Origin of the sequence: Actinopolymorpha rutila, assembly GCF_013407855.1 — a bacterium.
In the GTDB taxonomy this organism is placed as follows: Bacteria; Actinomycetota; Actinomycetes; order Propionibacteriales; family Actinopolymorphaceae; genus Actinopolymorpha; species Actinopolymorpha rutila.
The window spans coordinates 4877020-4991371 of sequence record NZ_JACBZH010000001.1; the positions used below are offsets into that span (position 1 = coordinate 4877020).

Sequence of the window (114352 nt, forward strand, 5' to 3'; positions counted from 1 at the left end):
GGTCAGCGGCCTGGTGGAGCCGTCGACCTCGACGGTGCACTTGCTCGGGACCGGCACCATCGTCTCGCCGTGCGAGCCGAGGGTCAGCGTGGTGACGGCGCCCACCGGGACGCCGAGCTTCTCCGCCACGCTGTTGGTGAACCGCGCGGTGTCGAGCATGCCGGCCTGGCCGAGCACGCGGTTACGCGGGAACTGCGTGGCCAGCTGGGCCAGCGCCGTCATCTCGTCCAGCGGGTTGGACACCACGACGACCACCGCGTTGGGCGCGTGCTTGGCGACGCTCTCGGCGACCTGCCGGACGATCTTGGCATTGGTCTCGATCAGGTCCATCCGGCTCATGCCGGGCTTGCGCGGCAGTCCGGCGGTGATGATCACGATGTCGGAGCCGGCGATCGCCTCGTAGCCCTCGCCGTTACGGCCCGTCGTCTGGCCGGTCACCTTGGTCTCGAAGCCCTCGACCGCGCGGGACTGGTTGATGTCGAGCGCCAGCCCCTCGGGCCGGCCTTCGAGAATGTCGGTGAGGACGACCTCGTCGAAGATGTCGTACTCGGCGAGTCGCTGCGCGGTCGTCGACCCGTAGAAACCCGCACCGACGACAGCGACCTTGCCGTTACGCGCCATGTGTGCTCGCCTCCTGGAAATGCCGCCCGGATGTGCGGCGCTCGGACTCAGCGTTCTCGGCGTTCTCGGGAATTGTCTTGGCGTCGAGATACTTCTCGAAGCCTAACCGAGCAACCGTCCCCACGGCTGTTCGGGGTCATTCGGGAGTCATCGGATGTCCGGCACGGCCAGCGCCAGCACCAAAGCCGCACCTCCCATGATCGCGAGCGTCACCACGTCGGTCATCCGGCTCCGCAGCACCAGCAGGCCGGCTCGCCTGGTGGTCAGCACCAACCGGAACACCGCCGCCAACAGGACCGAGCAGGCGAACAGTGCCGTACCGGGCCGGAAGTCGACCACCACCACGACCACCAGGGAGGCGACCACGCCGGCGAGAACCACCAGCAGCGGCCACTGCCGGCGCGGCCAGGGACGAATCGGCGGAAGTGGGCGGCCCCGTGGTCGACCCCAACGCTTCCAGAACGCCTGCCTGTCGGCGGGCGTTCCCCCGGCGGCCGGGACAGGGGACACCTGGGATGCCTGGGCTGCCGGCCGGGCCGCTTCCTCGCCTGGCTGGTCGACCATGACCGCCCTCCTGGGACTCCGCTGGGATTCCTCGCAGAACGGCAGGCTACTCGCCCCGGCTGCGACGGCTGCTCGCAACCGCCCGGCGTGGCCCGAACGCCGCGGAACGCGGGGCGGCTCCGTGAGGGTCAGGGCACCTCGTCAGGGCACCTCGGAGACGAAGGAGGCGACGCTGGTGAGGAACGAGCCGAGGTACGGCCGGAAGTCCCGGCGTACAGGCTCCGGCGTACCGGGCAGCTCCGACGGGTGCGGCAGGAGCGAGCACAGGGCCACGGACGTACGGCGACGGTGGACGGGGTTCTCCGGTACGGACGGGAGCACCCCGACCGGCACCTTCATCCCGCTGAGCTCACCCTCGGTGACCCCGCGCAGGACCTCGCCGGAGAGCAGGTCCTTGGCGATCCGGGGCGACGCGCCGAGTTCGGTCAGCTCCCGGCGGGTGCGTACGTCCACCACGGCCTCGCCGACCGTCGCGGGCCAGGCCAGGACCAGCCGGTCCACTCGGTCCGGACAGGTCAGCGCCAACCGGACGGCCACCGAGCAGCCGTTCGACCCGGCCACCACGCAGACCGGGCCCGGCGGCAGCAGCGGCACCAGGTGCTCGACCTCGGCAAGCCAGGAGCGCGCCCGTGGGAGGCGGTCGGGCACGAGCACGGGGAACCCCCGCTCCTCGAGGCCGGCGACGATCCCGGGCTCGCGCCAGAACCGCTCGGCGTTCATGTCGTCCCAGAGGCCGCCATGAACCAGCAGCAGTGTCGTCACCTTCCCCACTCTGCCGACCTCACCCGGTCGGCGGCAACGCCGGGGCGCTGATGCACCGGATACCCCGGATACGCGGCCCGCGTGGGTCGTAGGTCCACTGCACCCTGTGTGAACTACGGGGGCGATGGGAGCTAGGCGAGCTACGCGGGCTACGCGAGCTATGCGTGGTTGGGGACGTCGGCGGAGCTACCGGATCGGCGCTCGGCCGCGGCGGCCGACCGGCTGGGTGAGGCGCCGGCGACGGAGAGCAACAGGAGGATCAGGATCGCCAGCCCGGCGAGCGCGCCCAGGTGGTTGCCGAGCGCCTGCACGACCGGATACTCGGGACCGGCGTACACCGACGGCACAGCGAACACGAACGCCGCGCGCCACGAACTCCACGCGAACAACGCGCCCGAGGCCACCCAGGTGAGCAGCAGCGTGCGCCAGCGCTGCGAAGTAGGCGGCGACCTTACGGGCCACCATCAGCTTCGGCGTGCGTCCCGGGACCACCGATGTCGTCATGGCACCGAAGCTCGGTGCGTGGCGGGGGCGGTCCCGTCTCCCGTGACGGCGAGCCTCCTCCCCCTGGGAGGGAGCCGGTCCCCGTCGCCTCACGGGGACCGGCTCAGTGGAACCGGTGGGACTCGGTGGAACTCAGTGGAAGAAGTGGCGCGTCCCGGTGAAGTACAACGGCACCCCGGCCGCCTGGGCCGCCGCGATCACCTCGTCGTCGCGGACCGAGCCACCCGGCTCCACCACCGCGCGCACCCCGGCGTCCAGCAGCACCTGCAACCCGTCGGCGAACGGGAAGAACGCGTCCGAGGCGGCCACCGACCCGGCCGCCCGCTCGCCCGCCCGCGCCACCGCGAGCCGGGCGGAGTCGACCCGGTTGACCTGCCCCATGCCGACACCCACGGTCGCCTCGCCACTGGCGAGCAGGATGGCGTTGGACTTGACCGCACGCACCGCCCGCCACGCGAACACCAGGTCGGCCAGCACCGAGTCGTCGACCGGGTCGCCGGCCACCAGGCGCCAGCCGAGCAGGTCGTCGCCGGGAGCGTCCACCGCGTCCACGGTCTGCACCAGCGCACCACCGGAGACCTGGCGGATCTCGACTCCGGCACCGGCGGGCGCCGGGCAGCGCAGCAGCCGGATGTTCTTCTTCCGGGTGAGGATCTCCAGGGCCACCGGCTCGAACTCCGGCGCCACCACGACCTCGGTGAACACCTCCGCGACCTGCCGGGCCATCGCCTCGGTCACCGGACGGTTGGTCGCGATCACCCCACCGAACGCCGACACGGGGTCACACGCGTGTGCCTTCGAGTGCGCCTCGGCCAGGTCGGCGGCCACCGCGATGCCGCACGGGTTGGCGTGCTTGATGATCGCCACCGCGGGGGCCGCGAAGTCGTAGGCCGCGCGCCGGGCCGCGTCTGCGTCGACGTAGTTGTTGTACGACATCTCCTTGCCGTGCAGCTGCTCGGCCTGGGCCAGGCCGGGCGCGGTCGAGCCGGAGGAGTAGAGCGCGGCGCGCTGGTGGGGGTTCTCGCCGTACCGCAACACCGCCTTGCGGTTCCAGGTCGCACCGAACCAGGCCGGGAAGCCGGTGCCCTCGTCGGTGGGTGCCACGACGTTGCCGAGCCAGGACGCGACCTGCACGTCGTAGGTGGCGGTGTGCACGAACGCCTCGGCGGCGAGCCGTTGCCGCTGGTCCAGGGTGAAGCCCCCGGCGGCGACCGCGGCCAGGACGTCGGCGTACCGCTGCGGGGAGGTGACCACCGCGACGCTGGCGTGGTTCTTGGCGGCCGCGCGGGTCATCGCCGGGCCACCGATGTCGATCTGCTCGACCACCTCGTCCGGCCCGGCGCCGGAGGCGACCGTCGCCGCGAACGGATAGAGGTTCGACACCAGCAGGTCGAACGCCTCGACGTTCAGGTCGGCGAGCTGGCGGACGTGGTCGGGGTTACGGGTGTCGGCCAGCAGGCCGGCGTGCACCCGCGGGTGCAGCGTCTTGACCCGGCCGTCCAGGCACTCCGGGAACCCGGTCAGCTCCTCCACGCGGGTCACCTCGATCCCGGCCGCCTCGATGGTCGCGGCGGTGGAGCCGGTGGACACGATCGACACCCCGGCGTCGGCCAGCCCGCGAGCCAGCTCTGTCAATCCGGACTTGTCATAGACGCTGACCAGCGCGCGGCGGATGGGACGCCGGCCTTCCTCGGCGGCGGCCGATGCGGCGGTGGTGCTGGTGGTGTCGTTCACGGGATGGTGACCTTTCTGCCCTGAACGGTGTAGCCCTCGCGCACCATCGAGCCGACGACGTCGACGAGCTGGCGGCGCTCGGCGACCTTGATGCGTTCGGTCAACGTTTCTTCGGTGTCGTCGTCGCGCACGGGCACGGCGACCTGGGCGATGATCGGACCGGCGTCGACACCCTCGTCGACGACGAACAACGTGGCGCCGGCCAGCCGGACTCCGTAGGCGAGCGCGTCGCGCGGCCCGTGCATCCCGGGGAACGCCGGCAGCAGCGAGTTGTGGCTGTTGACGTACTTCCCGCCGAACTCCGACAGGAACGACGCGCCGACCAGCTTGAGGAAGCCGGCCGACACCACCAGGTCGGGCTCGAACGCGGCCACCTTCGCGGTGAGCGCGGCGTCCCAGTCGGCGCGGGCGGGATGGTCACGGACCCGCAGGACGAACGTCGGAATGCCCGCACGCTCGGCGCGGGCCAGGCCCTCGATCCCGTCGCGGTCGGCGCCGACGGCGACGATCGTGGCGCCGTACGCCGGATCGCGGGTGGCGTCGAGCAGGGCCTGCAACAGGGTGCCCGAACCGGAGAGCAGGACGACGAGGCGGGCGGACAGGATGAACTCCTCGCTGATCGGTCGGCCGCGGACGCACGAACTGGACGGCGCCGGCGACCTACCCGGGGCACGTTCGCTTCGAGTCCGACGTTCCGTCACGATAGCGGTAGGCGCGCAAACGACGGGAGAAGCCCCTGTGAGCAGTACCGACAATCCCCCCGAGGGCCGTCGCGAGGACGAGCCGACCGGCACGCACCTGGAGAAGGTGCGGGCGGCGAGCACGGCGGCGGGCACGGCGGAGGGCACGGCGGAGGGCGGCAGCGGAGGCACGGGCACCGGGACGGATACGGGCTCCGGGGGGGATACGGCCACCGGTGCGGACGAATCCGGCGACGCCGGACTTGCCCCCATCCCGCCAGAGGGCACCGTCGCTCCCCCGGACACCGAGCGGGTCTTCGGCCGGCCGCGCACTGGTTCGCCGTACTCGCGGATCATGCCCACCCGTGACAGCTCAGGCGGCGGCGCGAGCGGGAGCGGGCACGGCGGGAGCGGCCCCGCTGGCGGTGCTCCCCAGGGCGGTTCCCAGCCCGGCGGCGGTTGGGGCGGACCGACCGGAGGCTGGAGCGGTGGTCCCGGCGGACCTGGTGGTCCTGGTAGTCCCGGAGGTCCGGGCGGACGACCCGGCGGCGCACCCGGACCGGCCGAGTCCGAGGACCAGCGTCGCCAGGTGAACGTCTACGGCCGCATCGCCTTGATGCTCGGCATCTTCGGCCTGCTGGCGAGCATCTTCGTTCCCCCGCTCGGCATCTTCGCCGGTGGCATCGCGGTCGGGCTGGGAGTGGCCGGGCGACGCAAGGGCCGGCGCGCCAACCGAGTGGTCCCCGGCGCCGGACCAGGCCTGGTCCTCGGCGTGGTCGCGGTGGCGATCGGCCTCGTGCTGTCGGTGGTGTGGGCCGTGTTCTGGAACGAGATCGTGGACTACCAGGAGTGCGTGTCCGGCGCCAACACCCAGACCGCCCGGCAGAACTGCCAGACGACGTTCGAGAAGAGCATCTTCGACCGGCTCTCGCCGCCGTCGCGGTCCTGACCCAGGCCTCGTCTCTCAGTCCTGGTCACTCAGTCCTCGTCGACCGCGTCCTGCTCGGTCGCGGCCTCGCGCCGCCGGCCGGGCAGCCGGTCGAGCACGTGCCACCGGGCGGCCGCCCTGCTCGCAAGCACCGCAACCGCACCGGCGATCCCGAGCGTGCTGATGGCGATCAGCGCCGTCTGGGCCGCGGGCGGCCCGACGTCGGCCAGCCGCCCGGGGCCGACCGAGCCACCGGCCAGCAGGGCGACCAGCGTGTAGAGAACCCCGCCGGCCACTCCGGCCAGTCCGGCACGGGTGGCCGCGGTCTCCACGCCGTACTCCGGATACCGCCGTACGGCGGCCAACCCGGCCACCGCGCCCGCCGCGATCGGCAGCAACAGCACCGCTGCCAGCCAGCCGGGCGGCGTCGTGGTCACCGGCAGCGCGCCGAGGAGCGGGAACGCCGGCAGCGAGCCGAGCAGGACCCCCGACGGCGCGACGACCGTGCCGGTACCGACCGCGAAACCCGGGCCGAGGGCGTACGCCGCACCGAACACCGCGGCGTTCGGGAGGTACGCCAGGCACGCCACGAGCAGCAGCACCAGACCGACCGGGCCAGGTGCCAGCGACCTGGTGAGGTCGGCGACCCGGCCGGCGTGCACGACCAGGGAGACCGCGACCAGCAGGGTGCCGCAGGTCAGCAGGGCGACCAGGCCGGCGGTCCCGCCGTACAGCACGGCCCGCACCCCCTCGGGCAGGCGCTCCCAGAACGACTTCGCGTGCCCGGTCTCCCGGACCGTGCCGGCACCGCCCACCACCGCGGCGAGCAGGGTGGCGAAAGCGAACGCCCGAACAAGGTCGGGAGCCGCCTCGTCGGCGCGGGTGGCCAGGGCCACGAGCGTCACCAGCGCGCCGTAGGCGACCGCCAGGGAAGCCACTGCCAGGGAGGTATCCCGGCCGCCGCGCAGCTCGGCCGTGCGGGCGACCCAGCCACCTGCCCGCCACAGCAACAGGACGGGCAACGCGGTCAGACCCCAGGGAGCGAGGTGGTAGCGGCCGTCGGACAGGGCGATCGGCACCCAGTGGGCCGACAGCCAGGCGTCGACACCGACCCGGAAGGCCCACGACGCCGTACCCCCGGTGGTGGCGAACCAGCCCACGACGGCGATCGCCGCACACGGCAACGCCCCCGCCAGCACCGCCCAGCCGGCCGCCAGGAGCGCCCCCACGGGCGCCGGCCTGGGGTGCCCACCACCGGGTGGGCGTCCTGGTACGCGCGCGACGGAACGCGCCAGCAGGTCGGTCATCGCAGACATCGTCCCAGCCGAGCCGGGTTCGCGCCGCCTCGGACACGCCGCACGGGCACACCGCCACCAAAAGATCCGAAACGACATGGGAGGATTCGCACCGGAAAAGTCACAGATGTTTCTCGATCGGCCGGTATGAGAAGCCGTAACGGGACCGGTTTGACTATGTTCGTCCTGACACCCGTGGTTCGCGGCAGAAAGTTCCCCATCTGAGGACACGATCGCTGCAACCACCGGCCGGGGTGCGGTGTCATCTGGAGAGAGTCGGCGGGAGTGGCGGAGGGCTCATGGCGGAAGCCGACGACTTCGACGCCTTCTACCACGCCACTCGGCAACGACTCCTCCACCAGATGTACGCGATGACCGGAAACCTGGCCGATGCTCAAGACTGTGTCCAAGAGGCGTACGCCCGAGCCTGGCAGCACTGGACGGACGTGGCCGGCCACGCCAACCCCGAGGCCTGGCTGCGCACGGTCGCCTGGCGGATCGCCGCCAGCAGGTGGCGCAAGATCAAGAACGGCGTCGCCGCGATGGCGCGGCACGGGCCGCCGTCGCACGCACCTGAACCCAGTCCGGACAACGTCGCACTCGTCGCCGCCCTCAAGGAGATCCCCGAGGCTCAGCGACGCACGATCGTGCTCCACCACCTGGTCGGGATGTCGGTCGAGGAGGTGGCCCGGGAGATGAGTGTTCCGAGCGGCACCGTCAAGGCCAGGCTGTCCCGAGGCCGCGCCGCGCTCGCCGCGCTCCTGCGCGAGAGCGATCCCCGAGCCGACAGTGCGACTGAGGAGACCGAGCATGCCCGCTGACTCAGACCGCCGGGTCGACGACAGTCTTTCCAGGTTGCGCTCCGACATCGACGTCGTCGAGTGGGCGGAAGCCGACCAGCTGCGCCGACGCGGTGTCCGGCGGCACGTCCAGCGCGCCGCGAGCACCGGCATCGCCGTCGTCGCGGGCGTCGGCCTGCTCGGCTACAGCGTGATCGCCGGCATACCCAGCGAGACCCCCATCCGGGTCAGCGACCCACCGGCCACCTTGCCCGGGATGCCACGACCGACGCCCACGGGCATCCTCGGCACCGCCCTGCGCATCGCCCCCGAACCCCCGCCGGCCCGGCTCCGTGCCAGCGGCGCGGCGTCCCGTTACGCCCGGCCGAAGCCGCCCCACGCCCCGGCCGAGCGGCGGCGGCACGTAACCATCACCAGGTCCTCGACTCCCCCTCCGTCGGTTCCCACGGCCTCCTCCACCGGCACGGCCGCTCCGCCGGTGAGTCCCGAACCCACTCCGACGACCGCTCCGCCGGCCCCGTCGGCTCCCCCGCTGACCGCCGACGCGCTGCTGAGCGCGGCGGAGATGCCGAAGGTCGACGACTCCGGGGCCGGCTGGGCGGACGCCGGCACCAGTGAGGCCGAGGGTTCGGCTGCGTCGCACTGCCAGTCCGGCAGCCTCGCCGGGCTCGGCGCCGTGCAGAGCGTGCGCCGCGACTTCGCCTGGGGCACCGAGGGCACCGTCATCGGTGCCAACGTGGTCGGCCGGTTCGGGACCGGCGCGGAAGCAGGGTCGGCCTACGACACGTTCCGCGGCTGGTTGGCCGACTGTGCCTGGGGGCAGGTGCACGGCCCGACCAGCGCCGACGCCGGAGACCAGGCCGCCTGGTGGTGGTTCGGCCACGACAACGGCGACGGAACCGGCCGGATCGAGGTCGTCGGACTGGTTCGTTCCAACGCCCAGCTGTCCGTGGTCGTCTGGCGTGAAGACGGCCTGGACCTCAACTACAGCACCGACCCGATGGCCACGACCCTCACGGCGACCGCCGACCGGCTGGCGACCAGCGGCGGCAGCTGAACGCCGACGGGGCCGGACTCCGACAGGGCGCCGACGAGGCGAACCGCCCGCACCGACACGACGACGAGGCGGGTCCCTTGGCCAGGGACCCGCCTCGTCGTCTTCTCGCCTGTGGGTCGCGCCCTCGCGTTCGACCTGAGGTCGGCGCGGGCGCGGCCGGACTAGCCGCGGCCCTCGACGACCTCGCGAACCAGCCGGGCGGTCTCGCTGGGAGTGCGGCCGACCCGCACACCGCAGGCCTCCAGCGCCTCCTGCTTGGCCTGCGCGGTGCCGGACGAGCCGGACACGATCGCGCCGGCGTGGCCCATCGTCTTGCCCTCGGGCGCGGTGAAGCCGGCGACGTAGCCGACGACCGGCTTGGTGACGTTGGCCTTGATGAACTCCGCGGCCCGCTCCTCCGCGTCACCGCCGATCTCGCCGATCATCACGATGACCTCGGTCTCCGGGTCGGCCTCGAACGCCGCCAGGGCGTCGATGTGGGTCGTGCCGATGATCGGGTCACCGCCGATGCCGACCGCGGTGGAGAAACCGATGTCGCGCAGCTCGTACATCATCTGGTAGGTCAGCGTGCCCGACTTGGAGACCAGCCCGATCCGGCCCGGACCGGTGATGTCGGCCGGGATGATGCCGGCGTAGGACTTGCCCGGCGAGGCGACGCCCGGGCAGTTCGGCCCGACGATGCGGGTGCGCCCGCCCTTGGCCTGCGCCCGGGTGAAGAAGTCCGCGGTGTCGTGCACCGGCACGCCCTCGGTGATCACCACGACCAGCGGGATCTCCGCGTCGACGGCCTCGTTGACCGCCGCCTTGGTGAACGCCGGCGGGACGAACGCCACACTGACGTCGGCGCCGGTCTGCTCCATCGCCTCCTCGACGGTGGCGAAGATCGGGAGCGAACGCCCCTCGACCTCGACCTTCTGGCCGGCCTTACGCGGGTTGGTGCCCCCGACGATGTTGGTGCCGGCCCGAACCATCTTGCGGGTGTGGATGCTGCCCTCGGAGCCGGTCATCCCCTGAACGATGACCTTGCTGTTCTCGGTGAGGAAGATCGCCATGGTGTGAAGTCTCCTTACCGCGCCGCGGCCAGTTCGGCCGCGCGACGCGCGGCGCCATCCATCGTGTCGACCTGCTCGACGCCGTTCAGCGCGGCGTCGGCGAGGATCTGCCGGCCGAGCTCGGCGTTGTTGCCGTCGAGGCGGACGACGAGCGGCTTGGAGACCGCCTCGCCCCGGTCCGCGAGCAGCTTGAACGCCGCGACGATGCCGTTGGCCACCGCGTCGCAGGCGGTGATCCCGCCGAAGACGTTGACGAAGACGGCATTCACCTCGGGGTCGGACAGGACGATCTCCAGCCCGTTGGCCATCACCTCGGCGGACGCGCCGCCGCCGATGTCGAGGAAGTTGGCCGGCCGCACGCCGCCGAACTCCTCACCGGCGTAGGCCACCACGTCGAGGGTGCTCATCACCAGGCCCGCGCCGTTGCCGATGATGCCGACCTGGCCCTGCAGCTTCACGTAGTTGAGGTGCTTGTCCTTGGCCCGCTGCTCCAGCGGGTCGGTGGCCGCCTTGTCCTCGAACGCGGCGTGGTCCTCGTGCCGGAACGCGGCGTTGGCGTCCAGGGTGACCTTGCCGTCGAGCGCCTCGATCGTCCCGTCGGCCAGCTTCACCAGCGGGTTGACCTCCACGAGCGTGGCGTCCTCGGCGACGAAGGTCTTCCACAGCGCGAGAATCGCGGGGACGGCCGCCTCGGCGACGTCCGCGGGGAAGTTGGCCGCGGTGACGATCTCGCGGGCCTTCGCCTCGTCGACACCGGCCACCGGGTCGATCGCGACCTTGGCCACTGCGTCGGGGTTGGTGTGGGCGACCTCCTCGATCTCCACCCCACCCTCGGCGCTGGCGATGCAGAGGTAGGAACGGTTGGAGCGGTCGACGAGGAACGAGAAGTAGTACTCGTCGGCGATCGCCGCCGCCGGCGCCACCAGGACGCGGCGGACCACGTGGCCCTTGATGTCCATCCCGAGGATCGCCTCGGCCTGGGTCACCGCCTCGTCGGGGTCGGCGGCGAGCTTGACCCCGCCGGCCTTGCCCCGGCCCCCGGTCATCACCTGGGCCTTGACGACGACCCGCCCGCCGAGTTCCTCGGCGGCCGGCCGGGCGTCGCCGGGTGTCTCGACGACCCGTCCGAGTGTGACGGGTACGCCATGCTTGGCGAAGAGTTCCTTCGCCTGGAATTCCATCAGGTCCACGAGCGCGCTCTTCCTGGTCGGTTCGCATACGCCTTGGCTGGCGGGCCGTACGAAGGCCCGGCCGCGAGCCTAACGCCGCCGCCTCGCCGCACCGCGAGCGGGGCGCACGGTCACAAGAGGTGACCGATCGCCCGTGCGGGCGCGCGCTGACCTGCGAACAAGGCCGCGAACCGGACCGCGAACCAGAAGGGACGCTCAGGCCGGTGACGCCTCCGTGCCCTCCACGTTGTCCCCGGTCTGCGCGGCTCGTGCGGTGTGCGCGGTCTGCGCGACGGACGCCTCCGGGCCTTCGGCCTGCTCGCCGAGGTTGGCGCTGACCCAGCCCACGATCTCCTGGGTCGACGCGCCGGGGGTGAAGACGCGGGCCACTCCCATCCGCGCCAGCGTGGCGATGTCGGCCTCGGGAATGATCCCCCCGCCGAACACGACGATGTCGTCGGCTTCCCGCTCACGCAGCAGATCCGTCAGCCGCTGGAACAGCGTCAGGTGCGCGCCGGAAAGAACGGACAGGCCGATCCCGTCGGCGTCCTCCTGGATCGCGGTCTCCACGATCTGTTCCGGTGTCTGGTGCAGGCCGGTGTAGATGACCTCCATGCCGGCGTCGCGCAACGCACGGGCGACGACCTTCGCTCCCCGGTCGTGGCCGTCCAGTCCGGGCTTGGCGACGACCACCCGGATCGGCGAACGTCCTCGTTCTGCCTGCACGTCACCCACGCACCTCTCGACTGAAGACCGGAACCCGCGCCGACATTCTCACCGGAATTCTCGCGGAGTTCTCACGGAAAGCCCCGAGGCGAGGTCTTGGAACCACTCGGCGACTGTCTCGAACTCAGACGAACTTATGGCATCGAACGCGGGTTCCGATAACGCGCGGTGTCTCTCGTACGGCAGATACGTGACGCGTGGTGTCCTGCCGCGCCGGGCTGGTCACACCGCGTGTCACGAACCTGCCGGGAATGCCCGAGTTGTAGCATCTGCTGGTCCACTTCCGGCCTGGCCGGTACGAGTTGTTTGGCCTGTTGACACCAATCCGTTATCGTCTGCCGCGTTTGCTGCCGAAAGCGCGAAGAACTCGAGATCGGCAGACCCCCGCTTCAGGAAGGTTTCTCACCAGTGGCCGAGACCGCGAAGCATCGCCGTGACCGATCGGCGGGTCGCACTCGACCGTCGCGAGACACGTCGGCTTCCCGGGCCAACCGTCCGGCGACCCCGGCGGAGTCACGTGGCGCCGCTCCCGTCCTCCGGACCCCCTCGACTCTCGAGCTCCCCCCGACGCAGGCACAGCAGCGCGGGCATCGCAAGCCCGAGACCAGGCGGGGTTTCCCCACCGTTCCGGTCCTCGCCGGTGTCGCGACCTTCGCCGTCGCCTCCGGCGCCGTCTTCGTGGGCTCGAACACGCTGGCGAGGGGCGAGACCACCGTCCAACGCGCGCTGCCGGCGAGTATCGCCCGCAGTGTGAGCCAGGTCGAGCAGGCCCGTGAGAACGCGGCCAAACGGGCCGACCGCTCCAAGCGCACCGCCAAGCCCAGCACCGACGCTGCCGACCTGGCCGCCGCCCACCGCGCTCGGGCGGCCGCCGACCAGGAACGGGCGGCCTGGGCCGCGCAGCACAGCCAGGAGATCCAGTCGATGGAACGCACCGCGGCCGGAGCCACCGAGCAGCAGACGATGGAACGCTCCATCGAGTGGACGCTGCCGGTGCAGAAGTTCCGCCTGTCCGCGGGGTACGGCCGGGCCGGCTCGATGTGGAGCCACCTGCACACCGGGCAGGACTTCGCGTCGCCGCTCGGCACACCCGTCTACTCCGTCGGCAACGGCGAGATCATCGGCGCGGGCTGGGAGAGCGCGTACAGCGCGTTCGGCAACCGGATCCAGGTTCGGCACGATGACGGCACCGTGACGTGGTACTGCCACCTGTCCCGGTACGCCCGCCGGAGCGGCCCGGTGCGCGCCGGCACGCTGATCGGCTACGTCGGGAGCACCGGCAACTCCAGCGGACCACATCTGCACTTCGAGGTGCACCCCGGCGGGGGTACGGCGATCGACCCGCTCCCCTGGCTGCGCCAGAAGGGCCTGCTCTGACCTGACGTCAGAGCTTCTGCGGCGAGACCCTTACCTCAGAGCTTCTGCGGCGAGACCCTTACCTCAGAGCTTCTGCGGCGACGCTGACCTCAGAGCTTCTGCAGCGGCGCGTAGCGGAGCAGGAACCGCTTGACGCCCTCCGACCCGAAGTCGACCGTGGCCTCGGCGTTGTCCCCCTGGCCCGCGGTGGCCACCACCGAGCCCATACCGAACGTGTCGTGCACCACTCGGTCGCCGGGCGACAACGCGACGATCGGCCGCTGCCCTGGCCTGGTGGTCTTCTGCCGGTCGGTGCGTCGGCTGCTGACCGACTGCGAGCCCCACGAGATCTGGTCGGCCTCCGTACGCCGCCAGTCCACCAGCTCGGCCGGAATCTCGTCGAGGAAGCGGGACGCGGGATTGTGCTGGGGTGCTCCCCACGCACTGCGGACCACGGCCCGGGAGACGTAGAGGCGCTTGCGTGCCCGGGTGATGCCGACGTAGGCGAGCCGGCGTTCCTCCTCCAGCTCCTTGGCGTCGCTTTGTGAGCGCTGGTGCGGGAAGACGCCGTCCTCCAGACCGGTGAGGAAGACGACCGGAAACTCCAGCCCCTTCGCGGTGTGCAGGGTCATCAGCGTGACCACCCCGCCGTTGTCCTCGCCGTCGGGAATCTGATCGGAGTCGGCGACCAGGGCGACGCGCTCGAGGAAGTCGGCGAGGGTGGCCGGCACCCCCTCCGCCACCGCGCCTTCGGTGAACTCCCGGGCAACCGCCACCAGCTCGGAGAGGTTCTCCACCCGGGTCTCGTCCTGGGGATCGGGTGAGTTTTCCAGCTCCTTGAGGTAGCCACTGCGGTGGAGCACCTGGTCCAGCAGGTCGGCCGGCGGCATCCCCTCGGCCACCGCGGCCACCAGCTCGTCGATCATCGTCACGAACCCGCGGATGGCGTTGGCCGAACGGGTGGCCAGGCCGGGCACCTCGTCGGTGCGGCGCAGCGCCTGCCAGAAGGTCGTCCGCTCACGCTGGGCGAACGCCTCGACGCAGGCCTCGGCGCGGTCACCGATCCCCCGCTTCGGGACGTTGAGGATCCGGCGCAGCGACACGGTGTCCTCGGGGTTGGCCAGCAACCGGAGGTAGGCGAGTGCGTCCCGCACCTCCCGGCGCTCGTAGAAGCGGACCCCGCCGACGACCTTGTAGGGCAGACCGACGCGGATGAAGATCTCCTCGAACACCCGGCTCTGCGCGTTGGTGCGGTAGAACACCGCGACGTCCTTGGGCTGGGCCGCGCCCTGGTCGCCCAGCCGGTCGATCTCCTCGGCGACGAACTGCGCCTCGTCGTGCTCGTCCTCCGCGACGTAGCCCACCACGGACTCACCGGAGCCGGCGTCGGACCAGAGGTTCTTGGCCTTGCGGCCGGCGTTGCGGCTGATCACCGCGTTGGCGGCGGACAGGATCGTCTGAGTGGAGCGGTAGTTTTGCTCGAGCAGGATCACCTGGGCGTCGGGGAAGTCCTCCTCGAACTGCAGGATGTTACGGATCGTCGCGCCGCGGAAGCCGTAGATCGACTGGTCGGCGTCGCCCACCACCATCAGCTCGCCGTGCGGCCCGTCGCCGTCGGCGCTGGTCAGCTCGCGGACCAGGACGTACTGCGCGTGGTTGGTGTCCTGGTACTCGTCGACGAGGACGTGCGCGAACCGGCGGCGGTAGTGCTCGCGGACCTCGGGGAACGCCTGCAACAGGTGCACCGTGGTCATGATGATGTCGTCGAAGTCCAGGGCGCTGGACTCGCGCAGACGCTGTTGGTAGAGCCCGTAGCACTCGGCGAAAGTGCGCTCGAGGTGGTTTTCGGCGCGGCGCGCCGCCTCCTCGTGGTCGATCAGCTCGTTCTTGAGGTTGGACACCCAGTTGAGCACCGAACGCGGGTTGTAGCGCTTGGAGTCCAGGTCGAGGTCGCGGCACACCAGCGTCATCAGCCGGCGGGAGTCGGCGTCGTCGTAGATCGAGAACGACGAGGACATCCCGAACCGCTTGATCTCCCGCCGCAGGATGCGCACGCAGGAGGCGTGGAACGTGGAGACCCACATCGCCCCGGCCGCCCGCGGCCCCACCAGCTCGGCGACGCGTTCGCGCATCTCCCCCGCGGCCTTGTTGGTGAAGGTGATCGCCAGCACCGAACTCGGCCGCGCGCCCCGCTGGGCCAGCAGCCACCCGATCCGGCGGGTGAGCACCCGGGTCTTGCCCGACCCTGCGCCGGCCACCACCAGCAGCGGGTGTCCCTCGTGCACGACCGCCGCCCGTTGGGAGGGGTTGAGCCCCTCCAGCAGGGTCTCCGGGTCGTGCCGGGGACGCCCGGCCGACGCGTCGGCCCGGCCGGGTTCGGCGGCGGACCTCTCGCCGGTGGACTTCGCGTCGGAGGTCGCGTCGGAGTCGGTCATCAGGTGGGTGTGCGAAGACAGGGCGCTCATCGTGTGGCCCAGCCTACGAGTGCCCGCCGACACCGCCACCCGACAGGCCGGACATGTCCGGCCAGCTCGGCCCGGACCGGCCCGGCGGGGGCCCGGCCTACGACGGGTCCACGGTCAGCGGCTCGTCGTCGCGGTGGGCGGCGAACTCCGCCGACCTGGCTTCCGTAGCGGCTTCGTACCGTCGCAGCCGGTCCTCCCAGTCCGCGCTCACCCCGAACTCGGCGGCCGCCAAGCCGGCGTCGCGGACCGCCGCCGCGGCCTCGTCCCGCTGGTCCGGCGTGACCACCCGGACCGGGTCGCCGGCCGCGAGCGTGTGCGGGGGTACGAAGAACCCGTCGGGTACGAACGTACGGGCGTGCACCAGCGCGCCGACCGCGATGCTCGCGCCCGGGCCGAGGCGGGCACCGTGCAGGACGGTCACGTTCGCGGCTAGGTAACAACAGCGTTCCACCGTGCAGCCGAGCACGGTGGCGTGCGGGCCGACGACGACGCGGCCGACCAGGGTGGCGTTGGGGGCGACTCGTGGACGGTCGGCGCGGCACCCCGGTGACGGATCAGCATGCCGCCATCGCCGGACACGCCGCCGACATGCGGAAGGCCCGCCACTCCCGGGTGCGGGGTGGCGGGCCTTCCGTGACTGCTCAGACCTTGTGGTCCTCCGGCTTGTCCCAGAAGTACAGCTCCGGGTCGTACACCGCCGGGGACGGCAGGATCCAGGGGTTCACCCAACCGCCGAGCGTGAGGTTCTCCTTCTTCGGGACGTTGTGCAGTCCCTTGCGGGTGAGCACGATGCGCGGGTAGTTGGCGACGATGCCGAAGAAGAACGGACCGTCGTCGATGTGGATCTTCTCGATCTCCCACATGATCTGGATCCGCTTCATGTTGTCCGGCTCGACCCGGGCCTGCGCGTACAGCTTCCACAGCCGGTCGATCGGGTCGCCCTTCTCGGCCAGCATCCACGGCGGCGTCCGCTTCCACGGCGACAGGTTGGCCTGTGACTTCAGCTTCTTCGGGTCGCCGGTCTGCAGGGTGAACGCCTGCCCGTGCAGCGGTGCCCAGTGGCCGGTCTCGACCGGGATCACCCAACCGGGGTAGATCAGCGGCGAGCAGTCGCCCACCTCCCACGCGGTGGTGGTCATCAGTTCGCCGCGGCCCCAGCGGTCGCCGAACGCCTCCGGCGGAACCGGGTTGATGACGGTCTTGACGCCGACGGCCTCCCAGTCACGCTTGAGGTGGTTGTTCTTCTGGACGTGCTCGGCGCTGGCGTCGGCCGGGTAGTCCAGGGAGATCTGCAGCTTGGAGCCGTCCGGCAACTCGCGCTTGCCGTCGCCGTTCTTGTCCACCAGGCCCAGCTTGTCCAGCATCGACTTGGCCTTGTCCGGGTCGTACTTCACGTACGCGTCCCGCCACTGCGTGTACTTCTGCTTCGCCTCGTCGTTGATGGTGAACATCTGCCCCTTGGGGCTGAGCGTTCCGGTGGTCACCTCGCCGGTGTCGAAGTAGATCGCCTTGCGCGCGTCCGGCCGGTTGATGGCGTGCGACAACGCCTGCCGGAACTCCGGCTTGCGGATCACCTCGCGCATCTTGTCGTCCGGGTAGTCGTAGTTGAGGAAGCAGATGGAACCGGTCCCGGATCCGCTGTCCCAGAAGCTGACCTGGACACCCGTGCGCTGCTCGGCCTGCTTGAGCCCGGAGATGTCGCCGAGTACGAGGGCGGTGTGGCCGCCGTGCACGTAGTCGTACCTGCCGTTGCTCATCTGCAGCTTCTGGACCTGCGGGTCCTTCACCACGGTGAACCGGACCTCGTCGAGGTAGGGCAGCTGCTTGCCGTCCTTGTCGACCACCCAGTAGTAGGGGTTGCGTTCGAGTACGACGCTGCGGCCCTCGTCGTAGGTCTTCGTGTACCAGCCGGTCATCACCGGCGAGCCCGGGTTGAGCTGCCAGTCCAGGTGCAAGTCGTGCTTGACGTACCAGTCCTTGCCCTTGATCTTCTTGTTGTACTTCGGGTGGTACTTCATCAGCACGTGCTTGGGCGCCATCCACTGCGGGCCGATCCCGCGGTTGACCCAGGCGGCGAGGCGTTCCGGCGTGATCGGCGCGGGCGCGTCGAACTTCATCCTCAGTGTGTAGTCGTCGGACGCGGACAACGTCGCGACGGTGTCGCGGCCGGAGCGCACGTCGTCCGGTGGCACCTCCGGGTGCTCGGTGTTGAGCACCATGTCCTGCCACCAGTACATGATGTCGGCGGTCGTCCACGGCTGACCGTCGGACCACTTCAGGCCCTTGCGGAAGTGGAAGGTCCAGTCCGATGCGTCGGCGTTGGACTCCCAGCTCTCCACCAGACCGGGCCCGATGTCCAGACCGTCGTTGAGGAACCGCAGCAACGAGTGACCGTAGCAGTACTCCTTGATGGCGCCGGAGTTGCTCGTGTCGATCACCATCTGGAGCTGGCCGCCGTAGTTGCCCGGCTCGGCCCAGCGGTGGGGAATGACATACGGCGTGGAGGGCAGCCGCTTGTCGAGCGAAGGGATCTTGCCCGCCTTCACCTGCTCAGCCAGTGACGGCGCCTCGGAGAACTTCTTCGGTGGGGCGAGCGGCTTGGTCGCAGACCCCTTGGGCACCTGCCCCGAACCCGCTCCGCCGCCCGCGGCCTTCTTGCCCGACCCGCCGTTGCCTCCGGTGGAGTCGTTGCCCGAACACGCGGCCAGCATGAGCGACCCGGCGGCCACCGCCGAGCCGTACAGAAAACCGCGCCTGCTGACGCCGTTGCCATGCACCATCCGTCACACCTTCCTTGCGAACGAAGCCGCGCTCCGCTTCGGCACGGCTCAGCAACCTGGCACGAGTGACGGGCGCACGGACACGCCTTCGCCACAGCCAGGTCCGGAAAGGCCCATCATGGACAGCGTCGAGGCCGGATGGAGCGCAGTCGACAACCCCTGGGCGACCAGGATCGGTCACGGCCGGGATCGGACACGGATTCGTTCATTCCGTGAACTCAGAACCCAACGTGGTAAGGCGTCTCGCGGCCCGCGTCCGCAGCCCGTCACACGTCCGCGGCAGAAGTCCGCGTCACCGGACCGGGGTCAGCAGTCGAGGGCGCGGAACACGTACCCCCGCTTTGCCAGCGTGGTCAGAACACCGTCGAGCGCGTCGACGGTCTGCTGCCGGTCGCCGCCGCCGTCGTGCATGAGCACGATCGCGCCCGGCCGCGCACCCTCCACGGCCCGCCGTTCGATCGTGTCCGAGCCGGGCCGGGTCCAGTCGCGGGTGTCGACGTCCCACAGCACCACCCGCAGATTCAGCTCGTCGGTGACCGAGCGGACGTCGGAGTTGGTCGCGCCGTAGGGCGGGCGCAGGCACTTCGAGGCCGGACCGCCCTTGATCTCCTTCCGCATCCCCGACCACGACTGCGTCGTCAGCGACGCGTGGTCGAAGGTGTGGTTGCCGATGGTGTGCCCGGCCTTGCGCACCTGGTCCGCCATGCCCGGAAACTCCTTCTGTTGCTGTCCCAGTTCGAAGAACGTCGCCTTCGCGTTGTGCCGGGCGAGCACCTCGAGGATCTTCGGCGTCCACTCGCTCGGGCCGTCGTCGAAAGTGAGGTAGAGAACCTTCGGGCCCTCCGCCGTCCCCGGCCCCGGGGTGTGGCCCGGAGTCGACGGGGAGTCGGGGGTGCCGACGGTGGAGTCGCCGGGCAGGGTCGGCCGCGGGGTGGGCGTCGGGGAGGCAGTCTCACCAGCCCTCGCGCCGGCCGAGGGCGTGCTCGGCGAGGGCGTGCCGGACGGCGATGTGGGCTGCCGGGGCAGCCCACTCGGCGGCGTGGCCCGGGCCACCGAACTCGCCGTGGGCAGGCGCGGGTCGGACGAAACGTCCTGAGGTGTAGACGGCGCACATCTGACCAGCGAGAGCCCGACGACGATGACCCCCGCCGCCGTCGCCGTTCGCCGTAACCCGATCGTGACGCCCCGGCCGGCCCGGGGAACGGCGGTGGCTCGCCTGTCGGAATGGCCGCGTACGAGTGCGGATATTCGTACGACGAAACCACGCCAGCACGCGGCAGCCCGCGTTTCAGCCATCGCCCATCACTCCCCCGCTTCACCGCCAGCGTGAAGGAGGGGGTGAGACGTTTCCAGTCCCGGCGGGTCCCGTGAGCTGGGGACCACTGTCCGGGAAGATCCCTTCCAGGAAAGGGAAAAGGGCGGCCCGGTTACCCGGTGGCGCCCCCTGCCAGTGTCACCGAGGTCGGACGATGTTCGGTTCTGGCCGACGGAATTCGGCCTGCGATTCGGTCTCGGGCGTCAGCTCAGAGGTCGGGCCGCCATCGACTTCAGCCGGTCCTGCACCGCCTTGACCACCGGTGCCGAGCCACCAGACCCACCCCGACCCACCAGTGCCGGGCTTTTCCGGCTGACCCGCGGCCGCCGCCGACGGGCAGCGGGTCTCGGACAGACCGGAGCATGGCATGCAAATCGGGGCGGCCCCGGGATCCTCGTCCCGGGGCCGCCCTGCACCTCTGTCAGGTTGTTCGGTTGTGGTGTTCAGTTGTGTCAGGTTGCGGTTGACAGGAGCTCGGCCAACTGTGGCCGGTTGCGGTTGACAGGAGCTCGGCCTACAGGTCGGGCCGCTGGACGACGCGCAGCGCGTTGACCACCGGCGGCCGGTACGAGCGCCGCGGGTGGAACGTCACCTGCAGAGTGCCGCCCTCGGGCACGTCCACCACGATCGAGTGGCTGTCGGCCCGGCGGCCGCCCACCTCGTCGGCGATGTCGTACCCCACCAGCGCCCACTGGCCTTCGACGTCCACGTCGAACATCCGCCAGTCCACCCGCGGCGAGCGGGCCAGTTCGGCGAAGTCCATCGTGACCTCGTACTTACCGGCCGGCAGCCGGTCGAACCGATAGGCCTCCATACCCTGCCGCAGGTCGCGGTAGAGCGGGTCGTCGTCGGTGCCCCGGATGTCCACCTGCGAGCCGACGGCGTGCACCGTCGACGTACCGACCCAGCCGAACCGGCCGGAACGGTACTGCTGGTCGGCCACCCATGGCAGGCCCTGGCTGTCGGTGTAGGCGCCGCCACCTGCGTTGACGCCCTTCCAGTAGCCCGCCACCACCACCTGCACCGGTAGCTGTACGAACCGCTGCCGGCCGCTGGTGGTGTCCAGGATGACGGTCGCCCGGTAGACCCCCGGCTCCAGTCCGGTGGTGTCCACCGTGACGGTGACGTCCTGCTCACCGCCGACCGGCACTGTGCCCTTCTCCGGCTTCTCCGACAGCCACGGCACGTCGGTCGCCTGCGGCACTCCGGTCTCGACCAGGAACGCCTTGTTCGACGCCTGCGAGGTGACCCACAGGTTTCCGGAGAAGTCGAGTTCGGCGCCGGCGCCGGCGAAGCCGTCACCGTCGGGGAACCCGAGGGTGGTGATGACTCCGCAGTCGTCCGGGTCGACTTCGAGGATGTCGTCGGTGGGCGAGTTCGTGGTCACCCACAACACCCCGGCCGTGGAGTTCCACGCCAGCCCGGCCATCGACGCTCCGGCCAGCGAGCACTGACCGAGCACCTCGCCCGGGTTGGACGAGGACGCGCCGGCGACGTGGTAGAGGACGTCCTCGTTCCAGCCACCGACATAGAAACTGTCGTCGTCGGCCCGGTAGGCCAACCCACGCTGGGAGATGGCGCTCCACGGCGAGCCGGTGAGCGAGTAGTCCACCGCACCCGAGGCCGGGTCCCAGCAGGAGATTCCGTTGTCGCCACCGACGTTGACCTGGCACATCCGGCCCCGCCGGAAGTCGTAGGCCATGTCGCCGTTCCACTCGCCGGCCCAGTCCGCGGTCAGCGTCTGGACAGGCTCACCCGCGGCGGTGAACTCGTTGTTGGTCCTGTTCGGGGGGTCGGAGACCCAGACGTCACCGTCGTAGCCCACGCCCCAGGCGACCTCGGCACCTTCGACCGGCCAGGACGCGAGCACGCCACCGGCGGCGCTGGGCCGGGCGCGTTCCCGCTCGGTCCTGGTGTAGCGGCCGACCGCGGTCCTCGCGTTGGCGTCCTTGGCCTTCGCGCTCACCTTGGTCCTGGCCTCGGCGACCTTCGCCGCCTTCGCGGCCGTACGCCGGCCGCCACTCTCCAGCGCCTGCCACGTCAGCGGAGCCGAACCGGTGTTCGAGATGGTGAAGGTGGCCTGCTGCTTGACACCCTGGGGCAGGACCCATGACAGGTCGGGCGAGTCGACCTCGGCCCGGGCCGTCCTCAGGACGAAGTCCTTCCTGACGGTCTGGCCCTCGGCGACCGACACCTGGGCTGTCTGCGAGACGTAGTTGGTCGCACTCACCTTCAGGGTGTAGGCACCCACCCAGACCTGGCCGAAGTAGATCCCGTCGGCGTCGGTCCTCAGCTGCCGTACGACGGTGTCGCCGTCCAGGACGTCGACGGTCGCGTTCGCGACCGGGTTGCCGTCGTCCTTGTCGGTCACCCTGCCGGTGACGAACCCGTTCGGCGGCAGGGTGAACCGCACGGACTGGCCGTCCGCCAGCACCGGTGAGTTGTAGCTGTACTGCAGGGCGTCGGTGCCGTCGGCGTTCTCGATGCCGGTCGTCGCCGACGCACCCCGCTCCAGCGGGTCGTTCTCGTCGAGATTGCGCCAGTTCAGAACGATGTCGCCGTTCTCGTGCAGGACGATCTCGGCGTCCACCCGGGCCCCGGACTCACTGGCCAGGATCAACGCGTTGCGCCACTCGACGACGAACGTACGGTTCGGCGCCGAACCCGAGGTGCCCGTGTAGAGACCCGACTCCTCGTCCAGCACCAGGTCGTCCCAGAACGGGTAGATCGCCGCGTTCGGCTCGGCCCGGTTGGGGATCTGCGTGTTCCCGAATTCGGCGCTCGGCGAGGTGAAGGTCAGGTGGCCGTTCGTCGAGGCGTACGCCTCGTTGTAGCCCGCTCCGTAGAGCACGCCGCGGAACGGCAGGTCGATCGGGACGGCGGCGTCGTCGTCGACCAGTCCGACGTTGGTGTCGCCCTCGATGTAGTCCGCGGACTCGACCACGCACCGGTAGCCGTAGTCGTCGGCCCGGTCGGCCAACCGGAAGTCGACCACCTTGTCGCCGTCGACCGTGACGTCCTTCGACTCCTCGGCCATACAGCCCGAACCGGCGACCGTGACGGTGTAGCTGCCCTCCGGCACCGCGTCGAAGGCGTAGTGCCCCTGCTCGTCGGTGGTGGCCGGCGGCATCGGCGTGCCCTCCGCCGTGACGTCGACCCCCGCGACCGGCTGGCCACGCGCGTCCGTCACCGTGCCGCTGAGCGAGTGCGACGGCGCGGCGGTGAGGGCGAAGTCCTGCGTGGTCGTGTCGTCCTTGCTGACCGTCACCTGCTCGGTCTGGTCGACGTAGCCGAACGCGTGCACCGAGACCGTGTAGCCACCGACCGACAGAGTGAGCCGGTAGGTGCCGTCCTCACCGGTGGTGGTCGTCCGCGACAGCGGTCCCTCCACCGACACGGTGGCGCCGGCGATCGGCGCACCGCCGTCGGCGGCGGTGACGGTGCCGGTGAGCACACCGGTGTCGCCGCGCGGCGCGGCGTCGACCGCGGCTAGGGCGTCCACCCTGCCCTCGCCCCAGACGTTGTTGTTGTCGGCCGTACCACCGCAGGTCTGGTCGTCGACGTCGACCGCGGTCTCGTTCAGCAGCGCGCGGGTGGCCTCGACGTCACCGGCGAGTGCCGGTGCGGCCGACCAGAGCAGGGCGACGGTGCCGGACACGTGCGGTGCCGCCATCGACGTACCGCTGTAGTAGTCGTAGCCGTTGCCGGGGACCGACGACCGGACGTTCTCACCCGGCGCGGACACGTTGGGGCGGATCTCGCCGTTCGCGCCCGGGCCGCGGCTGGAGAAGTCGGCGATCTGCCCGGCCTGGTTGAAGGCACCGACCCCGAAGGCGTACGGCGAGTCCGCCGGCGAGCCGGTGGTGTCGCAGCCGGGTCCGTCGTTCCCGTTGGAGAACACCGCGAACTGGCCGCCCGCGGTCCACGCCTGGACGATCTCGTCGAACCACGGGTCCACGTCGGATCCGTTCGACCCGCCCCAGGAGTTGTTCACCACGTTGGGGCGCAGGTCCGGACGCGGGTTCTGGCCGTTCAGGTCGGTGGGCGCGAGCGTCCACTGGCCGGCGGCGAGCAACGAGGTGTCGGTGCAGGAGTCGCTCTCGCACCCCTTGGCGGCGATCCAGTTCGCACCCGGCGCGACGCCGACCTGGTTGCCGGTGCCGTCGTCGCCGACCATCGTGCCCATCGTGTGGGTGCCGTGACCGACGTTGTCGCACGGCTCGGTCGACGGGGTACCACACACGTTGGCCGGGTCGAACCAGTTGTAGTTGTGGTCGAAGGTGCCGTCTCCCCGGTTGCCGCGGTACTTCCCGACCAGCGCCGGGTGGTCGTACTGCACACCGGTGTCGACGTTGGCGACCGTGATGCCCTCACCACGTACGCCGTAGTCGCTCCACACCTGGTCGGCCCTGATCGCCGCGATGCCCCACTCGACCGCGTCGACCTTCTTCCTCGCGGTCGCCTTCTGCGCGGGCGGAAGCTTCCAGGTCCGGAGCTCGGTGATCTGCTGTACGCCGGGCAGGGCGGCGAGGGCACGGGTCAGGCTCGGCGTCGCACCGCGCACCAGAATCCGGTTGGCGCCCCAGTAGGCCGTGTACTCGACCCGCTTGGCCTTCAGCGTGGTCTTCGCCCGCGCCTGGCTCCTCGTCGCGGTGGCCTTCAGCGCCTTGACGACCGCGGCGCCACGAGCGTCCCAGTCCTTGACCTTGGCGGCTTTCTTGAGGTCCGCCCGCTGGGAGAAGACCAGCCACACATCGGCCGCGCCCTTGGCCGCCAGCTTGCTCTGGACCGCCTTGCTGATCGGCGCGGGCTTCGTCGCCTTCGTCGTGGGTGACTGTCCGGCCACCGCGGCCGCCGGCGCCAACAGGCCGGCCAGTACGGCGAGCACGGCGCCGGTGGCGAGCACCAGCGACCGTCGGGCCGCGGAGGAGCGACGGCCCGACGGCCGACCCGCCGGGCGCTTCACCGGGCGGCTCACCGGGTGCGGCGAGCCTGCTCGATCCCTACGTCTGAACACGTACCCCTCCTTGTGGGGAGTCGGGAGCGTCCGCCGAAAGTGGTGACGGATCACGGAGGACACGGCGGACGGGTTGCCACCATCGGCACACACGTTCCTGCGCAGAGAACTCGGGAACGGGCGGGCGGGACAGGGCGCGGTCAGGGCGCTCGGGGGGCATTTTCGGGTCGCCGACCGGTTCCCGGCCGTTTCCGGGCAACGGCCCCCGGGATCACGTTCCGAACCCGCGACGACCGCGGGCCGCCGAAGTAACCGACCGCGTTCCATCCCTTACGCAGACAAACAGGACCTGCCAGAATTTCTGCGAACGGGGGGCGTGACCTGAAGATTCGCAGGCTGCGCCTGCCCGGTCGGTGGCACCCGACACCCGGGGGGTGCAGCAACGTGCAGAACCTCTTTCTCGATGCCGCGGACCCGACCGATGACTCCACCGGCCTGATCGACGTGACCGGCGCTACCGGCGCGAGCGACGCGGACGAAGGCGGGCACACCCCCGCACCAGCTGCTTCGGGCCACGCGGCAGCCGACCAGACGCCGACCGTTCCGGTGCAGGGCATGGGCCTGGTCCTGTGCGTCGGCCTGGATCCCGACCAGTGGTCGTCGGTCATTCGCAGCGTGAACGGCGACATCGCGGTCCTGGTCGTCGCCAACACCGAGAGCGCGCTGCGGGTTCTCGTGCCGGGCGGCGTACTCCCCGAGCAGTCCCCGGGCCGGCGAGCACACCACGGCAACGGCCACGGCGACGACGGCCAGGACGAACACAGCGGGTACGACGGACACGGCCTGGGCGAACACGGCGAACACTCGGCTCGGCGACCGCTCGCCCTCGGCGTCGCGCACGGCCGGAGGCCGCCGCCGGAGCCGGGCCGCGGACCGGGATCGAACACCCGGGCAGTGGTGGAGTTCGGCCCGCTTCGGCTGGACCACAACCGCCGCGAGGTGTTCTGGCACACCAGGCCGATCGAGCTGTCGGCCCGCCAGTTCGACCTGCTCGCCACCCTGGCCGGTGCCGGCAACCGCGTGTGGACGTTCGCCGAGCTCACCGAGGCGGTGTGGCGGCGCCCTTACGTCGGCGACGTCGACGCCGTCGCCTCCGCGGTGAAGCGGCTACGGCGGCGACTGCAGGACGTCACCCCGGAGCTGGCCGTCGCCTCGGTCCGGGGCGTGGGCTACCGGATCGCCCTGGTGCCGACCACGCTTCCGGTGCGGTCGGACGCGGTGCGGGCTTGGTAAGTTCTCGCGGGTGACCCTCGTCCTCCCCGATTCCGAGATCAGCCGCGTTCTCGTCATCACCGCGCACCCCGACGACGTCGACTTCGGCGCGGCCGGCACGATCGCCCACTTCACCGCCGCCGGGCTGGAGGTCGTCTACTGCATCTGCACCGACGGCCAGGCCGGCGGGTTCGAGGACCACGTGCCGCGTTCGAAGATCCCGGAGATCCGCCGAGCCGAGCAGACCGAGGCGGCACGATGCGTCGGTGTGCACGACGTACGTTTCCTGGGTCTGGTCGACGGTGAGCTCGAGGCGAACGCCGATCTCGTCCGCGCGCTCACCCGGGTCATCCGTGAGGTACGCCCGGACCGCGTACTCACCCAGAGCCCCGAACGCGACTGGTCGTTCATCGCCCGCAGCCACCCCGACCATCTGGCGGCCGGCGAGGCGGCGGTGCGCGCGGTCTATCCCGCGGCCCGCAACCCCCTACGCCTTCCCCGAACTCGCCGAGGAGGGCCTGGCGGCCTGGACGGTCCGGGAGCTGTGGCTGTCGGGACACCCGACCACCAACCACGTCGTCGACGTCACCGAGACGTTCGGCCAGAAGATGGCGGCGTTGTACGCCCACCAGAGCCAGCACCCCGAGCCGGACCAGCTCGAGCCGCGGCTGCGCGAGGGGTTCGGCCGGGTGGCCGCCACGGCGGGACTACCGCAGGGCCACCTCGCCGAGGGCTACTTCGTGGTGGAAACCGGCTGACCCGCGGGTCAGCGCCAGAAGACCGCGACCGCGACGTTGAGCAGCGTCAGCGCGGTGAGCCCGAAGAACAGCCCGGCGGCGATCGTGGGCTTCTTGCGGTTGACCCAGGCGAGCACGGTGATGACCAGGACCACGATCAGCTTCACGCCGATCTTCGGGTTGTTGACGTGGTCACCGAGGCCACCCTGGATGACTCCGACGAGGAGTACTCCGGTCACCAGCTGGGTCAGCGCCCCGTGCAGGATCGCGGGCAGGATCCGGCGTTCGGGGCCCTTCATCTGCACCAGCAGCCCGCCGAGCAGGCTCGCCAGTCCGACGAAGTGGAGGAACAGGAGCAGATGACGAAGGAACTCCACGGTGACGGTGCCTGCCTTCCCTGCGCTGACGGCGACGTGCCTGCGCGATACTACAGCAGGTAGTAATAGCGGCCCGTCACCGCACCGGGATCCCGCCCCGCCCTGATCTCCGGGACCCGCCCGGATCACACCAGGCGGCGGTCGGTGGCCCAGCGGGTCAGCTCGTAGCGGTTCGACAACTGCAGCTTGCGCAGGACCGAGGACACGTGGGTCTCCACGGTCTTCACCGAGATGAAGAGCTCCTTCGCCACTTCCTTGTACGCATAGCCGCGGGCGATCAGCCGGAGCACCTCACGCTCCCGCTGGGTCAGCCGGTCGAGTTCCTCGTCGATGCTGCCGGGGTCGACGGCGCCGGCGAACGCGTCCAGCACGAAGCCCGCCAGCCGCGGCGAGAACACCGCGTCCCCGTCGGCGATCCGGCGTACCCCGTCGACGATCTCCTCACCGGTGATCGTCTTGGTGACGTACCCGCGCGCGCCCGCCCGGATCACCCCGATGACGTCCTCGGGGGCATCGGACACACTCAGCGCGAGGAAGCGCACCTCCGGGTCGGTGGCCAGCACCCGGCGGGCCACCTCGGCACCGCCGCCACCGGGCAGGTGCACGTCCAGCAGGACTACTTCGGGTTTGGTCTCGAGGATCACCTTGACCGCCTCGTCGACGTCGCCGGCCTCCCCCACGATGTCCACGGCGGCACCGATCTCGGTGCGTACGCCGGTCCGGAACATCGCGTGGTCGTCGACCAGGACGATGCGGCGCCTGCTGTCGGGGTTAGTGCTCACGGTTCTTCCTCTCACCGTCGACTCGGACCTGATCTGGTCTGGTCGGCTCGTGCTCTGGCGTCGCGGTCGTCCACGACGAGGCGTACCTCGGTCCCCTCGCCCGGGCCGCTGCGCACCTGCGCCCGGCCGCCGTGGCGTTCCATGCGTTCGTAGATGCTCCGGCGCACACCGAGGCGGTCCTCGCCCACGCGGTCGGGGTCGAAACCCACCCCGCGGTCCCGGACGTAGACCTCCACGCGGTCCTCCTCCACCTCGGCGTAGACGTCGATCCTAGGCGCGCCGGAGTGCTTGGCGGCGTTCACCATCGCCTCCCCCGCGGCGCGGACGACCGCGGTGAGCGCCGGGTCGAGGGGCGCGTCGCCGACCATCACGACCTCGACCGGGATGCCGTGCTTGTCCTCCACCTCCGCCGCGGCCCGCCGCAACTCGCTGCGCAGGGTGGCGTCGGCGTCCTCGTGGTCGCCGTACAGCCACTGGCGAAGGTCGCGTTCCTGGGCCCGCGCGAGCCGGACCACCGCCCGCTGGTCGTGCGCCTGCTTCTGGATCAGTGCGAGCGTCTGGAGCACCGAGTCGTGCAGGTGCGCGGCCATGTCGGCGCGTTCCTGGGAGCGGATCCGCTCCCCTCGTTCCTCGGACAGGTCGCCGACCAGGCGCCACATCCAGGGACCGGCGATGAGGACGAGGCCGATCGCCGCGCCGAGGAGGACCGGGAGCCCGGCGTTGACGGCGTTCGTCCCGACGGTGGAGGACACACCCCACGTCAGCGCCACCACGACAAGGAGGAGACCCACCCCGGTACGCAGGACGGTGACCCAGCCGCCGGTCATGAACAGCGGCCACAGCCAGCGCAGCTTCGTCGGCGCCGAGGAGGTCCAGCGCACCCGCTGCGACTCGTCGGCCTGCCGCCACAGCAACGCCAGCCCGCCGCCCCCGACCAGCAGCGGCCAGAACACCTTCGTGGAGACCCCGCCCAGGTGCGGGAAGAGCGCGATCACGCCGATCGCCAGCACGGCGATCGACACCAGCTGCCCGGGATCCTGCACGCGGCGGCGCCGTGGCCCCTCGGTGCGCTTGCCCTGCCGGGTGGCCGCCTCGACCCCGGCCGGTTGCGCGGCCGTGCGTACGGCGGTGTCCTGGGGAAGGACCACCCACAGCGCGGCGTACAGAAGGAGGCCGAAGCCACCCATCATGGCCAGCGCGATGAACCCCAGTCGCACGTGGATGGGCTGCAGCCCCAGATGGTCGGCCAGCCCACCGGCGACCCCGCCCATGACCTTTCCGTCGGTACGCCGCACACAGCGAGGGGGCGCGTCGTACGCGCCCGCCGCCATGGGGGTACCGAGGGTTCCGGCACTCGGGTCGGTGAAGATGGGGTCCTCCTCGGGCAGTCGTCTCCCCGATGGTCACACGGGAGGGACCCGCGGAGCCACCGGGACGCCCCCTGTCGGCTCCGGAGACCCGAAGGGACAAGCCCAGGGACATCCCGGATGCGGCTGCGACGGTCACGGCGAAGGATCTAAGGATGGCTGACACGACTCCGCCCGCAGAACGCGGAGACCCCGCATCTCGTGGCGGCGTACCCGGCGGGAGCGGCGTACCCGGCGGGAGCGGCGAGCACACCGAGCCGGGCACTCCGGGCGCACCGGGCGGGTCCGGCATTCCCGCCGGGACCGGGCCGAACGCCGACAGTCGTCAGGAGCGCGACGAGGGCGAGCCACGCGGAGTTGACGGCCAGGACACGCGGCGTACCGACGGCATGGTCCGCGACCTGCGCAGGCTGCACCGCAGCGACGAGGGACGGGTGGTCGGCGGGGTGTGCGCCGGTCTCGGGCGTGAGCTCCAGGTCGATCCGGTGCTGCTGCGCGTGGTGCTCGCCGTGCTGGCGCCGTTCGGTGGGGTCGGCCTTCTGCTGTACGCCGCGGGCTGGGTGCTGATCCCCCGCGTGGGCGAGGAGCGGTCGATCCTGGAGCAGCAGCTCGGCCGGCGCCGGGACGGCAAGCCGGACGGTCCGGTGTTCGTGGCCGGCCTGGTCGTGATCGGCCTGGTCGTGGTGAGCATTCCCTGGTGGGGGCTCCCCTGGCACGTACCCGCGCTCCTGGTCCTCAGCGTCCTGGGCCTGGTCGCGCTGCTTCGCCGTCAGTCCGACCGCGCCCAGGCTCCCGCCGCCCCACCGGAGGCCGCGCCCGAAGCGACGGTGCCACCGGGTGGGAACACCCCACCGGGTGTCGGCGTACCTACCGACGCGGAGGCGCCCACCACCGCGATGACCCGGCCGCTCTCGGAGGTCGCCGACGGGCTCGGCCACACCGGCAACGTCGCCGACGTCGAGGACACCGGTGCCGCCACCGACCCGGACTCGCAGGTCACCCGCCCGCTGCCCACCACGCCCGCACCGGCGCCATCCCCCGACCAGCAGGTGGAGGCACCTGCACCCCAGGACCCCCAGGACCCACGGGACACCGACGGGCACACCCGTCCGCTCCAGGTCGGCTCGTGGCGGGCCTCACCGCCGGTCCCCCCGGAGTTCTGGGACCAGCCGGACCCGCTCGGCCTCGGCGGGACCACCGACACCGAGGGCGGGCCGGGCGATGGGCCCGCGAGCCGGCCGGAAGCCGAGTTCGCCCCCGCTCCACCGCCTCCTCCCCCACGGCGGCGGCGCTTCGTGCTGTTCCTCGTGACCATGCTGGCCGCCCTGGTCGTCTGCGCGGCGCTGGCCGGACTGCAGGAGGGCAGCCAGCTTCCCAGCGGGGGGTACGCCGTCACCGTTCCGGCCGGCGGGTACGTCGCCGCGGTGCTGGCGGTGGTCGGCCTCGGGCTGATCGCCGGTACGTGGTTCGGGCGTTCACGCGGACTCATCGCCGTGGGGACGATCCTCGCCGTCGCGCTGGTCCCGGCGACCGCGGTCGACTTCGACGTCATCGCCGCCGCCCACGACCACAGGGTGCGGCCCACCTCGCTAGAGCAGGTCCGGCCAAGCTACGACTACCCCACCGGTGTGGTCCGGATGGACCTCACCCGGTTGCCTCTGCGGGACGGCCGGAAGGTCCGGACGAGCGTCGCCCTGGGCACCGGAAAACTCGTGGTCAGGGTGCCGCCCCGGGTCGACGTCCACGTCGACGCGGACGTGGGAGTGGGCGACCTGAAGGTCTTCCACCGGAACCACTCCGGTGCGGACAACTCAGTGAAGGCGACCGACCTGGGAACCGACGGTGCCGGCGGTGGCGACCTGTGGCTCAAGGTCGACCTCGGAGTGGGACAGGTGGAGGTGGACCGTGGCTGACCCCCGACGGCGCAGCACCGACGTCGTTTCCCTGGTGGCCGGGCTGGTGTGCTGCGGCATCGCGCTCAGCTGGCTGCTGGTCTCGGTCGGCGAGATCCGGCTGCGGGACCTCGGCTGGCTGATGCCGATGGTCCTCATCGGTGCCGGGCTGTTCGGCGTACTCCTCTCCATCCGGCGCAGTCGGCGGTTGCGCCGTCCCGATCGCCCGCGCTGATGAGCCCACTGTTCGATCAACCTCGAGCTGACCCCGACAGCCGGCCGGCAGCGCACCCGGACCGAGGTCGGGGTCGGCTCAGGGGGCGGTCGGGACCGTTCCGGATCGTCCCGTCCGCTCCGGTCCGCGAGAGTGGAGCCATGAACGAGATTGCATCCCAGAAGAAGTTGGTCCGGACCAAGAACGAGCGGATGATCGCCGGTGTCTGCGGCGGCATCGCGCGCTACGCCGGACTGGACCCGGTGATCATCCGGCTGGCGCTGGCGGCCTCGATCCTCCTCGGCGGCGCGGGCGTCGTGCTCTACATCGTGGCCTGGATCATCGTCCCCGAGGAGGACCCGGCGACGGCGTGACCGCCGCCGCCGGCCCGGTCGCCGGCCTCATACAGCCTCCCCGTCCACCACTTCCGCAGCAGTTTCCCCTGCGCCACAACGACAACGCGGGCTCTTCGCCGAAGAGTCCGCGTTGTCGCGTTCGGGGGGTAGGCCCGTCAGCCTCGCCCGGACGGCACCGCCCAGCCGGACGGGTCCGGCCCCTTGGGCACGACACCGGTCGGGTTGATCTTGTGGTGGGTGGCGTAGTAGTGCCGCTTGATCTGGTCGAAGTCGACGGTCTCCCCGAAGCCCGGGGACTGGTACAGGTCGCGGGCGTACGCCCACAGCACGGGCAGTTCGGTGAGCTTGTTCCGGTTGCACTTGAAGTGGCCGTGGTAGACCGCGTCGAAGCGCACCAGCGTGGTGAACAGTCGCACGTCCGCCTCGGTCAGCCGGTCGCCGCACAGGTAGCGCTGGTCGCGCAGGCGGTCCTCCAGCCAGTCCAGCCGGGCGAAGAGCCGGTCGTACGCCGCCTCGTAGGCCTCCTGTGAGGTGGCGAACCCGCACTTGTAGACGCCGTTGTTGACGTCGTGGAAGACCAGGTCGGCGACCTCGTCGATCTCGGCCCGCAGATCCCGGGGATACAGGTCGGGCGCGTCCGGCCGGTGGAAGGCCTTCCACTGCGTGGAGAAGTCGAGGGTGATCTGCGGATAGTCGTTGGTCACCACCTGACCGGATCGCTCGTCGACCAGGCAGGGCACCGTCACCCGGCCCTGGAAGCCGGGGTCGGTGGCATGGTAGGCCTCGGCGAGGAACTCGATGCCGAGCACCGGGTCACGGCCGCCCGGGTCGAGGGTGAACCTCCAGCCGCGTTCGTCCCGGATCGGGTCGACGGTCGCCAGCGAGATGGCGTCCTCGAGGCCGAGCAGCCGCCGGACGATCACCGACCGGTGCGCCCACGGGCAGGCCCGCGACCACACCAGGCGGTAGCGACCGGGCTCGGCGGCCAGGCCGGAGGTCCCGTCGGCGGTGATCCGACCGGTGAACCGGTTGGCCTGCCGGACGAACTCACCGCGCGTTCCGGTCTCCCGGCCGAACTGCGCGGCGCCGCCCTGGCTCGCTGCTTCGCTCTGGCTCTGGGTGCTGCTGGCGTGTTCGGGCATGGCCCCAGTGTTCCCCGCGGGGCCTCGCGCCGCCATCACCGCCCCGGTGCCCCAAACCGGAGGCCAACCCGTTCGCGCAGCCGGGGTGATTCTTCCGCGGAAGAATCCCCGACTCCGATGGCGAGCGCTGGACCCGGGCTCCTCCTCCGAGGCGGAACGGACACCGCCGTACCCCGGTCCGCGCATTCTTCCGCGGAAGAATCCGTGCGCACGCCTGGCCGCCTGGACGGTCACCACGAAGCGTGAAGATTGCGGGTGGCCCTGACCCCCGCGAGCCTTCACACTTCGATCGGCTCGGCAGGCCGGACCCGGAAGTGTGGAGATTCCTGGTGGCTCTGACCCCCGCGGGTTTTCACGCTTCGGTCTGTCTCGGCAGGCCGGGCGCCCCGAGCCGCTCGGCGCGGAGAGATTCTTCCGCGGAAGAACCGGTGCGCCCGCAGCGAAGTGTGGAGACTGGCCAGGTGGCTCCGGCTCCCCGCGGGTCTTCACACCTGGCTGAGTACGGCCACCGTCATTCCGGCGCCGGGGAGGCCGAGGCGCGGGCCGTTCGGGCTCATCGCCGCCAGCGCGTTCGGTACGTCGGCGAGGTCGATCAGCTTGCCGACCAGCCGGTCGGGCCGCAGGCGTCCGGCCGTCACCAGGCCGAGCATGGCGGGGTACTCGTGGGCGGGGAGTCCGTGGCTGCCCACGACGTCGAGTTCGTACGCCACCACCCGGTCCATCGGCACCGGGGTCGCGCCACCGTGCAGCAACCCCACCTGCACGTGCCGGCCGCCCCGGGCCAGGCCGAGCACCGAGGCCGCACAGGTTGCCGGTGAGCCCAGGCAGTCCAGCGAGACCCGCGCTCCCCCGTCGGTCAGGTCGTGCACCACCGAGGCGACCGCGGCGGGTTCGGGGTCGATGGAGGCGTCCACCACCTCCGCGGCACCCAGGGCACGGGCGAGGTCGAGCGCCGCGGCCGAGACGTCCACCGCGACCACCCGGGCGCCCGCCGCCACGGCCACCTCGACAGCGGACAGCCCGGCGCCCCCGCACCCGTGCACGGCCACCCAGTCACCCGCGCCAACCCGGCCTTGACGCAGCACCGCCCGGTAGGCCGTACCGAACCGGCATCCCAGCCCGGCCGCGGTGGTGAACTCCAGCGCGTCCGGAAGCAACACGAGGTTGACATCGGCGTGGTCGACGACGACGTACTCGGCGAACGAACCCCACCTGGTGAAACCGGGCTGGGTCTGCCGGGCGCAGATCTGGTGGTCGCCGCGGGCACACTGCGCGCACCGGCCACAGGCGTGCACGAACGGTGCGGTCACCCGCTGACCCGGCCGAAAGCCGCGAACCTCCGCCCCGACCTCGGCCACCACGCCGGCGAACTCGTGCCCGCCCACGTGCGGCAGGCTCACGTCCGGGTCGTGTCCCTGCCAGGCGTGCCAGTCACTGCGGCACACCCCGGTCGCGGCGACCTCGACCACCGCTTCGTGGGGAGCGGGCCGCGGCGAGGGCACCTCGCGTACGGACACCGGCCCGCCGAACGTGTCGTACCAGACTGCGCGCATCCAGGCTCCCCGTTCACTCCCACTCGATGGTGCCGGGCGGCTTGCTGGTCACGTCGATCACGACGCGGTTGACCTCGAGGACCTCGTTGGTGATCCGGGTGGAGACGCGTTCGACCAGGTCCCACGGCAGCCGCGCCCAGTCGGCGGTCATCGCGTCCTCGCTGGTGACCGGGCGCAGGACGATCGGGTGGCCGTACGTGCGCTGGTCGCCCTGCACGCCCACCGACCGCACGTCGGCCAGGAGGACGACGGGGAACTGCCAGATGTCGCGGTCCAGCCCGGCGGCGGTCAGCTCCTCCCGGGCGATCGCGTCGGCCCGGCGGAGGATGTCCAGGCGTTCGCGGGTGACCTCGCCGATGATCCGGATGCCGAGGCCCGGGCCGGGGAACGGGTGCCGCCAGACCATGGTCGGCGGAAGGCCGAGCTGCGCCCCGACCGCGCGTACCTCGTCCTTGAAAAGCGTGCGCAGCGGCTCGATCAGCTCGAACCGCAGGTCGTCGGGAAGCCCGCCGACGTTGTGGTGGGACTTGATGTTGGAGGTTCCGGCGCCGCCGCCGGACTCCACGACGTCGGGGTAGAGCGTGCCCTGCACGAGGTAGGCCACCGCGGCCTCGCCCTCGGACAGGTCGCCGAACACCCGCACCTCCGCGGCCTCGAACGTACGGATGAACTCCCGGCCGATGATCTTGCGCTTCTGCTCGGGATCGGAGACCCCGTCCAGTGCCCCGAGGAACTGGTCGGAGGCGTCGACCACGTCCAGGTCGCTGAACACCGCTTCGAAGTCCCGCTTGACCTGTTCGGTCTCGCCGAGCCGCATCATCCCGTGGTCGACGTACACGCAGGTGAGCCGGTCACCGATGGCGCGCTCCACGATCGCGGCGGCGACCGCCGAGTCGACGCCGCCGGACAGCGCGCACAGGGCACGGCCGTCGCCCACCTGCCGGCGGATCCGTTCGACCTGTTCGTCGATGATGTTGAGCATCGTCCAGGTCGGCTGGCAGCCGGCGATCTCCAGCAGGAAGTGCTCGAGCACCTTCTGCCCGTGCTCGGTGTGCAGCACCTCCGGGTGCCACTGCACACCGGCCTGGCCGCGGGCGAGGTTCTCGAACGCCGCCACCGGCGTGGTCGAGGTCGCGGCCAGCACGTCGAAGCCGTCGGGCGCCGCGGTCACCGAGTCGCCGTGCGACATCCAGACGGTGTGCTCGGCCGGCAGGTCGGCGAGCAGGGTGCCGGGCGCGGTGACGTCGACGCGGGTACGGCCGTACTCGCGCGCACCCGTTTGGGCCACCTCGCCGCCGAGGCTGCGGGCCATCGCCTGGAAGCCGTAGCAGATGCCGAACGCCGGCACCCCGGCCTCGAACAGCGCCGGATCGACCTGCGGCGCGCCCGGTGCGTAGACCGACGCCGGGCCACCGGACAGGATGATCGCCTTCGGCTTGCGGGCGAGGATGTCCGCCACCGGCGTGGTGTGCGGAACGATCTCGGAGTAGACCCGGGCCTCGCGCACCCGGCGGGCGATGAGCTGGGCGTACTGCGCGCCGTAGTCGACGACGAGAACGAGGTCGTGATCGGTCACGATGGCCTTCCGTACGGGCCTTGCACTGACCTCGGCGAGTCTAGTGGGCGCCGCGCCTGATCAATCGTGCGAGGTGATCGGCAGGCCCGGGGTGCGGACCGGTCGACGGGTACACGTCCCGTACGCCGCAGGTATGACGCCCCCGGCGACCGTACGGGCATCCGGCGCCGCCGACGCGCGCCCTGGCGGCGACGCGGCGGTGCCCAGCTCGCCGAAAGACTTGCCGGCATGCAGATCAACCAGACCTCGGTGCCCGGCGACGGCGGCGGCCGGCCAGGGCAGCCAGGGCCGCCGCGTCCGCCGTTCGTGCCGGCACTGTCCGGGCACGGCCTCGGCAAGCGGTTCGGTACGACCGTCGCCCTGGCCGACGTGAGCCTCACGGTGGGGCGGGCCGAGTCCGTGGCGATCATGGGCCCCAGTGGCTCGGGCAAGTCCACCTTGCTGCACTGCCTCGCCGGGATCATCCGGCCCGATGCCGGCGAGGTGGTTCTGCACGACGTCGGTGGCGGGGACGGCAGGGACGGCGGGCGACGGGTGGACGCCATGAGCGAACGGGAACGCAGCCGGCTGCGGCGGACGCGGTTCGGGTTCGTCTTCCAGTTCGCCCAGTTACTGCCCGAGCTGCCGGCCGAGGAGAACATCGCGCTGCCGCTGATGCTGGGCGGAACGCCCCGGCGGGCGGCGGTCGCCCGGGCGCACGCCTGGGTGGAGCCGCTCGGCCTGGCCGGGATGGAGAAACGGCGGCCGGGAGAGCTCTCCGGCGGCCAGGCGCAACGCGTCGCCCTCGCCCGCGCGCTGGTCATCGAGCCCGCCGTCGTCTTCGCCGACGAGCCCACCGGTGCCCTGGACCAGGCGACCGGCGAGGAGACCATGCGCCTGCTGGTGTCGACCAGCCGGGCCAACGGAGCCGCCCTGGTGGTCGTGACGCACGACCCGAACGTCGCCGCCGCCTGCGACCGGGTCGTGGAAGTACGCGACGGCCGGCTGCTGACGCCGGTCGGGCCGGCGGCTGCTCCCACGGCCGGGACGGGGGCGTACCGGTGACCAGTGTCAACCTCAGCTTGCGTCTGCTGCGGGTCGGCGGCCGGCGCGGACTGCTCGTCGTCGGCCTGACGGCCGGCGCGGTCGCGGTGTGCACGGCGTTGCTGCTCGCCGCCGTCGCCGCGAACGTCGCGTTCGCCGGCCGGGCCGACCGGGACGCCTAGCGTCACCCCGACCACGCCGCCGCGGCGGCGAAGGCGGTGGCGCTGGAGGGCACCAGCCTGGACTACGTACGCGGGCAGGTGGTGACCGTGGTCGACCTGGCCGCCCTCGAAGGTACCGACCGGACGAACGAGACCAACGACACCAGCGAGATGCCCACACCGCCCGGCATGCCCCGCTTCCCGGCGCCGGGCGAGGTCTGGATGTCGCCGGCGCTCGCCCGGCTGGCGGCCTCGTTGCCGTCCGCCCAGCTCGCCGACCGGTTTCCCGCACGTACGCCCACCGGTCTGCTCGGCGACGACGCGCTGGTCCACGGCGACGAACTCGTCGCGGTGGTCGGCCGGCACGCGGACGACCCGGCCATGCACGGTGACCGCGGCGACCTGGCGGACGCCACCAGCCCGACTCCGATCGCGTCCTTCGACGACGGGCGGCCAAACCACGCCGCCGGCTTCTACCGCATCCTCACCGGGCTGGCCACCGTGCTGCTCGGCGTACCCCTGCTGGTCTTCGGCGGTGCCGCCGCCCGGCTGACCGTGGCCCGTCGTGACCAGCGGCTCGCGGCCCTGCGACTGGTGGGCGCCACCCCCGGCCAGGTGGTGGCGATGACGGTGGCCGAGTCGATGGTGACGGCGTTCGCCGGTGCGGTCGCCGGTGCGCTGCTGTACGTCGTGATGATTCCGGGGCTGACCCGGATCTCGATCTCCGGCGGGACGTGGGCCGCCGGCGACCTGTGGATCGGGGTGCCGCTGATCCTCGCCGTCGTGGCGGCGGTGGTCGTGCTGGTCGGGGTGAGCGCGGTGACGGGCCTGCGCCGGGTCGTGGTCAGTCCGCTCGGGGTCGCCCGGCGGCAGACGCCACCGGGCCTGCGCGCCGTCCGGGTCGCTGCGTTCGTGGCGGCGGTGGTGGGTTTCCTCTTTGCCAGCAAGCTGATGCAGGGCTCGTTCGCCACCGTCTTCACGGTGATCGTGGTCATGCTCGCCGTCGGGTTCTGGACGCTGAACCTGGTCGGGCCCTGGGTGGTCGGGCTGGTCGGCCGGATCGCGGCCGCCGGTGCTCGCCGGCCGGCCCGGCTGCTCGCGGGACGGCGGCTCATGGACGACCCGCGCTCGGCCTGGCGAACGGTGAACGGCATCGCGCTGACCGGGTTCGTGGCCGGGTTCACCGTGCTGCTGAATCCCGGACCGGGCGGGCTCGGCCACTCCACCGACGAACAGTTGCGGGCCCGGGTTCCGGCCCAGCACGCGACGGCCGTGGTCGCGGACGCCCGGGAGCGGCTGGCCGGGATTCCGGGCGCTCGCGTGCGGCTCGCCGAGCGTGCGGAATCCGGAAGCGGCACACCGGCCTACCGTTCGGTGGTCGTCACCGTGCCCGGTGGTCAGGAGCGAACGGACGAGGCGCGTACGTCGCTCGCCGGGCTGGTACCCGGCCGGCCGTTCGCCAGCCCGGCGGACGCCGACCGCGGCACCGAACAGATGCTGGCCGACATCCAGACCGGTGCGCGAACCGTCCTGATCGCGTCGTTCCTGCTGGGTACGGTCAGCGCCGGGATCACCGGCGTCTCCTCGATCCTCGACCGCCGGCAGACGTTCGCCCTGCTGCGGTTGGCGGGTACGCCGCTGCGGGTGCTGGACGCCGCCAGACGCCGCGAGACGCTGATCCCGCTGGTGGTGATGGGCGGCGGCGCGCTGGTGACCGGCCTGGTGATGGCCGCGCCGTTCGCACTGGCCAACCCGGTGCGACCCGAGGGGCTGGTGACGCTCGCGCTCACCGTGCTCGGCGGCCTCGGCGCGGTGATCGGTGCCAGCGAGCTGAGCCGGCCGTTCCTGCGCGCCGTCACCGCCGACCCCGCACCACGTCCGGACTGACCGATTCGACCGATGCCCCGAACCGAGCGAGTGAGTGGCCGGGACAGACCCTGGAACGACCGAAGGGTGGAAGGGCCAGCAACTCGGGCGAACCGGGCCGTAACCGGATGCGAACTCGGTCGTTCACTTACCAGACGGCGTGACTCCGGGCAACCGGACAATGCCGTCAGTGCGACGGGTACCGCTCGCGGCCTCGCGGGCCGTCGTACCGGAGGACCCGGCTCCCCGCCTGCTGGAGCCGGGTCCTCCAACATGTTCAGGGACATGTGCGGTGACCTGTGCGGTGACATGTTCAGGGCCACCGAAACGGAACCCGTACCAGAAGCGAGACGTCAGAACCGGCATGATGCTTCCTGTACTTCGACGCGGTGCGCCGCTGGCCGCACTCATGGGGGTTCTCGTTCTCGGCATGGCGGCATGCGGGACCGAGCAGGCGACGACCACGAAGGCACAGGCAACGTCCACGCCCACCAACAGTGCGCACCCGACCCCGGGACCTACCATGAAATCCTCGCTCTCCCTGCACCGCACTGGCGGTGTCGCCGGCTTCAACGACGAACTCGTGATCGAGGCCGACGGCAGCGCCACCCTCACCAGCCGGGGCCGGGAGCCCTTCACCTGCAGCGTTAAGTCGGCGACGATGTCCCGGCTCGCCGCGGCCGCCGACCGGGCCGAGAAGGCTCCCCGGCCCAAGGCGCAGGAAGAGAAGAAGCGGAAGCTGCTGACGCCCACGCCGGACGCGATCCACCTCTACCTCACCGTGGGCGACGAGCAGATCGCCTACGAGAACATCAAGGGCGCCGACCAGTCCTACCGCGACCTGTTCGACCTGATGAACGACGTGATGAGCTCCGCGTCCACGCTGCGCAAGGGCGGCGACGGCGCGGCGCAGTCCGGATCCGTCTGCTCGTAAGGCCTTTCAGCGCCGGTTCACCGCTGGATCACTGCCGGGCCTCCGCCGTTTCACCGCCGCTAGCACGCGTCAACCTCGGCTTGCTCGCGGCGAGGTGAGGTGCAGCGCACCGGGCGCACTCGCAGGTACGACCGGGCGCCGTGGCGCCACCGGGTCGATCCGCTGGTACTCCCCACCGAGCTCCGGTCGCGGGTCGGCCTCGCCCCGGTTGGGCCAGTACGCCACCGCCCGCTCCGCCTGCGCGGTGATTGTCAAGGACGGGTTGACACCGAGGTTGGCCGACACCGCGGCACCGTCGAGCACGTGCAGCCCGGGATGTCCGTACACCCGTTGGTATCCGTCCACGACGCCGTGGTCGGCGTCCGCGCCGATCACACAGCCGCCGATGATGTGCGCGGTGATCGGCATGTCGACCACCTCACCGACCGTGCCGCCCGGCGTGCCACCCACCAGTTCGGCCAGCCGGCGGACGACCTGGTTGGCCACCGGGATCCAGGTCGGGTTGGGCTCGCCGTGTCCCTGCCGGGAGGTGAGCCGCCAGCCGAGGACACCGCGCCGCAGCCGTACGGTCAGGGAGTTGTCCAGCGACTGCATGACCAGCGCGATGACCGTGCGCTCCGACCAGTGCCGCAGGTTGGCCAGCCGGACCAGGTCACCCGGATGGCGGGCGGCCTGGCGCAGCCACGTCACCCAGCGGCGGCCGCCGTCTCCTCCGTCGGTGAGGACCGTCTGCAGCAGCCCCATCGCGTTGCTGCCCCGGCCGTACCTCACCGGTTCGATGTGCGTCTGCGGGTCCGGGTGGAACGACGAGGAGATCGCGACGCCGCGCGAGTAGTCGGTCTCCCGTCCCCTGGCGATCGCGCCCAGGATCGACTCGGAGTTGGTCCGGGTCAGCACGCCCAACCGGTCGGAGAGGTTGGGCAGCCTGCCCTCGGCCTTCATCCGGTGCAGGAGCCGCTGGGTGCCGAGCGCGCCCGCGGCGAACACCACCTGGTCGGCGTGGAACGTCCGCCGTGTCCGGTCGCGGCGCAGGCCGCCCCGGCGCTGCCGGCCGCCGGGCGTCGGCTCGGTGTCCACGGCGTACCCGCCGCCGGCCAACGGGCGTACCGCGGTCACGGTGGTGAGCGGATGCACCCTCGCACCGGCCTCCTCTGCGAGGTAGAGGTAGTTGGTGGTCAGGGCGTTCTTGGCGTTGTGCCGGCAGCCGGTCATGCACTCACCGCACTCGATGCAGGAGCGCCGGCGAGGCCCCGCACCGCCGAAGTAGGGGTCGTCGACCTCGGTGCCCGGCGGCATTCCCGGCGTACCGAAGAACACCCCGACCGGCGTCTGCCGGAAGGTGTCACCCACGCCCATCTCCTCGGCGATCTTGCGCATCACCACGTCGGAGGGTGTCATGGTCGGGTTGACGGTGACGCCGAGCATCCGCTTGGCCTGGTCGTAGTGGGGTGCGAGCTCGGCCCGCCAGTCGGTCAGCCCGCGCCACTGCGGGTCGTCGTAGAACTCCGCGAGGGGTTCGTACAACGTGTTGGCATAGACCAGCGAGCCACCCCCGACGCCTGCCCCGGACAGCACCAGAACGTCACGCAGCATGGTGATTCGCTGGATGCCGAGACAGCCGAGGCGGGGCGCGAAGAGGAAGTCGCGGAGCTGCCAGGACGTACGCGGCAGCGTCCGCACCCCGCCGTCCTCGGCCTTTCCGGCACCACCACGGGATCCGCCACCGCCGGAGTCGCCGCCGCGGGAGTCGCCGAGGCCGTGGTCGGCCGTGCTCGCGTCCGCGAACCTCGCCCCGGCCTCCAGCACACCCACCCGGTAGCCCTTCTCGGTGAGCCGGAGGGCGGCGACGCTTCCACCGAAGCCGGAGCCGACCACCACGACGTCGTAGTGCGGCATCCGCGGGTCGCGACGTGGACGGCTCACTTGTGGCCCGCCTTCCTCATCGCCCGCAGCGCGAGGGTGAGCCCGCGGGCGAAAGCGTCGTGGGACACCCTGGCCGGCGGCGCCATCGGCACCCGTTGCACCGCGATGGTCTGGGCCTCGGTGTACTTCAGCAACCCGTCGGCACCGTGCCGGCGTCCCATGCCGGAGTCGCCGACGCCGCCCATCGGCGCGTCCACGCTTCCCCACGCCGCGGCGTACGCCTCGTTGACGTTGACCGTGCCGACGTGCAGGCGTTCACCGACCGCGCAGGCCCGGCGTACGTCCTGGCCGTAGACCGCGGCGTTCAGGCCGAAAGCGGTGTCGTTGGCCAGCGCCACCGCCTCGTCCTCGTCGGCGACGCGGTAGACCGACACGACCGGGCCGAACGTCTCCTCGGCGAAGCAGGTCATGTCCGGGGTCACCTCCGCCAGGACGGTGGGCGCGAAGAAGTACGGCCCCAGGTCGGGCCGGGCGACCCCACCGGTGAGGACGCGTGCGCCCTTGGCCCTGGCGTCCTCGACGTGGGCGGTGACGGTGCGGAGCTGGTCGGCGGAGACGAGCGAGCCCATGTCGGGGCCGAAGTCCAGCGCCGGGCCGACCCGCATCCCCTCCACCCGGGCCACGAGGCGTTCGACGAACCGGTCGTACACGGATGCCGCGACGTAGAGGCGTTCGATCGAGATGCACAGCTGGCCGGCGTTGGAGAAGCATCCCCGGACAGCGCCCTCGGCGGCCACGTCCGGGTCGGCGTCGTCGAGGACCAGCATGGCGTTCTTGCCGCCCAGCTCCATGGTCGCGCCGATCAGCCGCTCACCGCACCGGGCGGCCACCGAACGACCGGTCTGCGTGGAGCCGGTGAAGCAAACGAAGTCGGAGTGGTCGATCAGGGCGTTCCCGATCGAGGAACCCGGGCCCACCACCACCTGCCACAGGTCGGGTGGCAGGCCGGCGTCGGCGAGTAGTTCGGCGCCGGCCAGGGCACACAGCGCGGTGAGGCTGGCCGGCTTGGTGACCACCGCGTTCCCGGCGACCACCGCGGGCAGCGCGTCGGAGATCGCCAGCGTGAACGGGTAGTTCCAGGGAGCGATGATGCCGACGACCCCCTTGGGGTGGCGCAGCTCGGTGGCCCGGGTGAGGAACGGGAACATGCCCACCCGCCTGGTCGGCAGCAGGTGTTGCTGGGCGACCCGGGCGTAGTAGCGCGCGGTGTTCGCGACGTCGGCCAGCTCCTCGAACGCGTGCTTGCGGGCCTTCCCGGACTCCCACTGAACGAGGTCCAGGAGGTCGTTCTGACGGTCGAGCACCAGGTCGTGCAGTCGCAGCAGCACTTCGGCGCGCTCGGCCACCGGCACCCGGGCCCACTCCGCCTGGGCCGCGCGGGCCCGGGAGAACGCCTCGGCCACGTCGTCGGTGCTCGACACCGGCACCTGGCCCAGGGGCTTGCCGGTCAGGGGCGAGACGGCGTCCAGGGTGTCCCCCGTGGTCGCGAACGCCCGGCCGGTCAGCTCGGTCACCCGGGCGGAGGTGAGTTCCCGCTCAGTCATGGTTTCAGCCTAGGGCGTCTCCTGTGGATCAGGCGGCGAAGAGTGAGCCGGGGGGCATCCGGGCCAGCGGCGATCAGGGTGCGGACCGGGCGAGCGGGTGATCAGGTTCACCGCCCGCCGCGCCGGCCTCGGTCGCGACCTCCTCGGCGCAGACCCTGGCCAGCGCCTCCACGGCGGTGGCCAGCCCGGAAAGAACGTCGTCGTCCAGGCGGGCGAACATCCTGCGCTGGTACGCCCGGCGCACCTCGTCCACGTCCCCCAGCAGGGTCCGCCCGGCGTCGGTGAGATCCACCCGCCGGACCCGGCGGTCGTGGCCGTCCGGGATGCGGTGGACCAAGCCGCGCACCTGCAGGCGGTCGACGATCCCCGTGAGGGTGGTGGGTCCCACCCCGAGCGCGTCGGCCAGGTCGTGCGCCGACAGCGGCCCGGACGCGCCGAGAACGAAAAGCGCCCGAAGCTGCGTCATCGTGAGGTCCACTGAGAACAGATCCGGACCGCACAGTCGCAGCAGGGACTGACGGAAATCGTCCTCAGCCGCCTCGATCCGGGCAATCAGCCCGGCCCTGTCCTCCACGCCGCGTACCCCCTTCTCGTCCCTACGGAGGATCTTCTCCGGTAAGACCCTGAATTAGCTCGCTTGACGACGATATTCCGTCTGAGGCGAAGTATTCTCGGGGACGGTCAAAGTCGGCCGCCCACCAGCACGTCGCGCCCGCCGGGGCAGCTAGTCCGAGGGGAATCCATGTCCAGACTGGCCAGACTGAGTCTCGCCTACCGGAGCCTCGTCGCCCTGGTCTCGGTCGCGATCCTCGGCTTCGGCCTGGTCGCCACCGGTGCACTGAAGCAGGAGCTGATCCCGAGCCTGGAGATCCCCGGCGCCTACATCAGCACCGTCTACCCGGGCGCCTCGCCGGAGATCGTCGAACGTGAGGTCACCAAGCCGATCGAGTCCACGGTCGCCGGCGTCGACGGCCTGGAGAAGACCACCTCCACCTCCAGCGACGGCTTCTCCCTCGTACAGGCCGACTTCACCTACGGCACCGACATCGGCCGCGCCGTCCAGAACATCCAGCAGTCGATCAACCGGCTCTCCGGGCAGCTCCCCGACGACGTCCAGCCGACCGTGCAGGCCGGCAGCTTCAACGACCTGCCTGTCGTCCTGCTCGCGGTCAGCTCCGACCAGAGCCAGCAGGACCTCGCCCGCGCGCTGGACGACCGGGTGGTCCCCGAGCTGGACAAGCTCACCGACGTACGCCAGGTGATGGTGACCGGCGTGCGCGACCGGCAGGTGTCGGTCACCGTGGACGACAAGTTGCTGGCCGACCGCGGCGTCAGTCTGCAGAGCGTGATCGGCGCGCTGCAGGCCAACGGCGTCAACGTGCCGGGCGGACAGTTCGAGTCGGGTGACCGCTCGCTGTCGGTGTCCGTGGGGTCGCCGTTCACCTCGGTCGCGGACATCCGCAACCTCCCGGTCCTGCCCGGCGCCGGTGCGGCCGGTGCCGGAGGGTCGGCAGGTGCGGGTGGGTCGGCAGGTGCGGGTGGGTCCACGGGTGCGGGCGGATCCGCGGGTGCGGGTGGCGCCGGACAGTCCTCCCCGGGGAAGGCCGGCAGCGGCTCCACCACCGGGTCCACCGGGTCCACCGGGTCCACCGGGTCCACCGGGTCCACCGGGTCCACCGGGTCCACCGGGTCGGCGGGAGCGGCCGGTGGCGCGGCCGGCCAGGCGGCTCCGGCCGCCCCGACGCCGGTGAAGCTCTCCGACGTCGCCACGGTCAAGGAGACCCTGGCACCGACGAGCTCGATCACCCGCACCAACGGGCGGCCGACCCTCGGCATCGCGGTCACCAAGACCGCCGACGGCAACACCGTCGCCGTCTCCCACGCGGTCCAGGACCGGTTGGACGAGCTGCGCACCTCCATCGGCGGCAACGCCAAGCTGACGGTGGTGTTCGACCAGGCACCGTTCATCGAGGACTCGATCCACGGGCTCACCACCGAGGGCGCGATCGGCCTGCTGTTCGCCGTCCTGGTGATCCTGGTCTTCCTACTGTCGCTGCGGTCGACGCTGGTCACCGCGGTGTCCATCCCGTTCTCGCTGTTGGTGGCGATGCTCGGGCTGTACGCCGGCGGCTACTCCCTCAACATCCTCACCCTGGGCGCGCTCACCGTCGCCATCGGCCGCGTGGTCGACGACTCGATCGTCGTACTCGAGAACATCAAACGGCACCTCGGCTACGGCGAGGACAAGCTCCGGGCGATCCTGGACGCCGTTCGCGAGGTGGCCGGTGCGGTCACCGCGTCCACGGTCACCACGGTCGGCGTCTTCGCCCCTATCGCCTTCGTTGGCGGCCAGGTCGGCGAGCTGTTCCGGCCGTTCGCCGTCACGGTGAGCATCGCGCTCGCCGCGTCGCTGCTGGTGTCGCTGACGATCATCCCGGTCCTGGCGTACTGGTTCCTCCGCCGTCCGAGTGTCGACCCCAGCGACGAGGAGCGGGTGCGGGCCGAGGCGGTGGCGAAGGAACGCCGCAACCCGCTGCAGCGGGCGTACGTCCCGGTGATCAGCTGGACCACCCGGCACAAGGTGATCACCCTGCTGGTCGGCGTACTCGTGTTCGCCGGAACGCTCGGTGCCGCGCCGCTGCTGAAGACCAACTTCCTCGACGACAGCGGGCAGAACACCGTCACCGTCAACCAGGCCATGCCGGTCTCCTCCTCCCTGGCCGCCACCGACACCGCGGCCAAGAAGGTGGAGAAGGTCATCGCCGGTCTGGACGAGGTGGAGTCGTACCAGACGACCGTGGGTACGGCGGAGTTCGGCAGCTTCTCCACCGGCGGCCGCACCAACCAGGCGACGTTCTCCCTCACCACGAAGGACGACATCGACCAGACGGTGTTCCGCGACCGGCTGCGCAAGGACCTCGACCGCCTCACCGGGGTCGGAACGCTCACGGTCGAGGGCGCACAGTCCGGGCCGCCCGGGTCCAGCAACCTCGAGGTCGAGGTCACCGCGCCCACCACCGAGGCGCTGCGTACCGCCGCGGCACAGGTGGAGAAGGCCGTCCGCGGTGTCGACGGCGCCTCCGACGTGACCAACAACCTCAGCTCGGAGAGGCCGATCGTCCAGGTCGAGGTCGACCGGGCGAAGGCGGCCGCGGCCGGGCTGTCCGAGGCCCAGATCGGGCAGGCCGTACGCCAGGCGTTCGAGGGTCAGCAGGCGGGCACCGTCACCCTGGACTCCGAGCAGAGCGACGTGATGGTCTACGCCGGCAGTAGGCCCAGGGACCTCGCGTCCATGCGCCGTCTGCCGCTGCCCACCCCGCTCGGGACCACCGTGCGGCTGGACTCGGTGGCCAAGGTGTCCGAGGTCGCCAGCGCCGCACAGCTCACCCGGACCGACGGCCGGCGCACCGCCACCATCTCCGCGACACCGAACACCTCCAACGTCGGCAAGGTCTCCACCGACCTCAACGCCGCCCTGAGCAAGCTGAAGTTGACAGGCGGTGCGACGTACAAGCTCGCCGGTGTGAGCTCTGAGCAGAGCGACGCGTTCGGCCAGCTCGGGGTGGCGATGCTCGCCGCGATCGCGATCGTCTTCCTGGTCATGGTGGCGACGTTCCGCAGCATCGTGCAGCCGCTCATCCTGCTGGTGTCCGTGCCGTTCGCGGCGACCGGTGCGCTCGGGCTGCTGCTGGCGACCGACACCGCGCTCGGCGTACCCGCCCTGATCGGCATGCTGATGCTGGTCGGCATCGTGGTCACCAACGCGATCGTGCTGATCGACCTGATCAACCAGTACCGCGAGCGCGGGATGAGTGTCCGTGAGGCGGTGATCGAGGGTGGCCGCCGGCGGCTGCGGCCGATCCTGATGACGGCGCTGGCGACCATCTGCGCACTGGTGCCGATGTCGCTCGGCCTCACCGGTGGCGGAGTGTTCATCTCCCAGCCGTTGGCGATCGTGGTGATCGGCGGCCTGGTCAGCTCCACCCTGCTGACGCTGGTCCTGGTGCCCACGCTCTACACGCTGGTGGAGGAGTTCAAGGAACGCCGTCGGCGGCGCAGGGGAACCACCGACACCCGCGAGGGCGACGTGACGCGGGTGGACGGTACGCCACGCCGCAACGGTGCGCACGCCGGGCAGGCGCGCGCGGACGAGTACGCCGACGAGGGCGAGTACGCCCACGCCGGTGGGCACGCTCTCAGCACGCACGCGGCGGCGCACCACCACGCCGCGCACAGCCACGTGGGCGGAGTGAGCGAGCACGACGGCGAGGTGGACACCCACGCCAACGGCGTTCCGGCGAGTGGCCGGACCGGAAACGGCTCGTCGTCGGCTTCGACCGCCGCGCCGGTCGGCGCCGCCGCTGGTGGCGCGACCGGTGCGGTAGCGGGCAGCGCGGTGACGACGGTGAACGCGGCCCGGTCTCCCTCGGCGGACGGCTCCGCGGCCGGTGAGCCGGTCCGGGTCCAGGTCGAGGTGGTCGTGCGTACGGTCTCCTCCGAGCCGGACACCCGTCCCTCCGCCGACGACAACTGACCTGCCCGCTCGGCAACGCTCGGCCGCTGCAAGAGGGACGGATTCTTCCGCGGAAGAATCCGGCTGGGTCGCGAACGCAGAACCGCCCCCGACCTGGCTCAGGTCGGGGGCGGTTCGTGCTGCGGGCTCGTGGCCTACTGGACGACGACCTCGATGCGCTGGAACTCCTTGAGGTCGGTGTAACCCGTGGTCGCCATCGCCCGGCGCAGCGCGCCGACGAGGTTCATCGTGCCGTCGGAACGCCGGGACGGCCCGAAGAGGATCTCCTCCAGCGTGCCGATCGTGCCCACCTCGACCCGGGCTCCACGCGGCAGCTCGCCGTGGTGTGCCTCCAGGCCCCAGTGGAACCCGTGCCCGGGCGCCTCCTGCGCGCGGGCCAGCGGCGAGCCGAGCATCACCGCGTCCGCCCCGCAGGCGACCGCCTTGGCGAGGTCGCCGGACCGGCCGACCGAACCGTCGGCGATCACGTGGACGTAGCGGCCCCCGGACTCGTCGAGGTAGTCGCGGCGGGCCGCGGCGACGTCGGCCACCGCTGAGGCCATGGGTACGGCGACGCCGAGAACGCTGCGGGTGGTGTGCGCGGCACCGCCGCCGAAGCCGACCAGTACGCCGGCCGCGCCGGTCCGCATCAGGTGCAGCGCCGCCTGGTAGGTCGCACACCCGCCGACCACGACGGGCACGTCGAGCTCGTAGATGAACTGCTTGAGGTTGAGCGGCTCGATCTGGGAGGAGACGTGCTCGGCGGAGACGGTCGTACCGCGGATCACGAAGATGTCCACCCCGGCGTCGACCACGGTCTTCCACAGCTGCTTGGTACGCGGCGGCGACAGAGCGCCGGCCACGGTCACCCCGGCGGCGCGGATCTCGGCCAGCCGCGCGGTGATCAGGTCGGGCTTGATCGGCTCGTCGTAGATCTGCTGCATCCGAGCCGTGGCGGCGTCGGGCTCGAGCTCGGCGATCTCGGCGAGCAGCGGCTCGGGGTTGTCATAGCGGGTCCACAGCCCCTCGAGGTTGAGGATGCCGAGGCCGCCCCGGCGACCGAGCTCGATCACCGTGCTCGGCGAGGCCACCGAGTCCATCGGCGCGGCGATCACCGGCATCTCGAAGCGGTAGGCGTCGATCTGCCAGGCCGTCGACACCTCCTCGGGGTCGCGGGTGCGCCGGCTGGGCACGATCGCGATGTCGTCGAAGGAGTACGCCCGGCGACCGCGTTTGCCGCGGCCGATCTCGATCTCGGTCACGGCCCCGATTCTCCCCTACGCCGCGAGGACGGCGGTCAGGCCCCCCGGATCGCTCAGCGGCCCCAGTAGTTGGGCGCCTCGACCGTCATCCGGATGTCGTGCGGGTGGCTCTCCTTCAGACCGGCGGGGGTGATCCGCACGAACCGCCCCCGCTCCTGCAGCTCGGGCACCGTCCGGGCGCCGACGTAGAACATCGACTGCCGCAGCCCGCCGATCAGCTGGTGCGCGACGGCCCGGAGCTGCCCGCGGTAGGGCACCTGCCCCTCGATGCCCTCGGGGACGAGCTGGTCGTCGGAGGGTACGTCGCCCTGGAAGTAGCGGTCCTTGGAGTAGGAGCGGTTCTTGCCTCGGGAGCTCATCGCGGCGAGCGAGCCCATGCCGCGGTAGGCCTTGTACTGCTTGCCGTTGATGAACACCAGGTCGCCCGGGCTCTCCTCGCAGCCGGCGAGCAGCGAGCCGAGCATCACCGACTCGGCGCCGGCGACCAGGGCCTTGGCGATGTCGCCGGAGTACTGCAGCCCGCCGTCGCCGATCACGGGTACGCCGGCCTGCTTGGCCGCGCGGGCGGCCTCGTGGATCGCGGTGACCTGCGGCGCGCCGACTCCGGCGACCACCCGGGTCGTACAGATCGAGCCGGGCCCGACACCCACCCGCACACCGTCGGCGCCCGCGTCCACGATCGCCTGCGCGCCGGCACGGGTGGCGACGTTGCCGCCGATCACGTCCACGTGCGCAGCGGCCGGATCGGCCTTGAGCTGGCGGATCATGTCGAGTACGCCGGAGGTGTGCCCGTGCGCGGTGTCGACGACGAGCAGATCGACGCCGGCCTCGACCAGGGTCATCGCCCGCTTCCACCCGTCGCCGAAGAAGCCGACCGCAGCGGCCACCCGCAGCCGGCCGGTGTCGTCCTTGGTGGCGTTGGGGAACTGGTCGCGCTTGACGAAGTCCTTCAGGGTGATCAGGCCCTGCAGCCGGCCGGCGTTGTCGACCAGCGGCAGCTTCTCGATCTTGTGCCTGTGCAGGAGCCCCATCGCCTCGTCGGCGGAGATGCCGACCACGCCGGTGACCAGCGGCATCGGCGTCATGATGTCGCGGACCAGCCGGGACTGGTCGGTCTCGAACCGCATGTCGCGGTTGGTGACGATGCCGAGCAACTGCTGGTCGGGGCCGACGACGGGGACGCCGGAGATGCGGTACTGGCCGCAGATGGCGTCGGCCTCGCCGATGGTCGCGTCGGGCCCGATGGTGATCGGCTGGGCGACCATGCCGGCCTCGGACCGCTTGACCAGGTCGACCTGCTGGGCCTGGTCCTCGACGGAGAAGTTGCGGTGGAGTACGCCGATCCCGCCCTGGCGCGCCATGGCGATCGCCATCCGGGCCTCGGTCACGGTGTCCATCGGACTGGACAGCAGGGGGATCCGCACACTGATCCGGCGGGAGATCCGGCTGGTGGTGTCGATCTCGTTGGGGATGACGTCGGACTCGCCGGGCAGCAGCAGGACGTCGTCGTAGGTCAGGCCGAGGGTGGTGAAGGGGCCGGTGACGTCGCCGTCTTCCTGCCGGGGATCAAGGTTCATGCTTCCTCCGGTCGCGAACGTCCCTTCATGTTAGCGAGGGTTCCACGGGCGCCCCCGACGCGGGGCGGGTGTGTCATATGCGGCATTTCCCGTACGCCCGGACTTCGGTGCGGAACTCGGTCCGGACACCGGTCGGAGCTCGGCCCGGAGTTCGGTCCGGTGGGACCGCGGCGTCACGGGCTGTGCGGCAGTGGCCGCGGCGCCGGCTGGTGCCGCGGGATCCAGCGGCCCATCAGGACGGCGCCGACCAGGCCCACCCCGCCCATCAGGAGTACGGCCGGGCCGAGCGCCACCGAGGCGCTCACCGCGCCGATCACCAGCGGACCCGCGCTGTTGCCGGCGTCCGCGCACAGCCGCCAGGCGCCGAGGAACGCCGTCCGCCCGACGGGTGGGGACACGTCGGCGCCGAGCGTCATGATGATGCCGCTGCCGATGCCGTTCCCGAATCCCATCAGCAGCGCGACCCCGGCCAGCGTCACCGCGTGGTGGGTCGCCGGCAGCAGCAGGTGGGCGAGTCCCAGGATCACCATCGAGGGCACGGCCACGAACGCCCTGCCCTTGCGGTCCATCACCCGCCCCGCCGGATAGAACAACAGCATGTCCACCGAGCCCGCGATCCCGAAGATCAGACTGGTGGCGGCGGCGTCCAGGCCGATGGAGTCCGCCCACAGCGGGATGACCACCTGACGCGACGCCCGGACCGCACCCACCAGCAGGGCACCCATGCCGAGGGTGCGCAGAACGCTGGCGTGGCTGCGGGCCACGTCGATCGTGCGGATCGGGCCGCCGGTCTGTGCGGCTCTGCCCTCGTGGGCGGGTTCGGGCAACGCCAGCAGCAGCAGGCCGGCGAGCACCGCGGTCGCGGCGTGCAGTCCGTACGCACCGTCGGTTCCCCACACACCGACGGCGAGCGCGCCGAGGAACGGCCCGACGAACATCCCGATCCGCTGCACCCCGCCGAGCGTGGACATGGCCCGGGCCCGCAGCTGGAAGGGCACCACCTCGGCGAGGTACGCCTGGCGCGCAAGGCCCCACACCGCTCCGGCGAGACCGGTGCAGAAGATCCCCGCCGCGAGCAGCCACTCGGTGGACGCCAGCATGCAGACGCCGAGCGCGCCCACCACCAGCGCGGACGCGGCCAGCATCGCCCGCCGCTCCCCGATCCGCCCGGCCAGCGCTCCCGCCGGCAGGTCACCGACGAGCTGACCGACGCCGGCGGCCGCCACGACCAGGCTGGCGGAGCCGACGGAGGCGCCGAGGTCGCGGGCGGACAGGGCCACGATCGGTGCGATGGCCCCCTGTCCCACGCCGTAGAGCAGGGACGGCAGGTACACCCGCACGCCGAGGGACCTGAGGGTGACCTGGGTTGACATCAGACCTATTGTCGCCGGTTCCGGGTTCGGGCGATTCGCGCGGGTCGGCGCCGGGACGCGTCCGGCGCACCGTCAGACGGGAAGCATGCAAGGGATCCGGGGTCGGGCGCGTCATGAGGGTGTGTCCTGTATGAGCGTCGTATCCATCCGGCACGAGCAGAACGGGGGTTCGCCGGTGCCTGATGTCTCCGATGTCGCGGAGGAGTTCCAGGCGTACGTTGCCGCACGCCAACGCGCGCTGGTGAGGACGGCGTACCTGCTGACCGGGAACCTCCACGAGGCGGAGGACCTGGTTCAGTCCGCGCTGACCCGCACCTTTCTCGCCTGGCACCGCATCCGCGACGTCCAGGCCGTGGACGCGTACGTGCGCCGCATCCTCGTCAACGAGCACAGCAGTTGGTGGCGCCGGGCCTGGCGCCGTGTCGAACGCAGTACGGACAACCTGCCCGAGCGGCCGGCCGAACCGGAACCGGACCTGGTGGACCGGGACGAGATGTGGGCACTGGTGTGCACCCTGCCGCCGCGGCAACGGGCGGTGGTGGTGCTGCGGTTCTACGAGGACCTCAGCCCCACCGAGATCGCCGACGCGCTCGGGTGTTCGGTCGGCACCGTCGGCAGCCAGACCAGCCGTGCCCTCGCCACGCTGCGGGAGAGGTACGGCGCCGCGCACGACACCGGGAGCGGCGGCCGACCGGCCGGGCCGCCCGGACCAACGGGACCAGCCGCACCAGCGAGCCCGGCCCCGCCAGCAGGATCAGCGAACCGACCGGCAGCAAGGTCGACCGGCGAGAAGGGAGCCTGACGATGCCGCCCGGCAACGATGTCAACGATGTCAACGACGTCCACGACGTCCACGACGTCCACGACGTCCACGACGCCGACGAGATCGACGAACTCGTCTCCGCCTCGCTGCGCCGCCATGCCGCCGGGGTGGACAGCACCCGCCCGCTCGGCGCGGAGGCGTACCGGCGCGGCCGCCGGATCCGCACCCTGCGCCGGGCCGGCGCCGCACTGGCCTGCGTCGCGCTGCTCGCCGTGGGTGTGCCGGTGGGCGTCGACCACCTCGGAGGCGCGGAACGTACGCCGATCCAGCCCGGCAACAACCACTCCCCCGCCACCGAGCCGTCCCCGACGCCCACCGGGCCGGCGGTCGACTTCACCGTCGACCTGCGCAGCCTCCCGTCGGGCCCGGCCCCACTGGTGCCGTGGTACGCCGACGGGGTGATCCACGACGGTGACAGGAAGACCCCGGTCCGGACGGTCTCCCCGTCCTCGGAGGTCTTCTTCGTCTCCGTCGCCGGTGGGTACGTCGTCCAGGACAACGGGACCGCCGGCAAGCCGGCCGACGTGACCCGGCTGGTACGCACCGACGGCACGGTCGTACGCACCTTCCCCACAGGCCTCGGCCTGCCGGTGGTCTCCGCGGACGGTCGCACGCTGGCCTGGGCCGGGGCCGGTGCCACCGGCCGTGGTGACGACAGCGCCGACCTGATCCTCACCGACGCGGTGACCGGTGCCGACCTGGCGCGGAAGAAGGTCGACCTCATGGGGCCGACACCGGTGGGCTTCCTGCGCGGCCGGGTCGCGTTCACCGACGACGCCGCGGACGGGGGTACGACCGGGATCTGGGACCCCGGCACCGGCCGGATCTCGTCGCTGGGCAGGGCCGCCCAGCGCGCGCTCGGCACCGACGGGAACGACCGGCTGCTGGTGGTCACCCGGACCGACCCGAAGACCGCCCTGCCCAGGTGTTCGGCCCTGCGGGACCTCTCCGCCGGTGGATCCGGTGGACAGGTGTGGGAAACCTGCGGGCTGCGAGCGTGGGGCTTCCTCGGCTCCGGCCGGTACCTCGTGGGCGACACCGGACGAGACGGCGGGCCGATGGTCGTGGCCGACGCCCGGACCGGGCGCACCGTGCTCAGGCTGAACGCGGCCTCGGCCGGCAACCCGGTCCTGGAACCGGGCGGCCCTGATGACGCCGTTGGATTCCTGGTGCGGGTCACCCAGGGGCCGCGAGCGGCGCTCGTGCGCTGCGCCCTGTCCGGGCGATGCGAACTCGCCACGCCCGTACGCCGGGTCCCTCAGGAGGGCGCGGGCCCGGTGCTGCCAACCACCTTCGGCCCGGCGACCGCTACGGCCGTGGCCCTCGGCGGGAACGCCGGAACGGCCGGGGACACGGGGAAGGCCGGGCCGGGCGGCAACTGAACGGGTACGGCACATCGGCGAAACGGCCGAGGGGCCGGGACTCCTCCGCGGAGGAATCCCGGCCCCTCGGCCGTTCTGCGTGCTGTCCGGAGTCAGCCGGTGTCAGCCGGCTGCCCGATCAGTGACCGTGGCCGTGGCCGTGGCCCTGTCCGGCGGCCTCCTCGGCCTCCTCCGGCTTGTCGACGACGAGCGTCTCGGTGGTGAGCAGCATCGCCGCGATGGACGCCGCGTTGGCCAGCGCCGAGCGGGTCACCTTCACCGGGTCGATGACGCCCTGGCCGACCAGGTCGCCGTACTCGCCGGTGGCGGCGTTGTAGCCCTTGCCGGGGCCGTTCTCGCGGACCTTCTCCACGACGACGTAGCCCTGGGCGCCGGCGTTCTCGGCGATCCAGCGCAGCGGCTCGCGGACGGCCTGGCGTACGAGCTCGACACCGACCTTCTCGTCACCGGTCAGCTCGGACAGGTTGTCGAGCGCCGTCGCGGCGTGCACGAGGGCGGCGCCACCGCCGGTGACGATGCCCTCCTCGATCGCTGCCCGGGTCGCCGACACGGCGTCCTCGATGCGGTGCTTCTTCTCCTTGAGCTCGACCTCGGTGGCCGCGCCGACCTTGATCACGCACACGCCGCCGGCCAGCTTCGCGAGCCGCTCCTGCAGCTTCTCGCGGTCCCAGTCGGAGTCGGTGTTCTCGATCTCGGCCCTGATCTGGGAGACGCGGGCGGCCACGTCGTCGGCGGAGCCGCCGCCGTCGATGACCGTCGTGTCGTCCTTGGTCACCGTCACGCGACGCGCGGTGCCGAGCACCTCGAGGCCCACCTGGTCGAGCTTGAGCCCGATCTCGGGGGCGACGACCTGCCCGCCGGTGAGCGCGGCGAGGTCCTCGAGCATGGCCTTGCGGCGGTCACCGAACCCGGGAGCCTTGACGGCCACCGAGTTGAAGATGCCGCGGATCTTGTTGACCACGAGGGTGGCCAGGGCCTCGCCCTCGACGTCCTCGGCGATGATCACCATCGGCTTGCCCGCCTGGACGACCTTCTCCAGCAGCGGGAGCAGGTCGGCCATCGAGGAGATCTTGCCCTGGTGGATCAGGATGTAGGCGTCGTCCAGGACGGCTTCCTGGCGCTCGGCGTCGGTCACGAAGTTCGGCGAGATGAAGCCCTTGTCGAACTGCATGCCCTCGGTGAGCTCGAGCTCGGTGCCCAGGGTGTTGGACTCCTCGACGGTGATCACACCGTCCTTGCCCACCTTGTCGAAGGACTCGGCGATCAGCTGGCCGATCTGCGCGTCCTGCGCGGAGATGGTGGCCACGTGGGCCATCTCCTCCCGGGTGTCGACCGACTTGGCCTTGTCCAGGAGGAAGGTGTTGATCGTCTCGACCGCGCGGTCGATGCCCTTCTTCAGCGACATCGGGTTGGCGCCGGCGGCGACCGCCCGCAGCCCGACGTGCACCATCGCCTGGGCGAGCACGGTCGCCGTGGTGGTGCCGTCACCGGCGATGTCGTTGGTCTTGGTGGCGACTTCCTTGACGAGCTGGGCGCCGAGGTTCTCGAACGGGTCCTCGAGCTCCACCTCGCGGGCGACCGTCACACCATCGTTGGTGATGGTGGGCGCGCCCCACTTCTTGTCGATGACGACGTTGCGGCCCTTCGGGCCCAGCGTCACCTTCACGGTGTTCGCGAGGGCGTCGACGCCGCGCTCCAGGGCGCGTCGTGCGTTCTCGTCGAACTCCAGGATCTTCGGCATGGGTGTAAATGTCCTTCCACGACGCCCTACCGGGTCGTCCGGCGGTGGCCGGGCCCCGGCTGGTGCCGGTCGTCAGTCGTCCGTCAAACGTGTACGTCTGTTGCCGCCTGTGGCCAGGGACACGGGGGACCCGGGCCGGGCGGGTACGAGCCGGCGGCAGGAGGGCGGTGCGACGCGACCACACGGTCGCGACCAGGTGGGCGCGCGGCGCGCCCTCCTGCCGGGCGGCGTTGGCCTACTTCTCGACGACGGCGAGCACGTCGCGCGCGGAGAGGATGAGGAACTCCTCGCCGCTGTACTTCACCTCGGTGCCGCCGTACTTGCTGAAGATCACCTTGTTGCCGACAGCGACGTCGAGCGGGACCCGGTTGCCGTTGTCGTCGATGCGACCCGGACCGACCGCGACGACTTCGCCCTCCTGGGGCTTCTCCTTCGCGGTGTCGGGAATCACCAGACCCGACGCGGTTGTCTCTTCGGCGTCGAGGGTCTTGATGACGATGCGGTCCTCGAGCGGCTTGATGGAGACCGACACTTGCTGACCTCCCCCTTCACGGGATGTCACGGTGAACACGTGTACGTGAGTTGTTTTCACCTGTGGAGCAACGCTGGCGAGCCGTCGTCGCGGTGCCGGCCGCCTCGTCGCGGGCTGTAGCTGGCACCCTAAGGTCGAGAGTGCCAAAGCCGAATCTATGCGGTTGTTAGCACTCGGTCAACCTGAGTGCCAGGCGGGTCGGAACCTGACCCGGAAAAACCTCGACCCGCGGAGGAGCCGATGGACCTCGAGGTGTTCCGGGCACTCCGCGGACCTGCCGGCCAGGGCCTGCTCGCCGAGGCGGAGGCGGCCTACGACGAACGCGCCGCGATCGCCCTCGCCACGCGGCTGCGCCGCGACCACCCCGCCGACCTGGTGGCCGCCGCCCTCACCCAGGTCGCCCTGCGCCGCCGGGCGCGGACCAAGTTCGGGGCCGACGCGGACCGGATGTTCTTCACCCGTGACGGGCTGGAACAGGCCACCACGGCCGGAGTCGCGGCGTACCGCGCCGGACGGATCGCAGCCGTGCTCGGCGCCGGGGGCGGCTCTCCCGACCAGGCCGCCGCCGCGCGGGTGGCCGACCTGTGCTGTGGCATCGGCGGAGACCTGCTGGCGCTGGCCCGGGCCGGGCTGGCCGTGACCGGGTTCGACCGGGACCCGCTGACCGCCGAGATCGCCCGGGCCAACCTGGCCACCCTGGCCACCCTCGACGTACCCCCGGGCTCCCCCACTTCGTCGTCGCCCGGCGCACCCGGCCCGCCCGGCTCACCCGGCCCCGTGCACGCCCGGGTCGAGGTGGCCGACGTCACCGAGGTGGACCGCTCGGAGTACGCCGGGGTGGTGGCCGACCCGGCGAGGCGCTCGGGCCGGGGCCGGGTCTTCGATCCGGCCGACTACTCACCGCCCTGGTCGTTCGTGACCGACCTGCTCACCGGCACCGCCTGCGTCAAGACCGCGCCGATCATCCCCCACGCGCTGATACCCGCCGAGGTGGAGGCGGAGTGGATCAGCGAGGGCCGCGAGGTCAAGGAGGCTGCCCTGTGGTCGGGTGCCCTGCGGTCGCGGGCGGAGAGAACCGGTGAACCCGTACGCCGGCGCGCGACCGTGCTGCCGGCGGCAGCCGGGCTCACCGACGCCGACGACCCGGGCGAGGCACCGGTCAGCGAGCCGCTCGGGTATCTCTACGAACCCGACGGCGCGGTGATCCGTGCCGGGCTGGTGACCGCGGTGGCGCCGCTGGTGGACGGGGCACTGGTGCACCCGAAGATCGCCTACCTCACCTCCGACCGGCAGGTGCCGACGCCGTTCGCCACGGCGTACCGCGTCGAGGAGGTTCTGCCGTACGACGTGAAGGTACTCAAACGCGCGTTGCACGCCCGCGACGTCGGTGCGCTGACCGTGAAGAAGCGGGGCGTGGACGTGGACCCGGACGTGCTCCGCAAGCGGCTCGCCCCGCGGGGCTCGACCGCCGCGACGCTGGTGGTGACCAGGACCGCCGGCGGCAGCGCCGCGCTGTTGGTGACGCCGTTGGTCACGCCTCCGGTGACGCCGCCGGCCGGGTGAGGGCGTACTGCCAACGCACCGGTGGGCGGGCCGGGTGTACCCGTTAGTGTCGCTCAGCGGCAGGAATCGGACCGAGCGGAAGGACCTCCATGGCCAAGGAAGCGATCCAGACCGACCAGGCGCCCAACCCGGCCGGTGCCTACTCCCAGGGCATCGTGGCCAACGGTTTCCTCTACACCGCGGGCTTCGGCCCGGCCGACCCGAAGACCGGCAAGCTCGTGGAGGGCGGTGTCGCCGAGCAGACCGCTCAGGTGATGCGCAACGTCGCCGCGGTGCTCGCCGAGCGCGGACTCACCTTCGCCGACGTGGTGAAGGCCACCGTGCACCTGGCCGACCTCGCCGACTTCGCGGACTTCAACCGGGTGTACGAGTCGTTCCTCGACGAGCCCTACCCCGTCCGCACCACGGTGGGCTCCCAGCTGAACAACATCCTGGTGGAGATCGACGTCGTGGCCGCGCTGCGGTCCTGACCCCACTCGCCCGTACGACACTCCGGCCCGCGATCTCCCTGCGAGACGCGGGCCGGAGTTCGTACCGGCTGATTCGCTAGCGGCAGTGCTGCGCGGGCAGGTCCCCGACGTGCACCGGAAGGCGGCCGCCACCGCGGGCCCTGCCGGTCAGCACGTCGACCAGGGCGTGGAACGCTTCCGGTGTACGCCCGTACAACGCGATCCGCGCCTTGGAGGCGGAGCTGCGCGCCAGGCCGTACGGCGTGTCCAGCGTGACGACCACCGCGCCCGAGCCCGCCTCGCCCCGGTTCAGCAGGTGTACGACGTCGCCGCCCTCACCAACTGTCAAGCCCGCCTTGCGGGCGGCCTCGGTGAGCCGGGCCCGGTCCTCGGCGCGGCCACCGACGACGCTGATCCGCTCACCCACCAGGCGGCCTTCACACTTGCCCGACACCACGGTGAGCCCCTGCAGCGAGGCGTCGTAGGAGACGTCCTTCGCCCCGCCGAACTCGACCTGCGACGGCTTCTTCTGCGCAGTCGACCTGGCGTGCAGCATCAACGCGATCGATCGGGCGGCTGCCTCGTCAAGCCGCGCCTGCGGCAGCCGGCCCGAACGCAGCGCCGCCATGATCGCGTCATGCGTCTTCGCCGCACTGGCCGGCAGCAGGAGGACGTCGGCACCGGCGAGCAGGGCGCGAACGCCCGCCTCGGCGCTGCCGTACTTGTCGGCCACCGCGGCCATCTCCAGCGCGTCGGTGAACACCGCACCCTGGAAGCCGAGCTGCTTGCGCAGAATCCCGTCGATCATCGGCTTCGACACCGACGCCGGCGTGCCCGGGTCGACCGCACGTACGTCGATGTGGGCGACCATGACCGCCGACGCGCCGTCCTTGACCGACGCGGCGAACGGCACCAGGTCGCGGCGCTTCAGCGTGGCCAGGGAGGCGTGCTGGACCGGCAGGCTGACGTGGCTGTCGACGGGGACGCTGCCGTGCCCGGGGAAGTGCTTGGGAACGGACAGGATCCCGGCGTCGGCGTACCCCTGCAAGGAGCCCTTGACGATGGCGGCGACCTCCTCGGGGTCGTCCCCGGCGGAGCGGCTGGCGATGGTCGGGTCGTCCGGTCCGGTCGTCACGTCGGCGTCCGGCGCGAAGACCATCGTGAACCCGAGCTTGCGAAGCTCCTCCCCGCTGGCCCGCGCCACGCGCCGGGCGAGCTTCGGATCGCGGGCGGCGCCGAGCGTCATGTACGCAGGGAACTCCGTCAACGGCGCCTTGACCCTGGCGACCAGCCCACCTTCCTGGTCCACGCCGACCAGCAGCGGCCAGTCGCGGCCCTCCTTGCGGGCCTCCGCGTGCAGGGCGGCGTTGACAGCGCCCACCTGCGCCGCCGACTCGACGTTGTAGCCCATCACGATCACGCCGCCGACGTGGTACTTGCGCAGCGACTCGATCGGCGCCTCGGTCCCCTGGAAGCCGGCCACGATCACCTGGCCGGCCTTCTGGCTGGCCGTCATGCCCGCCACGGTCTGCTGGGCGCTGCGCCACTCCGCCTCGGTCGGCCCCCACGCCAGCGGCTTCGAGTCCGGACTCGGCGTCGGCGTGGGCGTGGCGGTGGGGCTCGGGCTGCTCGTCGGTGTCACCTTCCGGCCACCCCGAGCGCCGTGGTCCGCGCTCCCGGCCCGGTCCCGGCCGCCACCGTCGCCGGACATGCCGCAGGCGGTGGACATGATCAGCAGGAGCGCGAGCGCGACGGCGTAGGCCGTCCTCGCCCGCCATCGGCGTAGCGGCATTCGGTCATGGTGCCAAACCTCCGTAGGGCCCGCGGGCCCGGCCGCCGGCTTCGAGGAATCGGGTGAGTTCGTGGCCACCGTCGATTGTGAGCACCTGGCCGGTGACCGAGTTCGCCCGGGGGTCGGCCAACCGCAAGATCCAGTGGCGGGACAGTAGCGAGATGATGACGGGATGACGACGATCCCACCGGCGGCGGAGGAGGTCGACCTCACGGCGGCGCGGGCGCTGTGGGCGGCCGGCGACCCGGTGGTCGACGTACGGAGTCCGCAGGAGTACGCCGCCGGCCACGTCGCGGGCGCGGTGAACGTCCCGCTGGACCGGCTGGCGTTCGCCCTCGACACGCTGCCACCCGGCCAGGTCCTGACGGTGTGCTCGCTGGGAAACCGGTCGCGGCAGGGTGCGGAACGGCTGGCCCGGCTCGGCCGCCCGGCGGTGTCCCTGCGCGGCGGCACCAAGGCGTGGGCGGCCGCCGGCCTGCCCACCCGGACCGGCCCCGAACCCGGAGAACGCGGCCGCCCGCGTCGGTCACCCTGGTCCCGTTGGTGGCGGTGCGCTCGTACGACGCGAGCGGGCGGCGGCTGAACGACGCGCGTACGGGCCGTGGCGGTTCGTGAGTACTCGCCGGGCCCGGGCTCCTACGCTCGGCTCATGCTGGCGCTCACCGGCGAGACGGGGCAGCCGGTCCGGACCGCCGACGGCGCCACCGTCGGCCACCTGCGCGACCTCACCGCGCGGATCGGCTCACCACATCCGGTCGTGCACCGGTTGCTGGTCGGGTCCCGCAGCCGGGCCACGCACCTGGTGCCCTGGGGCGAGGTCGCGTCGTTCGAGCGGTCCGCCGTCCAGCTGCGCGACGCCGAACCCATCTCCGCGTACGCCGACGGTTTCGAACTCGCCGGCGACGAACTCCTGCTGGTACGCGACGTCCTGGACACCCAGATCGTGGACGTCGTGGGGCACCGGCTCGCCCGGGTGTCCGACGTCCTGCTCACCCGGCTACCCGACCAGCGCCTGGAGGTGGCCGCCGTCGACGTGGGGATGGGCGCGGTCTGCCGGCGGCTCGGCCTGCGTCTCCTCGGCGAGCGGCTGCCCGAACGCGCCGTCGACTGGCGCGACCTGCACCTGACGTCGAGCCGGGGGCACGTCGTCCAGCTCGCCACCACCGCGGCCACGGTGCACCGCCTGGACGCCCGCGGGCTGGCGGAGCTCCTCACCCGGCTGGACGTGGACAGCGCCACCGACGTGCTGCGGACGGTCGGGCCCGCACGCGCGGCGGAGGCGGTCGCCGCCACCGATCCGGCCGTGGGCGGCCGGCTGATGCTCGCGCTCGGCCCCGAGGACGCCGGCCGGGTGCTCGACGAACTCCCCGAGGAGACCGGCCGCCACTACCGCCACGTCCTGCGGTCGCGGTCTCCCCTGACCAGGCGGCGCTTCTTCCGGCTGCGCGGCTGGCGAACGCACCGGCCGCGGCACCTCGGCCGCCGACGCGGCGACCACGGCGACCGCGGCGATCACCGCGGCGACCACCGGGGGCCGCGGGAGGACCCGGCGTCATGACCCCACATGTCGGTCACCGCGCCGCGCCGCCCCGGGCCGCCTGGCGGGTACGCATGCTGGCGCTTGTGTCGGTGCTCGGGCCCGGGCTGCTGGCCGGACTGTCCGACGACGATCCGGCCGGGATCACGACGTACTCCGTGCTCGGCGCCGACCACGGCTACCAACTGCTGTGGGTGCTCCTGCTGTCCACCGTCGCGCTGGTCGTCTTCCACAACCTCGGCGCCCGGATGGGCGTGGTCACCGGTCAGGGCCTCACCGGACTGATCCGCCAGCGGTACGGCGTGCGCGCGGCCGGGCTCGCCGTCGTCGCCCTCGTGGTGGCGAACGTGGGCACGACCTGCGCGGAGTTCGCCGGGATCGCGGCGGGCTTCGAGCTTTTCGGGGTCAGCCGGTACGTCTCCGTCCCGCTGGCCGCGGTCGTGGTGTCGCTGCTCGTCCTGCGCGGCAGCTTCCACCGGGTGGAACACATCCTGATGGCGCTTGCCACGGTGTTCGTGGCGTACGTCGCCGCCGGCCTCCTCGGCCACCCCGACTGGGGGCAGGTCGCCCGCGGACTCGTGGTGCCGACGATGCCGTTCGACCGGGACGCGCTGCTGATCGCCACCGCCACCGTCGGCACCACCCTCGCACCGTGGGGCCTGAGCTTCATCCAGTCCTACGCTGTGGACAAGAAGCTGCGGCCGGCCGACCTGCGCTACGAACGGATCGACGTGGTGACCGGCGCGGTGCTCACCGGCGTGATCGGCGCGTTCGTCGTGGTCGCCTGCGCGAGCACCCTGCACACCAGAGGTGTCCCGATCGACACCGCCGCGGATGCGGCCCGCGCGCTCGAACCCGTGGCCGGCCGGCTCGCCAGCGGGTTGTTCGGCATCGGGCTGATCGGGGCCGGCCTGCTCGCGGCGGCGATTCTGCCGCTGTCGACGGCGTACTCGGTGTGTGAGTTCACCGGCTACGAGGCCGCTCTGGACGACAGCATGCGCGACGCCACCCTCTTCTACCTGACGTACGTGCTGGTCACCGGCGTCGCGGCGGCCGTGGTGCTGGTGCCGGGCGCGCCGCTGATCCCGATCCTGGTGCTGACGCAGGTGCTGAATGCGGTGCTGCTGCTACCCCTGCTGGCGTTCATGTACGGCATCTCCCGCGACCGCGACCTGATGGGGCCCTACACCGCGACGGCGGGTGCGGCCGGGCTCTACCTCGCCACCATCGCGTTCATCGCCGCGTGTGTGCTCGGGCTGTTCGTGCTCGGGCTCGGCTGACCCCGGCCACATCACGCCGCGCGCGTCAGCGGGGGTGGACGACGCACCGGAAGCCGACGTGGCCGGTCGCGGTGGCGGAGTCGCTGGGCTGCCTGGCCGCCGGGCGATACCGCAGGCAATACGTCGCCGAACACAGGTACGAGCCGCCCTTGACCACCCGCGCCACGCGGTTCCCGTCGGCGGTGCCGGCCTCGGCGTCGGCCGCGGTGCGCTGCCAGGGCAGCGGCGACTGCCGGTCGAGAGGTACGAGCAGGGGTACGCAGGCCGCCTTGGCCGCGCGGTCCGGCTCCGGCGCGCGGTAGACGTCGCTGGTCCACTCCCACACGTTGCCGGTCATGTCCAGCAGGCCGTACCCGTTGGCGGGGAACAGCCCGGACGGCGACGTCCGCTCGAACGGGCCGAGCCCGGCGTGACGCCACGGGAAGTCGCCCTGCCAGACGTTGGCCATCAGGCGTCCGCGCGGGCTGAAGTCGTCACCCCACGCGTAGACCGCGCCGTCCAGCCCACCGCGCGCCGCGTACTCCCACTCGCTCTCGGTCGGAAGTTGCTTGCCCGACCAGTGCGCGTACGCCTCGGCGTCCTCGTAGGCGACGTGCGTCACCGGATGGCGTTCGCGTCCGTGCGGGGCGCTGCCGGGGCCTTCGGGCCGGCGCCAGTTCGCGCCCGGGACATACGACCACCAGCTACCGCAGTCGGACAGGTCCACCGGCCCCGGCGTGGGGTGGAAGACCAGCGAGCCCGGCGTCGTCAGTCTCGGGTCCGCACCGGGATGCAGGTCCGCGTCGAGCCGGCGTTCGGCGACCGTGACGTAGCCGGTGGCCCGGACGAACCGGCGGTACTCCGACACCGTCACCGGGCGCTCGTCCATCCAGAAGCCGGCCACCTCGACCGTGCGGACCGGGCGCTCCTCGGGGTAGAAGTCGTCGCTGCCCATCGCGAACGTGCCGCCGGGCACCCAGACCATCCTCCTGCCGGGACGGGCGCTGGTCCTGCTCCTGGGCCGGTCCCCGGGCTCGCTCCCGTGCCGGCCACTGTGCTGAGTCCTGGGCAGAGTCCTGGGCTGGGTCCTGGGCTGCCCGGTGGGCTGACTCTCCAGCCGGCCCTTGGACCGACTCTTCGACCGGCTTGCTACCCGGCCACCGGGCTGGTCTCCGGGCTGGTCTCCGGGCTGATCTCCGGGCTGGTCTCCGGGGACGACACCGGACCCGTTCGCGGTGCGAGTGGTCATGGCGGCTCCGGTGAGCTGTGACGCTTCTCCTGTCCGCCTCCTATCCGCTCCCCCGCCCGGTCAATCGTGCGACCGGTAACCCGCACCGGGAGCGAGCGCAATCCGACGTTGACACCGGTCGGCAATCAGGCGGCAACCGGGGCGAACCGAACAACCAGCCCAGTCGGAACCAAACGTACGAAGGGGAAACGAGAGGTCAGCCGGCGACGGTCGTGACCGGAAGCGAGGAGTCGGCCACCAGGTCCAGCCGGGACGCGGTCCGCCCGCGGGCCAGCATCTGTGCGCCCAGCGCGGCCACCATGGCGCCGTTGTCCGTGCACAGCTTGGGCCGCGGCACCCGCAGCCGGATCCCGGCGGCGGCGCAGCGTTCCTCGGCCATCGCGCGCAACCTGGAGTTGGCAGCGACCCCGCCACCGATCAGCAGGTCGTCCACACCCCTGGTGCGGCAGGCGTCCACGGCCTTGCGGGTGAGCACGTCACACACCGCCTCCTGGAAGGACGCGGCGACGTCGGCCACCGGCACCGGCTCTCCGGCACGCTCCCGGGTCTCCACCCAGCGGGCGACGGCCGTCTTCAGACCGGAGAAGGAGAAGTCGAACCGGTGCCGCGCAAGGTCACGTTGACCGGTCAGCCCGCGCGGGAACCGGACGTACGCCGAGTCGCCGGCCTTCGCCTCCCGGTCGACGTAGGGGCCACCGGGGAACGGCAGGCCCAGCAGCCTGGCCACCTTGTCGAACGCCTCGCCCGCGGCGTCGTCCACGGTGGAGCCGAGCGGGTCCACCGTGTCGGTGACGTCCTCGACGAGCAGCAGCGAGGAGTGCCCGCCGGACACCAGCAGGGACACGCACGGCTCGGGCAGCGGGCCGTGTTCGAGGGTGTCCACCGCGACGTGCGCGGCCAGGTGGTTGACGCCGTACAGCGGCTTGCCCAGACCGAGGGCCAGCGCCTTCGCCGCGGCGACGCCGACGAGGAGGGCACCGGCGAGTCCGGGCCCGCTGGTCACCGAGATCGCGTCCACGTCGGCGAGCCGGATGCCGGCCGTCTCGCAGGCCCGGTCGACCGACGGGATCATCGCCTCCAGGTGCGCCCGGCTGGCGACCTCGGGCACCACGCCGCCGAACCTCGCGTGCTCCTCCAGGCTGGAGGCGACCGCGTCGGCGAGCAGGGTGCCGCCCCGGACGATTCCGACACCTGTCTCATCGCACGACGTTTCGATGCCCAGCACCAGCGGCTCGTCGCTCACGCGACCACCTCGGCCCACTCCTCGTTCACAGCACGGTCGTTCACACACAGCACGACCGCGAGCCTAGCCCGCCGGTGCGGCGGACCGGGCTCGCGGTCTGATGTGCCCGAGTTCCTACGGTCAGATCGTGTGCTGGTCGGGGTTGGTCCAGAACCACGTCTCCGGGTCGTACACCGCCGGCGTCGGGTGGATCCAGGGTGCGGCGAACCCGCCCATGGCCAGCTCGTTCCGTGCCGGGACGTTCTGCATGTCCTCGTGCACGAGCAGGATGTACGGCGTGTTCGCCACGACGCCGAGCAGGTACGGGCCGTCGGTGATGTGGATCTTCACCATCTCCCAGACGAGCTGGTTCCGCTTCATCTGGTCCGGCTCGACCTTGGTCTGGTCGTAGATCTTCCACAGCCGGGCGACGGGACTGCCCGGCTCGGCGTCCATCCGCGGCGGCGTGCGCTTGTACGGATCGACGTTGAGTTCCTTCTTCTCACCCGGCGTACCGCGCTCGTTGTAGAACTCGCCCTGCAGCGGAGCCCAGCGCGAGGACTCCATCGGCACCAGCCACTGCGGGTAGACCAGGCAGTTGGGCCCGTCGCCCGTCTCCCACGTGGTGTTGGTCATCAGCTTGCCGAACCGCCACTGGTCGCCGAAGCCGTCCGGCGGCACCGGGTTGAGCCGGGTGTCGATGCCGATCGCGTCCCAGTCCTTCTTCAGCAGGTTGTTCTTGTGCTGGTGCTCCTGCGCGGTGTCGGCCTGGTAGTCGAGCCGAACGTGGAGCTTGGACCCGTCCGGCATCTCCCGCTTGCCGTCACCGTCCTTGTCCACCACGCCGATCTCGTCGAGGATCTTCTTGGCCAGCTCCGGGTCGTACTTGATGTAGCTGTCCCGCCACGACCTGTAGACCTTCTTGCCCTCGTCGTTGACGTGGAACTCGATCGCCTTCGGGCTCATCGTCCCGGTGGTGAGCTCGCCGGTGTTGTAGTAGACCGCCTTTTGCACCTCGGCCCGGTTGTAGGCGTGCGACAGCGCCTGGCGGAACTTCGCGTTCCGGATCAGCTTGCGCATCTTCGGCTCGTAGTAGTCCTGGTTGAAGAACACCAGCGAACCGCTGCCGTCGCCGGCGTCCCACAGGACCACGTCGAGCTTGGTCTTGGACTGCGCCTGCTTGAGCGAGGAGATGTCGTTGAGGAACAACGAGGTGAACCCGCCGAACAGGAAGTTCATCTTCCCCTCGACGGCCTGCAGCTTCTGCACCTCGGGGTTCTGGACGACGTTGAAGTTCAGCGCGTCGAGGTAGGGGAGCTGCGCGCCGTCGGGCCCGACACACCAGTAGTACGGATTGCGGTCGAAGACGACCCGGCGGCCTTCCTTGTACGACTTGCACTTCCAGCCGGTCATCACCGGGCAGTCGGGGTTGCGGGTCCAGGCCCGCTTCTGGTCGAACTGGCCCTTGTCGGTGGCCCAGTCCTTGCCCACCGAAGGGTTGTACTTCGGGTGCCACTTCTTGAGGTAGTGCTTGGGCTCCATCCAGCCCGGGCCGTTGCCGCGCTTGACCCACATGGCCAGCCGGTCGGCGGTCAGCGGGGCGGGCGCGTCGAACTTCATCGAGATGGTCAGCGCGTCCGGCGCGGTCATCTTCATGACGGTGCCCTTGCCCGAGCGCGCCTCGTCCGGGGGGACCTCGCTGTGCTGGGTGTTGAGCACCATGTCGTTCCACCAGAACATGATGTCGTCGGTGGACCACGGTTGGCCGTCGGACCACTTCAGCCCCTCGCGGAAGTGCAGGGTCCACTCACTGGCGTCGGCGTTGGACTCCCACGACTCCACCAGCCCCGGGGCGATGTCCTTGCCGTCGTTGAGCCAGCGCAGCAACGAGTGGCCGTACATGAACTCCGCATGGGTACTGGAGTCGCTGGCGGAGGTGACCGTGCTGATCACGCCGCCGTACTTCCCGTGGTCCAGCCAGTTGTGGGGTACGACGTAGGGGTGCTTGGGCAGCCGCTCCTCGAGCTTGGGCAGCTTGCCGGCCTGCACCAGCTTGGCCAGCTCGGGCGACTCCTTGAGCTTCGCCGGAACAGTCATCGGCTTGACGCGCGATCCCTTGCGGGATTGCGAGGTCGGCTTGGGCCCACTCTTCGGGCCGCCGTTCTGTGTCTGGTTGTCGCCGCCCGAACATCCCGCGAGAACCACACCGCCGGCCGCGACCGCGGACAGGTGGAGCAGGGCACGGCGGCTCAGGCCGAGTCGGTCGTTCATGGTTCCCTCCCGACCGGCGGTACACCTCACCAAGAGCCGCCGGCGTTCTGCGCACGGCGAAAGCGTGCGAGCAATCGATTTCTCGCACGAAGGTAAGAGTCCGCCACAGGACCGTCAAGCAATCGGGACAAGATCGTCCGAGACCGGCAACCGGCACTTCCCCGGCCGATCGATGGTACGGACGGTTCCGGGGAGCCGCCCGGGATCAGGGCCCGGGGGATCAGAGTTGGGCGGCGGGGAGCTCCTCGCCCAGCGGGGCGAGCCGGAGTACCAGGGCGTCGGCCACACCGTGGTAGTAGCCGCGCCGCCGGGCGATCTGCTCGAAGCCGGTCGCCTCGTACATCGCCAGAGCGGCGGCGTTGTCGTGGCGTACCTCCAGCAGGGCTTCGGCACAGCCACGGACCCGGGCCTGTGCGAGCAGGGCGTCCAGCAGCGCCCGCCCGATCCCCTCCCGGCGGCGGTCCGGTCGTACGGCGATGCGTTGTACGTCTGCCGTGGCCGCGACCGCGAGCAGGGAGGCGTACCCCGCGATCGCGGGCTCGTCGGTGTCGGCGCCGGTGCCCCAGCAGGTGTCGCCGACATCGGTGCCGGTGGCGTCGGCGTCCTCGGCCACGAGAACGCACCTGGTGTCGGGCACCCCGGCCAGCTCGCCTTCCAGTGCCTGCTCGCCCCAGGCGTCCCGGCCGAAGCAGGCCGTCTCCAGCGCGCGCAACGTCGCGAGGTCATCGGTTCGAGCCGGCCGGATGGAGATCACGTCGGGACCCGCTCCTCGCGTGCGGTCAGGACACGCTTGCGGCTGCGGGGCTCGACCGCGTCGGGACGGCGGAGGTACATCGGAGTCGCGGGTACGACCTTCGCCGTGCCGGATGCCACCAGCTCGGCCAGCACCGCGGCATCGGGGTCCACCGGGCCAGCCGCGGTCGGGAACGCCGCGGGGTACAGCGTCGCGCCGCGTCCCACCACGGGGTCGGAAGTGGCGAGGGCGTCCGGCCGGTCCACCAGCGGGCCGTCGACGCGGGTGTGCCGGTCGGCGTATCTCCCCCAGTAGACCTCCTTGCGCCGCGCGTCGGTCGCCACGCAGAACGGTCCGGAGTCGATCTCGGCGGCGGCGAGCACGTCGAGCGTGCACACGCCGTGCACCGGAATGTCCAGGACGTGACCCAGCGTCCGGGCCGTCATCAGGCCGACCCGCAGCCCGGTGAACGGGCCGGGGCCGACGCCGACCGCGATGTCGGTCAGGTCGGTCCGGTCGGCACCGGCCTGGTCGAGCACCGCCGCGATGCCGGGGGCGAGGAGCTCGCCGTGACGCATGGCATCCACGACCGTGGACGTCGCCACCACCGACGTCCCGTCGTGGAGCGCGACCGTGATCGCCGGGGTGGCCGTGTCGAACGCGAGGAGCAGCACGTTGGTCAGGCTAGCCCGCACCGGTGGCGAAGGTCAGTTCGGGACGGACCTGACGTCGGCCGCGAGACCTTCGGCGAGCGCGTCGCGCACCGCGACGTCCAGCCAGCGCCGGCCGACCGGGACGACCCGGACCTGCCGGACATCCTCGCGTTCGTCCTCGGTTTCACCCGATCGCCCCTCGGCTTCGCCCGTGGTCTCCTCCCCCACGCCCCGGCTCACCACGATCTCCAGCCGGTCCTCGGCCAGGCCCTCGGCAAGGCCCTCGCCCCACTCGACCACCGTGACCGCGTCGTCCACGGAGGTGTCCAGGTCGAGGTCGTCGAGTTCGGCCACGCCGCCGAGCCGGTAGGCGTCGACGTGCACCAGCGGCGGGCCACCGACCGTCGACGGGTGCGCGCGGGCGATCACGAACGTGGGCGAGGTGACCTGCCCGCGAACACCCAGGCCGACGCCGATCCCCTGCGTCAAGGTGGTCTTGCCGGCGCCGAGCTCCCCGGTCAGCAACACCAGGTCACCGGCGCGCAGGATCTTCGCGAGCCGCCGGCCGACCTCCTGGGTGTCCTCGACGCTGACCGCCGTCACCTCCACCGGCAGTCGCTTGGCCAGGTGGACGTTCGGCCCGTCCCGGCCGGCCTCGAGGTAGCCGCGGTGCCGCCAGAACGTGAGCGTGGCCGGCAACTCGGCGCGGGCGACCAGGCGTACGCCGGCGAGCCCGCGTTCGGCCGCCACCTCCTCCGCGCAGCCGACCATCGCGGTGGCCACGCCGCGGTGCTGGAACCTCGGGTGCACCGACACCCGGCGCAGGTCGAGCCACCCGGCGTTCTCGGCGAGCAGCATGGCGCCGGCGGGACGGCCGTCGACCTGGGCCAGCAGGCCGCCGTAGGAACGCACCGCGTCCTCCACCGTCTGGACCGTCTCCCGCAACGCGGTGCCCGGTGGGTCCAGCGGCGGCCGGGCGCCGAACGCCGCGTGGATGACGCCCACCAGGGCAGCCGCGTCCGTGGGCTTGGCCTCGACGACGTGCAGGTCGGTCACCTTGTGCGCTCCGCTTCGTCTGCTCGTTCGCTCGTTCTTCGGTCAGTCTGTTCTTCGTCCGCCCGGTTGGTCGTTCCTCGTCCGGCCGGTCGTACGGCGGTTCGGCGTCCAGCCGCGGTCAGCCGGTCTCGTCCACCGGTGGTTGCGTCATCGAACCCGCCGCCGCGGCGGCCCGGCCGAGCAGGTCCGCCAGCGCGGCGTTGACCACGTCCGGATGCTCGATCAGGAACATGTGCCCGCTGTCGGACAGCTCGATGTACTCCGCGGCGGGATGCCGCTCGGCAATCTCGCGGCTGTGCTCCACCGGGGTGATCAGGTCCTCGCGGCCGCCCATGACCAGCGTCTCCACGCCGTGCAGCGCCTCCAGCGCGTGGTACTTGTCGTGCTGGGCGAACCCCGGGTAGAAGTCCGCCACCACCTCGATCGGCGTACTCGCGAGCATCTCCGCCACGAACTCCACCCGCGCCCGGGAGACCTTCGAGCCGAAGGAGTAGTGCTTGGTGAGGAAGTACGCCACGTCGCTGCCGGCCTTGCGGCCACGCTCGATCAGGCCGGGCGCCCGGGACATCGCGGCGACCGCGGCCGGTGTCAGCCGGTGCACCAGCCTCCCGACCGGCCCGGGCACGCCGAGCGTCACCGAGTCCAGACCGCCGGCGCTGCTGGCCAGCAGGGCGACCCCGACGACCCGCTCGGCGAAGATCTCGGGGTGCTGGTCGGCCAGTGCCAGCACGGACATGCCGCCCATCGAGTGGCCGACGAGCACGACCGGGCCCTCCGGGGCGAGGGCGGTGAGCACCTCGCCGAGGTCCTTGCCGAGCTGGTCGACGTTGCACAGGGTGCTCGGCGAGCGGCCGGAGCGGCCGTGGGACCGCTGGTCGTAGAACACCATCCGCGCCTCGCCGGCCAGCGCGGCCCGCTGGAAGTGCCAGCAGTCGAGGTTGAGGGCGTACCCGTGGCAGAAGACCACGGTGAGCGGGTTCGGCACCCGGGGGTTCGGCTCGTCGACCTCGGCGTACAGCTCCAGGCCGTCGGCGGTCTTGACGATCGTCGGGGCGCCGCGCCGGGTGCCGAGCGGGCCGTCGTCGCGCAGGTCGGCGGTGCGGCGCCGGCCGACGACGTAGCGTTCGAGCGCGATCCCGGCGGCGGCACCGGCCGCCAGCATGCCGGTGGCGGCACCGAGGACGCCGGTGCGGCTGCCGAGCAGCTCGACCATCCGGTCCGCGCCGTCGGCCCGGCCCGGCCGGGCGGCCCTGGCGGCCTTCGCTACCTGGGCGACCCGGGAGACCCGAGTGGCTCGACCGAGCCTGCCCACCTGACCCGCGCGGTCGACGGCGCGGCCGACGCGGTTCAGCTCACCTGCCATCAGGCCCTCCCCCGACGTAGTGCCGGGGCACGCGGGCACCGATGCGGGTGACGATCTCCCAGGAGATCGTGTTGGTGGCGTCGGCCCAGTCCTGGGCGGTCGGCTCGCCGGAGGTCCCCGCGCCGAACAGCACCACCTCGTCTCCGGCGACGGTGGGGTCGTCGCCGAGATCGATCACGAACTGGTCCATGCACACGGTGCCGGCGATCGTACGCCGTCGCCCGCCGGCCCAGACCGGCCCGAGGTTGCTCGCGGCCCGCGGCACCCCGTCGGCGTACCCCAGCGGCACCAGGCCGAGGGTGGTCTCGGTGGTGGTGACGTACCGGTGGCCGTACGACACGCCCTCACCGGCCGGCACTCGTTTGACCAGGGCCAGCCGGGCCCGCAACGACATCGCGGGGACCAGGCCGAGCTCGTCCGGTGAGGACACCTCGGGCACCGGGGACAGGCCGTAGACCGCGAGACCCGGGCGTACGAGGTCGAAGTGGGTGTCGGGCCGGGTGAGCGTCGCGGCGGAGTTGGCGAGGTGGCGTACCTCTGGCCGGATCCCCACGCGTTCGGCGAACGCCACCGCCTCCTCGAACACCGCGAGCTGCCGGTCGACCGACGGGTGGCCGAGCTCGTCGGCGCAGGCCAGGTGGGACCAGATCCCGGCGACCCGGACGGTGCCCTCCGCCTGCGCGCTGAGCGCCGCGTCGATCAGGGCCGGCCAGTCCTTCGGCCCCGCGCCGCCGCGGTTGAGTCCACTGTCGATCTTCAGGTGCACCCGCGCCGTGGTGCCGGCGTGCTCGGCCGCCTCGGCGATCTCGTTCAGCCGCCAGGCGGAGTAGGCGGCGACGTCGACGCCGGCGGCCAGTGCCGGCTGCCACCGCTCGCCGGGTACGGCCAGCCAGGACAGGATCCGCGGCGCGGTCAGCCCGGCCGCACGCAGGGCCAGCGCCTCCTCGACCGTGGCCACGCCCAGCCAGCCGGCCCCGCCGTCGACCGCGGCCCGGGCCGCCGGGACCAGGCCGTGGCCGTAGCCGTCGGCCTTGACCACGGCCAGCACGGCGGCGTCACCGACCCGGCCGCGGATCGCCTCGACATTGGCGCGGATGGCGGCGAGGTCGACTCGTGCCTCGGCGCGGCTGGAGGGGGCGCCGTGCTCGGGGGCGGCAGCGCGCGCGGCGGTGCCGCCCGCGCCCTGCCGGCTCGCGGCGACGCGAGGTGAGTGCGTTCGACCTGTGTCCATCCCTCTGCCCGTTCGACCTGGCGCGCGTTCGGCGAACCGCGTTCATGACGGCTCCAGTGTTCCAGGCCGCACCCCCAAGGCCGGTCGGGGCAGGGCCGCCACGCCTGAACGCCCACTCCCAAGGTCGGTCCAGGCAGGGCCGCATCGCTGTCCGAGCCTCCCGGAGCGATCGGACACGCCGCTCGCAACGGCAGGTTCCGCCAGGATCGAGACGTGCCGGGACGGTGCGGATCCCCCTAAGCTCGGCACTTGTGGACGAACAGCAGAACGCGGGCGGGCCGGTCAATCCGTACGGCGCCCTCACTGACGTGCCGGACATGCTGGTGGGCCAGGTCGAGCGCGTGGGTGGCGGCTGGCTGACCGGCGTCACGGCGGTGATCCCGCCACCCGGGACCATCGGCGCGGTCGACGTACGCGGCGGTGGGCCGGGTACGCACGAGACGGACGCGCTGGCGCCCGGGACGCTGGTCGACACCGTGGACGCGGTGACGCTGGCCGGCGGAAGCTCGTTCGGGCTGGCCGCCGCCACCGGCGTACAGCGCTGGTGTGAGGAGCAGGGCCGCGGAGTGGCCATCGGCCCGGAGGCGGTGGTGCCGGTGGTGCCGGCCGCGATCGTCTTCGACCTGGGCAAGGGCGGGGACCTCCACAACCGTCCGGACGCCGACCTCGGCTACGCGGCGGCCACCGAGGCCGCCTCCGGCGTGGTCCGCACCGGCTGCGTGGGCGCGGGAACCGGCGCGTCGTTCAGCCTGCCCCGGCTCAAGGGCGGCGTGGGTACGGCGAGCGTCCGGCTACCCGGCGGCATCGTGGTCGGCGCGCTGGTGGTGGCCAACGCCTACGGTTCACCCTGCCTGGGCGACACGGGTGCGCTGCTGGCCGCGCAGTACGTCACCGACGAGGCGCTGCGGCCGGGAGTCCCGGCGCCTGCGGAGCACGCCCGGGTGCAGGCCGACCCGGCGGCCCGGGCAGAGGAATCAGGCGAGCCCCTGGACGTCCTGAACACCAGCCTCGCCGTCGTGGCCACGAACGCCCGGCTCACCCACCCGCAGACGCTGCGGATGGCCGCGGCGGCGCACGACGGCCTGGCCCGGTCGGTCCGGCCGGTGCACACCCTGGTCGACGGGGACTCGATCTTCGCCCTGGCCACGGGCACGACCGACCCGGTCGCGGCCGCACCGGTGTCCTGGCCCGGCGCCGCCGAGATCGGTGGCGTGGCCGCGGTGCAGGCGGCCGCCGCCGACGCGGTCACGCTCGCGATGGTGGACGCGATCCTCGCCGCCACGCGGGTACGGACGCCGGCCGTGGACCTGCCGGGCTACCTCGACCGCTATCCCTCCGCGCGCCCGCCCGGGAGTTCGGACCGCAGTTTGCCGTCGGCGTAGACCAGGGCCCGCCCGAAGGTCACCGGCACCGTCTCCTGGCCGACGGGGGTGTCGGCGCCGACGAAGGCGCGCAGGGTGAGCGGCCCGAGGTCGAGCACGAACTCGGTGAAGTGGCCGCGGGGCACCTCCCGGACCACCCGCGCCGGCACGCCGCCGGGGTGCCCGACCCGCACGTCCTCGGGGCGGACCCCGACCAGGCCGGGCTGCTCGGCGAGGGCGGACGGGGCGTGGCACGGCACCACGACGTCGCCCACCTCCACCACGGCTCCCGCGTCTCCGGTCCCGCCCGCCGGGGCCGCGCGCACTTGCCCCTCGAAGAAGTTCATCGTCCCCACGAAGTCGGCCACGAACCGGGTGCGCGGCTCGCGGTAGAGGTCGTGCGCACCGGCGTACTGCTCGATCCTCCCGGCGTTCATCACCGCGATCCGGTCGGAGATGGACAACGCCTCGTCCTGGTCGTGGGTGACGAAGACCGTCGTGATGCCCACCCGCTGCTGGATCTCCTTGATGTCCTCGCGCACCTTGACCCGCAGCTTGGCGTCCAGGTTGGACAGCGGCTCGTCCAGCAGCAGCACCTCCGGCTCGAGGACGAGCGCCCGGGCCAGCGCCACGCGCTGCTGTTCGCCGCCGGAGATCTGCGCCGGGAAGCTTCGGATGTGGTGGGTCAGGTTGACCAGGGCGAGGGTCCGCTCGACGCGTTCGGCGATCTCGGCCTTGGGCAGCTTGCGCAGCCGCAGGCCGAAGGCGACGTTCTTGAAGACGTTCATGTGCGGCCAGAGCGCGTAGTTCTGGAACACCATCGCCGTCGGACGGCGCTCCGGCGGGGTGGTCGTGTAGCCGCGGCCGCCGATCAGCACCTGGCCGGCGTCCGGTCGCAGGAAGCCGCCGATCATCCGCAGCGTGGTCGTCTTGCCGCAGCCGGACGGGCCGAGCAGGCAGACGAGTTCGCCGCGCCGCACCCGCAGGTCGAGGTTGTCGACGATCAGCCGGCCGCCGAGCGTCTTGGCCACCTGGTGCAGCACCAGCCCGGCGTCGGCGTCGCGGTCCGGACCGCCGGCAGTGGTCGCGGACGTGCCGGTCGCGCCGGCGGCACCCGTCGCGGACCGGTCGTCCGGGCCCTGCCGGTCGCTGACCGCGGAGGTGGGTTCGGCCATGGGGTAGCCCCTAACGAAGCTGGAAGCCCTCGGCCAGGTGCCCTCCCATCACGTGCCGGCGGACCAGCAGCATGAGCACCACCGAGGGGATCGACAACAAGATGGAGAAGACCGCCGCGGCCTGCTCGGGGTAGTTGAGGACGAGGGTGTACATCTCCGTCGGCATGGTGACGTACGTCGGCGCGCCGACCAGGAACGTGCCCTGCGCCTCGTCGAAGGACGCGAGGAACGAGAGGATCATCGCCACCAGGATGCCCGGCGCCGCCAGCGGGAACGTCACCCGGAAGAACACCGTGAGCGGCCGCGCCCCGACGTCGCGGGCGGCCTCCTCCAGGCTGCGCGGGACGGAGGCGAACGCCGCCGCCGGGATCCAGGTCATGAACACCACCGTGCCGAGCATCTGGATCACCACGACGCCGACGAAGGTGCCCATCAGGTGCAGGGAGTAGAACAGCCCGGCGATGGACACGAACAGGCCGATCTTGGGGAACGCGTTGGTGGCGAACAGCGAGATCAGCAGCACCCGCCGGCCGGGGAACTGGTAGCGGGAGAACGCGTACGCCGCCGGCAGGCAGATCACCGCGGACACCACCGTCACCACCGGCGCGAACGTGAAGCTGAGTCGGATCGAACTGCCGAGCGTCTGGTCGGACAGCACCTGCCGCCACCAGTGCAGGGTCCACTCCCCCGGCAGCAGCGCCGGGAACTTCCAGGCACCCGAGAACGCCCGGGCGGCCAGCCACACCAGCGGGCCCAGGATGAACACGCCGAGCACGAGCACGAACGCCGCCAGCAGGACGCGGGCGACCACCCGGCCCACCAGCCCGCCCGGCGGTGCGACGTCGGGCACCGGTGGTGGTGGCGTCGTCGAACTGGCGCCGGGACCCGCTGTCCCGGTGCGTGCGTCGAGGTCGTCCGGACGGACGACCGGGACCTCCGGCGCCGTCACAGCACCGCTCCCGAACGCTTGGCGGTACGGAAGTTGGCCCACACGTAGACCGCGCCGATCACCGCGGCGAGCGCGAACACCACCATCGCCATCACCTGCGCCTGCTGTGGCTGGTTGAACGACCCGAACGTGTTGGTCATCTGCGGTCCGAGCATGTTCGGCGCCGACGGGCCGGTGAGGTAGGGCACCGTGAAACTGCCGAGCACGGAGATACCGGTGAACGTCGCCACGATGACGGTGGGTACGACGTTCATCGGCAACAACACCGACCACACCGCGCGGGGCAGCGAGGCGCCGGCGTCACGGGCGGCGTCGACGAGCACGGTGGGCACGGCGTTCAGGCCCGAGGTCATCATCAGCACCCCGAACGGCAGGCTCACCCAGATCTGCCCGATGGTGACCGCCACCATCGTGTAGCTCAGCGTCGGCGCGGACTCCCAGCCGACCAGGTGGGCGACGGTGCGCAGGAAACCGTCCTGGGCGTAGAAGGTGAGGATGGCGTACGACGCGATCACCACCGGGATGAACAACGGCACCACCGCGAAGGCGGAGAACACCTTCGCCAGCCGGCTGCCGGACAGCCGGACGTACAGCCCGATCGCCCACGCCAGCACGACGGTCACCACCACCGCCACCACCGTGACCACCACCGAGGCGGTCACGCTGCGGCGGAACTGCCCGCCGGCGAACACCTCGGAGTAGGCGGCGGTGGTCCCCCACCAGTGGTCGGCGACATGCTGGCGCTGGGCGATGGAGGCGATGACGGAGTTGGGTCCGCCGGTGTGGCCGAGGGTGTACATCGCCGCGGACACGACGGGGAAACCGACGAACAACGCCACCACGAGCACCGGCGGTGCGGCCATCAGCAGACCGCGCAGGCGGTTGCTCAACCCGGCACCTTCTGCTGCCAGAGGTTGTTCAGGTCGTTGGTCATCTTCTGGGAGTAGGTCTGGCGCAGGTGCTGGGTGTCCAGGCCGGCGAACTTCGTGCGTACGTCGGCGGGCAGCTTGTCCAGCGACACCGCGGGATAGCCGGCCAGCACGTTGACGACCTTCTTCTGCTGGGCCGGCTCGAGCAGCCAGTCGAGCAGCTTGTAGGCCGCGTCCTTGTTGGGTGCGCTCGCGGCCACGCCGAGGTAGACCGCGCCACCGGTGAAGGACGGGTCACTGATCTGGGCGAGCTTGATCTCCTTGCCGAGCAGCCCGGTCTGCTTGCCCGACAGCGCCATGTCCGACCACACCGGCGCGACCCAGATCTGGCCCTTGGCCAGCAGGTTGAGCACGTCCTGGTTTCCGTTCGGATAGACGTGCTGGTAGATCGAGCCGTTCAGGCCCTTCAGCTCCGCGAACCCGCGGTCCCAGTCCTTCTCCAGGTCGGGCACGTAGTCGGTGACCATCTTCTGCCGGTCGCCGGCCGGGACGTACTTGTCCAGTACCGTGGTGACGAACGACTGCCCGGAACCACCCGTGGGCGGGGAGTTGTAGGTGAACTTCCCCGGGTGTGCCTTGATCCAGGCCAGCAGGTCGTCCAGGGTCTTCGGCGGGTCGGGCACGTGGTCGGCGTTGTAGGCGAGCACCACCGACGAGCCGCGGTAGGGCACCGCCGACTGCTTCACCGGCGTGAGCAGGCCGGAGTCGACGTTGGTCAGGTTGGGCACCTGCTTCGTGCTCACCTTGGTGAGCAGGCCGGACAGCGCCGCGGTGCCGATGAACCCGCTCTCGGCCAGGTCGAACCCGGGGTCCTGCTTGCCCTTGACCGCCGCGCCGAGCTTGGCCAGAGTCGTGGTGTCGTTGACGCCGTGCTCGGAGAACGTCAGCTTGACGTCGTAACCGGGATTGTCCTTACGGAACGCCGGGATGAGCGACTTCTGCCACATGTCCCGGAGGTTGACGTCGCCGCCGACGTAGAGCCGGGCTGTCTTCCCGCCGCCACCGTCGGACGTCGAACCGGTGCCGCCGTTGCCGGCGCATGCCGTACCTGCCAGTCCCAGTGCCAGCACGGCCACCGAGGACAGCACCGCTTTGTGCCAGGAACCCCTGCGCAACGAGACTTCGTGCCACGAACGCGAACGCACGACCGCATTCCTTTCGCCCGGTCGCGCGCGGAGTGCACGTGACCAGGCGGGAGATTACTACGGCCAACCGAAGGAAACGGTGAACTTTCCCCAGTGTCGGCGCGCGTTTCTCGCCCGGGCCACCGGCCGGTCTCGCGGTGGTCAGGCGGACTCGGCGTCCCCGGCTTCCCGGACGAACCGGTAGGCGTCCGGCAGCGCGGCGGCGATGTCCTCGGCCACGATCGGGCCGCCGCGCGAGGCGAGGACACCGGCCGTCTCGTGCAGGAAGCAGCCCATGCTGCCCGCGTCCAGCGGCGACAGCCCGCCGGCCAGCAACGCACCGCAGATGCCGGACAGCACGTCGCCGGACCCGGCGGTCGCCACCCACGGTGTGCCCACCGAGTTGACCCGGACCGGGCCGCTCGGCGGCGCCACCACCGTGGTCGCGCCCTTGAGCAGCACGGTGGCGTTCCAGCGGTCGGCGGCCTCGCGCGCGTAGTGCAGGCGGCGGGCCGTGACATCTGTACGCTCCACCTCCAGCATCCGGGCCAGCTCGCCCTCGTGCGGAGTGAGCAGCACCTCGCCCTCGCACCGCCCGAGCACGTGCCGCAGCCCGTCGGCGTCGACGAGCACGGGTACGTCTCCGGCCAGCGCGCGGGCGACGTCCTCGGCGCGTTCGGGTGCCTCGCCCAGACCGGACCCGACCACCCATGCCTGCACCCGGCCCTCGCCCGCGACCACCTCGGGCCAGCGCGCACGAACCAGGCGCGCGGGTTCGTCCGGCCCGACGTAGCGGACCATGCCGAGCGGGCCGCCCAGGGCGCCGCTGACCGCGAGCACCGCCGCGCCGGTGTACTGGTCGGAGCCGGCGACCACGCCGAGCACGCCGCGGGTGTACTTGTGCGAGGTGCGGTCCGGCACCGGCAGCAGGGCGGCCACGTCGGAGGCCTGCAGCGACTCCACCACCGGATCCGGGAGGTACGGGCCGAGCCCGATGTCGACGAGGTGCACCACTCCGGCGGCGGAGGCGCCCGGGTCGACGAGCAGGCCCACCTTGTGGGTGCCGAACGTCACCGTCACCGCGGCGCGTACGTGTGGCTCGGGAGTCTCGCCGGTGTCCACGTCGATGCCGGACGGCACGTCGACCGCGACCACGGGTACGTCGTACCGCTGGACCAGCTCCATCACCCGGACGGCCTCCGGGCGCAGGCCGGGCTTGCCCCCGATGCCGACGATGCCGTCGAGCACCAGGTCGGCGCGAGCCACGGCGTCCTCGCGTTCGTCCTCGGGTACGACGTGACCGCCGGCAGAACGCAGCGCGGCGAGGCCACCGGCGTGCGCCTTGGCGGGGTTCAGCAGGATCGCGGCCACCCGGGCGCCGCGCCGGGCGAGTCGGGCTCCGGCGTACAGCGCGTCGCCGCCGTTCGCGCCCGATCCCGCCACGATCAGGACATCGACGCCATAGGCACCGCCCAGGAAGTCGACACAGGCGGTGGCCAGCCCGGTGGCGGCGCGGTCCATCAACGTGCCGTCGGGAACGGTCGCCATCAGCGCGGCCTCGGCGGCCCGGACCTGGACGACGGTGTGCGCGGTGCGCATCGGCTGCGGTCAGCCCCTCTCGAGTACGACGACCGCCGAGGCGATCCCGGCGTCGTGCGACATGGACAGGTGCATGGAGGTGACGCCGAGCTTCTCGGCCTGCCGGGCCACCGTGCCGTGCACCTCCAGCCAGGGCCGGCCGTCGGCGTCGGTGACCACCTCGGCGTCGTGCCAGCGCATGCCGACCGGTGCGCCGAGCGCCTTGGCCAGCGCCTCCTTCGCCGCGAACCGGGCGGCCAGGCCCGCGATCGGACGGGTGCGCTCGTCGTCGGTGAACAGCCGGGTGCGTAGTCCGGGCGTACGGTCCAGCGTCTCCTCGAATCGCTCGATGTCGACCACATCGATTCCCAGCCCGACGATCATCCCTCCATCCTTGCGCATCGCTCCCGCCGGATGCGTAAGGCGGGCGGAGCCGAGGGCGGAGCCGCCCGGCGGGCCGCGTCCCGCGCGAGCCACGACGGCACGAGTGCACGTCACGCTGGCCGGTCCCTACGGACCGGCGAACCTTCGGGACCGAACACCTCGCGGTCCGCCTCGTCGCCGAGCGACGTGGACGCCAGCCGCTGCAGCAACGCGGACAGCTCGGGGTGCTCCTCGGGTCGCCAGCCGTCCAGCCGCCGCCCGAGCGCGGCCCGGCGGGTGGCCACCAGCTGGTCGACCGCCGCCAGGCCGGACGGGGTGACCCCGAGGCGGTCGCCGTCGTGGGCCACGTACCCCGCCGCCAGCAACGTGTCGACGTGCGGCCGGGCACGTTCGGGCGGCACCCTGGCCACCGCGGCCAGGTCGGCGGCCCGCGCCGGACCGGCCCGCGCGATCCGGCACAGCGCCCACAGCGAGCCGGCCGGAAGTGCCACGCCGGCCGCCTGCCCGAGCTGCTGGTAGAGGCCGCGGGCCCGGTCGTCGCGGCGCACCAGCAGGCTGAGCGCGCGTTCGATCTCCTCCTGCGAGGTGCACACGGCCATCCGGCCGGGCATGCCCTCGCCGTAGTCGGCGGTGGGTGTGGTGGTGGCGGTTGCCCGCAACGGAAGCTCCCGCAGGAACCACGCGAGTACGAACGCCGCGAGCGCCACCGGTGTCGCCCACACGAACACCGAGTGGATCGACACCGCGTACGCGTGCAGCAGCTCCTCCCGCACCTGCGGCGGGAGCGCGGCCATCCGGGCCGGCTCGCGGGTGATCGTGGTCGGGTCGAACCCGCCGGGCAGCGGCCGCCCGTGCAGCGCGGCCGCCACGTTGCCGAGCAGCTGGTTGGAGAAGATCGCACCGAACACCGCCGTACCGAACGCGCCGCCGATCGACCGGAAGAACGTCACCCCCGACGTGGCCGCGCCGAGGTCCTGGTAGTCGACGGCGTTCTGCACCGCGGTGAGGAGCACCTGCATCACCAGCCCCAGCCCAGCACCGAGCACGAGCAGCGAGCCGGCGATCGCCTGGGTGGTGGAGTACTCGTCCAGTCGTGAGCACAGGAACAACCCCACCGCGATGGTCGGCGTACCCACCAGCGGGAAGACGCGGTAGTAGCCGGTACGGCTGACCACCAGCCCGCTGGCCACCGAGGTGGCCAGTATCCCCAGCACCATCGGCAGCAGGTAGATCCCCGACAGCGTCGGACTGACCTGGTGCACCACCTGCAGGAACAACGGCAGGAACGCCAGCGCGCCGAACATCACGAACCCCACCACGAAGCCGATCGCGGCACCGATCCGGAAAACCGGCAGGGCGAGCAGCCGAGGGCTCAGGACCGGCTCGGCCGCCCGGCGTTCGACCGCGAGCCACGCGCCGGCGAAGGCGACCGCGGCCACGAACAGCCCGACGATCATCGCCGAGGTCCAGGCGTACTGCGTACCGCCCCACGACGTGGCCAGCACCAGGCAGGTCGCGGCTCCGGCCAGGGTCAGCGCGCCGAGGTAGTCGATGCGGTGCCGCCTCCCCGCACCGCCGTTGGCGGGCCGCCGGGCCGGGAGCACCACCGCGACCACGGCCAGCGCGAGCGCGCCCAGAGGCAGGTTGACGTAGAACACCCAGCGCCAGCCGAGGTTGGTCACGAAGAAGCCGCCGAGCAGCGGGCCCGCGACGCTCGCGATCCCGAACACCCCGCCGAAGATGCCCTGGTAGCGGCCGCGTTCGCGGGGGCTCACCACGTCGCCGACCAGGGCCATCGTCAACACGATCAGCCCGCCGCCGCCGACCCCCTGCAACGCGCGGAAGCCGATCAGCTCGCCCATCGAATGGGCCTGTCCACACAAGGCCGAACCGGCCAGGAAGACGAGGATCGCGGCCTGGAAGAGGCGTTTGCGGCCGTACTGGTCGCCGAGCTTGCCCCACAGCGGCGTGGAGACCGTCGAGGCCAGCAGGTACGCGCTGACCACCCAGGACAGGTGGGTGAGCCCGCCCAGGTCGCTCACGATCGTGGGCAGCGCGGTGGCGACGATGGTCTGGTCGAGGGCGGCCAGCAGCATGGCCAGCATCAGGGCGGTGAAGATCGCGGCCAGCCGGCGGGGAGGCGCAGCCGTCGGCGCCTCGACGGTCTGGCTGGCTGGTCCGCTCATCGGCAGGGTTCCGGGTCGGGCCGCCGCGGGCCGGCGGCCGGTCGTCTCTCCCGCGAACCGTAGCGCGGCGCCGCCCTCCGCGAAGGACCCCGACAGCCCGGTTCGTGACGTTACGTGCACACCCGGCGCGCCGGTGCGGCGCGGGGTCGGTGAGGCTGTCCTCGCTACCGTCTGTCGGTCGTACTGGCTAGCGTTCCCCCATGAGCGACGCGCGGACCGAAACCGGCACCGAGGAGATCCACGCGAACGACGCAGACCAGGGCATCGGCAGCGTCTCGAACAGGCTGAACTGGCTGCGTGCGGGCGTCCTCGGAGCCAACGACGGGATCGTCTCCGTCGCCGGCATCGTCGTGGGCGTCGCCGCCGCCACCGCCGAGGTGTCGGCGATCCTGGTGGCCGGCATCGCCGGTCTGCTGGCCGGGGCCTTCTCCATGGCGGCGGGCGAGTACGTCTCGGTGAGCACTCAGCGTGACACCGAGAAGGCGCTGCTGGACAAGGAGCGCTGGGAGCTCGCCAACATGCCCGACCAGGAGCTGGACGAGCTGGCGAGGATGTGGGAGGCCAAGGGCATCTCACCGGACCTGGCCCGCAAGATCGCCGAGGAGCTCACCGAGCGGGACGCGCTCCGGGCGCACGCCGAGATCGAGTTCGGGATCGACCCCCACGACCTCACCAGCCCCTGGCACGCCGCCCTCGCGTCGTTCGTCGCGTTCACCGTCGGCGCCCTGCTGCCGATGGCGGCGATCATCCTTCCCCCGACCAGCCTGCGGGTGCCGGTCACGTTCGGCGCCGTCGTGATCGCCCTGGTGATCACCGGCACCGTGAGCGCCCGCCTCGGCGGCGCCGATGCCCGCCGCGCCGCCATCCGCACCGTCGTCGGAGGTGCGCTGGCGATGGTGGTGACCTACGTCGTCGGTCACCTGGTGGGCGTCGGCGTCTGACGCCGCACGGGCGGCCGGCCTACCGCGGGGTCCGCGGGCTGCCGGCCGCGGAGGATTACTCCACCGTCACCGACTTCGCGAGGTTGCGCGGCTGGTCGACGTCGTTGCCCCGCGCCATCGCGAGCTCGCAGGCGAAGATCTGCAGCGGGACCGTCGCGACCAGCGGCTGCAGCAGGGTGGGCACCCGCGGCAGCCTGATCAGCGTGTCCGCCCACGGGACGACGGACTCGTCGCCCTCCTCGGCGAGCACGATCGTGCGCGCGCCGCGGGCCCGGATCTCCTGCACGTTGCTGACGATCTTGTCGTGCAGGACGTCGCGGCCGCGCGGAGGTACGACCACCACGACCGGCAGCCCCTCCTCGATCAGCGCGATCGGCCCGTGCTTCAGCTCGCCCGCCGCGAACGCCTCCGCGTGCATGTAGGCGAGCTCCTTCAGCTTGAGCGCACCCTCCAGCGCCACCGGGTAGCCGACGTGGCGCCCGATGAACAGCACCGACTTCGCCGTGGCGAGCTCACGGGCCAGCGCCCGGATGTCGGACATCGTCCCGAGCACGGCACGCACGGCCGCGGGCATCCGGTCGAGCTGGTCGACCTCGGCGGCCACCTCGTCCCCGAACTTCGACTCGCGGACCTGCGCGAGGTACAGGCCGATGAGGTAGCAGGCCACCACCTGGGTGAGGAACGTCTTGGTCGCCGCCACCCCGACCTCGGGGCCGGCGTGGGTGTAGAGCACCGCGTCGGACTCGCGCGGGATCGTGGAGCCGTTCGTGTTGCAGATCGCGAGCACCCGGGCCCGCTGCTCGCGGGCGTGCCGCAGCGCCATCAGGGTGTCCATCGTCTCCCCGGACTGCGAGATCGCGATCACCAGCGTCGCCCGGTCGAGGATCGGGTCGCGATAGCGGAACTCGCTGGACAGCTCCACCTCGCACGGGATGCGGGTCCAGTGCTCGATGGCGTACTTCGCGGTGAGGCCGGCGTAGAACGCCGAACCGCAGGCGATGATGACGATCTTGTCGATCTCACGCAGCTCGTCGTGGGACAGCCGCATCTCGTCCAGCCGGAGCCGGCCCTCCGGCGTGAGCCGGCCGAGCAGGGTGTCGGCGACCGCCTTGGGCTGCTCGGCGATCTCCTTCAGCATGAAGTAGTCGTGGCCGCCCTTCTCGGCGGCGGAGATGTCCCAGTCGACGTGGTAGTCGCGGGTCGGGGCCGGCTGGCCGGCGAAGTCGGTGACGGTCACCGAGTCGGCGGAGATCGTCACCACCTGGTCCTGGCCCAGCTCGACCGCGTTGCGGGTGTGCTCGATGAACGCCGCCACGTCGGAGGCGAGGAAGTTCTCCCCCTCGCCGCGGCCCACGACCAGCGGGGAGTTGCGGCGGGCGCCGACCACGACGTCCGGCGCGTCCGCGTGCACCGCGACCAGCGTGAACGCGCCCTCCAGCCGGCGGCACACGTGCCGCATCGCCTCGGCGAGGTCGTGACCGCTGGGCTCCCAGGCGTCCTCCAGCAGGTGGGCGACCGCCTCGGTGTCGGTCTGGGAGGTCAGCTGGTGACCCTTCGCCTCGAGCTCGGCACGCAGCGCCGCGAAGTTCTCGATGATGCCGTTGTGGACCACCGCCAGCCGGCCCGCGCAGTCGATGTGCGGGTGGGCGTTGGGGTCGGTCGGCGCCCCGTGGGTGGCCCAGCGGGTGTGGCCCATCGCCGTACCGCTGGCCGGCAGGGGGTCCTCGCTGAGCGCCGCCTGGAGGTTGGCGAGCTTGCCGGCCCGCTTGCGGACCCGCACCCCGCCGCGGTCGGCGACTGCGACCCCGGCCGAGTCGTACCCGCGGTACTCCAGCCGCCGCAGGCCCTCGACCACGACGTCGACACCCTTGGTCGAACCCGAACCTACGTACCCGACGATTCCGCACATGGAAGCTCAGGGTAGCCACCACCGGTGAACGCCGGGCGACCATCGGGCAAGAGGAGGGCTTCCGAGTACCGCCTGTGACCGGCCCGAACGACCGTCAGGGAAGAATCAGGCACATGCAGCGCATCCGGGAGGCCCGACTCGTGAACGGCACGACCACGCCGTACGTCGAACTCGACCGGGCCGCCTGGTCCCGGCTGGCCGCCTCCACCCCACTCCCCCTCACCGCCGAGGAGGTGGAGCGCCTGCGTGGCCTGGCCGACGAGATCGACCTGGCCGAGGTCCGCGAGGTCTACCTCCCGCTCACCCGGCTGCTCAACCTCTACGTCCGGGCCACCGGCGCGCTGCACCAGGCCACCCAGACGTTCCTGACCAGCGAGCCACCACATCCGGGCGAGCCCGCCGCAACCGGCACGAACGGCGGGACCGGGGCGAACAGCACGAACGGCGGAGCCGGTGCCGACCCGACGGCCGGACGGACGCCGTTCGTCATCGGCATCGCCGGCTCGGTCGCCGTGGGCAAGAGCACGGTGGCGCGGCTGCTGCGCGAGCTCCTCGCCCGCTGGCCGGACCACCCGCGGGTGTCGCTGGTCACCACCGACGGCTTCCTGCTCCCCAACGCCGAACTGGAACGCCGGGGCCTGCTGCAGCGCAAGGGCTTTCCGGAGTCGTACGACCAGCGGGCACTGCTGCGGTTCGTGGTGGCGGTGAAGTCCGGCGTGCCGGTCGTCACCGCACCGGTCTACTCCCACCTGAAGTACGACATCCTCCCGGACGAACGCCTCGAGGTGCGCGCACCGGACATCCTGCTCATCGAGGGCCTGAACGTCCTGCAGCCGGCGCGAGCGCACGAGGACGGCCGGCGCGGCCTCGCGGTCAGCGACTTCTTCGACTTCTCGATCTACCTCGACGCCTCACCGGTCGACGTACGGGAGTGGTACGTCAAACGGTTCCTGGCCCTGCGGGAGACCGCGTTCCGGGACCAGGAGTCCTACTTCCGCCGGTACGCCGACCTCAGCCACGCCGAGGCGGTCGAACGCGCCTGCCGGCTGTGGGACAGCATCAACGGCCCGAACCTCGAACGCAACGTCCAGCCCACCAGGGGCCGGGCCCGGCTGGTGCTGCACAAGGGCTCCGACCACTCGGTGACCCGGGTGCGGCTCCGCAAGATCTGAGGGCGCCGGGCCGGACCTCGAGGCCCGCAGGACAGACCCTAGAGGTCGCGCTGCCACTCCTGGCAGGCGTCCATGATCCGGTAGCCGAGCTCGACGTTCACCGCCACCATCGGGCCGTTCTGGACGGCGTTCCAGGTGTCGATGCGGGCTACCTCCGGGTGCGCCTCCGACAGAGCCTGGGTGTTCGCGACCTTCAGGGCCAGGCCGAGCCGGTGACCGCAGTGCGCGGCGTGCACCAGGGTGTCCCACTGGTAGGCCCGGCCCGGCTCGTGCCGGGGTACGGCGAGCTGGGTGTGGCCGGCGAGCGAGCCGTCCGGCGCGACGGCGACGGTGGTGAACAGGGTCCGGCCCTGTGCCGCCGCGCGGTCCTCCGTCTCCCGCAGCCGGGCGACGTCCCAGACCTCCTGCTCGTAGTCGACGTCTCCCAGCGGCGCGTCGACCGAGAGCCGGCCCTTCAGCTCGGCGTACTGCTCGGCGTACTCCGCGGGACACGCGCCCGACCAGGACACCAGGCGGTAGTCCGAGGCGCGCTGGACGGCCTTCCCGGCGAGCGTGCGCAGGTGCACCGGCTCGACCGGCAGCCGGAGCTGGCGGCGCAACTCGGTGTTGCGCAGCGTGAAGCCGACCTTCTCGGCGAACCTGGCTCCGGGCCACTCCTCCCGCGGTGTCCCGTCGGGGACGTTGACCTCGGTCATCAGGCTGGTGCGTCCCTCGGCGCGCGCTCGCTCGACCACGTGGGCGTACAACGCGCTCCCCACGCCACGCCCACGATGCGCGGGCGGGACCCCGAGTTCGAAGACCACCAGTCGGGGGTTCTCCCGCAGCGGGAACAGCAGCTCCGCCGCCCCGACCACCGCTCCGCTGCCGTCCACGGCGACGAACGGCTCCCTGCGCATGCTGGAGTCCGGCGTGCGGTAGGTGGCCAGCACCTCCGGGAGGGTCCACGCGGGCGGGTCCTGCAGGCCTGCCATCAGACCGGCATGAGTCACCGCGTGCCAGCGTCCCAGCGCGGCGTCGTCGGCGACGTCGACGGTGGAGATCGTCACCGACGCGGCATCACGCGCCTCGGCACCGTTGCCCGGCCGCGGCGAGGCGGCCGGGTTCCTCTGCTGCTGGACGTCGTTGTCTTCGCGCACGCGGGGAGCCTGCCACGCCTACTCCCGGCCCGCAAAGCCGTTTTCCGGCGCGTCGCAGGTCGGCGTACTCGGGCGCCGTGGTCCTCGCCGCCAAGCTGCGTGTCGCGCCGTCCTTCTCCAGTCGTACGCAGGCATGTCCGAGCTTGGTGAGCCGCGGCGGGCCTACAGAGCCAGCGCGCGCTGCACGGTCCGGGCGAGCTGGTCGGCGACCTGCTGGGCGTGTTCGAACGTCGGCGCCTCGACCATCACCCGCACCACGGGTTCGGTGCCCGAGGGCCGGAGTACGACCCGGCCGGTCTCCCCCAGCTCGGCGGTCGCCGCGGTCACCGCGGCGGCCACGTCGGGGTCGGCGTCGGCCCGGGTCCGGTCGACGTCGCGGACGTTGATCATGACCTGTGGAAGCCTCGTCATGACCCCGGCCAGCTCGTCCAGCGGCCGGCCGGTGGACGCCATTCGCGCCAGCACGTGCGCCGCGGCCAGCACCCCGTCGCCGGTGGTCGCGTGGTCGAGCAGGACGACGTGCCCGGACTGTTCGCCGCCGAGGTTGAACTTGCCGGTCTTCATGGCTTCCAGGACGTACCGGTCGCCGACCTTGGTCTGCTCCACCGCGATGCCCTCACGCTGCATCGCCAGGGAGAATCCGAGGTTGCTCAACACGGTGGCGACCACGGTGTCGGAGGCGAGCCGGCCCGCCTCGCGCAGGCTGAGGGCGAGGATCGCCAGGATCTGGTCGCCGTCGACGACCTGGCCGAACCTGTCGACGGCGAGGCACCGGTCGGCGTCACCGTCGTGGGCGATGCCGACGTCGGCTCCGTGCTCGGCGACCGCGGCGATAAGCGACTCGAGGTGGGTGGAACCGCAACCCTCGTTGATGTTCAGGCCGTCGGGTTCGGCGTGGATGGGGATCACCGTCGCGCCGAGCCGGCCCAGCGTCTCCGGAGCGGTGCGGTAGGCGGCGCCGTTGGCGCAGTCGACCACCACGCGGATCCCGTCGAGCCGGTTGGGCACCGATCGCACCAGGTGGGCGACGTAGGCGTCGAACCCGTCCCGGTCGTCGGTGACCCGGCCCACGCCCGCTCCGGTGGGCCGCTGCCACGGCTCCCGCAGGCGGGCCTCGATCAGATCCTCCAGAGCGTCGTCGAGCTTGTGCCCGCCCCGGGAGAAGAACTTCACGCCGTTGTCCGGCATCGGATTGTGCGATGCGGACAGCATCACGCCGACGTCGACGCCCATGGCGTCGGTCAGGTGTGCGACCGCGGGCGTGGGAATGACGCCAAGCCGAATGACGTCGATGCCCGCGCCCGCCAGGCCCGCCACGACCGCGGCCTCCAGGAACTCCCCGGAGGCACGCGTGTCACGGCCGACCACTGCCCGAGGCCGGTGTCCCTCGAACGCACCGACCTCGCCGAGCACGTGTGCCGCGGCGACCGACAGGTCGAGAGCGAGTTCGGCGGTGAGCTCGCCGTTGGCGAGCCCCCGCACTCCGTCGGTGCCGAACAGTCGGCCCACGGTGAGGACCTACCGCTTGGAGTACTGGGGAGCCTTGCGGGCCTTCTTCAGCCCGGCCTTGCGGCGCTCCTTGGCCCGCGGGTCACGCGTCAGCATGCCGGCCCGCTTCAGCGGCGGACGGTTGGCCTCGGCGTCGACCTCGTTCAGTGCCCGGGAGATGCCGAGCCGCAGCGCGCCGGCCTGGCCGGTGACACCGCCGCCGTCGAGGTTGGCGATCACGTCGTACTGACCGTCCAGGTCGAGCAGGACGAACGGCTCGTTGACGTGCTGCTGGTGGACCTTGTTGGGGAAGTACTGGTCCAGCGTCTTCCCGTTGATCCGCCACTGGCCACTGCCGGGGAAGACCCGCACCCGCGCCACGGCTTCCTTGCGACGACCGGTCGCGGCGGCCGGGCCGATCGCGGCCGGCCGGGGAGCTGCCGAAGCGGCCTCGGGAGCGCTCTCGGAGCTGTAGGCGACGGTCGCGTCGCCCTCGGTCTGGCCGGCGGCGCCCTCGACGGTCGCGCCCTCGGCCTCGACAGTGGTGGTGGACTCAGCCACGGGATTCCTCACTTCGGCGCAGTCGGTTACTGCGAAATCTGGGTGATGGTGTAGGTCTGCGGCTGCTGGGCCTGGTGCGGGTGGTTGGGGCCCGCGTAGACCTTCAGCTTCTTCAGCAGCTTCCGGCTCAGGCGGTTCTTGGGAAGCATTCCCCACACTGCCCGCTCGATCGCCTTACGGGGGTCCTTCTCCAGCAGCTCGCCGTAAGGAACCGCGGAGAGCCCGCCCGGGTAACCGGAGTGCCGGTAGGCGAACTTGGTCTCGCGCTTGTTGCCGGACAGCGCGACCTTCTCGGCGTTGACGATGACGACGAAGTCGCCGGTGTCGACGTGCGGCGCATAGGTCGGCTTGTGCTTGCCGCGCAACAGCGTCGCCGCCTGGCTCGCGAGCCGACCGAGGACGACGTCGGAGGCGTCGATGACGTGCCACTCGCGTGGGACGTCGCCGGGCTTGGGGCTGTAGGTGCGCACAGTCGTCGACCTTCGCTGATCGTCGGGGTAAGCCGTGACATGGCGACACGGCTGGTCTTGGTGTCGAACTTCTCCGGAACAGGAGAGTGCGCTCGCACATGGCAGCAGCCAGCAGGCGCAACGACCGCCCAGAATACTCGGGGCTCGGCGGACTGGTCAAAATGGGTCCGCTTCTGCCCCGGGGTGGGCGCAGAGATCGCCCCCGGCCACCGTCCAGGCTCGGTTCCGACGAGCAGGATACCCCGCTTCGTCCGGATCCGTGTGACACTCGAGCACGCACGAACAGTTGCCGTCCGCACACCCTCGGCAACTAGGCTGGTGGGGTGCTCGCCGCTCGACGTCGCCACGTCCGGGCGACCGGCGCGGTCGCCGGTGCGGTCATCTTCGGGGTCGTACCGGCCGTGCTGGTCTCCGCCTGCGCGGTGCTGCCGGTGGCGGCCCCCTCCCCCACGCCGTCGCCGACCCCCGTCGTGCTCAACGGTCCGAAGCCGACAAGCTTCGCGTTCCTGCGCGCACCACGGAACGCGGTCCGGGGTGACAGCCTGATCGCCTCCCAGCGGACACTCGTCACCCATCTGGACATCCCGTGGGGTGTCGCGTTCCTGCCCGACGGAAGCGCCCTGGTCACCGAGCGCGCCAAGCGCCGCATCCTGCGGGTCGGGCCGCGGCGCACCGCGAGCGGCGAGCTGACCGTCACTCCCCTGACCTCCGTCGAGGGCGTGTACTCCAACAACGAGGGCGGGCTGCTCGGCATCGCGGCGTCCCCCCGCTTCGCCCGCGACAGGACCGTGTTCATCTACTACACGACGAAGGTGGACAACCGGATCGCCCGGCTGCGCCTCGTCGGGCCCAGGCCCAGGCCGGAGGCGATCGTCACCGGGATCCCGCTGGCCGGCGTCCACAACGGCGGCCGGCTGGCGTTCGGCCCGGACGGATATCTGTACGCCAGTACCGGCGACGCCTCCCGCGCGGGCGCGTCCCAGGACGTTCGCAACCTCGGCGGGAAGATCCTGCGGATGACCACCGACGGCAGGCCCCCGCCGGGCAACCCGTTCCCCGGCTCCCTGGTCTGGTCGTACGGTCACCGCAACCCCGAGGGGATGGCCTGGGACGCGAGCGGCCGGATGTACGTCGCGGAGATCGGCGAGGCGATGTGGGACGAGCTCAACCTCGTCCAGCCGGGCCGCAACTACGGCTGGCCCAAGGTGCAGGGCATGGGCCGGATGGCGGGGATGACCAACCCGATCGCCGTGTGGCGCCCCGAGGTCGGCGTGACCGACGGCATCGCCATCATCGGGCACGCCGCGCTCATCACCTGCCTGCGCGGGCAGCGGATCTATCTCGTGGACCTCGGCCGGCCGATCGACTTCGCCAGCACCCGGATCGTCGGCGCGGGCACGGGCGAGGCGAGCATCCGGTGGCGACCGGCCGCCGGTGTGCTGGGCCGGCCGCTGGCGGCACTGGTCGGGAAGTACGGCCGGCTGCGGGCGGCGATCGTCGCACCGGACGGCAGCGTGTGGCTCACCACGTCCAACCGGGACGGACGCAACCAGCCGGTGGCCGAGGACGATCGGATCATCCGGCTCACCCTGCGCCCGGCCGCGATGCCGGGTACGACCGGCGGCTCCGGTGCCACGGCAGGTCCGGTGCCCGGCGAGCCCGGGACCGCCCTTCCCACGCAGCCCGGTGCGACGCCCGGGTCGACGGCCGGACCGACCGCAGGACCGACTTCGCGCGCGCCCGGTCGAACGCGCGGTCCGCTGCCCAGCCCGATGCCCAGTCCGATGCCCAGTCCGATGCTGAGTCCGGCGCCGAGCCCGCGGGTCCGCTGACGCCCTGCCGTGAGCCCCGGCCGGTCCGGAAACCGATGGGACGGATCGGACGATCGTGTACGAAGCGCCGGCTGTCGCTGTCGGACGGAAAGCGTCCGTCGCCTCGTTTCCCCGTCCCGACCTGGGGAATCAATGCCCCGATGATCGACCTTGACCCCGTGCTCCGCCCCTGGCGGGGCACCACGCCCTGGCAGACACCGCTGCCGAACTGGGGACGAGAGAGTGCCGGATCGGCCTTTCGGTCCCTGGTCCGCGCGTACGGGTTGAGCCTCACCGCCTACGAGCCGCCGGACGAGGAGTGGATCGTGGTCCGCAACGGCGAGGCCACCGCTATCGCCTCCGCGTTGGTCCCACTCGCGTTCGTCACCGACGGGCTGGCCACGATCGTCCGCACGGCGCTGCCGCACCTGACCCTGGTGGCACTCGCCTCGACCGTCGCGGTCGACTACCGCGCGTCCGCCGAAGTCCTGCGCGACACGCTGTTGCGCGACGGCTGGACGAACGACTTCTCCCCCGAGGGGTTCTGCGTCTCCGACCTGCTGGTGGAGAGCGTCCAACCGGTCTAGCACCGGCCGGTCGCCGGCCCGGCACGCGGCGCGCTCGCGCCGACGTACCCGCGGCCCTGGGTCAACGCACCCGGCGGACCCGCCCCTCGTCCCACACCGGTTCGTCGGACTCGTAGACCTCTCCGTCGGCGCCGAACACCAGGAACCGGTCGAACCCGCGCGCGAACCACCGGTCGTGCGTCACCGCCAGCACGGTCCCCGCGTACGACGCCAGCCCCTCCTCCAGCGCGTCCGCCGACGCCACGTCCAGGTTGTCGGTCGGCTCGTCGAGCAGCAGCAACGTCGCACCGGACAACTCCAGCAACAGGATCTGCAGCCGTGCCTGCTGCCCGCCCGACAGCGAGTCGAAGGTCTGCTCGCTCGCCTCGGCGAGTTCGTACCGGTCCAGCGCCCGGGCCGCCTCCTCCCGCGGCATCCCCGCACGGTGCTCGTCCCCGCGGTGCAGGATCTCCAGCAGGGTGCGGCCGACGAGTTCGGGATGCTCGTGCGTCTGCGCGAACCAGCCCGGTCGCACCCGGGCGCCCAGTTTCGCGCGTCCGGTGTGCGTGACGGGGGTGATCACCGCGTCGCCGACCGGCAGGTGTTCGCGTTCGGGCAGCGTTCCGCCGGCGGCCAGCAGCCGCAGGAAGTGGGACTTGCCCGAGCCGTTGGACCCCAGCACGGCCACGCGTTCGCCGTACCACACCTCCAGGTCGAACGGCTTCATCAGACCGGTGAGCTCCAGGTCGGTGCACACCACCGCGCGCTTGCCGGTGCGCCCGCCGCGCAGGCGGACCTTGACGTTCTGCTCGCGCGGCACCGCCTGCGGCGGGCCCTTCTCCTCGAACTTCCGCAGCCGGGTCTGTGCCGCCTTGTAGGCCGCGGCCATGCCGTCGTTGAGCGTGGCCTTGAGCTTGTACAGCGCCACCAGATCCTTGAGCTTCTGGTGCTCCTCGTCCCAGCGCCGGCGCAGCTCCTCCAGCCGGGCGAACCGGTCCCGCCGGGCCTGGTGGTAGGTCGCGTACCCCTGCGGATGGGTCCAGGCGGTGTTGCCGGCCGCACCCAGCTCGACCGTCACCACCCGGGTCGCGGTGTTGGCGAGCAGCTCGCGGTCGTGGGAGACGTACAGCACGGTCTTCTGGCTCTCCCTGAGTCGCTCCTCGAGCCAGCGCTTGGCGGGTACGTCGAGATAGTTGTCCGGCTCGTCGAGCAGCAGCACCTCGTCCGGCCCGCGCAGCAACGCCTCCAGCGCCAGCCGCTTCTGCTCACCGCCGGACAGCGTGCGCACCTCGCGGTAGCGCGCCCGGTCGAAGGGCAGGCCGATCGCCTCGGTGCAGCAGACGTCCCACAGCACCTCGGCGTCGTAGCCGCCGGCGTCCGCCCAGTCCGACAGAGCCTGGGCGTAGCGCAGCTGGGTCCGCTCGTCGTCGCGTTCCATCATCGCCAGCTCGGCCCGGTCGACCGCGGCCGCGGCCTCGCGCACCCGCGGCGGCGCCACCGACAGCAGCAGCTCGGCCACGGTGGTGGCGTCGCGCACGCTGCCGACGAACTGCCGCATCACGCCCAGCCCGCCGCCCCGGGTCACCGCGCCGTCGTGAGGGGCGAGGTCACCGGAGACGATCCGGAGCAGAGTGGTCTTGCCCGAGCCGTTCGCACCGACCAGGGCGACCTTGGCACCCTCGCCGACGCGGAACGACACGTCGTCCAGCAGCACCCTGCCGTCGGGGAGCTCATACCTGATACCGGCCACATCCACATGTCCCACGAGACCCAAGTGTGACGGCCGGGCCCGGCCGGAGCGAATTCGTTTTCCGCCCCGGGCCGCTCAGGCGGTTGTCGCCGTCCGCCGGTTTGCCCGCCCTCGTCGGCCTCGTCGGCGTCAGGCGGCCTCGGCCAGGCGGCCTCGGCCAGGCGGCCTCGTCCGGGCAGCCTCGTCCGGGCAGCCTCAGCCGGGCAGCCTCAGCCGGGCGGTCGTACGGCGAGCACGCGGAAACCCTTGGCGCTGGCGTGCCGCTCGCATCGCCAGCCCTGCTCGGCCAGCCACCGCTGCAGCGAGTCCGCGCCGAGGTTGCGGCCCACCACCAGCCACGCCACACCGTCGGGGGCGAGCCGGGGAAGCCAGCGCTCGAGCAACGCGTGCAGGGCCGGCTTGCCGATCCGGATCGGCGGGTTGGACCAGATCTGGTCGAACCGTACGTCGTCGGGCACATCGTCGGGCGCGGCCACCCGGACCCGCTCGGCCACCCCGAGCCGTACGGCGTTCTCCCGGGTCAGGTCCAGGGCCCGGGTGTTGACGTCCACCGCCCACACCGTGCTGCCGGGGACCTGGGTCGAAAGCACGCTCGCGATCGGCCCCCAGCCGCAGCCGAGGTCGAGGAACGTGCCCGGCCGCGCGGGCGGTGGCACCTCCCGCAACAGCACCGAGGTGCCGAGGTCGAGCCGGTCGCCGGAGAAGACACCGGTCGAGGACCCGAGCGTGTAGTTCTGTCCGTACGCCGAGAACGTCACCGTCCGGGGCGTGGCCTTCGACTCCGGTGTGGTGGCGAAGTAGTGGTCGCTCACGGTGCCGGTGTCCTCCTTCGGCGGGCCTGCTCGGCCCTGGCGGCGAGTTCCTCGGCCGGCGGGTAGCCGACCTCCTCAAGCGTCAGCCCACGAGCGGGTACGACATGCACGCCGGAGTCGCGGACGCGCCCGGTCAGCACCTGCGCCGGCCACTCGGCCGGACGCCCGCCCTCGCCCACGCGCAGTAGGGCTCCCACCAGCGCCCGGACCATCGAGTGGCAGAACGCGTCCGCCACCACCCGGCAGACCAGCAGCCCGGACGCATCGCGCTCCCACCCCAGCTCCAGGAGCCGCCGGATCGTGGTGGCACCCTCCCGGCGCCGGCAGAACGCCGCGAAGTCGTGCTCGCCGAGCAGCAGGCCGGCGGCGGCGTTCATGGCGGTGAGGTCCAGCGGCCGGCGATGGTGCTGGAGCACCTCGTGCCGGCGCAGGGGGTCCTCCGCGGCCGGGTCGGCGCAGACCCGGTAGGCGTAGCGCCGCCACAGCGCGGAGAAGCGGGCGTCGAAGCCGGGCGGTGCCAGGCGTACGTCCCGGACGCGGACGTCGGGCGGCAGCGCGCCGAGCAGCCGGGTGGTCAGCGCCAGCTCGGGGGTCCTGGTGGAGCGGCCGGACGCCGCCGCGAAGGACGCGGTGGGTACGTCGACGTGACACACCTGGCCGCGGGCGTGCACACCCGCGTCGGTGCGGCCGGCGCAGGTGACCGCGGCCGGTCCGGACAGGCGGAGCACCCGGACCAGCGCCTCCTCCACCTCACCCTGCACGGTGCGCTGACCCGGCTGCGCGGCCCAGCCTGCGAAGTCGGTGCCGTCGTAGGCCACGTCCAGCCGCAGGCGTACGTCCCGCTCCCCGGGCTCGCCATGCTCGCGGTGCTGACCCTGCTCACCCGGCTTGTCCGGGAGGCACGCGAGCCCGCCGGCCTCCTGGGTGGGAGGCACAGCGGGCTCGTCGTGCGCGGGTGGACGGTCGGCCGTCAGGACTTACCGTCCTGGTCGCCCTCACCGGCCTGCTCGGCACCGCTGGAGTCGGCCGAGTCCTGCGCCGGGGTCTCCGCCGAGGTGTCCTGCGCCGGGGCCTGCGCCTCGGTCGTGGTCTCTTCCTCGGTGGCGGCCGCGGCCGGAGCCGGCGTCGCGGCGGACCGGTTGCCGCTCGGCGACGACGTGGTGACCGGGCCGCTCTCGACCAGCTCGATCACCGCCATCGGGGCGTTGTCGCCCTTGCGCGGGCCGATCTTGGTGATGCGGGTGTAGCCACCCGGGCGGCTTTCGAAGCCCGGGCCGATCTCGGCGAACAGGGTGTGCACGACCTGCTTGTCGCGGATCACCGAGTGCACCTGCCGACGCGCGTGCAGGTCACCTCGCTTGGCCTTGGTGACCAGCCGCTCCGCGAACGGGCGCAGCCGACGGGCCTTGGTCTCCGTCGTCGTGATGCGGCCGTGGCGGAACAGCGACGTCGCGAGGTTGGCCAGCATCAGCCGCTCGTGCGCGGGGCTGCCGCCAAGACGGGCGCCCTTGGTGGGAGTAGGCATCGAACAGGTTCTCCTTCCTGCACCGGCCGGATCAGGTACCGGTGGCAGTGCGGGCGAGTACGCGGTGGTCTCGCCCGCGGATGGGTGGGGTCACAAACTGCTGTGCGACCGCGCAGTACGTCAGTACTGCTCGGTCTCGGCGTAGCTCTCTTCCTCCTCGTCGAAGGAGTCGACCGCCGCCGTCGGGTCGAAGCCAGGCGCGCTGTCCTTGAGGGACAGGCCCATGCCGACCAGCTTCTGCTTCACCTCGTCGATGGACTTGGCGCCGAAGTTGCGGATGTCCAGCAGGTCCTGCTCGCTGCGCGAGATCAGCTCGCCCACGGTGTGGATGCCCTCGCGCTTGAGGCAGTTGTACGACCGGACGGTGAGGTTGAGGTCCTCCACCGGAAGCGCCAGGTCGGCGGCGAGCTGGGCGTCCACCGGCGACGGGCCGATGTCGATGCCCTCCGCGTCGACGTTCAGCTCCCGGGCCAGACCGAACAGCTCGACCAGGGTCTTGCCCGCGCTGGCCACCGCGTCGCGCGGCCGCATGCTCGGCTTGGTCTCGACGTCGACGATCAGCCGGTCGAAGTCGGTGCGCTGCTCGACGCGGGTCGCCTCCACCTTGTAGGTGACCTTGAGGACCGGCGAGTAGATCGAGTCGACCGGGATCCGGCCGATCTCGGCGTCCGCCCGCTTGTTCTGGACGGCGGAGACGTAGCCGCGGCCGCGCTCGACGACCAGCTCCATCTCCAGCTTGCCCTTGCTGTTCAGGGTGGCGATCTGCAGCTGCGGGTTGTGCACCTCGACACCGGCCGGCGGCGCGATGTCGGCCGCGGTGACGTCACCGGGGCCCTGCTTGCGGAGGTACATCGTCACCGGCTCGTCGTGCTCGCTGGAGACGACGAGCTCCTTGAGGTTGAGGACGACCTCGGTCACGTCCTCCTTCACCCCGGGGATGGTGGAGAACTCGTGCAGGACACCGTCGATCTTGACGCTGGTGACCGCCGCGCCGGGGATCGACGACAGCAGCGTGCGCCGCAGGGAGTTGCCGAGGGTGTAGCCGAAGCCCGGCTCGAGGGGCTCGAGGACGAACCGCGAACGGTGTTCGTCGACGACTTCCTCGGTCAGGGACGGGCGCTGTGCGATGAGCATGATTCGTTCCTTTCCGCGACATCCGCCATATGACGTCGCGAATGGGTGATACCCCGGGGGCGCGTGGCCCCCGGGGGTTGGATCAGACCTTCGAGTAGTACTCGACGATCAGCTGCTCCTGGACCGGGATGTCGATCTGGGACCGGACCGGGAGCTGGTGGACGAGGACCCGAAGGCTGCCGGGGAGAACCTCCAGCCAGCCGGGAACGGGTCGTTCGCCGTGGGTTTCGCGGGCGATCACGAACGGCGTCGACTCACGCGACTTCTGCCGTACGTCGATCACGTCGTGTGCACTGACCTGGTAGCTCGGCACGTTGACCTTCTGGCCGTTGACCTGGAAGTGGCCGTGCACGACCAGCTGCCGGGCCTGCCGCCGGGTCCGGGCGATGCCGGAGCGGTAGATCACGTTGTCGAGCCGGCACTCCAGCAGCTGCAGCAGGTTGTCGCCGGTCTTGCCCGCACGACGGTGGGCCTCCGCGTAGTACCGGCTGAACTGCTTCTCCAGGATGCCGTAGGAGTAGCGAGCCTTCTGCTTCTCCCGCAACTGCAGGAGGTACTCGCTCTCCTTGATGCGGCCGCGGCCGTGCTGGCCGGGCGGGTACGGACGGCGCTCGAACGCCTTGTCGCCGCCGACGAGGTCGGTTCCGAGTCGGCGCGACTTCTTGCTCATCGGTCCGGTGTAACGGGCCATGGTTGAGTCCTACTCCTTCGTGATACGCGCAGACCGGATCAGACGCGACGCCGCTTCGGCGGGCGGCATCCGTTGTGGGGCACGGGGGTGACGTCCTGGATCGTGCCCACCTCGAGGCCGGTGGCCGTGAGGGAGCGGATCGCGGTCTCGCGGCCGGAGCCCGGCCCGCGGACGTAGACGTCGACCTTCTTCATGCCGTGTTCCATCGCCCGGCGGGCAGCCGCCTCGGCGGCCATCTGCGCGGCGAACGGCGTCGACTTGCGCGAGCCCTTGAAGCCCACGGTGCCGGCGCTGGCCCAGGCGATCACCGAACCGTTGGGGTCGGTGACGGTCACGATCGTGTTGTTGAACGTGCTCTTGACGTGCGCGTGCCCGAAGGCGATGTTCTTCTTTTCCTTGCGGCGCACCTTCTTGGCGGCGCCGGCGGTCCTGCTCTTGGGAGGCATGAGCTCGGCAAACTCCTGAAGTCGAGGTGGGAACGACGTCCCGGATTCGGTTGACGATGCGGGCTGGGTGGAGCCGGCGGACTACTTCCGGCCGACCTTCTTCTTCCCGGCGACGGTCTTCTTGGGGCCCTTACGGGTGCGCGCGTTGGTACGCGTGCGCTGACCGTGTACGGGGAGACCGCGGCGGTGCCGCACGCCCTCGTAACAACCGATCTCGATCTTGCGCCGGATGTCGGCGGAGACCTCACGACGGAGGTCACCCTCGGTCCGGTAGTTCGCCTCGATCCAGTCGCGGAGCTTCACCAGCTCCTCGTCGCCCAGCTGGTGGACGCGGAGGTCGGGGTTGACCCCGGTGCCGCCGAGCGTCTCCAGGGCGCGGGTGCGACCGATGCCGAAGATGTAGGTGAGTGCGACCTCGATGCGCTTGTCGCGCGGAAGGTCGACACCGACGAGTCGTGCCATGTGGGGCAGGTTCCTTTCGGTTTGCGGAGGTCTGCTCACGTGCCGCGCCCCGGTCTGCCCTGGACCGCCGAGCCTTTCTGCTCGGGCGTTCCGACCGGGCCCCGGCCTCCGACCGGGGGTGACACCGGTGCGGATGCACCGATGAGCGGTCACGCTTGGTTGGGTGTGATCCACACCCGCTGGCGAACCGCGCCAGGCTCAGCCCTGGCGCTGCTTGTGCCGCGGGTTCTCGCAGATCACCATGACCCGGCCGTGCCGCCGGATCACCTTGCACTTGTCACAGATCTTCTTGACGCTGGGCTGGACCTTCATGACTTCTTCTCCGGACGGGAGCGCCGCTCCCATCAGTCCACTCGGCGGGCTGGCCCCGCGTACGGGAATGTCGGCTCCACGGGGGCGGCACCCCCGCGCTGCTGCTAGCGGTAGCGGTAGACGATCCGCCCACGAGTCAGGTCGTAGGGTGAGAGCTCCACCACGACGCGGTCCTCGGGAAGGATCCGGATGTAGTGCTGCCGCATCTTGCCGCTGATGTGCGCGAGGACCTTGTGGCCGTTCTGGAGCTCCACGCGAAACATCGCGTTGGGGAGCGCCTCGACCACCGTGCCCTCGATCTCGATGACACCTTCCTTTTTCGGCATGTCCTCCGCACTTCGCCTGGCTTGTGTGAACGTCGCGGGCGTACGTCTTGGTCACCGCCCACCCGCATCTGTGCCCGCCCACGCACAATCGACCAGCCGCTGGGCAGGGAGAGACCGACGTCAGAGTTTACGTCACGGGTGGGCAGGATGCGAAACCGGCACCGAACCGACGCCACACCGCGCTCTCGATCGGGTCGAAGAAGCGGTCGGAGGCCACCGACTCGGCCCTAGCCGTCCTCCGAAATGCCTCCGAACCGGGTCGATCCGACCGGGCTCGACGGCTGTTTTGATCTTGGCCTGATCCTCGCCCGATCCTCGCCCGATCCTCGACCCGAACCCGCCCGGCGCCCGGTCAGTCCCGGACGTACCGCCTGCCCACCGTGATCGCGGCCAGGATGGCGCCCCACGGGCCGGCCACCCAGATCGGCCAGAAGTACTCAAGATCCCAGTTGGTGACGCTGACCAGGATCCAGACCACCAGGTTGACCGCCACGGCCGCGGCCCAGATGGTCCACATGACCGCGAGCCCCTTGTCCCGGCGAGACCGGCGGGCGGGCTCGCCGGTCGTCGACGCGGGCCGGTCCGGGACGACCGCCTGGGTGTGCGGTGTGCGGCTCACCGGGAGGTCGCGGACGAGCGGCTCGAGCTCGCCGTAGGTCTGCGCGGAGTAGAGCGTGTCCAGGCGGTCCTGGAACTCCCCGAGGGACAGTCGTCCCTCCGCGTGTGCGTCGCGAAGGCGGGAGGCGATCTTCTCCCGGTCGCCGTCGGAGGCGCGCATGTCCGGTCCATATGGCACGTGGACAGTCTGCCCGGCCGCACCCGGGACCGCATCCGGGATGTCCCCCCAGGGGAGGCGGGAGGAAACCCCCTGGCCGGTGGTGGGGTCCGCCCTACCCGGGAGCCCGCGCTCCTACCCGGACGACTGGTGTCACCTACCCGGGTAGCCGGTGTGTCCTATCCGACGGGCTGGTGGCCCTGGCCGCCGACCGCGATGCCGAGCTCGGCGAACTTCGCCGCTCCCCCGTCCAGCGCGGTGAGCACCCACGGCCCGGTCTCGGTCAGCGCCACCGTGTGCTCCACGTGCGCCGCCGTGCCGCCGTCACGGGTGACCACCGTCCAGTCGTCGTCGAGGACGTCGGTGTCCTGGGAGCCCAGGGTGATCATCGGCTCGACCGCGATCGTGAGTCCCGGCTGCAGCCGCGGGCCCTTGCCGGGCTTGCCGAGGTTGGGGACGTTGGGGGGCTGGTGCATCTGGGTGCCGATCCCGTGTCCCACGTAGTCCTCGACGATGCCGTAGTCGCCCTGGCCGCGCACGTGCGTCTCCACCGCGGCGGAGACGTCGCTGAGCCTGCCGCCGGTGCGCACCGCGGCCAGACCCCGCCACAACGCCTCCTCGCAGACCCGGGCGAGTTCGAGCAGCCGCGGCTCGACCTCCCCCACCGGGACGGTGATCGCCGCGTCGCCGTGCCAGCCCTCCACGATCGCGCCGCAGTCGATGGAGATGAGGTCACCCTCACGCAGGGTCCGGCCGCCCGGGATCCCGTGCACCACCTCGTCGTTGACCGAGGTGCAGATCGAGGCCGGGTAGCCGTGGTAGCCGAGGAACGACGGCACCGCCCCGCTGGCCCGGATCCGCTCCTCGGCCAGCGCGTCGAGGTCGGCGGTGGTGACGCCCGGCGCCACCGCCGCGCGCAGTGCCTCCAGGGTCTGCCCGACCACCACGCCGGCCGCCCGCATGAGCGAGATCTCGGCGGGCTTCTTCAGGTGCAGTCTGCGGTCTGAGAACACGGTGCCTCCTGTCGCTCCGCCTATTTCGCGAGCGCGGACAGCACCCGTTCGGTCACCTCGTTGACCTCACCCATGCCGTTCACCGGCACCAGCAGGTGGCGACCGTCGTACACGTCGAGCAACGGCTCGGTCTGCTCGGCGTACACCTCGAGCCGGCGCCGGATGACGTCCTCGGTGTCGTCGCTGCGGCCGCTCTCCTGGGCGCGGTTGAGCACCCGCTTGACCAACTCGTCGGAGTCGACCGTGAGCACCAGCACGCGCTCCAGCGACACGCCCTCGTCGGCGAGGATGTCGTCGAGCGTGCCCACCTGGGCGAGCGTGCGCGGGTAGCCGTCGAGCAGGAAGCCGCTCTCGGTGTCCGGCTCGTCCAGCCGGGCCCGCACCATGCCGTTGATGATCTCGTCGGGGACGAGCTCGCCTGCGTCGAGGTAGCGGGCCGCCTCCCGGCCGAGGAGCGTGCGGTCCTCGACGTTCTGCCGGAGGATGTCGCCGGTCGAGATGGCCGGAATGCGCAGTCGTTCGGCGATCTTCTTGGCCTGGGTACCCTTGCCCGCTCCGGGTGGACCCATGATGAGCAGGCGCGTCAACGCAGGAACCCTTCGTAGTGCCGCTGCTGGAGCTGGCTCTCGATCTGCTTCACCGTGTCGAGACCCACCCCGACCACGATCAGGATGGACGTGCCGCCGAACGGGAAGTTCTGGTTGGCCCCGATGAGCGCGAACGCGATCAGCGGGATCAGCGCGAGCACACCGAGGTAGAGGGACCCCGGTGCGGTGATGCGCGAGAGCACGTACTGCAGGTAGTCCTCGGTGGGCTTGCCGGCGCGGATGCCCGGGATGAAGCCACCGTGCTTCTTCATGTTGTCGGCGACTTCGTTCGGGTTGAACGTGATGCCCACGTAGAAGTACGTGAACGCGACGATCAACAGGAAGAAGCCGAGCATGTAGGCCGGATGGTCGCCTCGGGAGATGTTGGTGGTGATCCACTGCGCCCACGGTGCGTTCGGATTGAACTGAGCGGCGAGCACCGGCACGTAGAGCAGGCTGGAGGCGAAGATCACCGGGATGACGCCGGCCTGGTTGACCTTGAGCGGGATGTACGTCGAACTGCCGCCGTAGGCGCGCCGGCCGAGCATCCGCTTGGCGTACTGCACCGGAATCCGGCGCTGGGCCTGTTCGACGTAGATGACGGCGCCCATGATGACCAGGCCGATCGCGATCACCGCGAGGAAGGTGACCCAGCCCTTCTGCTGGCGGATGCCCCACAGCGCGGTCGGGAAGCCCGCCGCGATCGACACGAAGATCAGCACCGACATCCCGTTGCCGACGCCGCGGTCGGTGATCAGCTCGCCGAACCACATGATCACGCCGGTGCCGGCGGTCATCGTCAGCACCATCGTCACCAGGGTGAGGATGTTGTCGTTCGGGATGATCGTCTCGTTGCAGCCCTGGAACATCCGGCCCGACCGAGCCAGCGCCACGATGGTGGTCGACTGCAGGATGGCCAGACCGATGGTGAGATATCGGGTGTACTGCGTGATCTTCTGGGTGCCGGAGTGCCCCTCCTTCTTGAGGCTCTCCAGGCGCGGGATGACGACCGTGAGCAGCTGGATGATGATGCTCGCCGTGATGTACGGCATGATCGTGAGCGCGAAGACCGACAGCTGCAGCAGCGCGCCGCCGGAGAAGAGGTTGAGCATCCCGTAGATCTGGTTGCCGCCACCCGACAGCGCGGGATTCAGGCAACGGCGTACGGCCGCGGCGTCCACCCCTGGTGTGGGCAGCACCGAACCGACCCGGAACAACGCGATGATGAAGAGCGTGAAAAGCAGCTTCTTGCGCAGGTCCGGCGTCTTGAACGCGTTGACGAACGCGGTGAGCACCCAGTCCTCCTGCGTACCGCCTGACGGCGGATCCTCGTGATCGGTGGACACCACTGGGAACCGACGCGACGCCGCCCCGGAGCCCTGACGTTCCCTCGGACAATACAGCCCGCTCGGGCCGGCGACGCCGCACGGGGCGCCCTGGCGGGGTTCCCAGGAACCTTACCGCCAGCGGCGCCCCACTTTGTCGCGTGTGTGACGAACTTCTACAGCTCGGTGACCGTGCCGCCCGCCGCGGTGATCTTGTCCCGGGCGCTCTGGGAGAACCTGTGGGCCGTCACCTCGAACGCCGCCGACGCCTCGCCGGTGCCGAGGACCTTGACCGGGCGGTCCGGGCGGACCGCACCGTGGGCGACCAGCGCCTCGACGGTGACGTTGCCGCCGTCGGGGTAAAGCGCGCTGATCTTGTCCAGGTTGACCACTTGGTACTCCGTGCGGAAGGGGTTCTTGAAGCCCTTCAGCTTCGGCATCCGCATGTGCAGCGGCATCTGGCCGCCCTCGAACATCGCGGGGATGCTGCCACGGGCCTTGCTGCCCTTGGTGCCGCGCCCGGCGGTCTTGCCCTTGCTTCCCTCACCGCGACCCACCCGGGTGCGGGCGGTCTTGGCGCCGGGCGCCGGCCGCAGGTGGTGGACGCGCAGCGGCGTGCCGCCCGCGCCCTCCCGCTGTGCCGTGTTGTTCTTGGCCTGGCTAGCCATCGTCAGTCGACCTCCTCGACCGCGACGAGGTGGGAAACCGTCGCGATCATGCCCCGGATCTCGGGACGGTCCTCCTTGACCACCACGTCGTGCAGGCGCTTGAGCCCGAGCGACCGGAGGGTGTCCCGCTGGTTCTGCTTGCGGCCGATCGCCGATCGGACCTGGCGGACCTTGAGCTGCGCCATCACGCGCTCACCTCCGCCCGGGCCCGCAGCAACGCGGCCGGAGCGACGTCCTCGACCGGCAGCCCGCGGCGTGCCGCGACCTTCTCCGGCGCCTCGAGCAACCGCAGCGCCTCCACCGTCGCGTGGACGATGTTGATCGCGTTGGAGGAGCCGAGGGACTTGGACAGGATGTCGTGGATGCCCGCGCACTCCAGTACGGCGCGCACCGGTCCGCCGGCGATCACACCGGTACCGGGCGAAGCCGGGCGGAGGAGGACGACACCGGCCGCCTTCTCGCCCTGCACGGGGTGCGGGATCGTGCCCTGGATACGGGGGACCTTGAAGAAGTGCTTCTTGGCCTCCTCGACGCCCTTGGCGATCGCGGAGGGCACTTCCTTCGCCTTGCCGTAGCCAACGCCCACGGTGCCGTCACCGTCGCCGACGACGACCAGCGCGGTGAAGCTGAAGCGCCGGCCACCCTTCACGACCTTGGCGACACGGTTGATCGAGACGACGCGCTCGATGTAGGCGGTCTTCTCCGCCGCCGAACCGCCCCGACGTTCGTCCCGGCGGTCCCGGCGGTCACCAGTGCCGCTACCGCGGCGCTGCTGGGGTCCAGCCATGGTTACCTCTCTTCTCCTGGTCGAACGTCAGAACTCGAGCCCGGCTTCGCGGGCCCCGTCCGCGAGCGCGGCGACGCGCCCCTGGTACCGGTTGCCGGCGCGGTCGAACACCACCGCGGACACACCCGCGGCCTTCGCCCGGTCGGCGACCAAAGCGCCGACCTGACGGGCCCGCGCGGTCTTGTCGCCGTCCGAGGCACGCAGGTCGGCCTCCAGCGTGGAGGCGGACGCCAGCGTGTGGCCCGCGGTGTCGTCCACGACCTGCGCCACGACGTGGCGAGCGGACCGGGTGACGACCAGGCGGGGACGCTCGGGCGTACCGAAGATCTTCTTCCGCACCCGCAGCTGGCGGCGCAGTCGCGCGCGCGTCTTGGCGTTGGCGGTCCTGTGGCTGCTGAGACTGGCGGCCATCGCTTACTTACCCGCCTTTCCGACCTTGCGCCGAATCTTCTCGCCGGCGTAACGAATGCCCTTGCCCTTGTACGGCTCCGGCTTGCGCAGCTTGCGGATGTTGGCGGCGACCTCACCGACCTGCTGCTTGTTGATCCCGGAGACCGAGAACTTGGTGGCCGTCTCCACGGCGAACGACACCCCTTCGGGGGCGTCGAACGTGATCGAGTGGCTGTAACCGAGCGAGAGCTCCAGCTGGGTCGGGCCCTTGGGCACGACGCGGTAACCGACGCCGACGATCTCCAGCTTGCGCTCGTAGCCCTGCGTCACACCGATGATCATGTTGGAGACCAGCGTGCGGCTGAGCCCGTGGAGCTCCTTGCTCCTGCGCTCGTCGTCGGGGCGCCTGACCTCGAGCTGCCCTTCGTCCTGGACGACCGTGATGGGTGCCGAGACGGTGTGCGCCAGGGTTCCCTTGGGCCCCTTCACGGTGACCGTCTGGCCATCGATCGACACGTCGACGCCCGAGGGCACCGGGATGGGGAGCTTGCCGATGCGGGACATGCGGTGTTCCTCCTTCCCGTTCCCGTTACCACACGTAGGCGACGACTTCGCCGCCTACGCGACGCTGGGTGGCCTGCCGGTCTGTCAGCAGCCCCTGCGACGTCGAAATGATCGCGATGCCAAGTCCGCCGAGCACCTTCGGCAGGCCGGTCGACTTCGCGTAGACCCGCAGGCCCGGCTTGGAAATCCTCCGGATACCCGCGATGGAGCGCTCCCGGCTGGGACCGAAGCGCAGCTGCAGCACGAGGGTCTTGCCCACCTCGCCGGCCTCCGGCTCCTCGACCCGCCAGCCGGCGATGTAGCCCTCCTGCTGAAGGATCTCGGCGATGCCCGCCTTGAGCTTGCTGTAGGGCATCGAGGTGGTGTCGTGATAAGCCCGGTTGGCGTTCCGCAGACGGGTCAACATGTCTGCGATCGGGTCGGTCATGCTCATAGGTCTGGCCACTTTCTCACCACGGTTTCCGGGACTCCGGACCTGAGGTGACTAGTTGGGAAGGCGATGCCTGTGGTCGGCTTACCAGCTGCTCTTGGTCACACCGGGCAGTTCGCCGCGGTGTCCCATCTCGCGCACGCAGATCCGGCAGAGACCGAACTTGCGGAATACCGCACGCGGCCGACCGCACCGCTGGCAACGGGTGTAGGCGCGCACGCCGAACTTCGGTTTGGCCTTCGCCTTGTTGATCAGGGCTGTCTTAGCCACGTCAGGACTCCTTGAACGGGAAACCGAGGTGCCGGAGGAGAGCGCGCCCCTCCTCGTTGTTCGATGCGGTCGTCACCACGGTGATGTCCATGCCACGCGACCGGTCGATCTGGTCGGGGTCGATCTCGTGGAACATCACCTGCTCGGTGAGGCCGAACGTGTAGTTGCCACGGCCGTCGAACTGCTTGGGCGAGAGCCCGCGGAAGTCGCGGATGCGCGGCAGCGCCAGCGAGAGCAGCCGGTCCAGGAACTCCCACATCCGGTCGCCGCGTAGCGTCACGTGGGTGCCGATCGGCATGCCCTCGCGCAGCTTGAACTGCGCGATCGACTTGCGGGCCCGGGTGACCGCCGGCTTCTGGCCGGTGATGTTCGTCAGGTCGCGCACCGCACCGTCGATCAGCTTGGAGTCGCGCGCGGCGTCACCGACGCCCATGTTGACGATGACCTTGGTCACCGTCGGGACCTGCATGGGGTTGGCGAAGCCGAACTCCTTGCGCAGGGACCCGGCAATCTCGTTGCGGTAGCGCGCCTTGAGGCGAGGCTGCACGCGCTCCTCGGTCGCAGCCGTCATCAGATCTCCTCGCCGGTCTTCCGCGCGATACGCACGCTGCGGAAGGCCTTGTACGTCGAACCGTCGGCGCGGGTCTTCTCCACCTCACGCCGGTCGTAGCCCACTCGGGTCGGCACCTTCTTGCCGTCGACCTCGACCAGCAGGGTGACGTTGGAGACCGGAATGGAGGCCTCCTGCGTCACGATCCCGCCGGTCGTGCCCTGACGGCCGCCGCCCTGGACCACCTTGGTGTGCCGCTTCACGCGGTTGGCGCCCTCGACGAAGACCCTGCCCTTGGCCGGATCCACCTCGATCACCTTGCCCTCGACCCCACGGTCGCGGCCGACGGTGACCCGTACGAGGTCGCCCTTCTTGATGTGCAGCGAATTCGCCATTGTCTAGAGCACCTCCGGAGCGAGCGAGATGATCCGCATGTAGCGCTTCTCGCGAAGTTCACGCCCGACCGGCCCGAAGATGCGGGTCCCGCGGGGCTCGCCGTCGTTCCTCAGCAGGACCGCGGCGTTCTCGTCGAAGCGGATGTAGGACCCGTCCGGGCGCCGGCGCTCCTTCACGGTGCGTACGACGACGGCCTTGACGACCTCGCCCTTCTTGACGTTGCCACCGGGAATGGCGTCCTTCACGGTGGCGACGATGACGTCGCCGATCCCGGCGTACCGCCGACCGGAGCCGCCGAGGACCCGGATGCACAAGATCTCCTTGGCTCCCGTGTTGTCGGCGACCTTCAGTCGCGACTCCTGCTGAATCACCACAGTCTCCCTGTCGGACGACCCAACCGGCCCCGCCGGCTGTCCAACTTCTTCGTCGACCGGCGTGGCCGATCGGCTCTGGTCTTCGCGGGCATGATGCCGCTCGAAATCCTTACTTGGCCTTCTCGAGAATCTCGACGATCCGCCAGCGCTTCGTCGCCGACAGCGGCCTGGTCTCCATCAGGAGCACCCGGTCGCCGACGCCGCACTCGTTCGCCTCGTCGTGGGCCTTGAGCCGGTTGGTCCGGCGCATGACCTTGCCGTACAGGGCGTGCTTGACGCGGTCCTCGACCTCGACCACAACGGTCTTGTCCATCTTGTCGCTGACGACCAGGCCCTCACGGGTCTTGCGGAAGCCGCGCTTCTGCTCGGTCGTCGTAGCACCCGTCTGCGCGGCGGACACCGATCCCACCTCTTCGTTCGTGCTCATGCGGCTCCCTCCGCCGTCGAATCGGACTCGACCGCGGCCGTGATGCCGAGCTCGCGCTCCCGCATCACCGTGTAGATCCGCGCGATCTCCCGCCGCACGGTGCGCAGCCGGCCGTGGCTTTCCAGCTGGCCGGTCGCGCCCTGGAAGCGGAGGTTGAACAACTCTTCCTTCGCCTCGCGAAGCTTGTCCGCCAACTCGTCCGCGCCGAGGTTGCGCAGCTCAGTGGCCTTCGATGTCGTGGCCATCAGCCTTCACCTGCCTCACGCTTCACGATGCGGCACTTCATGGGGAGCTTGTGGATCGCCCGCTGCAGTGCCTCACGAGCGACCTGCTCGTTGGGGTAAGCCAGCTCGAACATCACCCGGCCCGGCTTGATGTTGGCGATCCACCACTCCGGCGAGCCCTTACCGGAACCCATCCGGGTCTCGGCCGGCTTCTTGGTCAGCGGGCGGTCGGGGAAGATGTTGATCCACACCTTGCCGCCACGCTTGATGTGCCGGGTCATGGCGATACGAGCCGCCTCGATCTGCCGGTTGGTGACGAAGTGGCTCTCCAGGGCCTGGATGCCGTACTCACCGAACGCGACCGACGTGCCGCCCTTGGCCATACCGCGCCGATTCGGAGTGTGCTGCTTGCGGTGCTTGACCTTCCGCGGGATGAGCATCGTCAGCCCTCCTGTCCGGTGCTCGTCGTACCGGAGGCCGCACCAGCGGACTCGGGGGCGCTCGCCTCGGTGCTCGCCGCGGCGGGCTGCTGCTGCCGCCCGCTGTCGCGCCGCTCGCCGCCACCGCGCCGCTCGCCGCCGCCGCCGCGCCGTCCGCCACGCGGCGGACGCTCGCCGCCGGGGCGACGCTGGGCCGCGTTACGGGCCTCCATCTGCTTCTGCTCGCGCTCGGCCCGGGACACCGGGACCTCGCCCTTGTAGATCCAGACCTTCACGCCGATCCGGCCGAACGTCGTACGGGCCTCGTAGAAGCCGTAGTCGATGTCGGCGCGCAGCGTGTGCAGCGGAACCCGGCCTTCGCGGTAGAACTCCGACCGCGACATCTCGGCGCCGCCGAGGCGACCCGAGCACTGGACCTTGATCCCCAGCGCGCCGGCCTTGTTCGCGCTCTGCAGTGCCTTGCGCATCGCCCGGCGGAACGCCACCCGGCTGGCAAGCTGCTCGGCGACGCCCTGGGCGACCAGCTGCGCGTCGACCTCGGGGTTCTTCACCTCGAGGACGTTCATCTGCACCTGCTTGCCGGTGAGCTTCTCCAGCTCACCGCGGATGCGGTCGGCCTCGACACCACGCCGGCCGATCACGATGCCCGGACGCGCGGTGTAGATGTCGACGCGAACCCGGTCACGGGTGCGCTCGATCTCGACCTTGGAGATGCCGGCCCGGTCCATGCCCTTGGTGAGCAGGCGCCGGATCGCCACGTCCTCGGCGATGTAGGACTTGTAGAGCTTGTCGGCGTACCACCGGCTCTTGTGGTCGGTGGTGACCCCGAGGCGGTACCCGTGCGGGTTGACCTTCTGTCCCACTAGCGGGTCCTCCTGTTCCTCTGCTGGCCGGCCGGCTGGTCTTCCGACGGCTCCACGACCACGGTGATGTGACAGGTCCGCTTCTCCAGCGGGCCGGGGCGACCCTGTGCGCGGGCACGCCAGCGCTTCATCGTCGGGCCTTCGTCGACGTACGCCCGAGCGACCCGCAGAGTGCCGCGGCCCAGCTGCAGGTTGTGCTCTGCGTTCGCCATCGCGCTCTCCAGCACCTTCAGCACCGGCTCGCTGGCTGCCTGCGGCGCGAAGCGCAGCAGGTTGACCGCGTCCTCGGCCCGGTGACCGCGGATGAGCTCCACGACCCGGCGGGCCTTCCTCGGCGTGATGCGGACGAATCGCGCGACGGCCCTGGCCTCCACGGCCGCTTCCATGGCGTCACTCCTGACTGTGGCGGTCACCGGCGCCGGCTCCTTCGGTCATCCTTCTCGTGACCGCGGAACGTCCGCGTCGGGGCGAACTCGCCGAGCTTGTGCCCGACCATCGCCTCGGTCACGAAGACCGGCACGTGCTTACGTCCGTCGTGAACGGCGATCGTGTGGCCCAGCATCGCCGGCACGATCATCGAGCGGCGCGACCAGGTCTTGATGACCTGCTTGCTCCCCTTGTCGTTCTGGGCGTCCACCTTCTTGATCAGGTGGTCGTCGACGAAGGGGCCCTTCTTGAGGCTGCGTGGCATCGTTCAGGCTCCCTCTTACCGCTTGCCGCTCTTGCGGCGACGGACGATCAAACGGTCACTTGGCTTGTTACGGCGGGTGCGACCCTCGGGCTTGCCCCATGGCGACACCGGGTGCCGGCCACCGGAGGACTTGCCCTCGCCACCACCGAGCGGGTGGTCGACGGGGTTCATCACGACACCGCGCACCGACGGCCGCTTGCCCTTCCAGCGGTTGCGGCCGGCCTTGCCGAGCGAGATGTTGCTCTGCTCGGCGTTGCCGACCTCGCCGACGGTGGCGCGGCAGCGCACGTCCACCATCCGGATCTCACCGGAGGGCATCCGCAGCGACGCCATCGCACCCTCGCGGGCCACCAGCTGGACGCTGGCACCGGCGGAGCGACCGATCTTGGCTCCCCCGCCGGGCCGCAGCTCGATCGCGTGCACCGTGGTGCCGACCGGGATGTTGCGCAGCGGCAGGTTGTTGCCGGGCTTGATGTCGGCGCCGACCCCGCTCTCGACCCGCTGCCCCTGCTGGAGCCGGGCCGGAGCCAGGATGTAGCGCTTCTCGCCGTCCACGTAGTGGAGCAGCGCGATCCGGGCGGTGCGGTTGGGGTCGTACTCGATCTCCGCGACCTTCGCCGGCACGCCGTCCTTGTCGAACCGCCGGAAGTCGATCAGGCGGTAGGCGCGCTTGTGACCGCCGCCCTGGTGCCTGGTCGTGATCCGGCCGGTGTTGTTGCGGCCGCCCTTCTTCGGAAGGGGGCGCAGCAGCGACTTCTCGGGCGTCGTGCGCGTGATCTCCGCGAAGTCCGCGACACTCGCGCCACGACGACCGGGTGTCGTCGGCTTGTACTTACGGATAGCCATTCGTCAGTCCTCGCCTTACGAAACCGGTCCGCCGAAGATGTCGATCCGCTGGCCGTCGGCCACGGTGACAATCGCTCGCTTGGTGCTCGCCCGCTGACCCCAGCCGTAGCGGGTACGGCGGCGCTTGCCGTGCCGGTTGAGCGTGTTGACCTCGGTCACCTTCACGTCGAACACCTTCTCGACCGCGATCTTGATCTGGGTCTTGTTGGCGCTCGGGCTCACCAGGAACGTGTATTTGTTCTGGTCGAGGAGGCCGTAGCTCTTCTCACTGATCACCGGCGCGACGAGCACGTCGCGGTGGTCCTTGTGCAGGTTGCTCACGCGTCCTCCCCTGCGTCAGTCGTGGTGTCCGTCGCGTTCGCGCCGGTGAAGGTGGCGTACGCCGCGCTGGTGAAGACCACCTCGTCCGACGTGAGCACGTCGTAGGTGTTGAGCTGGTCCGGCACGATCAGGTGCACGCTCGGCACGTTGCGCAGGCTGTGCCAGGTGAGCGCGTCCTCGCGGTCGACCACGACCAGGAGCTGGGCGCCGGTGGCGATCTTCGCCAGCGCCGCAACCGCGGACTTCGTGGACGGGGCGTCGCCCTCGACCAGCGAGCTCGCCACGTGCAGACGGCCGTGACGGGCCCGGTCGGACAGCGCACCGCGCAGGGCGGCCGCCTTCATCTTCTTGGGCGTGCGCTGGTCGTAGGACCGCGGCTGCGGGCCGTGGACCACACCGCCGCCGGCGAACTGCGGCGCCCGCCGCGAGCCCTGCCGGGCTCGGCCGGTGCCCTTCTGGCGGTACGGCTTCGCGCCGCCACCGGACACCTGCGAACGCGTCTTCGCCGCGTGCGTGCCCTGTCGGGCCGCCGCCTGCTGAGCCACCACTACCTGGTGGATCAGAGGCACGTTGACCTGGACGTCGAAGATCTCCGCCGGCAGGTCGACCGAACCGGTCTTGCCGCCGGTGTGGTCGACGACATCGATACTCGTCGCCGTCACTTGGCCGCTCCCTTCGCCGCGTTGCGGATGAGCACCAGACCACCGCGCGGGCCGGGGACGGCGCCCTTGAGGAGCACCAGACCCTTCTCGGCATCCACCGCGTGGACGGTGACGTTCTGGGTGGTCACCCGGTCGCCGCCCATCCGGCCGGCCATCCGGACACCCTTGAAGACGCGACCGGGAGTCGCGCAGGCGCCGATCGAGCCCGGGGAGCGGTGCTTGCGCTCCACACCGTGGCTCGCCCGCAGGCCGTGGAAGCCGTGGCGCTTCATGACGCCGGCGAATCCCTTGCCCTTGCTGGTGGCCGTCACGTCGACGTCCTCCCCCGCCTCGAACACCTCGGCCGTGATCTCCTGGCCGGTGTCGAAGGTGGCGGCGTTCGCCGTACGGAGCTCGACCACGTGCCGGCGCGGCGTCACGCCGGCCTTGGCGAAGTGGCCCTGCTCGGGCTTGTTGACCTTGCGGGGGTCGACCGCGCCGTACGCGATCTGGACCGCCGCGTAGCCGTCCCGGTCCGGCGTGCGCACCTGGGTGACGACACACGGACCGGCCTTGACCACGGTCACCGGCACGAGGCGGTTCTGGTCGTCCCAGACCTGCGTCATGCCGACCTTCTCGCCCAACAGGCCGCGTACCTCTCGGGCCGCGCCTTGGCTCACACTGTTCACGCTGCTCATAGGTGCGTCCCTCAGAGCTTGATCTCGATGTCGACGCCGGCAGGAAGGTCGAGTCGCATCAGCGAGTCGACCGTCTTCGGCGTGGGGTCGATGATGTCGATGAGCCGCTTGTGCGTCCGCATCTCGAAGTGCTCGCGGCTGTCCTTGTGCTTGTGCGGCGAGCGGATGACGCAGAAGACGTTCTTCTCGGTGGGCAGCGGCACCGGGCCGGCGATCTTCGCGCCAGTCCTGGTCACCGTGTCGACGATCTTGCGCGCCGAAGTGTCGATGACCTGGTGGTCGTAGGCCTTGAGCCTGATGCGGATCTTCTGTCCCGCCATGGCTGTTTCGCGTCCTTCTCTCGTACGCCGGGAGCCGTTCGCCCCCGAGATGCCTTTCCGGCTTCGCTCCGGTTGGCCGCGGCCCGATGCTGCGCCGCCAGGCTCCCGGGTGGAGCCCCGCGGCCCGCGCTGACTGTCCTTCCTCCGACCCCCGCGGTCGGGTGTGTCGCACACCCTGCCCGCATGGATCCCATGAAGGCGACCCGCTGGGGGAATCTCGAAGGCCCGGACCTGCCGAGCGCGAACATTGCTCTGCGACTTCCACGTCACCTCGATCGGGCTGCGATCGAGGCGCCAGGCGCACCCTCGAGGGGCGAGACCTCCGTGTCGGCCGTGTCCGGGGAGAGAACTCCCGCCAGAACACGCCACGGCGGCCAGCCGTAGGCAACTGCAGCAGTATGCCAGAGTCCCCGGTTTGTTGACCAATCGGGGCCTCACAGCAAGCGGGGTGGGCCGCTGGGGAGCGGTCCACCCCGCTTGCTGGTGGTG

At 71.3% G+C, this 114352-nt stretch carries 111 protein-coding genes and 1 pseudogene (1 of these 112 cut by a window edge); 27 read left to right on the plus strand and 85 right to left on the minus strand.

Annotated features, from left to right (window positions below; translation table 11 throughout):
- The 6 genes from F4554_RS21745 to purN form a co-directional block, all read right to left on the minus strand.
- Positions 1-621, minus strand: the 5' portion of a protein-coding gene (locus F4554_RS21745; RefSeq protein ID WP_179789285.1) for a malate dehydrogenase. Its footprint begins 348 nt before the window's first position; the window shows 621 of its 969 coding nt (coding positions 1-621); the start codon lies at positions 619-621; its stop codon lies off the left edge, out of view.
- A gap of 147 nt (positions 622-768) precedes the next feature.
- The gene (locus F4554_RS21750; RefSeq protein WP_179789286.1) at positions 769-1185 is read right to left on the minus strand and encodes a DUF3017 domain-containing protein; all 417 of its coding nucleotides are present in this window, start codon (positions 1183-1185) and stop codon (positions 769-771) included.
- Positions 1186-1326: 141 nt separating this feature from the next.
- Entirely contained in the window at positions 1327-1947 is a 621-nt protein-coding gene (locus F4554_RS21755) for an alpha/beta fold hydrolase (protein WP_202889409.1), read from the minus strand.
- Positions 1948-2105: 158 nt separating this feature from the next.
- Positions 2106-2351, minus strand: a complete 246-nt coding sequence (locus tag F4554_RS21760) for a hypothetical protein (RefSeq protein WP_179789287.1) — start codon at positions 2349-2351, stop codon at positions 2106-2108.
- Positions 2352-2583: 232 nt separating this feature from the next.
- The gene (gene purH, locus F4554_RS21765; protein WP_179789288.1) at positions 2584-4185 is read right to left on the minus strand and encodes a bifunctional phosphoribosylaminoimidazolecarboxamide formyltransferase/IMP cyclohydrolase; all 1602 of its coding nucleotides are present in this window, start codon (positions 4183-4185) and stop codon (positions 2584-2586) included.
- The gene (purN, locus tag F4554_RS31575) at positions 4182-4787 is read right to left on the minus strand and encodes a phosphoribosylglycinamide formyltransferase (RefSeq protein ID WP_202890108.1); all 606 of its coding nucleotides are present in this window, start codon (positions 4785-4787) and stop codon (positions 4182-4184) included. The genes purH and purN overlap by 4 nt, the downstream gene beginning before the upstream one ends.
- A 136-nt stretch (positions 4788-4923) precedes the next feature.
- Here purN and F4554_RS31580 point away from each other — a divergent pair, with 136 nt between their 5' ends.
- Entirely contained in the window at positions 4924-5814 is an 891-nt protein-coding gene (locus F4554_RS31580) for a DUF456 domain-containing protein (protein ID WP_202889410.1), read from the plus strand.
- Positions 5815-5843: 29 nt separating this feature from the next.
- On the opposite strand, the gene F4554_RS21780 is transcribed toward F4554_RS31580, so the two are convergent.
- Positions 5844-7109, minus strand: coding sequence for a cell division protein PerM (locus F4554_RS21780; RefSeq protein WP_179789290.1), 1266 nt, complete (start codon positions 7107-7109; stop codon positions 5844-5846).
- A 278-nt stretch (positions 7110-7387) separates the two neighbouring features.
- Between F4554_RS21780 and F4554_RS21785 the strand changes: the two genes are divergently transcribed.
- The gene (locus tag F4554_RS21785; protein ID WP_179789291.1) at positions 7388-7909 is read left to right on the plus strand and encodes a SigE family RNA polymerase sigma factor; all 522 of its coding nucleotides are present in this window, start codon (positions 7388-7390) and stop codon (positions 7907-7909) included.
- A complete protein-coding gene (locus tag F4554_RS21790) occupies positions 7899-8945 on the plus strand; it encodes a hypothetical protein (protein ID WP_179789292.1) in 1047 nt (348 codons plus the stop codon). The genes F4554_RS21785 and F4554_RS21790 overlap by 11 nt, the downstream gene beginning before the upstream one ends.
- Before the next feature lie 161 nt (positions 8946-9106).
- On the opposite strand, the gene sucD is transcribed toward F4554_RS21790, so the two are convergent.
- The 3 genes from sucD to F4554_RS21805 all read right to left on the minus strand — a co-directional run bounded on the left by sucD (position 9107) and on the right by F4554_RS21805 (position 11892).
- Entirely contained in the window at positions 9107-9997 is an 891-nt protein-coding gene (gene sucD, locus F4554_RS21795; protein ID WP_179789293.1) for a succinate--CoA ligase subunit alpha, read from the minus strand.
- A gap of 14 nt (positions 9998-10011) precedes the next feature.
- Positions 10012-11187, minus strand: a complete 1176-nt coding sequence (gene sucC, locus F4554_RS21800; RefSeq protein WP_179789294.1) for an ADP-forming succinate--CoA ligase subunit beta — start codon at positions 11185-11187, stop codon at positions 10012-10014.
- Between the two features lie 195 nt (positions 11188-11382).
- The gene (locus F4554_RS21805) at positions 11383-11892 is read right to left on the minus strand and encodes a cobalamin-dependent protein (protein ID WP_179789295.1); all 510 of its coding nucleotides are present in this window, start codon (positions 11890-11892) and stop codon (positions 11383-11385) included.
- A gap of 750 nt (positions 11893-12642) precedes the next feature.
- On the opposite strand from F4554_RS21805, the gene F4554_RS33740 reads away from it, so the two are divergent.
- On the plus strand, positions 12643-13269 hold the full coding sequence (locus F4554_RS33740) for a peptidoglycan DD-metalloendopeptidase family protein (RefSeq protein WP_202889411.1): 627 nt from the start codon (positions 12643-12645) through the stop codon (positions 13267-13269).
- Between the two features lie 89 nt (positions 13270-13358).
- Here the strand turns inward: F4554_RS33740 and pcrA are convergent, their stop codons facing one another.
- From pcrA to F4554_RS21835, 5 genes are all read right to left on the minus strand, one after another.
- Positions 13359-15683, minus strand: coding sequence for a DNA helicase PcrA (gene pcrA, locus F4554_RS21815; RefSeq protein ID WP_202890111.1), 2325 nt, complete (start codon positions 15681-15683; stop codon positions 13359-13361).
- Between the two features lie 127 nt (positions 15684-15810).
- Positions 15811-16134 carry an LbetaH domain-containing protein gene (locus tag F4554_RS21820; RefSeq protein ID WP_179789297.1) on the minus strand — a complete coding sequence of 108 codons (324 nt, stop codon included), beginning with the start codon at positions 16132-16134 and terminating at the stop codon, positions 15811-15813.
- 220 nt (positions 16135-16354) lie between these two features.
- The gene (locus F4554_RS21825; RefSeq protein WP_179789298.1) at positions 16355-18493 is read right to left on the minus strand and encodes an ABC transporter substrate-binding protein; all 2139 of its coding nucleotides are present in this window, start codon (positions 18491-18493) and stop codon (positions 16355-16357) included.
- A gap of 306 nt (positions 18494-18799) precedes the next feature.
- Positions 18800-19789, minus strand: a complete 990-nt coding sequence (locus F4554_RS31585) for a polysaccharide deacetylase family protein (RefSeq protein WP_202889412.1) — start codon at positions 19787-19789, stop codon at positions 18800-18802.
- Between the two features lie 533 nt (positions 19790-20322).
- Positions 20323-24825 (minus strand): S8 family serine peptidase, encoded by a 4503-nt coding sequence (locus F4554_RS21835; RefSeq protein WP_179789299.1) that lies wholly within the window; start codon positions 24823-24825, stop codon positions 20323-20325.
- Between the two features lie 384 nt (positions 24826-25209).
- On the opposite strand from F4554_RS21835, the gene F4554_RS21840 reads away from it, so the two are divergent.
- The 3 genes and pseudogenes from F4554_RS21840 to F4554_RS32460 all read left to right on the plus strand — a co-directional run bounded on the left by F4554_RS21840 (position 25210) and on the right by F4554_RS32460 (position 26795).
- Positions 25210-26058, plus strand: a complete 849-nt coding sequence (locus F4554_RS21840) for a winged helix-turn-helix domain-containing protein (protein WP_179789300.1) — start codon at positions 25210-25212, stop codon at positions 26056-26058.
- 10 nt (positions 26059-26068) lie between these two features.
- Positions 26069-26440 (plus strand): annotated as a pseudogene (locus F4554_RS32455) (PIG-L deacetylase family protein); the annotation flags it as partial.
- Complete coding sequence (locus F4554_RS32460) at positions 26391-26795, plus strand: PIG-L deacetylase family protein (RefSeq protein ID WP_238341378.1); 405 nt, start codon at positions 26391-26393, stop codon at positions 26793-26795. The pseudogene F4554_RS32455 and the gene F4554_RS32460, both read left to right, overlap by 50 nt.
- Positions 26796-26803: 8 nt before the next feature.
- Here F4554_RS32460 and F4554_RS21850 read toward each other — a convergent pair whose 3' ends face one another.
- From F4554_RS21850 to F4554_RS21860, 3 genes are all read right to left on the minus strand, one after another.
- Positions 26804-27151, minus strand: a complete 348-nt coding sequence (locus F4554_RS21850) for a hypothetical protein (RefSeq protein WP_179789301.1) — start codon at positions 27149-27151, stop codon at positions 26804-26806.
- Positions 27152-27276: 125 nt separating this feature from the next.
- Positions 27277-27933, minus strand: a complete 657-nt coding sequence (locus F4554_RS21855) for a response regulator transcription factor (protein WP_337796154.1) — start codon at positions 27931-27933, stop codon at positions 27277-27279.
- An 11-nt stretch (positions 27934-27944) separates the two neighbouring features.
- Positions 27945-29264, minus strand: a complete 1320-nt coding sequence (locus F4554_RS21860; RefSeq protein ID WP_179789302.1) for an ATP-binding protein — start codon at positions 29262-29264, stop codon at positions 27945-27947.
- Positions 29265-29455: 191 nt separating this feature from the next.
- On the opposite strand from F4554_RS21860, the gene F4554_RS33190 reads away from it, so the two are divergent.
- The 3 genes from F4554_RS33190 (at position 29456) to F4554_RS21875 (ending at position 31780) form a co-directional block, all read left to right on the plus strand.
- On the plus strand, positions 29456-31213 hold the full coding sequence (locus tag F4554_RS33190; protein WP_179789303.1) for a PspC domain-containing protein: 1758 nt from the start codon (positions 29456-29458) through the stop codon (positions 31211-31213).
- Positions 31206-31427, plus strand: coding sequence for a hypothetical protein (locus F4554_RS21870; protein ID WP_179789304.1), 222 nt, complete (start codon positions 31206-31208; stop codon positions 31425-31427). The genes F4554_RS33190 and F4554_RS21870 overlap by 8 nt, the downstream gene beginning before the upstream one ends.
- A gap of 140 nt (positions 31428-31567) precedes the next feature.
- Entirely contained in the window at positions 31568-31780 is a 213-nt protein-coding gene (locus F4554_RS21875; RefSeq protein ID WP_179789305.1) for a PspC domain-containing protein, read from the plus strand.
- A gap of 137 nt (positions 31781-31917) precedes the next feature.
- Here the strand turns inward: F4554_RS21875 and F4554_RS21880 are convergent, their stop codons facing one another.
- From F4554_RS21880 to guaA, 3 genes are all read right to left on the minus strand, one after another.
- Positions 31918-32904 (minus strand): glutathione S-transferase family protein, encoded by a 987-nt coding sequence (locus F4554_RS21880; protein WP_179789306.1) that lies wholly within the window; start codon positions 32902-32904, stop codon positions 31918-31920.
- A gap of 485 nt (positions 32905-33389) precedes the next feature.
- On the minus strand, positions 33390-34457 hold the full coding sequence (locus F4554_RS21885; protein ID WP_179789307.1) for an alcohol dehydrogenase catalytic domain-containing protein: 1068 nt from the start codon (positions 34455-34457) through the stop codon (positions 33390-33392).
- Between the two features lie 13 nt (positions 34458-34470).
- Complete coding sequence (guaA, locus tag F4554_RS21890) at positions 34471-36036, minus strand: glutamine-hydrolyzing GMP synthase (protein WP_179791700.1); 1566 nt, start codon at positions 36034-36036, stop codon at positions 34471-34473.
- Positions 36037-36261: 225 nt separating this feature from the next.
- Here guaA and F4554_RS21895 point away from each other — a divergent pair, with 225 nt between their 5' ends.
- The 4 genes from F4554_RS21895 to F4554_RS21905 all read left to right on the plus strand — a co-directional run bounded on the left by F4554_RS21895 (position 36262) and on the right by F4554_RS21905 (position 40017).
- On the plus strand, positions 36262-37077 hold the full coding sequence (locus tag F4554_RS21895) for an ABC transporter ATP-binding protein (protein ID WP_179789308.1): 816 nt from the start codon (positions 36262-36264) through the stop codon (positions 37075-37077).
- Positions 37074-37238 carry a hypothetical protein gene (locus tag F4554_RS31590; RefSeq protein ID WP_202889413.1) on the plus strand — a complete coding sequence of 55 codons (165 nt, stop codon included), beginning with the start codon at positions 37074-37076 and terminating at the stop codon, positions 37236-37238. Before F4554_RS21895 ends, F4554_RS31590 begins: the two co-directional genes overlap by 4 nt.
- A gap of 36 nt (positions 37239-37274) precedes the next feature.
- Positions 37275-39104, plus strand: coding sequence for an FtsX-like permease family protein (locus F4554_RS21900; protein WP_202889414.1), 1830 nt, complete (start codon positions 37275-37277; stop codon positions 39102-39104).
- A gap of 502 nt (positions 39105-39606) precedes the next feature.
- Positions 39607-40017, plus strand: coding sequence for a hypothetical protein (locus F4554_RS21905; RefSeq protein ID WP_179789309.1), 411 nt, complete (start codon positions 39607-39609; stop codon positions 40015-40017).
- Between the two features lie 69 nt (positions 40018-40086).
- Here F4554_RS21905 and F4554_RS21910 read toward each other — a convergent pair whose 3' ends face one another.
- The 3 genes from F4554_RS21910 to F4554_RS33195 form a co-directional block, all read right to left on the minus strand.
- Positions 40087-41913: a GMC family oxidoreductase gene (locus tag F4554_RS21910; RefSeq protein ID WP_179791701.1), complete on the minus strand. Its 1827-nt coding sequence runs from the start codon at positions 41911-41913 to the stop codon at positions 40087-40089.
- A 23-nt stretch (positions 41914-41936) separates the two neighbouring features.
- Positions 41937-43484 (minus strand): succinic semialdehyde dehydrogenase, encoded by a 1548-nt coding sequence (locus F4554_RS21915; protein WP_179789310.1) that lies wholly within the window; start codon positions 43482-43484, stop codon positions 41937-41939.
- A 73-nt stretch (positions 43485-43557) separates the two neighbouring features.
- On the minus strand, positions 43558-43950 hold the full coding sequence (locus F4554_RS33195; RefSeq protein ID WP_179789311.1) for a MarR family winged helix-turn-helix transcriptional regulator: 393 nt from the start codon (positions 43948-43950) through the stop codon (positions 43558-43560).
- 276 nt (positions 43951-44226) lie between these two features.
- Between F4554_RS33195 and F4554_RS21925 the strand changes: the two genes are divergently transcribed.
- Positions 44227-48018, plus strand: a complete 3792-nt coding sequence (locus F4554_RS21925) for an efflux RND transporter permease subunit (protein ID WP_179789312.1) — start codon at positions 44227-44229, stop codon at positions 48016-48018.
- Between the two features lie 134 nt (positions 48019-48152).
- On the opposite strand, the gene F4554_RS21930 is transcribed toward F4554_RS21925, so the two are convergent.
- The 3 genes from F4554_RS21930 to F4554_RS21940 form a co-directional block, all read right to left on the minus strand.
- Positions 48153-49259, minus strand: coding sequence for a GuaB3 family IMP dehydrogenase-related protein (locus F4554_RS21930; protein WP_179789313.1), 1107 nt, complete (start codon positions 49257-49259; stop codon positions 48153-48155).
- A gap of 53 nt (positions 49260-49312) precedes the next feature.
- On the minus strand, positions 49313-50836 hold the full coding sequence (guaB, locus tag F4554_RS21935) for an IMP dehydrogenase (RefSeq protein ID WP_179789314.1): 1524 nt from the start codon (positions 50834-50836) through the stop codon (positions 49313-49315).
- 173 nt (positions 50837-51009) lie between these two features.
- The gene (locus tag F4554_RS21940; protein WP_179789315.1) at positions 51010-52209 is read right to left on the minus strand and encodes an MFS transporter; all 1200 of its coding nucleotides are present in this window, start codon (positions 52207-52209) and stop codon (positions 51010-51012) included.
- A 130-nt stretch (positions 52210-52339) separates the two neighbouring features.
- Here F4554_RS21940 and F4554_RS21945 point away from each other — a divergent pair, with 130 nt between their 5' ends.
- Complete coding sequence (locus F4554_RS21945) at positions 52340-53011, plus strand: SigE family RNA polymerase sigma factor (protein WP_179789316.1); 672 nt, start codon at positions 52340-52342, stop codon at positions 53009-53011.
- Positions 53012-53013: 2 nt separating this feature from the next.
- Positions 53014-54414: a hypothetical protein gene (locus F4554_RS21950; protein ID WP_179789317.1), complete on the plus strand. Its 1401-nt coding sequence runs from the start codon at positions 53014-53016 to the stop codon at positions 54412-54414.
- 118 nt (positions 54415-54532) lie between these two features.
- On the opposite strand, the gene groL is transcribed toward F4554_RS21950, so the two are convergent.
- Together groL and groES are read right to left on the minus strand one after the other, a co-directional pair.
- Positions 54533-56155 (minus strand): chaperonin GroEL, encoded by a 1623-nt coding sequence (gene groL, locus F4554_RS21955; RefSeq protein WP_179789318.1) that lies wholly within the window; start codon positions 56153-56155, stop codon positions 54533-54535.
- A 235-nt stretch (positions 56156-56390) separates the two neighbouring features.
- A complete protein-coding gene (gene groES / locus F4554_RS21960; RefSeq protein ID WP_092653901.1) occupies positions 56391-56687 on the minus strand; it encodes a co-chaperone GroES in 297 nt (98 codons plus the stop codon).
- A 240-nt stretch (positions 56688-56927) separates the two neighbouring features.
- Between groES and F4554_RS21965 the strand changes: the two genes are divergently transcribed.
- On the plus strand, positions 56928-58250 hold the full coding sequence (locus tag F4554_RS21965) for a THUMP-like domain-containing protein (protein ID WP_179789319.1): 1323 nt from the start codon (positions 56928-56930) through the stop codon (positions 58248-58250).
- An 89-nt stretch (positions 58251-58339) separates the two neighbouring features.
- Positions 58340-58720: a Rid family detoxifying hydrolase gene (locus F4554_RS21970; protein WP_179789320.1), complete on the plus strand. Its 381-nt coding sequence runs from the start codon at positions 58340-58342 to the stop codon at positions 58718-58720.
- A gap of 76 nt (positions 58721-58796) precedes the next feature.
- On the opposite strand, the gene F4554_RS21975 is transcribed toward F4554_RS21970, so the two are convergent.
- Positions 58797-60491: a glycoside hydrolase family 3 protein gene (locus F4554_RS21975; RefSeq protein ID WP_179789321.1), complete on the minus strand. Its 1695-nt coding sequence runs from the start codon at positions 60489-60491 to the stop codon at positions 58797-58799.
- A gap of 172 nt (positions 60492-60663) precedes the next feature.
- Between F4554_RS21975 and F4554_RS21980 the strand changes: the two genes are divergently transcribed.
- The 3 genes from F4554_RS21980 to F4554_RS21990 all read left to right on the plus strand — a co-directional run bounded on the left by F4554_RS21980 (position 60664) and on the right by F4554_RS21990 (position 63308).
- Positions 60664-61074, plus strand: a complete 411-nt coding sequence (locus tag F4554_RS21980; protein ID WP_179789322.1) for a rhodanese-like domain-containing protein — start codon at positions 60664-60666, stop codon at positions 61072-61074.
- A 66-nt stretch (positions 61075-61140) separates the two neighbouring features.
- Positions 61141-62049, plus strand: a complete 909-nt coding sequence (locus tag F4554_RS21985) for a magnesium transporter (protein ID WP_179789323.1) — start codon at positions 61141-61143, stop codon at positions 62047-62049.
- Positions 62046-63308 carry an NRAMP family divalent metal transporter gene (locus F4554_RS21990; protein ID WP_179789324.1) on the plus strand — a complete coding sequence of 421 codons (1263 nt, stop codon included), beginning with the start codon at positions 62046-62048 and terminating at the stop codon, positions 63306-63308. Before F4554_RS21985 ends, F4554_RS21990 begins: the two co-directional genes overlap by 4 nt.
- A 25-nt stretch (positions 63309-63333) precedes the next feature.
- On the opposite strand, the gene F4554_RS21995 is transcribed toward F4554_RS21990, so the two are convergent.
- The 8 genes from F4554_RS21995 to alr form a co-directional block, all read right to left on the minus strand.
- On the minus strand, positions 63334-64272 hold the full coding sequence (locus tag F4554_RS21995; RefSeq protein WP_179789325.1) for a formylglycine-generating enzyme family protein: 939 nt from the start codon (positions 64270-64272) through the stop codon (positions 63334-63336).
- Positions 64273-64732: 460 nt separating this feature from the next.
- Positions 64733-65779 (minus strand): tRNA (adenosine(37)-N6)-threonylcarbamoyltransferase complex transferase subunit TsaD, encoded by a 1047-nt coding sequence (gene tsaD / locus F4554_RS22000; protein ID WP_179789326.1) that lies wholly within the window; start codon positions 65777-65779, stop codon positions 64733-64735.
- 120 nt (positions 65780-65899) lie between these two features.
- Positions 65900-68029: an ABC transporter substrate-binding protein gene (locus tag F4554_RS22005; protein ID WP_179789327.1), complete on the minus strand. Its 2130-nt coding sequence runs from the start codon at positions 68027-68029 to the stop codon at positions 65900-65902.
- Positions 68030-68249: 220 nt separating this feature from the next.
- Positions 68250-68783 carry a GNAT family N-acetyltransferase gene (locus F4554_RS22010; protein WP_337796155.1) on the minus strand — a complete coding sequence of 178 codons (534 nt, stop codon included), beginning with the start codon at positions 68781-68783 and terminating at the stop codon, positions 68250-68252.
- Positions 68780-69436 carry a tRNA (adenosine(37)-N6)-threonylcarbamoyltransferase complex dimerization subunit type 1 TsaB gene (gene tsaB / locus F4554_RS22015; RefSeq protein ID WP_179789328.1) on the minus strand — a complete coding sequence of 219 codons (657 nt, stop codon included), beginning with the start codon at positions 69434-69436 and terminating at the stop codon, positions 68780-68782. The genes F4554_RS22010 and tsaB overlap by 4 nt, the downstream gene beginning before the upstream one ends.
- 33 nt (positions 69437-69469) lie before the next feature.
- The gene (tsaE, locus tag F4554_RS22020; protein WP_179789329.1) at positions 69470-70471 is read right to left on the minus strand and encodes a tRNA (adenosine(37)-N6)-threonylcarbamoyltransferase complex ATPase subunit type 1 TsaE; all 1002 of its coding nucleotides are present in this window, start codon (positions 70469-70471) and stop codon (positions 69470-69472) included.
- 118 nt (positions 70472-70589) lie between these two features.
- A complete protein-coding gene (locus tag F4554_RS22025) occupies positions 70590-71834 on the minus strand; it encodes an alpha/beta fold hydrolase (RefSeq protein WP_238341379.1) in 1245 nt (414 codons plus the stop codon).
- Positions 71824-73065: an alanine racemase gene (alr, locus tag F4554_RS22030; protein ID WP_179789330.1), complete on the minus strand. Its 1242-nt coding sequence runs from the start codon at positions 73063-73065 to the stop codon at positions 71824-71826. The genes F4554_RS22025 and alr overlap by 11 nt, the downstream gene beginning before the upstream one ends.
- Positions 73066-73316: 251 nt before the next feature.
- On the opposite strand from alr, the gene F4554_RS22035 reads away from it, so the two are divergent.
- Positions 73317-74447: a P1 family peptidase gene (locus tag F4554_RS22035; protein ID WP_337796156.1), complete on the plus strand. Its 1131-nt coding sequence runs from the start codon at positions 73317-73319 to the stop codon at positions 74445-74447.
- On the opposite strand, the gene F4554_RS22040 is transcribed toward F4554_RS22035, so the two are convergent.
- From F4554_RS22040 to F4554_RS22070, 7 genes are all read right to left on the minus strand, one after another.
- Positions 74393-75601 carry an ABC transporter ATP-binding protein gene (locus tag F4554_RS22040; RefSeq protein ID WP_179789332.1) on the minus strand — a complete coding sequence of 403 codons (1209 nt, stop codon included), beginning with the start codon at positions 75599-75601 and terminating at the stop codon, positions 74393-74395. The genes F4554_RS22035 and F4554_RS22040 overlap by 55 nt on opposite strands.
- A 10-nt stretch (positions 75602-75611) precedes the next feature.
- Complete coding sequence (locus tag F4554_RS33745; RefSeq protein WP_202889416.1) at positions 75612-76550, minus strand: ABC transporter permease subunit; 939 nt, start codon at positions 76548-76550, stop codon at positions 75612-75614.
- Positions 76547-77440 (minus strand): ABC transporter permease, encoded by an 894-nt coding sequence (locus F4554_RS22050; RefSeq protein ID WP_202889417.1) that lies wholly within the window; start codon positions 77438-77440, stop codon positions 76547-76549. Before F4554_RS22050 ends, F4554_RS33745 begins: the two co-directional genes overlap by 4 nt.
- Positions 77437-78624: an extracellular solute-binding protein gene (locus F4554_RS22055; protein ID WP_179789333.1), complete on the minus strand. Its 1188-nt coding sequence runs from the start codon at positions 78622-78624 to the stop codon at positions 77437-77439. The genes F4554_RS22050 and F4554_RS22055 overlap by 4 nt, the downstream gene beginning before the upstream one ends.
- 141 nt (positions 78625-78765) lie before the next feature.
- Entirely contained in the window at positions 78766-80202 is a 1437-nt protein-coding gene (locus tag F4554_RS22060) for an NAD(P)H-hydrate dehydratase (RefSeq protein WP_179789334.1), read from the minus strand.
- A gap of 9 nt (positions 80203-80211) precedes the next feature.
- On the minus strand, positions 80212-80565 hold the full coding sequence (locus tag F4554_RS22065) for a holo-ACP synthase (RefSeq protein WP_179789335.1): 354 nt from the start codon (positions 80563-80565) through the stop codon (positions 80212-80214).
- Positions 80566-80675: 110 nt separating this feature from the next.
- Positions 80676-82751, minus strand: coding sequence for an MDR family MFS transporter (locus F4554_RS22070; RefSeq protein WP_179789336.1), 2076 nt, complete (start codon positions 82749-82751; stop codon positions 80676-80678).
- Between the two features lie 200 nt (positions 82752-82951).
- Here F4554_RS22070 and F4554_RS22075 point away from each other — a divergent pair, with 200 nt between their 5' ends.
- On the plus strand, positions 82952-83692 hold the full coding sequence (locus tag F4554_RS22075; protein WP_179789337.1) for a VIT1/CCC1 transporter family protein: 741 nt from the start codon (positions 82952-82954) through the stop codon (positions 83690-83692).
- Between the two features lie 55 nt (positions 83693-83747).
- Here the strand turns inward: F4554_RS22075 and glmS are convergent, their stop codons facing one another.
- Positions 83748-85601 (minus strand): glutamine--fructose-6-phosphate transaminase (isomerizing), encoded by a 1854-nt coding sequence (gene glmS, locus F4554_RS22080; protein ID WP_179789338.1) that lies wholly within the window; start codon positions 85599-85601, stop codon positions 83748-83750.
- Positions 85602-85714: 113 nt separating this feature from the next.
- On the opposite strand from glmS, the gene coaA reads away from it, so the two are divergent.
- Positions 85715-86773: a type I pantothenate kinase gene (gene coaA, locus F4554_RS22085; RefSeq protein ID WP_179789339.1), complete on the plus strand. Its 1059-nt coding sequence runs from the start codon at positions 85715-85717 to the stop codon at positions 86771-86773.
- Positions 86774-86811: 38 nt separating this feature from the next.
- On the opposite strand, the gene F4554_RS22090 is transcribed toward coaA, so the two are convergent.
- From F4554_RS22090 to rplM, 4 genes are all read right to left on the minus strand, one after another.
- On the minus strand, positions 86812-87909 hold the full coding sequence (locus F4554_RS22090) for a GNAT family N-acetyltransferase (protein ID WP_337796157.1): 1098 nt from the start codon (positions 87907-87909) through the stop codon (positions 86812-86814).
- A 162-nt stretch (positions 87910-88071) separates the two neighbouring features.
- Entirely contained in the window at positions 88072-89418 is a 1347-nt protein-coding gene (glmM, locus tag F4554_RS22095; RefSeq protein WP_179789340.1) for a phosphoglucosamine mutase, read from the minus strand.
- A gap of 9 nt (positions 89419-89427) precedes the next feature.
- Positions 89428-89958 carry a 30S ribosomal protein S9 gene (rpsI, locus tag F4554_RS22100; protein WP_179789341.1) on the minus strand — a complete coding sequence of 177 codons (531 nt, stop codon included), beginning with the start codon at positions 89956-89958 and terminating at the stop codon, positions 89428-89430.
- A gap of 26 nt (positions 89959-89984) precedes the next feature.
- Positions 89985-90428 carry a 50S ribosomal protein L13 gene (gene rplM, locus F4554_RS22105; protein WP_179789342.1) on the minus strand — a complete coding sequence of 148 codons (444 nt, stop codon included), beginning with the start codon at positions 90426-90428 and terminating at the stop codon, positions 89985-89987.
- A gap of 323 nt (positions 90429-90751) precedes the next feature.
- Between rplM and F4554_RS22110 the strand changes: the two genes are divergently transcribed.
- Both F4554_RS22110 and F4554_RS22115 read left to right on the plus strand, forming a co-directional pair.
- Entirely contained in the window at positions 90752-92260 is a 1509-nt protein-coding gene (locus F4554_RS22110) for a PQQ-dependent sugar dehydrogenase (protein WP_337796158.1), read from the plus strand.
- 140 nt (positions 92261-92400) lie between these two features.
- The gene (locus F4554_RS22115) at positions 92401-92826 is read left to right on the plus strand and encodes a hypothetical protein (protein ID WP_179789343.1); all 426 of its coding nucleotides are present in this window, start codon (positions 92401-92403) and stop codon (positions 92824-92826) included.
- 61 nt (positions 92827-92887) lie between these two features.
- Here the strand turns inward: F4554_RS22115 and F4554_RS22120 are convergent, their stop codons facing one another.
- From F4554_RS22120 to rpsJ, 35 genes are all read right to left on the minus strand, one after another.
- Positions 92888-94570, minus strand: a complete 1683-nt coding sequence (locus F4554_RS22120; RefSeq protein WP_179789344.1) for an ATP-binding cassette domain-containing protein — start codon at positions 94568-94570, stop codon at positions 92888-92890.
- Positions 94571-94764: 194 nt separating this feature from the next.
- On the minus strand, positions 94765-95367 hold the full coding sequence (locus tag F4554_RS22125; RefSeq protein ID WP_179789345.1) for a methyltransferase: 603 nt from the start codon (positions 95365-95367) through the stop codon (positions 94765-94767).
- The gene (gene truA / locus F4554_RS22130) at positions 95364-96302 is read right to left on the minus strand and encodes a tRNA pseudouridine(38-40) synthase TruA (protein ID WP_179789346.1); all 939 of its coding nucleotides are present in this window, start codon (positions 96300-96302) and stop codon (positions 95364-95366) included. Before truA ends, F4554_RS22125 begins: the two co-directional genes overlap by 4 nt.
- Positions 96303-96337: 35 nt before the next feature.
- Complete coding sequence (gene rplQ, locus F4554_RS22135; protein ID WP_179789347.1) at positions 96338-96892, minus strand: 50S ribosomal protein L17; 555 nt, start codon at positions 96890-96892, stop codon at positions 96338-96340.
- A gap of 120 nt (positions 96893-97012) precedes the next feature.
- On the minus strand, positions 97013-98026 hold the full coding sequence (locus F4554_RS22140; protein WP_092884122.1) for a DNA-directed RNA polymerase subunit alpha: 1014 nt from the start codon (positions 98024-98026) through the stop codon (positions 97013-97015).
- 82 nt (positions 98027-98108) lie between these two features.
- A complete protein-coding gene (gene rpsD, locus F4554_RS22145) occupies positions 98109-98717 on the minus strand; it encodes a 30S ribosomal protein S4 (protein ID WP_179789348.1) in 609 nt (202 codons plus the stop codon).
- A gap of 38 nt (positions 98718-98755) precedes the next feature.
- On the minus strand, positions 98756-99163 hold the full coding sequence (rpsK, locus tag F4554_RS22150; protein WP_092884124.1) for a 30S ribosomal protein S11: 408 nt from the start codon (positions 99161-99163) through the stop codon (positions 98756-98758).
- Positions 99164-99244: 81 nt separating this feature from the next.
- Positions 99245-99625 (minus strand): 30S ribosomal protein S13, encoded by a 381-nt coding sequence (rpsM, locus tag F4554_RS22155; RefSeq protein WP_179789349.1) that lies wholly within the window; start codon positions 99623-99625, stop codon positions 99245-99247.
- Positions 99626-99823: 198 nt separating this feature from the next.
- Positions 99824-99937 carry a 50S ribosomal protein L36 gene (gene rpmJ / locus F4554_RS22160; protein ID WP_020575560.1) on the minus strand — a complete coding sequence of 38 codons (114 nt, stop codon included), beginning with the start codon at positions 99935-99937 and terminating at the stop codon, positions 99824-99826.
- 104 nt (positions 99938-100041) lie between these two features.
- Positions 100042-100263, minus strand: coding sequence for a translation initiation factor IF-1 (infA, locus tag F4554_RS22165; RefSeq protein WP_092653844.1), 222 nt, complete (start codon positions 100261-100263; stop codon positions 100042-100044).
- 352 nt (positions 100264-100615) lie between these two features.
- Positions 100616-101059, minus strand: coding sequence for a DUF1707 SHOCT-like domain-containing protein (locus F4554_RS22170; protein ID WP_337796159.1), 444 nt, complete (start codon positions 101057-101059; stop codon positions 100616-100618).
- A 158-nt stretch (positions 101060-101217) separates the two neighbouring features.
- Positions 101218-102051: a type I methionyl aminopeptidase gene (map, locus tag F4554_RS22175; RefSeq protein ID WP_179789350.1), complete on the minus strand. Its 834-nt coding sequence runs from the start codon at positions 102049-102051 to the stop codon at positions 101218-101220.
- A gap of 20 nt (positions 102052-102071) precedes the next feature.
- Positions 102072-102638, minus strand: a complete 567-nt coding sequence (locus F4554_RS22180; protein ID WP_179789351.1) for an adenylate kinase — start codon at positions 102636-102638, stop codon at positions 102072-102074.
- Positions 102635-103933: a preprotein translocase subunit SecY gene (gene secY, locus F4554_RS22185; protein ID WP_179791709.1), complete on the minus strand. Its 1299-nt coding sequence runs from the start codon at positions 103931-103933 to the stop codon at positions 102635-102637. The genes F4554_RS22180 and secY overlap by 4 nt, the downstream gene beginning before the upstream one ends.
- Before the next feature lie 206 nt (positions 103934-104139).
- Positions 104140-104631, minus strand: coding sequence for a 50S ribosomal protein L15 (rplO, locus tag F4554_RS22190; RefSeq protein ID WP_179789352.1), 492 nt, complete (start codon positions 104629-104631; stop codon positions 104140-104142).
- Positions 104632-104633: 2 nt separating this feature from the next.
- Positions 104634-104816: a 50S ribosomal protein L30 gene (gene rpmD / locus F4554_RS22195; RefSeq protein ID WP_179789353.1), complete on the minus strand. Its 183-nt coding sequence runs from the start codon at positions 104814-104816 to the stop codon at positions 104634-104636.
- Positions 104816-105418, minus strand: coding sequence for a 30S ribosomal protein S5 (gene rpsE, locus F4554_RS22200; RefSeq protein ID WP_092653833.1), 603 nt, complete (start codon positions 105416-105418; stop codon positions 104816-104818). Before rpsE ends, rpmD begins: the two co-directional genes overlap by 1 nt.
- A gap of 27 nt (positions 105419-105445) precedes the next feature.
- The gene (gene rplR, locus F4554_RS22205; protein WP_179789354.1) at positions 105446-105829 is read right to left on the minus strand and encodes a 50S ribosomal protein L18; all 384 of its coding nucleotides are present in this window, start codon (positions 105827-105829) and stop codon (positions 105446-105448) included.
- Between the two features lie 3 nt (positions 105830-105832).
- Positions 105833-106372 (minus strand): 50S ribosomal protein L6, encoded by a 540-nt coding sequence (gene rplF, locus F4554_RS22210; protein ID WP_179789355.1) that lies wholly within the window; start codon positions 106370-106372, stop codon positions 105833-105835.
- Between the two features lie 25 nt (positions 106373-106397).
- A complete protein-coding gene (rpsH, locus tag F4554_RS22215) occupies positions 106398-106805 on the minus strand; it encodes a 30S ribosomal protein S8 (protein WP_179789356.1) in 408 nt (135 codons plus the stop codon).
- Between the two features lie 81 nt (positions 106806-106886).
- Positions 106887-107072: a type Z 30S ribosomal protein S14 gene (locus F4554_RS22220; RefSeq protein WP_092884135.1), complete on the minus strand. Its 186-nt coding sequence runs from the start codon at positions 107070-107072 to the stop codon at positions 106887-106889.
- A gap of 1 nt (position 107073) precedes the next feature.
- Positions 107074-107643 (minus strand): 50S ribosomal protein L5, encoded by a 570-nt coding sequence (rplE, locus tag F4554_RS22225; RefSeq protein WP_179789357.1) that lies wholly within the window; start codon positions 107641-107643, stop codon positions 107074-107076.
- Entirely contained in the window at positions 107643-108017 is a 375-nt protein-coding gene (gene rplX, locus F4554_RS22230) for a 50S ribosomal protein L24 (RefSeq protein ID WP_238341380.1), read from the minus strand. The genes rplE and rplX overlap by 1 nt, the downstream gene beginning before the upstream one ends.
- Positions 108018-108020: 3 nt before the next feature.
- Complete coding sequence (gene rplN / locus F4554_RS22235; RefSeq protein ID WP_092653819.1) at positions 108021-108389, minus strand: 50S ribosomal protein L14; 369 nt, start codon at positions 108387-108389, stop codon at positions 108021-108023.
- Positions 108390-108501: 112 nt separating this feature from the next.
- Complete coding sequence (gene rpsQ / locus F4554_RS22240) at positions 108502-108819, minus strand: 30S ribosomal protein S17 (RefSeq protein WP_202889419.1); 318 nt, start codon at positions 108817-108819, stop codon at positions 108502-108504.
- On the minus strand, positions 108816-109064 hold the full coding sequence (rpmC, locus tag F4554_RS22245) for a 50S ribosomal protein L29 (RefSeq protein ID WP_092653817.1): 249 nt from the start codon (positions 109062-109064) through the stop codon (positions 108816-108818). The genes rpsQ and rpmC overlap by 4 nt, the downstream gene beginning before the upstream one ends.
- A complete protein-coding gene (gene rplP / locus F4554_RS22250) occupies positions 109064-109483 on the minus strand; it encodes a 50S ribosomal protein L16 (protein ID WP_092884139.1) in 420 nt (139 codons plus the stop codon). The genes rpmC and rplP overlap by 1 nt, the downstream gene beginning before the upstream one ends.
- Before the next feature lie 2 nt (positions 109484-109485).
- Positions 109486-110346 (minus strand): 30S ribosomal protein S3, encoded by an 861-nt coding sequence (rpsC, locus tag F4554_RS22255; protein WP_179789358.1) that lies wholly within the window; start codon positions 110344-110346, stop codon positions 109486-109488.
- Entirely contained in the window at positions 110346-110759 is a 414-nt protein-coding gene (rplV, locus tag F4554_RS22260; RefSeq protein ID WP_425546718.1) for a 50S ribosomal protein L22, read from the minus strand. The genes rpsC and rplV overlap by 1 nt, the downstream gene beginning before the upstream one ends.
- The gene (gene rpsS, locus F4554_RS22265; RefSeq protein ID WP_092653811.1) at positions 110756-111037 is read right to left on the minus strand and encodes a 30S ribosomal protein S19; all 282 of its coding nucleotides are present in this window, start codon (positions 111035-111037) and stop codon (positions 110756-110758) included. Before rpsS ends, rplV begins: the two co-directional genes overlap by 4 nt.
- 15 nt (positions 111038-111052) lie before the next feature.
- Positions 111053-111883 carry a 50S ribosomal protein L2 gene (gene rplB / locus F4554_RS22270; RefSeq protein WP_092653809.1) on the minus strand — a complete coding sequence of 277 codons (831 nt, stop codon included), beginning with the start codon at positions 111881-111883 and terminating at the stop codon, positions 111053-111055.
- 15 nt (positions 111884-111898) lie between these two features.
- On the minus strand, positions 111899-112204 hold the full coding sequence (rplW, locus tag F4554_RS22275; protein WP_179789359.1) for a 50S ribosomal protein L23: 306 nt from the start codon (positions 112202-112204) through the stop codon (positions 111899-111901).
- The gene (rplD, locus tag F4554_RS22280) at positions 112201-112866 is read right to left on the minus strand and encodes a 50S ribosomal protein L4 (RefSeq protein WP_179789360.1); all 666 of its coding nucleotides are present in this window, start codon (positions 112864-112866) and stop codon (positions 112201-112203) included. The genes rplW and rplD overlap by 4 nt, the downstream gene beginning before the upstream one ends.
- Positions 112863-113543 (minus strand): 50S ribosomal protein L3, encoded by a 681-nt coding sequence (gene rplC, locus F4554_RS22285; RefSeq protein ID WP_179789361.1) that lies wholly within the window; start codon positions 113541-113543, stop codon positions 112863-112865. The genes rplD and rplC overlap by 4 nt, the downstream gene beginning before the upstream one ends.
- 11 nt (positions 113544-113554) lie before the next feature.
- A complete protein-coding gene (gene rpsJ / locus F4554_RS22290; protein ID WP_020575534.1) occupies positions 113555-113863 on the minus strand; it encodes a 30S ribosomal protein S10 in 309 nt (102 codons plus the stop codon).
- Positions 113864-114352: the final 489 nt, after the last annotated feature.

Excerpts from the sequence above, each read along its gene's own strand:
- F4554_RS21860 (WP_179789302.1), bottom strand. The coding sequence starts at position 29,264 with ATGGCGGCGGGCGCGTACGACGCGCCCCCTCGCTGTGTGCGGCGTACC.
- F4554_RS22115 (WP_179789343.1), top strand. The coding sequence starts at position 92,401 with ATGATCGACCTTGACCCCGTGCTCCGCCCCTGGCGGGGCACCACGCCC.
- rpsM (WP_179789349.1), bottom strand. The coding sequence starts at position 99,625 with ATGGCACGACTCGTCGGTGTCGACCTTCCGCGCGACAAGCGCATCGAG.
- F4554_RS33195 (WP_179789311.1), bottom strand. The coding sequence starts at position 43,950 with ATGACGCAGCTTCGGGCGCTTTTCGTTCTCGGCGCGTCCGGGCCGCTG.
- F4554_RS21905 (WP_179789309.1), top strand. The coding sequence starts at position 39,607 with ATGAAATCCTCGCTCTCCCTGCACCGCACTGGCGGTGTCGCCGGCTTC.
- sucD (WP_179789293.1), bottom strand. The coding sequence starts at position 9,997 with ATGGCGATCTTCCTCACCGAGAACAGCAAGGTCATCGTTCAGGGGATG.
- rpsH (WP_179789356.1), bottom strand. The coding sequence starts at position 106,805 with ATGAGCATGACCGACCCGATCGCAGACATGTTGACCCGTCTGCGGAAC.
- F4554_RS21945 (WP_179789316.1), top strand. The coding sequence starts at position 52,340 with ATGAGCGTCGTATCCATCCGGCACGAGCAGAACGGGGGTTCGCCGGTG.
- F4554_RS21970 (WP_179789320.1), top strand. The coding sequence starts at position 58,340 with ATGGCCAAGGAAGCGATCCAGACCGACCAGGCGCCCAACCCGGCCGGT.
- rplX (WP_238341380.1), bottom strand. The coding sequence starts at position 108,017 with ATGGCGAATTCGCTGCACATCAAGAAGGGCGACCTCGTACGGGTCACC.
- rpsE (WP_092653833.1), bottom strand. The coding sequence starts at position 105,418 with ATGGCTGGACCCCAGCAGCGCCGCGGTAGCGGCACTGGTGACCGCCGG.
- F4554_RS21875 (WP_179789305.1), top strand. The coding sequence starts at position 31,568 with ATGAACGAGATTGCATCCCAGAAGAAGTTGGTCCGGACCAAGAACGAG.
- F4554_RS21985 (WP_179789323.1), top strand. The coding sequence starts at position 61,141 with ATGCTGGCGCTCACCGGCGAGACGGGGCAGCCGGTCCGGACCGCCGAC.
- F4554_RS21965 (WP_179789319.1), top strand. The coding sequence starts at position 56,928 with ATGGACCTCGAGGTGTTCCGGGCACTCCGCGGACCTGCCGGCCAGGGC.
- F4554_RS21925 (WP_179789312.1), top strand. The coding sequence starts at position 44,227 with ATGTCCAGACTGGCCAGACTGAGTCTCGCCTACCGGAGCCTCGTCGCC.
- rpmD (WP_179789353.1), bottom strand. The coding sequence starts at position 104,816 with ATGGCGCAGCTCAAGGTCCGCCAGGTCCGATCGGCGATCGGCCGCAAG.
- F4554_RS21980 (WP_179789322.1), top strand. The coding sequence starts at position 60,664 with ATGACGACGATCCCACCGGCGGCGGAGGAGGTCGACCTCACGGCGGCG.
- F4554_RS21910 (WP_179791701.1), bottom strand. The coding sequence starts at position 41,913 with ATGCCGCACTACGACGTCGTGGTGGTCGGCTCCGGCTTCGGTGGAAGC.
- rplB (WP_092653809.1), bottom strand. The coding sequence starts at position 111,883 with ATGGCTATCCGTAAGTACAAGCCGACGACACCCGGTCGTCGTGGCGCG.
- F4554_RS22070 (WP_179789336.1), bottom strand. The coding sequence starts at position 82,751 with ATGAGCGGACCAGCCAGCCAGACCGTCGAGGCGCCGACGGCTGCGCCT.
- rplO (WP_179789352.1), bottom strand. The coding sequence starts at position 104,631 with ATGGCTAGCCAGGCCAAGAACAACACGGCACAGCGGGAGGGCGCGGGC.
- groL (WP_179789318.1), bottom strand. The coding sequence starts at position 56,155 with ATGCCGAAGATCCTGGAGTTCGACGAGAACGCACGACGCGCCCTGGAG.
- F4554_RS22025 (WP_238341379.1), bottom strand. The coding sequence starts at position 71,834 with ATGGCAGGTGAGCTGAACCGCGTCGGCCGCGCCGTCGACCGCGCGGGT.
- F4554_RS21940 (WP_179789315.1), bottom strand. The coding sequence starts at position 52,209 with ATGTCAACCCAGGTCACCCTCAGGTCCCTCGGCGTGCGGGTGTACCTG.
- F4554_RS22065 (WP_179789335.1), bottom strand. The coding sequence starts at position 80,565 with ATGATCGTCGGGCTGGGAATCGATGTGGTCGACATCGAGCGATTCGAG.
- F4554_RS21750 (WP_179789286.1), bottom strand. The coding sequence starts at position 1,185 with ATGGTCGACCAGCCAGGCGAGGAAGCGGCCCGGCCGGCAGCCCAGGCA.
- F4554_RS22040 (WP_179789332.1), bottom strand. The coding sequence starts at position 75,601 with ATGGCCGAACCCACCTCCGCGGTCAGCGACCGGCAGGGCCCGGACGAC.
- rplR (WP_179789354.1), bottom strand. The coding sequence starts at position 105,829 with ATGGCCGCCAGTCTCAGCAGCCACAGGACCGCCAACGCCAAGACGCGC.
- F4554_RS21990 (WP_179789324.1), top strand. The coding sequence starts at position 62,046 with ATGACCCCACATGTCGGTCACCGCGCCGCGCCGCCCCGGGCCGCCTGG.
- rpsD (WP_179789348.1), bottom strand. The coding sequence starts at position 98,717 with ATGGCCCGTTACACCGGACCGATGAGCAAGAAGTCGCGCCGACTCGGA.
- infA (WP_092653844.1), bottom strand. The coding sequence starts at position 100,263 with ATGCCGAAAAAGGAAGGTGTCATCGAGATCGAGGGCACGGTGGTCGAG.
- F4554_RS22005 (WP_179789327.1), bottom strand. The coding sequence starts at position 68,029 with ATGAACGACCGACTCGGCCTGAGCCGCCGTGCCCTGCTCCACCTGTCC.
- F4554_RS21825 (WP_179789298.1), bottom strand. The coding sequence starts at position 18,493 with ATGGTGCATGGCAACGGCGTCAGCAGGCGCGGTTTTCTGTACGGCTCG.
- F4554_RS22075 (WP_179789337.1), top strand. The coding sequence starts at position 82,952 with ATGAGCGACGCGCGGACCGAAACCGGCACCGAGGAGATCCACGCGAAC.
- alr (WP_179789330.1), bottom strand. The coding sequence starts at position 73,065 with ATGGACACAGGTCGAACGCACTCACCTCGCGTCGCCGCGAGCCGGCAG.
- coaA (WP_179789339.1), top strand. The coding sequence starts at position 85,715 with ATGCAGCGCATCCGGGAGGCCCGACTCGTGAACGGCACGACCACGCCG.
- F4554_RS21950 (WP_179789317.1), top strand. The coding sequence starts at position 53,014 with ATGCCGCCCGGCAACGATGTCAACGATGTCAACGACGTCCACGACGTC.
- F4554_RS21995 (WP_179789325.1), bottom strand. The coding sequence starts at position 64,272 with ATGGTCTGGGTGCCCGGCGGCACGTTCGCGATGGGCAGCGACGACTTC.
- rplP (WP_092884139.1), bottom strand. The coding sequence starts at position 109,483 with ATGCTCATCCCGCGGAAGGTCAAGCACCGCAAGCAGCACACTCCGAAT.
- rplQ (WP_179789347.1), bottom strand. The coding sequence starts at position 96,892 with ATGCCTACTCCCACCAAGGGCGCCCGTCTTGGCGGCAGCCCCGCGCAC.
- rpmC (WP_092653817.1), bottom strand. The coding sequence starts at position 109,064 with ATGGCCACGACATCGAAGGCCACTGAGCTGCGCAACCTCGGCGCGGAC.
- F4554_RS21885 (WP_179789307.1), bottom strand. The coding sequence starts at position 34,457 with ATGCGCGCAGTCTGGTACGACACGTTCGGCGGGCCGGTGTCCGTACGC.
- rplC (WP_179789361.1), bottom strand. The coding sequence starts at position 113,543 with ATGAGCAGCGTGAACAGTGTGAGCCAAGGCGCGGCCCGAGAGGTACGC.
- rpsQ (WP_202889419.1), bottom strand. The coding sequence starts at position 108,819 with ATGAGCACGAACGAAGAGGTGGGATCGGTGTCCGCCGCGCAGACGGGT.
- rpmJ (WP_020575560.1), bottom strand. The coding sequence starts at position 99,937 with ATGAAGGTCCAGCCCAGCGTCAAGAAGATCTGTGACAAGTGCAAGGTG.
- rplE (WP_179789357.1), bottom strand. The coding sequence starts at position 107,643 with ATGACGGCTGCGACCGAGGAGCGCGTGCAGCCTCGCCTCAAGGCGCGC.
- F4554_RS21880 (WP_179789306.1), bottom strand. The coding sequence starts at position 32,904 with ATGCCCGAACACGCCAGCAGCACCCAGAGCCAGAGCGAAGCAGCGAGC.
- rpsS (WP_092653811.1), bottom strand. The coding sequence starts at position 111,037 with ATGCCACGCAGCCTCAAGAAGGGCCCCTTCGTCGACGACCACCTGATC.
- F4554_RS21785 (WP_179789291.1), top strand. The coding sequence starts at position 7,388 with ATGGCGGAAGCCGACGACTTCGACGCCTTCTACCACGCCACTCGGCAA.
- F4554_RS33190 (WP_179789303.1), top strand. The coding sequence starts at position 29,456 with ATGGCTGACACGACTCCGCCCGCAGAACGCGGAGACCCCGCATCTCGT.
- glmS (WP_179789338.1), bottom strand. The coding sequence starts at position 85,601 with ATGTGCGGAATCGTCGGGTACGTAGGTTCGGGTTCGACCAAGGGTGTC.
- F4554_RS21780 (WP_179789290.1), bottom strand. The coding sequence starts at position 7,109 with ATGTCTGCGATGACCGACCTGCTGGCGCGTTCCGTCGCGCGCGTACCA.
- F4554_RS21915 (WP_179789310.1), bottom strand. The coding sequence starts at position 43,484 with ATGACTGAGCGGGAACTCACCTCCGCCCGGGTGACCGAGCTGACCGGC.
- F4554_RS31585 (WP_202889412.1), bottom strand. The coding sequence starts at position 19,789 with ATGGCTGAAACGCGGGCTGCCGCGTGCTGGCGTGGTTTCGTCGTACGA.
- rpsJ (WP_020575534.1), bottom strand. The coding sequence starts at position 113,863 with ATGGCGGGACAGAAGATCCGCATCAGGCTCAAGGCCTACGACCACCAG.
- pcrA (WP_202890111.1), bottom strand. The coding sequence starts at position 15,683 with ATGACCGACTCCGACGCGACCTCCGACGCGAAGTCCACCGGCGAGAGG.
- guaB (WP_179789314.1), bottom strand. The coding sequence starts at position 50,836 with ATGAACCTTGATCCCCGGCAGGAAGACGGCGACGTCACCGGCCCCTTC.
- F4554_RS21895 (WP_179789308.1), top strand. The coding sequence starts at position 36,262 with ATGCAGATCAACCAGACCTCGGTGCCCGGCGACGGCGGCGGCCGGCCA.
- F4554_RS22060 (WP_179789334.1), bottom strand. The coding sequence starts at position 80,202 with ATGCGCACCGCGCACACCGTCGTCCAGGTCCGGGCCGCCGAGGCCGCG.
- rpsK (WP_092884124.1), bottom strand. The coding sequence starts at position 99,163 with ATGCCTCCCAAGAGCAGGACCGCCGGCGCCGCCAAGAAGGTGCGCCGC.
- rplF (WP_179789355.1), bottom strand. The coding sequence starts at position 106,372 with ATGTCCCGCATCGGCAAGCTCCCCATCCCGGTGCCCTCGGGCGTCGAC.
- F4554_RS21790 (WP_179789292.1), top strand. The coding sequence starts at position 7,899 with ATGCCCGCTGACTCAGACCGCCGGGTCGACGACAGTCTTTCCAGGTTG.
- F4554_RS21975 (WP_179789321.1), bottom strand. The coding sequence starts at position 60,491 with ATGCCGCTACGCCGATGGCGGGCGAGGACGGCCTACGCCGTCGCGCTC.
- F4554_RS22140 (WP_092884122.1), bottom strand. The coding sequence starts at position 98,026 with ATGCTCATCGCACAGCGCCCGTCCCTGACCGAGGAAGTCGTCGACGAA.